Consider the following 111,674-nt stretch of genomic DNA (forward strand, 5'->3'; position numbering starts at 1 on the left):
GCCCGCGATTGCGGCGGCCACCACCTGCCGCAGTGCCGGAATGCAGGTCTCCAGCACCTGCGCCATTTTCGGTGCGAGGATCAGCTGCCCCTCTGCCAGATCGCTGCCGCGAAACGCGTCAGAGATGTCGTCCAGCAGCGCCGAGCGAATGATACAGCCCGCGCGCCAGACTTCGGCGATGCGGGCGAAATCCAGAGACCAGTCATATTCCTGCGATGCCGCCGCAAGGATGCGGAACCCCTGCGCGTAGCCCAGAATACGCGCGGCCAGAAAGGCATCTGCAAGTGTATCGTCGTCCAGATCCAGCGTGCCGCGCGCGCCGCCCAGAATGCGCTCTGCCGCCATGCGCGCGGTTTTCTCCGACGACCAGCTGCGCGCACCCACTGCGGCCTCGATCATGTTGGCAGATTGCCCCAAGCGCACCGCCTCGACGACAGTCCAGCGCCCGGTGCCTTTCTGGCCTGCGGCGTCCTTGATCACGTCGACCATCGGGTGGCCGGTGTCAGGGTCAGTGTGGGCCAGAACCTTGGCCGTGATTTCAATCAGGTAGGATTTCAGCCGCCCCTTATCCCAACGAGCGAACATGTCACTAATCTGTGCAGGGCTGCGCGAGGCACCGTTACGCAAAATCCCGTAGACCTCTGCAATCATTTGCATATCTGCATATTCAATCCCGTTATGCACGGTCTTGACGAAATGCCCGGCCCCGTCCGGGCCAAGGTGGTCCACGCATGGGTCGCCCTCAAACCGGGCGGCGATGGCGCGCAGGATCGGCTTTAGCTGCTGCCAGCTGTGATCTGTGCCGCCAACCATCATCGACGGGCCATGTCGTGCGCCTTTTTCGCCGCCCGAGACGCCCATGCCGACAAAATGCAGATCGTGCTCCGCCATCTTCGCCGCGCGGCGGCGGGTGGCGTGGAAATCGGCATTGCCGCCATCGATGATCGTATCCCCGGCCTCCAGAAGCGGTGTGATGGTGCCGATCATGGCATCCATCGGCGCGCCCGACGGGATCATAAACAGGATTACGCGCGGTGTTTTCAACCGGGCGACGAAGTCTTCCAGCTGGTCCTCTGGATGCAGTTTGTCTGCCAGCGGCCCGGCCTCCTTGACGAAATCGGCAATCCAGTCGCGTTCGCGATTGGTCACCGCCACGTCAAAGCCATGCTCGGCCATGTTCAGCGCCAGCGCGCTGCCCATTGTCCCCAGCCCGTAAATCCCGATCTGCGCGCGCGCCATTCCCGTCCTCTCCCATCGTGCCGGTGTCAGGCTAGGTTGCAGAGCGGGAATTGCAAGCGTGCAAACCAATGGGGCTGCGCAATGAATTTACGCCGGTGATCGGGGCGCTCGTGATCCGGGCCTCAAAGTCCGAGGCAATATCGCACGATAGCCTTCTGAGCATGAAGCCGGTTCTCGGCTTCGTCAAAAATCACCGACTGCGGTCCGTCCATCACGCTGCTGGTCGCCTCTTCTTCGCGGTGTGCGGGCAGACAGTGCATGAACAGCGCATCGGGCTTGGCATGAGCCATCAACGCATCGTTGACCTGATAGGGGCGCAGCATGTTGTGGCGGCGCTCCTTGGCCGATTGCGTGTCATGCATGCTGACCCATGTATCGGTGACGACCAAATCGGCCCCCTCCATCGCCTTGCGCGGGTCACGTTCTATCTGGACCTTGCAACCTGCGCGCCGTGCCATCCCCACGAATTCATCCTCCGGATCGAGCTGGGCCGGTCCGGTGAATGTCAGGTCGAACCCAAACTGGGCCGCGGCGTGCAGGAAAGACGCGCAGACATTGTTACCATCGCCGGACCAGACGACTTTCTTGCCCTTGATTGACCCGCGATGTTCCTCGTAGGTGAGGACATCGGCCATGATCTGGCATGGGTGGGTGCGATCGGTCAGCCCATTGATCACAGGCACATCGGCATATTCAGCCATCTCGATCAGCACAGATTCGTCGAAGGTACGGATCATTATCATGTCCACGTAGCGGCTGAGCACGCGCGCGGTGTCCGCGATCGTTTCGCCGTGGCCGAGTTGCATCTCGGAGCCGGTCAGCAGCATCGTCTGTCCGCCCATTTGCCGCACGCCCACGTCAAAGCTGACACGGGTGCGCGTCGAGGGTTTCTCGAAAATCAGTGCGACCATGTGGCCCGAAAGCGGCTGATCGTCATCGGGCATGCCGCGCGCACGGCCCTTGCGGGCGGTTTTCATCGTGGCGGCATTGTCGATGATCCCCCGCAGTGCGGCCGGATCGGTTTTGTGGATATCAAGAAAATGGTTCATGTATTTGGTCCGTTATTCGGCGAGGGCACCGGAGGGCTGCCTGCCCCCTCGACCCCCCGAGGATATTTTCAGCCGGAAGATGACAAGGTGTCTGCGGCGCGGTCAAGGCGGGTGATCGCCTCAGTGATTTCATCCTGAGTGATGTTGAGCGGGGGGAGCAGGCGCACCACGTTATCCGCTGCGGGGACGATGCAAAGTTCCTGTCCATAGGCGGCGTTGATAACGTCCATGTTGGGTGCCTTGCATTTCAGCCCGAGCATCAGGCCGCTGCCCCGCACCTCTGTAAAGATGTCAGGATGGGAGGCGATGAGGCCTTCGAGTTTTTGTCGCATCTGCCCGGCACGCACGCAGACGCCGTCGAGGAACTCCGGGTCGGCCACGATCTGCATCACGGCGTTGCCCACGGCACAGGCCAGCGGGTTGCCGCCATAGGTCGAGCCGTGGGTGCCCGCCACCATCGCGCTGGCGGCGTCTTCGCGCGCCAGCACCGCGCCGAGGGGAAACCCGCCGCCGATGCCCTTGGCCACCATCATGATATCCGGCTCCACCCCTGCCCATTCATGTGCAAAGAGCCGCCCGGTGCGACCCATGCCGCATTGCACCTCATCGAGGATCAGCAATATCCCGTGTTCGTCACAAAGCGCGCGCAGGTCTTTCATATCCTGATCGGACATCGGACGGATACCGCCCTCTCCCTGGATCGGTTCGATCAGGATCGCGGCCGTGTTTTCCGTGATCGCACCAGTCAGCGCAGCGTGATCGCCCCATGGCAGATGGGTAAAGCCGGGCAGTAGCGGGCCGAAGCCCTTTGTCATTTTTTCCGAACCCGCGGCGGCAATGCCCGCGGCAGAGCGACCGTGGAAAGATCCCTCGAAAGCGATGATTTCTGTACGCTCAGGCATACCCGCGTCGTGAAAATGACGGCGGGCCATCTTGACGGCCAGTTCGCAAGCCTCGGTGCCCGAGTTGGTAAAGAACACCGTATCCGCGAATGTTGCGGCCACCAGCCGGTCCGCCAGTTCCTGTTGGCCGGGGATGTGATAGAGGTTGGAGGTGTGCCATAGCTGCCCGGCCTGCGCTGTCAGCGCCGCCACCAGAGCCGGGTGCGCGTGGCCCAGCACGTTCACCGCAATGCCCGCCGCCAAATCCAGAAAGCGTCGGCCATCTGCCTCGATCAGCCAGCTTCCCTCGCCTTTGACGAAGCTGAGTGGCGCGCGGTTATAGGTGGGCAGAATAGGAGTGATCATGAAAACTTCCTTTGGAATGTCGGGACGCAAAACCAGTGTTCAGTGTCAGGTGCGCTGCGGCAAAGTCAATGAAATCTGGTGAGATATATGCGCAGGAGCGCGAACGAAGCAGTCGGTCAGCTGCGTCGGCGTCGGAGCCCGAGGGGGGCGCAATGGAAAAATCCTGTGCTCATGGCGAATGAGATAAACGGTTTGGCGGTGGCGGTATAGTGAAATCTGACGCGCGGCACGATTTGGCTCTTGCCACTGGCACACAGTCCCCGCAAATGCGCGTGACGATGTTGACACCGCGCCCTCACAATCCGTCCCTGGCGGCCCTTCTGACTCTGCTCGCTGCCGGACTGGCGGCGGGTACGACGCTGCTGGCCAAGGCGCTGGGGACCGGTATGCTAGGCGACTACGTGCTGGGCCCGTCAATGCACGCGTTGCAGATCAGCCACGGGCGGTTTCTCTTTGCCTTTCTGACTATTGGGCTGGCGACGCTCACCTTGCGTCCGCGGCTGGTGCGCCCGGCACTGGGCCTGCATGTCACGCGCTCGGCGCTGGGGTTTGGCGGTGTCACGCTGATGTTCGCGGCGGCGGCGTTCATCCCGTTGTCAGATGCCACGGCGATCAGTTTTCTCAATCCGGTCTTTGGCATGATGCTGGCGATACCGCTCTTGGGAGAGCGGGTCGGGCCGGTGCGCTGGGGCGCGGCGGGGATTGCCTTGGTCGGGGCGGCGATCCTGACCCGCCCCGGCGCAGACACCTTGCAATTGGGGGCGTTGCTGGCGCTGGGGGCCGCTGTGCTGTTGGGCGCGGAACTGATCGCAATCAAGAAGCTGTCAGGGCGCGAGGCACCGATACAGGTGCTGTTGGTAAACAACATGATTGGCCTTTGCATCGCGACCGTCGTGGTCATCGCCGTCTGGCAGGCCCCAACGGCGTCACAGTGGGCGGCGCTGGCAGGGATCGGCGTGCTGATGGCCGGAGCGCAGGCATGTTTCGTCAACGCGATGGCACGCGCCGATGCCAGCTATGTAGCGCCATTTTTCTACGCCGCTCTGGTCTTTGCCGCGTTCTATGACTTCATGTTCTTTGGCGTGCGGCCCGATTTGATCTCGGTCGCGGGCGGTGCGATCATCCTGAGCGGTGCAGGGTTGCTGGCGTGGCGGCAGGCGCGCTTGCGAGCCGCCTAGAGGCAAAAGGTTACGCCTTAAGCCGGTAGCCTCTGTGGAACATCGCCCAGGCCAGCAGACAAATCGCCAATGTCGCGCCACCTGCCACCAATGCACCCAACGCCGGGGCGCTGTCGGATATCCCCAGCACGCTGTAGCGCAGCCCGTCGATCAGGTAAAAGATCGGGTTGAAATGGGTGATTTCCCGCAGCACGGGCGGCAGCGCGTCGACTGAATAAAATGTGCCCGACAAGAAGGCGAGCGGCGTCACGATGAAATTAGTGATCGCCGCCATCTGATCGAACTTGTTGGCATAGATGCCCGCCACCATCCCCAACGCGCCCATCAGCGCAGATCCCAGTACGACATAGCCCAGCGCCATCAGCGGATGCTGTGGCACGATGTTCAGAGTCAGGGCGAGGCCCGCAAAAATCGCCAGCGCCACCACGACACCGCGTCCGATGGCCCCGGCCAGATAACCCAGTACCAGTTCGGCTGCGCTGAGCGGGGGCATCAGCGTATCGACGATGTTCCCCTGCACCTTGCCGATCACGATCGACGAGGATGTATTGGCAAAAGCATTCTGGATAACGGTCATCATCGCGATACCCGGCGCTATGAAGCTGGTAAAATCGACCCCCATCACGTCGCCGCGACGTGGCCCGATGGCGATCGAGAAGATCATCATAAACAAGCCAGCCGTTACCAGTGGTGCCAACAGAGTCTGCGTCCAGACGGAACAGAATCGCATCACCTCTCGTGCGGCCAACGTGCCGAGGCCGCGCCAATTGACCCTGCCAAAGCGGCGTGTGCCCATGGTGGTATGTTGTGTCATGTCTGGCCTTCCTGACGCATGCGATTCGGTGCCTTGTAACTCAGGCTCCAGTGATTAGAATAGGATGCGAGAGAATTACAGGGCGGCGCGCATCGGGCGCGGCCGCCTTTTTGGATAGGAAACGGATATGTCCTGGAGTGACGAGCGCGTAGAGCTGCTGAAAAAGATGTGGGGCGAGGGCCAGTCGGCCAGCCAGATCGCCAAGGAACTGGGCGGCGTGACCCGAAACGCGGTGATCGGCAAGGTGCATCGTCTGGGCCTGTCGAACCGCAATGGCGGTGGTGGTACAGCGCCCGCCACAGAGGCCAAAGCAAAACCGACAGCCAAGCCTGCGGCAAAACCGGCGGCCAAGACAAAGCCAGCGGCCAAACCCGAGGCGCAGCCAGAGCCCGAGAAACCCGCCGCAGCGCCCGTGACCCGGATCAAGCCGATCATCCCCGCCGGTCAGCCGCTGCCGCCGCAGCCATCGACCAACGAAATCGACCCAAAGGCATTGGCCAAAGTCAACGAGATCGAGAAGAAGGCCAAGCGTCTGGGCCTGATGGAGTTGACGTCGCGCACCTGCAAATGGCCGGTGGGCGATCCTGCGACGGATGATTTCTGGTTTTGCGGTCTGCCGGTGCAGGCGGGCAAACCCTATTGCGAGGCGCATGTAGGCGTTGCGTTCCAGCCAATGAGTTCGCGCCGCGACCGTCGCCGTTGAGGGTCTGGGGCATTTATCTGCCCCTACCCGCCCAAGCCTGCGGCCTACGCAACGGTTTTTTTGCAACCAATAGAAACCGCTCTGCGCCGCGGGATTCTCACGATCAGCGCCAGCGCCGCAATCTGCCCTCTTGATCTGGCTTGCCGTCGTCTGATGGCGATCCTCGAGCAAGAGGCAGCGGCGCATTCACTAATCGAAGAGTTTGAACAACTCCTTCATCACCTCTTTTTCGACCTCTTTTTTGATCGCGTCTTCAACTGATTCGCCCTCTTCGACTTTCACGCCTAGTTCTTTCTCGACCAGCTTGTTGACCTCTTTCTCGACCTCCTGCTTGACCTCTTTTTCCAGTTTCTCTTTTTCTTCTTTGAAGTTGAGGTCAATCGCGTCCTCGATGTCAGGCCAGATTTTCGGGTTCGCCCAAGGGCCGCGTATCTTAACCGGAATCGCAAATCCCTTGCTGTTGCTGCCTTCCAGCAGGACCGGGGTAAAGACATAGTCGATATCCTGCGCGCCGAGACCAATGCGCCCCCGCCCGGTTGCCGATGCCAGCGGCATCGACATTTTCAGGTCATCCCCGCGCATGTTGCCATCCGTGATATCAAACTTCGCGCTCATCTCGTCAAACACCGTTGTTCCGCCGGTGCCATTGCCAGAGCGCATCAGCTTATCCAGATCAAAGCCGCTGATCACTCCGCGCCCGGTGGCGAGGCTGAGAGAGCCGCTGAGGCTACGCATGATCGCGTCGATCGAGCCACCCACGCCGAGAAATTTCAGGTTGGCGCGTCCCGTGGTGGCGAACCGCGTGATTCCCGCTGCATCAGTCAGCAAACGTTCCATGTCGATGCCCGCCGCGCTCAGATCGCCGCCCACCGATAGACCAGAGCGATTATTGACCACAAATTGCCCGGTGATGTTGCCGGAGTAACCCTGCAACTCCTTGAATTGAAACACTGCGCGCGACCGGTCCACTGTCGCCAGTATCCGCGTTGCACCAAATTGCAGCGTGCCCAGATCAAGGCTGCTGGCGCTCAGCGAAATCTCGGCGTCCGCCAGCCCGACCGCGCTGGCGTCGATCGGGGCCTTGGACCAGCCTTCGCTGACGGCTGTACCGCCCCCGGTTCCGCCGCCATCGGCATTGCCGCTTTCCAACGCGCTCAGGTCCAGCGCACCAGCCGCCAGTTGCGCGGTCACGCGTGGTCGCGCACCACCCAGATAGATATCCGCTGCGCCGCTCAGACGGTTTTGGTCCAATGAAACACCCAGATCACGCATCGACAGGCGCAGGTCCTCTGTCACAGTCAACTGCGTCGTACCTTTGATCGCGCGGCCAAACCCAGCGGGGATATCGGCACCACCAAGCCCGAGCGACGTCATGAACTGACTTGTGCTTTTCAGGTCGAAGTCCAGTTGGCCACTTAACTGTGGTGCCGTACCGCCACGCCCGTCAAAGGTGGCTGTGCCGCCCTTGGTCGTCACAGTCGCACGCAGCGCGGAAATGCCGCCTTCGATCAATGTGCCGACCTTATCTACCCGGCCCGAAATCTCTACTGGCTCTGGGCCGGGGCGCAACACCGCATCAAATGTCGCCTCACCATCGTAGTCGGGCCAGCGCAAATCCAGAGCCATGCCCCCCATCGTGCTACGCGTCCCCGCACCGTGATCAATGAACGTGACCGCTGCATTGCTGATCAGCGCCCGGTCCAACGTCAGTGCGAGCCGCCGCGACGTGGCATTGCCGGATGCGCCGTCCGACTGCCCCGAAGGTGCGACACCCTCAACCCCCAGTTCCCAGTTAACCCGACCATCGCGGGCACGCTCCAGAATAATGGTGGGGCCAACGGCCTCTAGTCCGGTGATTCGGATGTCACCCCCAATCAGCGCAATCGGGTCCACGCCGACCTTTAGACTATCGGCACGCAGCATCGGACCGGCGTTCGACCAATCGGCATTGGCGATGGTGGTGGTGCCGGTACTGATACCCAGAACCGGATAGAAACTGATCGTGGTGTCACCGCTCATCTCGACCTTGCGACCAGTCATGGCGCTGATCTGGTCCGCTGCGATGCGGGCGATCTTATCTCCGGGCAGAAAAAACAACGCCCCGACTGCGATCATCACCGCAACCACCGCAAACCCGATCAGTTTCAAAAGAAAACCCATACCTGCACCTCACGTAAACTGCTTTTGCAATCAATGTAGGTCGGCGCGCCCGCGTCAACAAGCATTGCCCCTTTCCGCGCAGCCCGGCCCGCGCTATATCGCGGCGATGAGCACAAACCCTCCTGATCTGCGTCCCGATCTGGCACGCGCCACGTTGACCGGCAGCGCCACGCGCCGCAGCGGTCAGCCAACCATTGGCATGGTCAGCCTCGGCTGTCCAAAGGCATTGGTGGACTCGGAACGCATCCTGACGCGGCTGCGCGCCGAAGGCTATGCGATATCGCCCGATTATACCGGTGCGGACGCGGTGATCGTCAATACCTGTGGTTTCCTCGACAGCGCCAAGGCCGAGAGTCTGGAGGCCATCGGCGAGGCGCTGGATGAAAACGGGCGGGTGATCGTCACTGGCTGCCTCGGGGCGGAACCGGATTACATCACCGGCGCGCATCCCCGCGTGCTGGCTGTGACCGGCCCGCACCAGTATGAGCAGGTGCTGGATGCCGTACACGCCGCCGTGCCGCCCGATCCCGATCCCTTTGTCGACCTGCTGCCTGCCTCCGGCGTCAGCCTGACGCCTCGCCATTACTCTTATCTAAAGATTTCAGAGGGATGCAATCATAAGTGCAAGTTTTGCATCATCCCGGATATGCGCGGCCGTCTGGCCAGCCGCCCTGCTCACGCCGTGTTGCGCGAGGCCGAGAAGCTGGTCGAAAACGGCGTGCGCGAGCTGCTGGTGATTTCACAGGATACTTCGGCCTACGGGGTTGATATCAAACATGCCGAGACGAACGGCCACCGGGCCCATATCACCGATCTGGCGCGTGATCTGGGGTCGCTGGGCGCATGGGTCCGGCTGCACTATGTCTATCCCTATCCGCATGTGCGCAAACTTATCCCTTTGATGGCCGACGGGCTGGTGTTGCCTTATCTTGATATTCCATTCCAGCATGCCCACCCCGACGTCCTGCGCCGGATGGCCCGCCCTGCGGCGGCGGCCAAAACGCTTGAAGAGATTGCCGCATGGCGTTCGATTTGCCCGGAAATCACTCTGCGCAGTACGTTTATCGTCGGCTATCCCGGAGAGACCGAGTCAGAGTTTCAGACCTTGCTGGACTGGTTGGACGAGGCGCAACTCGACCGGGTTGGGTGTTTTCAATACGAAAACGTCGACGGTGCGCGTTCGAACGCTTTGCCGGACCATGTGCCCGATGATGTAAAGCAAGATCGCTGGGATCGGTTTATGGAAAAAGCGCAGGCTATTTCTGTGGATAAACTAGCTGCCAAGGTTGGCTCCATCCAACAAGTCATTGTCGATGACATCGACGAAGACGGCATCGCCACCTGCCGCACCAAGGCGGACGCCCCCGAAATCGACGGCAATCTGTTCATCGACGATGGCACCGATGGGCTAAGCGTCGGCGATATTGTCGAGGTCGAAGTGGATGAGGCCGGTGAGTATGATCTGTGGGGTGCGCTGCGTCGATAGCGAAACCAGATCGCTAACAATTCACCCTATTCGATTTCCAAGCTCTTATCATCAGCATCTTCTGCCAGCCCTTCGGGAGAAACATCAGAAGCGACATCCCGGTTAGGCTTTATCTTGGGTGCCGGTCTGCGCCATTCAGATAAATTTTGCCCAATTTCACGGTAATATTGCGGAACAACCTCCTCCAGTTCCTTAATAAAATTTACCTGTTGCGTGAACTTGGAGCCAAGACGCCTCGCGATGTAGAGATGAAAACTCAAAACCTGAAGGCCTGATTTATCTTGCTCACAAATAGTTGGGTCCTCAATCAAGCCTTTCAACGGGAATTGCGTGGCCTCACTTCTACCCGGCCAATTCAGTCGTACATGAACCTCGTCCGATGGGTCGACTTTAATCTGACGAAGCAACCAATTCACGCGTGCTCTTGACGATTTTTTGTCCTCAGGGGCCCGCAAAGTCATCCCCACATCAATGGTTCTCCTGGCAATATCTACCACAATCTCCAAAGGAGAGGCTGCGTTGGGCACTTGAAGGATCGCGGTTAATCGGTTCGAGTCGCGCAAAGATATCATTTCATCCTTCTTACGCTCGGTTGGGTCACCCAAGTGTTTTCGTGGTAGTTTTTCGCACACCATCGTTTCGGTTTGACGGCTAAGAATCAACGACAAATCCCTTGTCTCTTGGTGCCAAGCGTCCAACACGACTTCGGCCTCATGAGACTTTACTTGTATGCGCCCACCCGCAGAAACTAGGCGATTTAGCTCACTCCATTCGGGTGGCATGCGATCAAAGCCTTTGATGCCCGCACTTTCGTGGGTCAAAAACCGCACCAACTCATTCAACAGAATTTGCTGGTCAATATCGGCGACGTCATCCCCACTCAAAAGCAAATCTGCTGTAGTCAAAACGTACATCCATGACCAGTGAAAGACTGGGATTTTCGACCGGCTCTTTCGCACGTCTTCAAGTGGGTGATTGGTCGGCGCCGTGGCAAAGTGGTTAGACAGCGTAATGATGCAGTCGATCCCATTTTGCTTGGCTAGACTGCGGTATCTTTCAATTTGGTCGGCGCACAATTCGGCGTTGCCGATTTTTGCTTCAACGAGGGCGCGCCACTCCCGACTGCCTGTTGTGAGGACAATTAGACCATCCGGACGATCACGCAGATTGTCCTTTTCATCTTTAAAAACAATCTCCGTAAACGTACCCAACTTACTCCGCTTGCCAACGCGCTGACCAATCGAGCCCAATAACTCCGCACCGAACTCTTCAACTTTATCCATGCATGCGAGAACAATGGATGTTGTCCGCCCTTCTTTCGAGGTCGTCGACAAAACCGGGAAAAGCCGCGCTGCCTCTCCTTGAACTAGGTAATCTGGACGATCCATTAACACCTCCTACACCCGGACAACGGCAATCCTACGATAGCACAACTCATTCATTCAACCTTTAAGAGAACTGGTACAATCATGCTGATCTTTGGCGATTATCCGCGAAATAAACACAATACGGTCCGAGCATTGCCATTTCCCTATGCCTAGGTGAAGGTAAGGAGGCATGAGCAGAATGTCCTATCCAGCTTATTCAAGGTCAGAGCGGATCGCCGATGGCGCGATTCACGTTTTGGGTGTCGCTGCGGCGGCGGTTGGGATCACGGTTTTATTCATCTCGGCATATGACCGGATGGAATGGGGCCTATTTACAGCCATCACGATTTATTCGGCGGCTTTGTTACTAATGCTGAGCGCCTCAGCGGCCTATCACATCCTTGCCGACACAGCGGCGCGGCCGATGTTGCGACGATTGGATCACGCTGCGATATACGTCAAGATCGCAGGCACTTTTACCCCGCTGGCCGTCTTTCTGGGCACGTCATTCGGCTATTTCCTGCTCCTGCTGGTCTGGGGGCTGGCGCTGTTGGGTGCGCGGACCAAACTGCGGATGCAACGGGGCAAGATGACCACTGGCTGGCTGCCGTATCTGGCGCTTGGCTGGCTGGGTGTCATGCTCTTTGTGCCGCTGGCCGCATTGCTGCCCGGTCTCAGCCTGCAGCTGATCCTGATGGGCGGATTGCTATATACCGTCGGCATCGTGTTCTATTCATGGGAAAAATTGCGCTATGCCAATGCCATCTGGCACGGGTTCGTTCTGGTGGCGTCGGGCTGTTTCTTTGTCGGGATCGGCCACGCCGTCGCCGCCCCGTTTTAGACCGCTCAGAGAGGTCTGCCCGCCTTGAGTGCTGCAAACACTTCGGCATTGCGACAATATTCGGGCGGCTGTTCTGCCCCATCATCGTGCACATCCATCCAATGATCGCACTCGTCGGCATTGACGCAACCGGTGCAGCGCAGCACCGCATCGCCCAGCGCATCGACCTGCATCTGACCGCGCATCATCTCTTCTTCCAGATCAATCCCGAGCTTCTGGGACATGCGATCCACCAACGCAGCGTGGCGCTTCAGCGTGTTTGGGTTTGTCATGGCCTTGTTCCTCCGCATGGCGCGGAGACCGCACCCTGCCAGAGGTTAGCAAGCGTTTCGGGCCAGCGCCTTGATATATGTCAAACCGAATATGCTTCCAGATAGGCGCGCACGCAGTCCTGCACATGGCGGAAACGATCGCCACCCAGATGCTTGCCGCCGTACCAGCGGGTGACAATCACCACATGATTGTGCAGTTCTGCGCGCTCAAGCATGCGTAGGATCACCATACCGGCACCTGCCTCGCCATCATCGCCCTTTAGCGGGCTGCCATCGGCCAGCACCACCCCCCAGGTGTTATGGGTCGCCTTGGCAAATTTCTTGGCGCGTTTGAGATCCTTCAGGACAGCGTCCACATCACCCTGCGACGCAGCGGGCGCACCCGATACTGCGTATTTCGAGCCGCGATCGCTGATCACGCCTGTCAGTTGCCGGATCATACCCGTTGCCCCGCGTCAATTCAGGCTGGCATTTACCCGACGCACGGTTTCGATCCGCTGGGCGTTGGGGGGGTGCGTGCCAAGGAACCGGTCGCCGGGATCGGCAATCTGGGTAAAGAATTCGGCACCGCGCACCGGGTTGTAGCCTGCGCGCTTGGTAATGACTGTGCCCAGCGCGTCGGCCTCCAGCTCGAAATCCTTTGAATAGCTGCGCGCACCCACGGATGCCCCCAGGTCTGTGGCGCTTTGCACGGCACCGGAGCTGGCCCCGGTGATCGCCGCAAGCCCGCCAAGGATGATCGCGCCCGCCATCGCGTTATTCTGCTGGCGTGCCAGATGGCCGCTGATATGGTGCGCGGCCTCGTGCCCCATCACAAACGCCAGTTCATCGCGGTTGCGCACTTCGGCAATCAAGGCAAGGTTGAATGCCAAAATGGGCCGACCAGCCTTGTCAACGGTCTGAAACGCGTTGGGCGGCTGGTTCGGACGGTCATCGACAACGATCTGGAAATCGCAGTTCACGCCATTGGTGCGTGCGTTACATTCGCGCTCTGCCACTGGCTCGACCGCGGCAACGACAGATTTGAACTGTGAAATGGCGGCTGACGTAGGTCGTTGTGATGCGCTCTGCGCGGTTGGCTTCGCAGGCTGTTGTGGCGCACTGGTGGTGGTGACATCCCCACAGGCAGTCAGGGTCATCAGGCAAATAAGGGCGATCTTGCGCATGCTCTTCCTCGGGCTTCTTTCCGGTGTTGTCGTTGGCATTTTAGGACAGTCTAGCCAGCCGTGCCAAGCAGTGCCAGCGCGATCACGTATACGCTTCGCAACTTGCAAACACCCGCCAGTCGCGTAGGGTTCCGCCATGTTTTCGATAGAGCACGAGTTCGACTCGACCGTAATCACACTGGTGGACGAAGGCAGCACACCTCTGACCGAGGATGTGGTGATCAACGCGTTCGAGGAATGCATCACCGTCGAGCAATACGATGCCCGTACCGACCAGACTCTGCGCATAACGTTGTCCATCAGTCAGATGCACGATCTGGCGGCGGCGCTGAACCTGCCCGAAGGGGTTTATAGTTTGCAGAAATCGGGTCCAAAATCCTAGTTTAGCCACACCATTCAGGCATTCACACAAAACACCTTGTCGCGTGCCGTTTCACCCCGCAAAAGCGTCAATCGAGATTTTGGCACGCCCAGCGCCTTGGACAACAACTTGGCAATCGCTGCATTCGCCTTGCCATCTGCGGGAACGACCGTGACGTAAACACGCAGCACATCGCCATCTGGAACGATCCGGTTGCGCGCCGCCTTTGGCGTTGCCCGCACAACGATTTGGGCGCCGGGTAGGGCAAGGTGGGACAGATCAGGCAGGCTCATCCACTGACTTTAGCCCAGACTGTCGCATCGCGACACCCACCCGCCTCTTGACCCTGCGCCCATGCGGCCTGACATAGAGGCCAAGTCAAATAAACAAGGTCGCCCCATGCCAGATCCCAATTCGTCCGCCCTCGACTTCCTGCATAGCCGCCGATCGCGCCCGGCCAAGATGCTGGGCCTGCCGATACCGGATCGCGCAGCACTGACGCCAATGTTGACCGCCGCCGCGCGCAGTCCGGATCATGGCAAGCTGGAACCGTGGCGTTTTGTCGTGCTGGAGCGTAATGCGCTGTTACGGTTGGCGACGCTTGTACCCGATTGCGGCGCGCGGTTGGGCCGCGACGCAGCAGAGATCGACAAGGCACAGACGCAATACACTGACGCCCATCTCGCCGTGGCCGTGGTCGAGGTGCAAAAGCCGTCCGAGAAAATCCCCGCAATCGAGCAGAGCTATTCGGCTGGTGCCGTCTGTCTGGCGTTGCTGAACGCGGCGCTTGCCTCTGGCTGGGGGGCCAACTGGCTAAGTGGATGGGCCAGTCACGACCGCAAGTTCTGCACCGATGGTTTTGAACTGGCCGAGAATGAGCGAGATCGCGGGGTTGATCCATATCGGCACTGCGTCATCTACCCCACCAGAGCGGCCGCGCCCCGACATCGACGCGATCACCACATGGGTAACAGAATGATCTTTGCCAGCTTTTACAAAGCATTGGGCCAGTTGAACGACCCGCGTTTCCGTCGTGTGTTCATGCTGGGGATCGTGCTGACGATTGCGCTGCTGGTTGTGGTCTATGCCGCGTTTCTGGGTCTCATCGCATGGCTGGCGGGCGATACCAGCACGCTGCCTTTGATTGGCGAAGTCCGTTGGCTGAATGATCTGCTGGGCTGGAGCAGCCTTTTGCTGATGATTCTGCTGTCGATCTTTCTGATGGTGCCTGTCGCCTCGGCAATCACGTCAATGTTCCTCGAAGAAGTGGCGCAGGCCGTCGAGGACCGGCACTATCCGGCATTGCCACCCGCAACGCCGGTACCGTTCTGGGATGGGCTGCGCGATACGGTTAACTTCCTCGGAGTGCTGATCGGGGCAAATCTGCTGGCAATCTTGGCCTATGTGTTTCTGCCATTCGCCGCGCTCTTTATCTTTTGGGCGCTTAACGGTTATCTGCTGGGGCGGGAGTATTTCCAACTGGCCGCGATGCGCCGGATCGGACGCAAGGCGGCGCGCGATCTACAGCGCCGGTATCGGTTGCGCATCTGGGCGGCTGGCACATTGATGGCGATGCCGCTGACACTGCCTCTGGTGAACCTCGTCATTCCCATTCTGGGGGCCGCGACATTTACCCATTTATTTCATGCGATTCAGTCCGCTGGTGTGAATTCACCCGGCCCGAAGCGTTCGTAAAGGTTGATATCATCCAGCGTGATTGTCCCCGTGATGATGATCCACGCGACGACACTCCAGATCACCACCGCGATAAGCGTACTGATCAGCGCCTTTTTCTTCAGGTTGTGGCGCTCTGGCGATCCCTGATGGGTGCCCGGCACCACGTCGCCCGCTTCGCCCTGCGTTTGCAGGCGAATCGGGATCGCGACGAGAAAGGTCATCGACCAGATCATCACGAACAGCACGATGGCCGAAACCGGCCCCATCAGACTTGCTCCAGCTCGACAAGGCAGCCGTTGAAATCCTTGGGATGCAAGAACAGCACCGGTTTGCCATGCGCACCAATCTTTGGCTCGCCACTGCCCAGCACCCGCGCGCCGGTCGATCGCAGATGGTCGCGCGCCGCCAGAATATCGTCCACCTCATAGCAGATGTGGTGAATACCGCCTGACGGGTTCTTATCCAGAAACCCTTGGATCGGGCTGCCCTCGCCCAGCGGATAGAGCAACTCTATCTTGGTGTTGGGCAACTCGATAAAGATGACCGTAACGCCGTGGTCCGGCTCGTCCTGCGGCGCGCCGACAGTTGCGCCCAATGCGCCGCGATACTGTTCTGCAGCGGCTTCCAAGTCTGGCACAGCGATGGCAACATGGTTCAAACGACCGATCATGGCGGCTCTCCTTTTCGGGCCTTGAGAGTATTCTGGCTGGCGTTATGGGCTGTGCTCCGACCCAAGGCAAGGCGTCAGCACGCCGCGCCTCTATCCGTTCGGGTCCGTTAACCTGCCATTAGCCATCCATACGCAATGCTGTGGGCATCTTGCCACTCAACACCCGCTACAGGAGCCTGCCATGGATGATCTACCCGCCTTGACCGAAACGCTTAGCCCCTCTGCTGCACGCCCCCTGCTGGGCATGACGGTACTGGTGGTCGAGGACAGCCTGTATGCCTGCGACGCGCTGCGGCTGATGTGCCTGCACAGCGGTGCGCGCATCCGCCGCGCCGATTGTCTGCGCTCTGCTCGGCGGCACCTGTCGGTTTACCGGCCTTCTGCAGTGATCATTGATCTGGGCCTGCCGGACGGGTCCGGGCTGGATCTGATTGCAGAACTGGATACCGCGCAGCCGCGCATCGGTTCGATCATCGGAACCAGCGGAATGGACGGGGCCGAGGTCGAGGCGATCAATGCGGGTGCCGACGGGTTTCTTGCCAAACCGCTGCTCAATATCGGGGCCTTCCAACAGGTGATCCTAGCCACGCTGCCCCGCGACAAACAGCCCGGTGGTCCTCGCGCCCTGCGTGATGAGGCCGTGCGCCCCGACCCGCTGGCCTTTCGCGATGACATGATCCATGCGTCGAACCTGCTTGACCTGCACGAAGAAGGGCCAGTGATCGACTATGTGGCCCAGTTTCTGGGCGGTGTCGCACAAGCTGCCGATGATGCGCCACTACTGGATGCCGCGACGGCCCTGACCACACCGCGCAGGGACGCCCCGGCGCGCGGCGCGCGACTGGCGCAGCTGGCCGGGCTGGTGCAGGACCGGCTGGGCAACCGGGCGGCGATGTAACGCCTGACAGCAAATGATGCCGGTGCATTCTGCGTCGGTACGCCCTATATTGTGCTCAGGATGCGCGCAGGAGGGTGCCAAAGTGCCGTTTGATCCGCAACTGGCCGAGATACGCTTTGGCTGCGGTCTGTCGCCACGTCTGACACCACCGGAGTCCGCCGCAGGGATGATGGCCCGGCTGACCCGCCCGGACGATGCGGGGCAGACCTATCCCATTGCGCCGTTCAGCGCGCGCTTGCCACAGCTTGCCGCGCTGCAACGCGCGCGCCGCGACCGGCGCAAGGCCAAGTCCGATGCCGCCCGGCGCGACGCCGAAGAACACTACAAGGATCTGCGCCGGACGCTGCGCACCGATGCCGCACGCTGGACCGGCCACGCATTCCTGCGTCGTGCCCTGACGCGGGACGGGCTGCGCGAACGGCTGACCGCGTTCTGGGCCGATCATTTTACCGCGCGGGGCGTGGGGCAGATCTGGTCCTACGCCCACCTGCCCTATGTCGAGGAGGCGATTCGCCCACATGTGGCGGGACGTTTCGCAGACATGCTGCGCGCCGTGATCACTCAGCCGCTGATGCTGAGCTATCTGGATCAGTACAGGTCCTTTGGCCCCGACAGCCCTGCCGCCAAAGGCAAGCGAGGGCTCAACGAGAACCTCGCGCGTGAACTTCTGGAATTGCATACATTGGGTGCAGATGGCCCATACACCCAAACAGACGTGCGCCAGATGGCAGAGCTGCTGACCGGGCTGACCTTTGACATGAAGCGCGGCTTTGTCTTTCGTGCCGACATGGCTGAACCGGGGCCCGAGACAGTGCTGGGCATCTCCTACGGTGGCCCCGGCGCGACGCTGGACCATATCCATGCTGCATTAGACGATCTGGCCACCCATCCCGCCACAGCGACGCATATCGCGCGCAAACTGGCGGTGCATTTCGTTTCTGACGCACCGACGCCATCGCTGATCCGCGCCCTGACCGCGCGCTATACTGAAACGGGCGGCGACCTGGCGGCTGTGATCGAGGCGCTGCTGGCCCATCCCGACGCGTGGTCGCCCGAGATGCGCAATGTCAAACAACCCGTCGATTTTGTCGGCTCTGCCCTGCGCGCCCTCGATCTGGTGCCGCGTCACCTGCCGCTGGGCAACCTGCGCCGCATGCAAAACATGCTGCTGACACCGATGGCGCTGATGGGGCAGCCGATGGGCGCGCCGCCCGGCCCCGATGGCTGGCCCGAAGATGATGCCGACTGGATCACGCCACAGCGGCTGGCGGCCCGGCTGCAATGGGCGATGAGCGCGCCGTTCCAACTGCGCCGTACCCTGCCCCGCCCCGAGACATTCCTAATCGCTGCCCTTGGCCCCGATGCCCCCGAACCGGTCAAATTCGCCGCGCGCGCGGCCGAGAGCCGCGCCGAAGGCATTGGTATCATTCTGGCCTCACCGGCCTTTCAGCGGTTTTGAAAGAGAGGCAACGCCCATGACCCTCACCCGCAGACAGATGTTGGGCCGCAGCGCCGCCCTTGGCTGTTGCCTTGCGGCAAATCCGTTGGTCACGCCAGTCACATTGGCCAGCGCGCCGTCCGACAACCGTCTCGTGGTGATCATCCTGCGCGGCGGGTTGGATGGTCTGGATATGGTGCAACCACGCGGCGATGCGGATTTTTCCGCGCTGCGCCCCGGAATGCCCAATGCGAAGGATCTAGATGGATTTTTCGCGCTGCATGATGGCCTCAGCCCGCTTTATCCGCTGTGGCAGGAGGGGCAGCTTGGGTTTGCCCATGCGGTGTCGACACCCTATCGCGACCGGCGCAGCCATTTCGACGGGCAGGATATGCTGGAGGCGGGCACCGGCATGGAGGCGATCGGGCACAGCCGCAGCGGCTGGCTCAACCGGGCGCTGGCGCACCTGCCGGGAGCGGACGCCCGCACGGCCTATGCCATCGGGCGCGCCGATATGCTGCTGACGCGCGGGGCGGCCCCGGTGGCCAATTGGGCACCCGATGCGGCCCTCACCCTCAGCAGTCAGGCGGAACTGCTGCTGGAACGGGTGATGCATGACGACCCGCTCTTTCGCGATGCCACGCTGGAGGCCATCGCGCTATCGGCCACAGATCTGGGCAGCACCGCTGACGCAGCCACCAGCGGCGACATGATGAACGCAATGAGCGAAAGCGTGCGCGCCGCGCGCAAGGGCGCGCAGCCGGAGACCATCGCGCGTTTCGCCGCGACTCAATTGCGGGCCGAAACACGCCTCGCAGCGTTTTCGCTGGGCGGCTTTGACACCCATTCACGTCAGGACCGCAGCCTCCTCCGCGCGCTCGGGCCTCTTGCCACAACGATCCTGACCTTGCAGGCCGAACTGGGCGCGGCCATCTGGGAGCGCACCACCATCGTCGCGGTGACCGAATTTGGCCGCACTGCGCGGCTCAATGGTTCTGGCGGGACCGATCATGGCACGGCGGGTGCGATGCTGCTCGCCGGGGGGGCAGTGCGAGGGGGGCGCGTCATCACCGACTGGCCCGGTCTGGCAGAGACCGACCTGTATCAGCGTCGCGATCTGCGTCCGACCCGCGATCTGCGCGCACATCTGGGATGGCTGCTGGCCGGGTTATACGGGCTGAATCGCACGACGCTGGAAACTGAGGTTTTTCCCGGTCTCGACATGGGGGCAGACCCGCGCCTGATCCTGTGACGGATTGGCATTCACCTCGGCGGCACGTGCGGCTATGATCCCATAACGCCCCACATGAAAGGCTCGCAGATGCCCGACCCTACCCCCGCTCCCGCGGCCCGCTCGTGGACGGATGGACGCCGCCGCCCACACCCGGCGACATGGTGCTGGAAGGGCGTTATGCAACATTGGAACCACTGGATGCGGACGCGCATGCGGCGTTGATTTACCGCGCGTTCGACGGGCATGACTGGGTGTGGGACTACATGCCCGCAGGTCCGTTCGCCTCGTCCGCGCAGTTTCATCGCTGGATGCGCGACGCGGTTGCTGATCCCGATTTCAAGTTCTACGCCATCAAGGATCGCGAGACCGGCCGCTTTGGCGGCTTTGCCTCCTATCTGCGGATCAAACCGGCATCCGGCTCGATCGAGGTTGGTTATATCGCCATGGCACCACAGCTACAGCGCACACGGGCCGCGACGGAGACCATGTATCTGATGATGAAATGGGCGTTTCAATCCGGGTATCGGCGCTATGAATGGAAATGCGACGCGCTGAACCGTCCGTCGCGCACCGCCGCCCAGCGCCTTGGCCTCAGCTACGAAGGTGTCTTTCGGCAGGCCACCGTGGTTAAGGGACGCAACCGTGATACCGCGTGGTTCGCGGCCATCGACACCGAGTGGCCCGCGCTGGACGAGGCATTTCGCCTCTGGCTCGATCCGTCAAACTTTGACGCCGACGGGCAACAACGCGAGGCGCTGAGCGATCTGACGCGGCTGGTGCGTGCGGCGGACGATCCCACGCTCTGATCGCGGACGGAACCGCCGACCGGCATGGCGCGTTAGGCTGTCAAACCAAGGAGACAGCCATGATTGATATCTACACCGCCATCCGCAACGACCATGATCAGCACCGCAAGCTTTTGGCCCAGATCGCCGACACATCCGGCGACAGTGCGGAGCGTCAGGAGGCATGGCGGATCTTTTACCACGACGTCAAAAGCCATGCCGCCGCAGAAGAAGAGACGTTCTATTCAAAGCTGATTTCCAAGACATGGGGTCAGGATTCGGCCCGCCATTCGGTGCATGAGCATCAGCAGCTTGACGATATCATGGAAGAGTTGAACGAAATGGATATGAGTTCGAGCGGCTGGCTGAACAGGTTCAAGACGCTGCGGCACGACTATGAGCACCACATCGACGAGGAAGAGGGCGAAGTGTTCAGCCGGGCCAAAGAGGTCATCAGCAAGGACGATATCAAGGGTTATGGTGAGCGTTTCCTGAAGCGCAAGGCCGAAGAACGTTCGCTGATTGACGCCAAGCGCGAGGACAGTTTGGAAGACTAGCGTTGCATGAATGAAAAATGGCCGCGTGGCATTCCGCCCGCGGCCATTGTTATGCCCTACCTTACGCTGGCGATCATTCCTCGCGCGGTAGCACCCGCAAGCCCAGTTCCATCAACTGGTCGCTGGTCGGATCGCTGGGGGCGTCCATCATCAGGTCTTCGGCGCGCTGGTTCATCGGGAACATGATGACTTCGCGGATGTTGGCCACGTCCGCCAGCAGCATCACGATCCGGTCGATCCCCGCCGCACAGCCGCCGTGGGGCGGTGCGCCGTATTGGAAGGCGTTGACCATGCCGCCGAACCGCTTGCGCACTTCGGCCTCGTCATACCCCGCCAGCTCGAACGCCTTGATCATCACGTCCAGCTTGTGATTTCGGATCGCGCCGGAAATCAGTTCGTACCCGTTGCAGGCCAGATCATATTGATAGCCCAGCACATCCAGCGGATCGCCATTCAGCGCCTCCAGACCACCCTGCGGCATCGAGAACGGGTTGTGGCTGAAATCCACGCGCCCGGTTTCCTCGTCCGCTTCGTACATCGGGAAATCAACGATCCATGCAAAGGCAAAACGATCCTCGTCGATCAGCTTTAGCTCGCGCCCGATCTCGGTGCGCGCGCGGCCTGCGACGGCCTCGAACTGCGCAGGTTTACCACCAAGGAAGAATGCGGCATCGCCAATATCAAGCCCAAGTTGCTGGCGGATCGCTTCGGTCCGCTCTGGTCCGATGTTCTTGGCCAGCGGGCCAGCCGCTTCCATCCCTTCGCCCTGATCGCGCCAAAAGATATACCCCATCCCCGGCAGGCCTTCTTTCTGGGCGAATGCGTTCATCCGGTCGCAGAACTTGCGTGATCCGCCACCCGGTGCGGGAATGGCGCGAATTTCGGTGCCTTCCTGCTCCAGCAGCTTGGCGAAGATGGCAAAGCCGGAGCCGGAGAAATGCTCGGATACGCGCTGCATTTTAATCGGGTTGCGCAGGTCGGGCTTGTCGGTGCCGTACCACAGCGCGGCATCCTTGTAGCTGATCTGCTCCCATGTCTGGTCGACCTTGCGACCTTTGCCGAACTCTTCGAACACGCCGCCGATCACCGGCTGGATCGTGTCGAACACATCCTGCTGCTCGACAAAGCTCATTTCCATGTCGAGCTGATAGAAATCGGTGGGCGAACGGTCGGCGCGTGGGTCCTCGTCCCGGAAACACGGCGCAATCTGGAAATATTTGTCGAACCCGCTGACCATGATCAGCTGTTTGAACTGTTGTGGTGCTTGCGGCAGGGCGTAGAACTTGCCGGGGTGCAGGCGCGACGGCACCAGAAAGTCGCGCGCGCCTTCGGGCGACGATGCGGTGATGATCGGTGTCTGGTATTCGCGGAATTTGACATCCCACATGCGCCGCCGGATCGAGGCCACGACATCGCTGCGCAGCGTCATGTTCTGCTGCATCGCTTCACGGCGCAGATCCAGATAGCGATAGCGCAGGCGGGTTTCCTCTGGGTACTCCTGATCGCCGAACACGATCAGGGGCAGTTCCTTGGCCGCGCCCAAAACCTCTACGTCGCGGGCGTAAACTTCGATCTCGCCGGTGGACAGCTTGGGATTCACGAGGCTTTCGTCGCGCGCTTTCACCGTGCCGTCGATGCGCACGCACCATTCGCTGCGTAGTTTTTCGACGTCGGCAAAGACCGGGCTATCGGGATCGCACAGCACCTGCGTGATACCGTAGTGATCGCGCAGATCGACAAAAAGAACACCGCCGTGATCGCGGATACGGTGGACCCAGCCGCTGAGGCGAACGCTGTCGCCCACGTTGGATTTAGTCAGATCGGCGCAGGTATGGCTGCGAAATGGATGCATGTCGGTCCTCTGGGGCTATGCCGGACAAGACGCCGCAATTCGGCGCCCAAGGGTTCGGGCCGATACACCTTGCCAACGCGGCAAAGTCAAGGGGCACGCCCTCAGGCGGAACCAAAGCAATGGCAAAAGCGTTTACAGTTGCGTCATTTTGCGCAAAACTCTGGTCGCTGTGCGGCCATGTACAGCCATCGCATCTACCTGAAGGGGGCGCCCGCAAGGCGCGCATTTGAATGGGAGAGTGAAATATGTGGGACAAAATCCTGCACCGTTTCCTGACGCATCTGATCCGCCAGGGCCGTCTGACTGTCACTTATCCGGACGGAACCAACCACAGTTATGGTGGCATTGAACCGGGGCCGGAGGCCACGATCTCATTGCATGATCCGACCCTGCCCAGACGCATCGTCATGTCGCCTGATCTCGCCGTGGGCGAGGCCTATGTCGACGGTCGGCTGAGCATTGAGAATGATGATCTATACGCGTTTCTCGGCGTCGCCATCGGCAATGTCGCGGCACAGGGGCAACCCTGGTTTCGCCGTCCGTTAGAGGCAGCACGGCATCTGGGTCGCTGGGCGGCACAGTTCAACCCTGCCTCGCGCGCCCGTGCAAATGTGGCGCACCATTATGATCTTTCCGGCGCGCTCTATGATCTCTTTCTCGATACAGACCGGCAATATTCCTGCGCCTATTTTTCCGAACCGGGGATGAGTCTGGAAGAAGCTCAGGAGGCAAAGAAGCACCACATCGCGGCCAAGCTGCTGCTCAGGCCGGGAATGCGCGTGCTGGATATCGGCTGTGGTTGGGGCGGCATGGGGCTGACGCTGGCACGTGACTACGGTGCAGAGGTGCTGGGCGTCACCCTATCGCAAGAACAATACCGGATCGCGAATGACCGCGCCCGCGCGGAGGGTTTGGCGGATCGCGCACGGTTCGAACTGATGGATTACCGTGCGCTGACAGGTCAGTTTGACCGGATCGTGTCGGTCGGCATGTTCGAGCATGTCGGTGTGCCACATTACCGCGAGTATTTTGACAAGGTCCGCGCCCGCCTCGCCCCGCGTGGTATTGCGCTGATCCACACCATTGGGCGCGCCCGCCCACCGGGCAGCACCAGCCCGTGGATTGCCAAATACATCTTTCCCGGCGGCTATGTCCCGGCCCTGTCAGAAATGACGCGCGCGGTAGAAAACGCGGGGCTGATGCCCACGGATGTCGAAATCTGGCGGCTGCATTACGCCGAAACCCTGCGCCACTGGCATGACCGGTTCATGGCCAATGTGGATGCCGCACGCGCACTGTATGACGAACAGTTCTGTCGGATGTGGCGCTATTACCTCATCGCGTCAGAGCTGACATTCCGGTTGAACCGGCAGGTGGTCTTTCAGATGCAGTTGTCGCCAGTACAGGATGCAGTGCCCCTGACGCGCGATTATCTCTATCAAGGCAGCCAGACACGGCGGCAGGCGGCGGAATAACGTACCGTAAGCCGACGCTAGCCGGGCATTTCCACCAGTTCTGCGCGGATCAATCCGCGCAGGGCATTGCCGACATAGACTTCATCTGCTGCACGCAGATCGTTCATGTCTAGTCGACCGGGCTTGGCGCGGCCTTGTCCGATCAGCACTTCGCGCCCGATCCCCGGCAGGCACCCGCAGGCGCGCGGCGGGGTCCGCAGCACGCCGTCCTTCGCCACATAAACATTGGTAATCGTCCCCTCGCAGAGCGCGCCGCCGGTATTGAGAAACAGCCACTCGTCCGTGCCTTCGGGCAGTGACGCGCGCGCCGCGTCATATAGCGTGCGCCGTGTGGTTTTCAGCGCCAGCCACGGATCACTGGACCGCAGCCTTTCGGTATGCACCGCCACGCGCCAGATCGTTTCCGGGGCCAGCGGCGTGAACATCGTCTGCGCTATCTCGACTGTGCCTTTGACATCGACCGTCAGCCGCACCCGTTGCGGCCCTTCCCCGCGCAGCGCATCCAGCGCCGCGTTAACGTCGCGCGGCATAATCCCCAGCGCCCGCGCAGTGCGTTCCAGACGCCGCAGGTGCCGCGCGCGGTGGCGAACGCCTTCGTCGGGCGTCCACAGCATGGTCTCGATCAGGCGAAAGCCGGGATCAGCGGGCGGGCAAAGCGTGTCTTCCACAGCGCCTCCTCATACTCGGCCTTGGCGGTACTGTCATAGACCACGCCACCGCCGACATTCAGGGTTGCCGCCCCATTCTCCAGCAGCAGCGTGCGGATTGCCACGTTGAACTCGGCCCGTCCGTCTGGTGCGGCCCAGCCGATGCTGCCGCAATAGATATCGCGTGGTGCATCTTCCAGATCGCGCAGCACCTGCATTGCGCGCACCTTGGGCGCGCCGGTGATCGACCCGCAAGGAAACAGCGCCGCTAGAATATCTGACAGCCCGGTACACGCCACCATCTGTCCGGTGATACGCGACGTCATCTGGTGGACTGTGGCGTAACTCTCGATCGTGAACAACTCGGGCACGCGCACGCTACCCGGCATGCAGATGCGCGACAGGTCATTGCGCAGCAAATCAACGATCATCAGGTTCTCGGCGCGGTTTTTCTCGTCGCTTTGCAGGAAATCACGCCGCCGGGCATCCTCTGCCGGGTCAGCACTGCGCGGTTGCGTGCCCTTCATCGGACGTGTCTCGATTTGGCCATCTGCGCCAGTGCGAAAAAAAGCTCGGGCGACCGGGACAGAATCGCGCGCGTGCCCTCCTCGACCAACGCGCCATAGCGGACCGGCTGTGCGTCACAAAGCGCGCGATACAACGCACCGGCGCTGCCGCGCGCCTGCATCCGCAGCGGAAATGTCAGATTGGCCTGATAGAAATCGCCCGCGCAAATATAGTCATGCGCCCGGTCAAAAGTGCGCTCATAGCGCGCCGCATCCCAATCCGGGTGCATATCCTCCAGCGTGGCGGCCCCCTGCGGCAGCACCGATGCAACCTGCGGGTGTTCATAGACCCCGAAAGAGATCAGTGGCACCCGGCGTTTGCATGGCATCAGCGGTGCCAAGCGTGGCTCCAGCGCGTAGCCCAGCTCGTAGCTGGCATAGCCTGCCAGCCACATCCCCTCCGCCCGCGCGCCATCCAATGCGGCCAGCGCGCCGGGCACATCCTCCGGCGTTTCGGCCACGATCCGGTCCCGCGCCTGCCCAAACTGACACGGCGTACCCTCCGGTCCATGATCAAAGCAGAATCTGCAAAATGCGCCCCCGTGGCTGGTTCATCGTCTACCTAAGTCCTGTCCGGCCTGAAAAACAGGTGCAAATGCGACGTCACGGCGTTCATTCCGCCTTAACCCTTGCGCCGGGACGCCTCATAGCTATAACGCGGACAATTTGCCGATGAACCGCTCTGCTGCCCGCATTTTGCGGCGCTGATCTGCTGACCAGAGGACACGACATGCCCAAAAGAGACGACATATCCTCCATTATGATCATTGGCGCGGGGCCGATCATCATCGGACAGGCATGCGAGTTCGACTATTCCGGCGCTCAGGCCTGCAAGGCACTGCGCGAGGAAGGCTACCGTGTCATTCTGGTTAACTCGAACCCGGCCACGATCATGACGGACCCTGAATTGGCCGATGCCACGTATATCGAGCCGATCACCCCAGAAATGGTCGCACGGATCATCGAAAAGGAACGTCCCGACGCATTGCTACCAACGATGGGCGGACAGACCGGCCTGAACACCGCGCTGGCGGTGGCCGACATGGGCGTGCTGGAAAAGTTCGGCGTCGAGTTGATCGGCGCGAATCGCGAAGCGATCGAGATGGCCGAAGACCGCAAGCTGTTCCGCGAGGCAATGGACCGGCTGGGCATCGAAAACCCCAAGGCCGTCATCGCCAACAACATGGACGAATGCATGGCCGCGCTCGAACATGTCGGCCTGCCTGCGATCATCCGTCCTGCCTTTACCCTTGGCGGAACTGGCGGGGGCGTCGCCTATAATCGGGACGATTACGAACATTACTGCAAAACCGGCCTAGACGCATCGCCCGTCGACCAAATTCTGATCGACGAGAGCCTGCTGGGCTGGAAAGAGTTCGAGATGGAAGTCGTGCGGGACAAGGCCGACAACGCCATCATTGTCTGCGCGATCGAAAACGTCGATCCGATGGGCGTGCATACCGGTGACAGCATCACCGTGGCCCCGGCCCTGACACTGACGGACAAGGAATACCAGATCATGCGCAACGGCAGCATTGCCGTGCTGCGCGAGATCGGCGTCGAGACCGGCGGATCAAACGTACAATGGGCGATTAACCCGGCAGACGGTCGCATGGTGGTGATCGAAATGAACCCGCGCGTCAGCCGCTCGTCTGCATTGGCGTCCAAGGCGACCGGTTTCCCGATTGCCAAGATCGCCGCCAAGCTGGCTGTCGGCTATACGCTGGACGAGTTGGACAACGACATCACCAAGGTCACGCCGGCCAGCTTTGAGCCGACCATCGATTATGTTGTGACCAAAATCCCGCGGTTCGCGTTCGAGAAATTCCCCGGCTCCAAGCCGCACCTGACCACCGCGATGAAATCCGTGGGCGAGGCGATGGCGATTGGCCGCACCATCCACGAGTCGCTGCAAAAGGCACTGGCCTCGATGGAGACCGGCCTGACCGGCTTTGACGAGATCGCCATCGAGGGTGCGCCGGACCCTGCCGCCATCACCCGCGCCCTCAGCCAGCAAACACCAGACCGCATCCGTGTGATCGCGCAGGCGATGCGTCACGGCCTGAGCGATGACGCGATCCATGCCGTGACCATGTATGATCCGTGGTTTCTGGCCCGTATCCGCGAAATCATCGACACAGAGGCCGACGTGCGCGACGCGGGCCTGCCCACGGATGAGGCCGGGTTGCGCAAGCTCAAAATGATGGGCTTTACCGATGCGCGCCTTGCCCGTCTGACCGACCAGACCGAGGCCGACGTGCGCGCCGCCCGTCGCGGTGCGGGCGTACACGCCGTGTTTAAACGTATCGACACCTGCGCCGCAGAGTTCGAAGCCCAGACACCCTATATGTATTCTACCTACGAAGCCCCGATGATGGGTGAGGTCGAATGCGAAGCCCGCCCCACGGACCGCAAGAAAGTGGTCATTCTGGGCGGCGGCCCGAACCGGATCGGTCAGGGGATCGAGTTCGATTACTGTTGCTGCCACGCCTGCTATGCGCTGACCGGTGCGGGTTATGAGACGATCATGATCAACTGTAACCCCGAGACGGTCAGCACTGACTATGACACCTCTGACCGGCTTTATTTCGAGCCGCTCACGTTTGAACACGTCATGGAAATCCTGCGCGTCGAGCAGGAAAACGGCACGCTCCACGGCGTCATCGTCCAGTTCGGCGGGCAAACCCCGCTCAAGATCGCTGGCGCGCTGGAGGCAGAGGGCATTCCGATCCTTGGCACGTCGCCCGATGCCATTGATCTGGCCGAAGACCGCGAGCGGTTCCAGCAACTGGTGCAGAAGCTGGAACTGAAACAGCCACGCAACGGCATTGCCTCGACCGACGCCGAGGCGCTGGCCATTGCCGACGAAATCGGCTTTCCACTGGTGATCCGCCCCTCCTACGTGCTCGGCGGCCGCGCAATGGAGATCGTGCGCGACATGGCCCATCTGGAACGCTACATCGCCGAGGCGGTCGTCGTGTCGGGTGACAGCCCCGTTCTGCTGGACGGTTATTTGGCCGGTGCCATCGAATGTGACGTCGACGCACTCTGTGACGGGACCAACGTCCATGTGACAGGCATCATGCAGCATATCGAAGAAGCGGGCGTGCATTCCGGCGACAGCGCCTGTTCGATCCCGCCCTACTCACTGCCCCGCCCCATCATCGATGAGATTGAGCGTCAGACCGAAGCACTGGCAAAAGCGTTGCATGTCGTCGGCTTGATGAATGTGCAGTTCGCGGTCAAAGGTGATGATATCTACCTGATCGAAGTCAACCCGCGCGCCAGCCGCACCGTGCCCTTTGTGGCCAAGGCGACCGATAGCGCCATCGCCTCAATCGCGGCCCGCCTGATGGCCGGTGAACCCCTCAGCGCGTTCCCGCATCGCGGTGCCTACCCGTCCGATACCAAACCCGGTACATTGCCGATGGCCGACCAGATGACGCTGGCCGATTACCGGATGCCGTGGTTCTCGGTCAAAGAGGCGGTGCTGCCCTTCGCCCGCTTTCCCGGCGTCGATACCATCCTCGGCCCTGAAATGCGCTCGACCGGCGAAGTGATGGGCTGGGATGTCAGCTTTGCCCGCGCGTTTCTCAAGGCGCAGATGGGCGCTGGCGTCACCCTGCCGACCGAGGGCAAAGTGTTCTTTTCGATCAAGAACGAGGACAAGACACCGCAACTTATCGAGACGGCGCGCATCCTTACCGATCTGGGTTTCTCCATCGTCGCCACACGCGGCACCGGGGCGTTTCTGACAGAGGCCGGGCTGACCTGCGAGATCGTCAACAAGGTCTACGAAGGCCGACCCAATGTGGTGGATATGCTGAAAGATGGCCAAATCGCGCTGGTGATGAACACGACCGAGAACGCGATGGCAGTCGAGGACAGTCGCGAAATCCGCTCGGTCGCGCTCTATGATCGCATCCCTTACTTTACCACGGCCGCCGCCGCCCACGCCACCGCACTGGCCATTCAGGCTCGCGAAGAGGGCGATCTACAAGTGATGCCGTTGCAAGGGGTCGCCGGGTAATCGGCGCGGCGCACGGGTCGTGATCGGCGTAGGCCGGGCTTCAGCCCGGCACGCGTACACCGTCATACAGTGTCGCGGGTCAGCCGAGACCGGCTGAGGAGCTATAATTGTGACCTTTTTGCCCCTGCAGTTGTGTCGACGCTTTGACTGGGGCCAGCCCACACATTCTTCAGGTTGGATTTTATCACTATATATCTGAAGGTTACAGACGATCGCAATAGATATGCGCCGTCCACCCATCAGACATGCACCCATTGCATAAATTTTCGTGATTTTAAGATTGCAAGATGGGGAAAACTCACTAGATGGGGATCAAGGGCTTATTTTGAGTCTACTCACGCTAGCACCAAACCAAGGAGGCAAACATGACCCGAGACGAGATGAATCGCGAACTTCGCATGCATAGTGCCACCTTCCCCGCAGTGCTGGTCGTTTATGGCATTCTGGTTGGAACCCTTGTCCTGTCGGCAATGGCGATCACCGCCTGATCTGACACGAAAACCCGGGGTCGCGCACCCCGCTTTTGGACATGACGGACACCGCGGCGATGGGCTGATTTCCATGCGCCGCTTTCCCATTTTGATCTGGCCGGGGCACAGCCCCTCCCCTTCCCCAAGGATCCCGCCATGACACGAGAAGAACTAAACCGCGAACTGCGAGCGCACAGCGCATCATTTCCCGCCGTATTGATCGTTTATGCGGTCATCGTGGCGACGATGGTGGTTTCTGCGATGGCCATTATCTGAGCCACGCAGACTGAAATGTAGCAAAAAGGCGGCGAAGAGGTATTCCTCTGCGCCGCCAAAATCTTTGAGCATCGCCCCGGTGAAACGGGGCGCTAACCCTTTATTAAGTCACTATTTTCTTGTCCTTTGGGTCGATATTGGCCGCAGCCGCATCGCCCAGATTATCAATGCCGCGCTCTTCTAGCAGCGTCGTCAGCCAGTTCGGGTCCATCTCGGGGACCGAGCTCAGCAGCAGGTCGGTGTAGGGGTGGTGTGGCGGTTTGAACATGTCGTCCTTCGGCCCTTGCTCTACCACTTTACCATGCTGCATCACGATCACTTCGTCGGCGATGGAACGTACTGTCGCCAGATCGTGAGTGATGAACATATACGCTAGGTTCAGCTCGTTCTGGAGCCGGTCGAGCAGCCGCAGGATACCTTCGGCCACCAGTTGGTCCAGCGCCGATGTGACCTCATCACAGACGATGAATGTCGGCTCGGCAGCCAAGGCCCGTGCGATCCCGATCCGTTGTTTTTGCCCACCCGACAGTTCCGGCGGATAGCGGTTGTAGTACTTTGAGGGATCAAGCTCGATCAGGTCCAGCAACTCATCAACCCGTGCCTTCAGCGCAGCGCCCTTCAGCCCGGAATAGAATTGTGCCGGGCGACCGATGATCTCGCTGATTCGCACCTTTGGGTTCAGCGCGGTATCGGCCATCTGATAAATCATCTGGCATTGGCGCAGTTGCTCTTTGTTGCGTTGCCGATAATCAGGCGGGAACGGCGTGCCCTTGAACAGCACTTCGCCCTTTTGCGGTGGCAACAGGCCCGTAATCACCCGTGCCGTGGTCGATTTACCCGAACCGGATTCACCCACCACCGCAACCGTCATTCCCTCGTAGATGTCAAAGCTGACGTCATCGAGGATCTTGGGCCCAGAGGCGTAGGCCGCATCAACGTTCTTGACCGAAATCAGCGGCGTCGCATCCTTTGGCCGGAACCGTTGCGGGCTCTCAAAACTGCGCACTGCCCAGAGCGACTTGGTATAGTCCTCCTTGGGGTTGCTCAGCATCTCCTCGGTCGGTGCTTCCTCGACTTCGTTACCCTTCAGCAGCACCTTGATCGTGTCGGCCATCTGCGCCACCACGGCCAAGTCATGCGTGATGTAGAGCGCGGCAGTGTTGAACTGCTCCACAATATCCCGGATCGCGGCCAGAACCTCGATCTGGGTGGTCACATCCAGCGCAGTGGTCGGCTCATCAAAAATGATGAGGTCCGGCCGACACGACATGGCCATCGCGGTCATTGCCCGCTGTAGCTGCCCACCCGACACTTGGTGCGGATAGCGGAACCCGATCTCTTGGGGGTTCGGCAAACGCAGCCGCTCGTAGAGGTCCATCGCGTCCTCTTGCGCTTCCATCCGCTTCTTCAGGCGGTACTGAAGCGGCGCTTCGGTGTGCTGATCAATAATCTTGTGCGCCGGGTTGAACGAGGCTGCCGCTGATTGCGCCACATAGGCAATACGGTGGCCCCGCAGGGCGCGCCGTTCGCTTTCTGTGGCGGTGGTCAGTTCCATCCCGTCGAACTCGATCGAGCTGTCCTCGGTGATGCGCGTACCATCGCGGGCATAGCCCATGGCGGCCGCACCGATGGTCGATTTACCTGCACCGGATTCCCCGATTAGGCCCATCACCTCGCCGCGATGGAGGGTCAGATCGACACCTTTGATGATGTCGACCCATGTTTCATCCGAATAACCCTGAATTTTCAGGTTCCGGATTTTCAGAAGAACGTCTCTTTCACTAGCCATTCTGAATTACTCCTTCAGACCGGAAGAACGGTGAAGCATCCAGTCCACCACGAAGTTGACCGCGACAGTGAGCAGCGCAATGGCCGCCGCCGGGATCAGCGGGGTAATCTCGCCAAACGAGATCAGGGTCGCGTTCTCTCGCACCATCGAGCCCCAGTCCGCTGTGGGTGGCTGGATACCAAGCCCAAGGAACGACAGGCCAGCCACCAGCAGGAAGACGAAGCAGAATTCCAGACCGAACTCGGCAATCAGAGGCGCGGTCGAGTTGGGCAGGATCTCGCGTCGGATCAGGTATCCGGTGCCTTCGCCGCGCAGCTTGGCGGCCTCGATATAGTCCATCACCACGACGTTACCCGCCACCGCCCTCGTCAGACGGAAGACGCGCGGCGCATAGATAATTGACACGGCGATGATGATCACAGGCATCGACGGGCCAAAGATCGACAGCATCAGCAGCGCAAAGATCAGCGACGGGATCGACATGATCACATCCGCGAAACGCCCCATGAACTGGTCGAACCAGCCCCCTTTGGTCGCAGCCAGCAATCCAGCGCCCGCGCCCATGATAAACGCCGCACAGGTCGCCGTCAGCGCAAGGCCGACCGAGTTGCGTGTGCCATAGACAAGGCGGCTGAACATATCGCGGCCCAGTTGGTCCGCCCCCAGCAGCATGTTCTCATCCGCCGGCGCAAAGGCCGAACTGATCACCTCTGCTTCGCCGTAGGGGGCGATGACAGGGGCAAAGATGCCCGCAATCGCGTAGGTGAAGATGACAAACATCCCGAAGGCCGCCGTGAGCGGCGCGGTGCGCAGCTCCTTGGCTGTCTCGGTGCCCGCCAGCATGATCAGGAATTCGCGGAAGGCGTAGGAAACCATCGCCGCCAGCGCCAGTATGCCCGCACAGGTCGCGATCGCCCGTAAAGCACCCGGTCCCCCGATAATGCCCACAACAAAGGACACGAGGGTCAGCGAGAACACCAGCAAGAAGACTGACCGTTTGTTGAAATACGCCGCAAGGCAAGACGCCGCCAGCAGCATGGAATAGTAGCCGATTACAAAAAAGCTCATGTATCTGCTCCCTTACTTCGGATGCCGCAAACGCGGGTTTGTCAGGATTGCGCCAACATCGGCTGCCAGATTGAGCAGGATGAAGGTCGCGGCGAAAATCAGACAGCAGGCCTGTACAACCGGGAAGTCGCGTTTGCTGACCGCATCAACCAGCGCCTGACCGACACCGGGGTAGACAAACACCACCTCGACAAGGACGACACCTGTGATCAGGTAGGCAAGGTTCAGTGCAACCACGTTGATGATCGGAGCCCACGCATTGGGCAGCGCGTGCTTGACGATCACTTTCCACGGCGGGGCACCTTTCAGCCGCGCCATCTCGATATAGGGCGAGGCAAGCAGGTTGATGATCGCGGCTCGTGTCATCCGCATCATATGCGCCACAACAACCAGAACCAATGTCAGCGCGGGCAGGAAGGTCCGCTCTAGCAGTTGGCCGAAACTCATCCCGTCGCTCAGGCTCGCGATCGCGGGGAACATGCCCCATTTGACAGAGAAGTAGAGGATCAGGATGTAACCCAGAAAGAACTCGGGGCTGGAAATCGAGGTCAGCGTCAGCACGTTGGCGACCCGGTCAAAGATCGAGTTGCGCAGCAGCGCGACGATCACGCCCAGTATGATTGCGAAAGGAACCGCGATCACGGCCGCGTAGGCGGCAAGGAACAGCGTATTCATAAACCGTGCGCCAATGACGCTTATCACTGGTTCCTGTGTCACGATGGAACTGCCGAAATCGAACATGACAGCGCCTGACAGCCACTCCAGATAACGCACGATGGCTGGCTTGTTCAGCCCCATCTGTTCGCGCATTGCGGCCAGGTTCTCTTCGGTTGCACCCTGGCCCAGAACCGCTTCGGCAATATCGCCGGGTAACAATTCGACCATGAAGAAAATTATGACTGAAATCACCAATAGAATGATCAGCCCCAGACCGAGCCGTTTTGAAACGAGCCCCAGTATGTCTCCCATTTGTCCCTCCTGCTGTTGGTGCCAGCGTTTCCGGAGTCCCCCGGAATTCAGACGCTCAGCCTAACAGATTTTGACGCCGCGCTTTCATGCCAGAACTGGTCCGGCGCATGCATGGCTTTGCTAGTGGTTCCGGCAAGGCACGATCGTCCGGCCAGAACAGTTGAAACCCGGCGCGCGTTCGCGCGCCGGGTCATTTCGTGACTTATCCCTCGAACCACCAGCGGCTGGCGGCACGGGCGCCATCCATCTGCCAGCTTGGTGCAAGGTTCTCGCCATGCTGGACGTTCTTGCGCCGCGCATAAACGAAGTTCGGGAAGAACGGGATCACCGTGCCGCCATCATCACGGGCGAGCTGCGCCATTTCGGCGTACATCTCGGCGCGTTTTGGATCATCCAGCTCGGACTTGGCCATCAACAGAAGCTCGTTAAAGCGTTCGTTCTGCCAGCGGCTTTCGTTCCAGGCCGCATCGTCCTTGTAGGCGAGGCTGTACATCACGTCCGGTGTTGGACGCGCGCCCCACTGGACGCAGCACCAAGGCTTCTTCAACCAGACGTCGGAATAGTATCCGTCGCTTGGCACCCGGTTCACCTTTAGATCGATGCCCGACGCCTTGGCGTGCTCGGAGTAAAGAACACACAGGTCGACCGCACCCGAAAATACGGAGTCAGCCACGTCGATAGAGACGCTGAGGTTCTCCATGCCAGCCTTCTTCAGCAACGATTTGGCCTGATCCGGGTCATATCCCCGCTGTTCGATGTTCTCGGGCCAATAAGGCATCGCCGGCGAATGGTGGAAATCGTTGCCAATCGTCGCCGTGTTAAAGGTGATCTTCTCGATAATCTCTTCACGGTTGATCGACATCTTCAGCGCGTTACGCACATCCGGATTATCGAACGGCGCCACATCCGTCAGCATCGGCATGGTGATCGCCGCTGCCGAGGGCACATTGTCGATCTCGATGTTGGGATCACGCTGTAGCAACGCCAGAGTCTTGAGTTCGAGCTGCGTGATCGAATCGACGTCCCCGGTAACAAGCGCGGTTTGACGCGCGTTCGGATCGTTCAGAACGGTGACTTCAACCGCGTCAAAATATCCGCCTTCCAAGTGCCAGTCATCATGCCGCACGAAGCTGTACTGCACACCAAACTGGTGGTTGGTCAGCTTGTAGGGGCCGCAACCATCGCCCGACTTCCAGTCGATGCTGCCATCGTCATTGGCCGGGCAGATCGCAAGGTGATAGTCGGTCATCAGCCATGGCAGGTCGGCGTTGCCGCTACCCAGCTTGATGGTAAGTGAATGATCGCCGTTGTCGACGATATCCTCTACGTCCGTCAGCAATGCCTTGGCCGCCGAGGTCGACGCATCACCACGGTGGTGGTTCAGCGACGCTATCACGTCGTTCACGGTGACTTTGCCCTTGTTGTGGAACGTCGCCTTGTCGTTCAGCTTGAACGTCCATTCTGTCGCATCGTCCGACGCCGACCATTCGCTCGCCACGTCGGGGCCAAGCGAGCCATCGGATTCGATTAGCGTCAGGTAGGCGCGGAACGTATGCGCGACCTGAATCATCGAGAAGGTCACATACGTGCCCGGATCATGTGTGTCGCCGGTGTTCCCGTCATGCGCGCCCAAGCGCCATGTACCACCGCGCGTTGGCGCTGCTTTGGCTTTTGTTGCCCACAGGCCGGTCGCCGCAGTCGCGCTCATGCCGGCGGCCATGGAATAGTTCATAAACGACCGGCGCGAAATGCTGCCCGTGCGCGCAGCGTCCGCCAATCGATCGATCATTATCTGGTCTTTGACCTTTGTCATGTTATCTCCCTGAGTATTTTTTTATGATCATTGTGTCGCATGAGCCGCCTCGTTGAGGAAGTCTCTGGGTAAGTGTCATCTGGCTTCGGCAACGCGGACAGCATGAATGCGACATGATGGAAACAAAACACGAATTATGGCGTGCATCCAGCCTTTTGTCGGTTGAAACGGATTTTTCTGGTCTCAATAACGAAATGCACCCACCCTAAACGGGTGAATGCATTTCGTTTTTTCTGCACACGCGTCAGCTGGCGAACCACCAGCGGCTGGGTGCGCGAGCGCCATCCAATTCCCAGCTGGCCGCCAGATCGTCACCGCGCATGACATTGCTGCGACGCGCATAGACGAAGTTGTTGAAGAACGGGATCAAAGTACCACCATCGTCCCGCGCCAGAATCGCCATGTCGCGATACATCTCGGCACGCCGTTCGTCATTCAGTTCGGCCTTTGCCTTGAGCAGCAGTTCGTTGAACGCCTCATTCTGCCAACGGCTTTCGTTCCAGGCCGCATCCGACTTATACGCCAGACTGTACATCACATCTGGTGTAGGACGCGCGCCCCAGCTGACTGCGGTAAAGGATTTCTTCAGCCAGACATCCGAATAATAGCCATCGTTCGGCTCGCGCACGACTTTGACGTTGATGCCGGCCTTTTTAGCATGTTCAGAGTAGAGTACGCACATATCGACTGCACCGGAGAACACTGAATCGGCCGTATGAATGCTGACCGAAATATTTTCGGCACCCGCCTTCTTCAACAGCGACTTGGCCTGATCCGGATCATATTCACGCTGCTCGATATCATCGGGCCAGTAAGGCATGGCAGGCGAATGGTGGAAATCATTGCCTTTCGTCGCCTCGCCGAACGCGATCTTTTCAATGATATCATCACGGTCCATCGACATCTTGAGCGCGTTGCGTACATTCACGTCATCGAACGGCGCAGTGTCGCAGAACATGGGCATGGTGATGGCGGCGGCCGATGGCACACTCTCCAGAACAATGTCCTTGTTACGCGCAAGCAGCGCCTTGGTCTTGAGATCGACCAACGATACCGCGTCGACATCGCCCGTCACCAACGCAGTCTGCCGTGCGTTGGGGTCGTTCAGCACGATCATGAAAATCTTGTCGAAATAGGCGCCTTCCAGATGCCATCCCTCATGTCGCGTCAGGTCCCACTGGGTCCCCCATTCACCGGAATCGATCTTGTACGGGCCAGAGCCGTCGCCGGATTGCCAGTTAATCCCACCTTCGCCATTCGATGGGCAAATCGCAAAGTGATAGTCGGTCATCAGCCACGGAATATCAGCGATACCCTGCTCGAGCGAAATCACAACCGTATGGTCGCCCTCGGTTTTGATGTCCGTGACTGCCGTCAGCAGTGCCTTGGCCGCAGAGGTCGACGCATCACCACGGTGGTGATTGAGCGAATCCTTTACGTCCTGCGCGGTCACAGCCTTGCCACTGTGGAATGACGCGTTGGGGTTGATCTCGAACGTCCAGACCGACGCATCTTCGTTGGCCTCCCAGCCGGTCGCAAGGTCAGAACCAAGCGTACCATCAGGGTTAATCATCGTTAGATAGCTGCGATACTGGTGTGCGAGGTAGATCTGTTGGCGGCTGACATAGGTGCCCGGATCGTGCGTGTCCGATGTGTTCCCGTCATGCACACCAAAGCGGAACGTGCCGCCTTTTTTGGGAGCCGCGCTGGCCGCATTGGTCCACAGCCCGGTGGCCGCCGACGCGGTCACACCTGCGGCCGCTGAATAATGCATGAACGATCTACGAGAGATCTCGCCGGTCCGGGCGGCGCTGGCCAACCGATCCATCATGATCTGGTTTTTGATTTTGGTCATGGTGTTTCCTTAGAAATCCAGAGTTGCAATCAGTCGCATAGGACTCTTTTCCAGACCGCTCTTTACAATTTCGTACCTTCGATACGTTTTAGAGTGACGCGGCACGCGCGGTCAGGCAGGCGTAATGAGAACATGAAATGACCAAAGGTTCCAGCCCTCTCCGAAAACTTTCCAATTTAGCAAATTAAAATCAATAGCTTGCGGAACGGACGGATTATCACCTTTGCGCACAGCAATAGGCCGTTGCGCCCAAAGTCAATCCCGACGCAGCCGCAGCTTTGAGAAGTAATCGATCCGCTTTTTCAATTCGCGCTCGAACCCCCGCTCGACCGGTTGATAGAGAACCGGTCGCTTCATGCCGTCAGGGAAATAGTTCTGTCCCGAAAACCCGTCCTCGGCGTCATGGTCATAGGCATAATCCGCACCATAGCCTTCGTCCTTCATCAGCTTCGTGGGCGCGTTCAGGATATGCTTGGGCGGTGGTTCTGACCCGGTCTGTTTAGCAGCGCGCATTGCTGCTTTGTACCCCATGTAGGCGGCGTTTGATTTCGGTGCGAGGGCCAGATATGTCACCGCCTGCGCCAGTGCCAATTCGCCCTCCGGGCTGCCCAGACGTTCATAGGTTTCCCATGCGTCGAGACAGACGCGATGCGCATGGGTGTCCGCCAGACCGATATCCTCGACGGCCATGCGTGTGATGCGCCGCGCCAGATAGCGCGGGTCTTCCCCCCTGTCAGCATACGCGCCAGCCAATAAAGTGCCGCATCAGGGTCAGAACCGCGCACGGATTTATGTAACGCCGAGATCAGGTTATAGTGTTCATCCCCTGATTTGTCGTATTTTGCCGCCCGGCGCATCAGCCGCGTGCTGAGCGCGTCGGTGGTCAGCTTGCCATCCACCTTCCAGGCCGCCACCTGTTCGATCAGGTTCAGCAGCGCGCGCCCGTCACCGTCGGCCATCTCCAGCAGGGCTTCGCGCGCCGCACCATCAAGCGGCAAAGCGCGCCCCAGCTCCTTTTCCGCCCGTTGCGCCAGCCGTTCCAGATCACCCAGATCCAGCCGGGTCAGCACCAGAACCTGCGATCGACTCAACAAGGCCGCGTTCAATTCAAAACTGGGATTCTCGGTAGTGGCCCCCACCAACAGGATGGTGCCATCCTCCATGTGCGGCAGAAACCCGTCCTGCTGGGCCTTGTTAAAGCGGTGGATTTCATCCACGAACAGCAACGTCCCCTGCCCGTTTGCGCGCCGGTGCTTGGCGGCCTCAAACACCTTTTTCAGGTCAGGGACACCTGTGAAAATTGCACTGATCTGGATGAAATGCAGATCAGTTTCATCTGCCAGCAGACGGGCAATGGTCGTCTTGCCCACGCCGGGCGGCCCCCAGAAGATCAGCGAACCGAGGCTGCCGGAGGCCAGCATCACACCCAACGGCGCGTCGTCGCCCAGAACCTGCCCCTGACCGATCACTTCGCCCAAGGATTGCGGGCGCAGTCGGTCAGCCAGCGGGCGTGGCGCGTCCCGACCACCAGTCGCCGGGGTGGCCGCGCCGGTATCAAACAGATCAGCCATGGGTCAGAGCCGGAACCGCAGCATCATCCGCCGCGTGCCTCGCTGTATTTCCAATGCAAGGCGATGTCGCGCGCCCTCAAGGGCTGCATTCGCGCTTGCGGTGTCGGTGATCTGCGTTCCATTGACCGACAGCAACAGATCACCCTGCCGCAGCCCCGCGCGCAGCCCGACCTGACCAGGTCGCTCGACCAGAACCCCTGCTGCCGACAATGGCAGGTCGTATTCGGCCAGAACGCCGGGATTGATATTGCTCACCTGCATACCGGGCACGGCAGCTTTGGCGCTGGTTTCCAGCGATGCGCGTGGCGGGGTTTCGGGTGCCGCGGCTAATATCATGTCGAATGTCTGCGCCTTGCCGCCGATACGTGCAGCCACCTGCACGCTTGCGCCCAGCCCGGCAACGGACATACGATAAATCATCTCGGCAGGGGTGTTCACCTCTTCGCCACCGACCGCCAAGATCACGTCACCGGGGGCAAACCCGTGCGTAACGAACGGACTGGCAGGATGTATGTCCGAGATGATGATACCGCCCGGCCGCAGCAGCCCCAAGCCCTCTGCCATGTCCGCAGTAACCGGCTGGCCGGTCAACCCTGCCCAAGGCCGTTCGAAATGCGTTTTGCCCGCGTCCGCTTGTGCAACGAACTGCTTTACCAGTGCTGACGGGATGGCAAAACCTATCCCGTTCGATCCCCCCGACCGGCTGAGAATTGCGGTGTTGATGCCGATCAGCCGCCCCTCGATGTCCACCAATGCACCTCCAGAGTTACCGGGATTGATCGGCGCATCGGTCTGGATGAAATACCCGCGCACATTTCCGGTGGCGAGCCCCGAACGCGCCAATCCCGATACAATGCCACTGCTGACCGTCTGGCCCACGCCAAAGGGGTTGCCGATGGCCAATACCAATTCGCCCACCTCGACGGTTTCGCTGTCTCGCAGCGGTAGCGCAGGCATATCCTCCGCGCCCTCCAACTGCAGGATGGCCAGATCGCTTTCCTCGTCACCCATCAGCACGCGGGCAGAGAATTCTCGTCGGTCGTTCAACACCACACGAATGTCTGTCGCCTGCCCGACCACGTGGTAATTCGACACAACGATCCCGCCAGAGCCAAGGATCACACCTGATCCGAGTGAATTTTCCACCCGTGGCCCGCGACCGCCAAAATCGCGAAAGAGCTGGCCAAAGAACGGATCATCCGCAAATGGGCTATGCGTCCTCTCGATCACCCGGCGCGCATAGATATTGACCACCGCAGGTGCTGCGGCCTTAACCACGGGCACAAAGCTGAGCTGAATTTCAGCGCCACTGGTCGGTACGCGGGTATCCGCCGCAACCGGCATCACAAACCCCATCATCAAGATAACCAAGATCCGAAGCATCATATCCCTCTGGTTTTCTGGCGTTGCGTTCCACGGATATGCGCCCGACTGCGACTGATTGCAACCACAGGTCCATCGCATGACATCCCTACGAGACCGGTAACAAACCAGAGAATGCCCACGCACTTCGGAACTCTGCTGCCTGCTGCATCGTTGTCTCTTCAAAGGCGGATAATATCGAAAGGAAGATACCCAATGGCAGATCGTCAGAGATCTAAGGACGGCAAACGCGAAACCGAAACGATTGTTCAGGACGAAAAGACACCAACGCAGCAAGGCCGCGCTGGCGGTAATCTGGAACGCGATGTGGGGACACGCGCGGCGCTGAACCGCGCCAAAGGGGATCGTCCCGGTGTCACCCGCGTGCGGAAATCGGATGAAAAGGGCCAAGGTAATCTGGGTGGCCATCACGGTACCGGCGAGGAGGACTGATATGGTACGGTTAAAGAATGATACGTTGGTCGTCGTCGCAGACAGCGAGAAAGCATTGTTCCTGCGCAATCTGACCGATCACGCCAATCCCAACCTCGAAGTGACGGACGAAGAAAGTCAGAACAATCCATCCGACAAGGAACAGTCTGCCAATCGGCCCGGTCGCATGCCCGATACCGGCGTCGGTCAACGGTCTGCATTGGATGACACTGATTGGCACGAGTTGGCAAAGGACCGCTTTGCCAAAGATTTAGCAGACAAGTTGTATAGCGAGGCGCACAAAGGTGCCTTTGATCGCTTGGTGTTAGTGGCCGCGCCGCATGTGTTGGGCGTATTGCGCGACGAATTGCATGCCGAAGTGCTGGCAAAGCTGGTGATGGATATTCCCAAGACGCTGACCAATCACCCGGTCGACGAGATCGAAAAACTTGTCAAAAAGGAAATGGATGCGGCCTGAGCGGCGCAGTCATTTCGCACAAGCGCAAAACGAAAAGCCGCCGTTGGTTCGTCCAACGGCGGCTTTTAAATTTGGTCGAGCGGTACGGCTTATTCTTCGCCAGCGTCCGCTTGTTCGGCGGCGACGCGCGCGCGGTCACCGGCGCCCTTGGCATCCACATCGCGGTCAACGAATTCGATGATCGCCATCGGCGCCATGTCGCCATAGCGGAAGCCTGCCTTAAGCACGCGGACATAACCGCCGTTACGCTCTTTGTAGCGCGGGCCAAGCACGTCAAACAGCTTGGTAACGTATTGATCCTGCTTCAACTGGCTGGCGGCCTGACGGCGGGCGTGCAGATCGCCACGTTTGCCCAACGTGATCATCTTTTCGATGATGCGGCGCAGTTCCTTGGCCTTGGGCAGGGTGGTCTTGATTTGCTCATGTTCGATGAGCGAGCCGGCCATGTTCGCCCACAGCGCCTTGCGGTGCTCATGGGTGCGGTTCAGGCGGCGGTATCCTCGTGCGTGACGCATTTTCTTACTCCATAACTATGTTTTGCTTTGTCCGGCGGCATGATGCGTGTCAGGCCACTCTCCTTGGGGCGAATGCCCGGTCTTGATCGTGTTTTTCTGTGTGCCGGGCTGAAGCCCGGCCTACAGCGTAGGTAGGGCGGGCTTCAGCCCGCCACCCCTTCAGAACTGGTCTTCGAACTTCTTGGCCAGATCCTCGATATTGTCCGGCGGCCAATCCTCGACATCCATGCCAAGGTGCAGTCCCATACCGGACAGGACTTCCTTGATCTCGTTCAAGGACTTGCGGCCAAAGTTCGGCGTGCGCAGCATCTCTGCTTCGGTCTTTTGAATCAGGTCACCGATATAAACGATATTGTCGTTCTTCAGGCAGTTGGCGGAACGGACACTCAGCTCCAGCTCGTCAACTTTCTTGAGCAACAGCGGATTGAACTCCAGACCATCATCTTCGTCCTGACGGCCAGCCGCTTCGGGCTCTTCAAAGTTAACAAAGATGCTCAGTTGATCCTGCAGGATGCGCGCAGCATAGGCCACGGCATCATCCGGCGTGATCGAGCCATCGGTTTCGATTTTCATCGTCAGCTTGTCATAATCCAGCACTTGGCCCTCGCGGGTGGGCTGCACATCATAGCTAACGCGACGGATCGGCGAATAGATCGCATCGACCGGGATCATGCCGATCGGCGCATCCTCGGGCTTGTTCTTGTCTGCGGCGACATAGCCTTTGCCGGTGTTGACGGTCAGTTCCATAAACAGGTCCGCACCGTCATCGAGGTGACAGATCACATGATCGCGGTTCAGAACCTCGATACCTGCACTATCGCTGATGTCACCAGCGGTGACGACACCGGGGCCTTTTGCGGAAACCGACAGGCGTTTCGGCCCTTCGACTTCCATGCGCAGCGCGACACCCTTGAGGTTCAGCACCATGTCGGTCACGTCTTCACGTACGCCCGCGACGGACGAAAACTCGTGCAATACGTTGTCGATTTGTACGGATGTGATCGCGGCACCTTGCAGCGATGAAATCAGCACGCGGCGCAGCGCGTTGCCCAGTGTCAGACCAAAGCCGCGTTCCAGCGGTTCGGCCGTGACGGTTGCCTGACGCAGCGGGTCATTGCCCGGCTTTACGTCCAGCTGTGTCGGCTTGATCAGTTCAGCCCAGTTCTTGTGGATCATGTGTCCCTCCATTCCTGCCCTGTCCTCATGTCCGAAGGCCAGAGCGCCCGAGGTTTAAAATGACGGAATGGGGCCGTGCAAAACACGCGGCCCCAACCGATAAATCAGTGGATCAAACCCGGCGGCGTTTCGGCGGGCGGCAACCATTGTGGGCGATCGGCGTCACATCGCGGATCGAAGTGATGTTGAACCCGACTGCGGCCAGAGCGCGCAACGCGCTTTCACGACCGGAACCGGGGCCCTGCACTTCAACTTCCAGCGTGCGCATGCCATGTTCCTGTGCCTTGCGGCCAGCATCTTCGGCAGCCATCTGCGCCGCATAGGGCGTAGATTTCCGGCTACCTTTGAAGCCCATCGTACCGGCGGACGACCATGCGATCGCATTGCCCTGCACGTCGGAGATCAGGATTTTTGTGTTGTTGAACGAAGAGTTCACATGCGCAACGCCAGTGGCGATGTTCTTGGAAACCTTTTTCTTCGTGCGGCGGGTATCGCGTGCCATATCTGCTGCCCTCCCTTATTTCTTCTTGCCAGCAATGGCCCGTGCGGGGCCTTTGCGGGTGCGGGCATTGGTGTGGGTCCGCTGACCGCGCACCGGCAGGTTACGACGGTGGCGCAGGCCACGGTAGCAGCCGAGGTCCATCAGACGCTTGATGTTCATCTGGGTCTCACGGCGCAGGTCGCCTTCGACGGTCAGGTTCGCATCGATGTGCTCACGAACTGCCAGCAACTCGGCGTCGCTCAGCTCGTTAACGCGACGGGATGCGTCGATGTTGACGGCTGCACAGATGTCCTTGGCCGTCGAGTGGCCAATTCCGGTGATGTAGGTCAGGGCGATCGGGACGCGTTTATGCGTCGGGATGTTAACGCCGGCGATACGTGCCAAGTGTCATTTCCTTTTCGTTGCGGGTCCGTAATGCCAGACCCTTTTTTCACAACATAAGCCCGAGGCGTGTCCGCTCCGGGCCGCAGCTGAATTCAGGTGATCGATTCCGATTCCAGACAGGCCAGAGGGAATCATTTTCTCGGTCGAGATGGTGCTGGTTAGGGGTAATTCACGGGGGCGTCAACCCCTCCCCCGAAAGGGGCGTCACGCCCCGCTCATCCACAGGCGTGGTATAGTGTCGGCTCACCCGTGTCGCCCTGATAAACCCGAAGAACATCGGGTTCCTCGGGGAAGGCGCGAATGACGAAAACCGTGGGATAAACAAACCCCGGCTCTTCGCAATAACCGGCGCTGACATGTGTAATCTCGAGTCCCAGATTGCCGACTGGCAGCGGCTCTTTCAGCGCGCAATGATACTCGATCTCCCAGAAATCCTGGCCATCGAAACTCATGCCTTGTTCTTGCCTGTCAATCAACTCCAACGGGCAGAGTTTAGCATCGGTGACAAAGTCAACATTCTGGGCCTGTAACGGGGCCACCATCGCCAGTGACATAAACGTTGTCAGGATCAATCGCATGGGTCACTCCTAATCTCTGCAAGACAGATAATGCCCCTAAGCATCATTCACCGCAACGGTAGAACCGAACCGGGGAAATACCACCGCTGTTCTGAAATACCCTGACGGTGTTGGCGTTCCACTGCACAATCTCTAACTCGGCTTGCCAGCGGCTGGTCGCTGTCCCGCACTGGGCCGTCGTTAAAACCGACTGTTCTCCACGCAGGATTGCCTTGCCTGCCTCCAATGGCCACTCGCAACTGAACTCATGGGTCGCAAGGCCGGTGCTTGTTAGGCGTATTATGCTGTTATCCTCGATATCGCCCTCATCGGCGTCGCAGAAATCAGGGTCGGAAAGGTAGAAGGCTTCGACATCCGCCGCTGTTTCGGCCAACGCCGGGATTGTCAGGATACTTATCAAGATAATGCAGAAACGATGGAACATCGTAGTTTCTCCTGTCCGATTTCCTCTGAGCCCCTCACTCGACCGGTCGTCAATCTGCTGAGGCACCTGCCTGCGGCTTGAGCTTGAACGCGCGCTCGCTGCCACCCGTTGGCCTGTTATGGCCATCAGGGCATGGGCCATAGGTTTTGCGGGGCAGACGCTTATCCTCTGTCGTCAACCTGATCCCGCCTTCCGGCGCCTGTTCGAACACCACATCGACCGACCACTCTCCAACGCCATCCATACACACGGCTATACGCTTTTGCTCCGCTGGCCGCTCCTTGGTCAGGTCTAGTGGCGGTTCCCATTTACAGCGGATGTAGTGATCACCAACCGTGGTGGCATCCAGCATGGTAACATCTTCCAGTTCCTGGATCGCATAATCGGCCTTGCACAGGTCCGGGCGCGAGGTCAGCGTCTGCTCGTCGGCCACCACCGTGCCCGCCAGTCCCGACAAGATGACAGTCAGCGCAAATCGTCTCATTCGCTTTCCTCTTCGACAGACGGACAATGATAGAACTTGACCGGGCTGATCCCGCCACCATTCTGAAATACCGCCAGATAACCGTCAGTCTGGGGCGCAAATTCGAATTCGGCCTGCCACATGCCAGTGCCATTCTGACAACTCGCCGCGACAACAGCACTGCCTTCATTCGCCAGTACCGCGCCGATGTTCTGCGGCCAGTTGCACCCAAAGAAATGGTTGCTCATTTCGTGAGACGTCAGAAAAATCGTGTGTTGCATCTCGTGCTCTTCGCCCGGCGCGTCACACAGCCCCTCATCCGATATGTAAAAGAATTCTGCGCTGGCCGGTATCGACAACCCAACGAATATCCCGACAGCCACGGACGGCAGAACAGTTACGATCTTCATGGTCCACACTCCCCGAGCTTCAGATTAGCCATGGTTGCATGGCCGCAATCCAAAATTCAACATGGGAGACGCCCGCCGCAAGAGGGACTAAAAATTAGTTGGCCCTGCGGCGGTGCGGGAAACGCGGCTTGGGTTAGTCCAGAACCTTGGCGATCGCGGCTTTGACCTCGTCGATCTCACCCAGACCATCGACAGATTTCAACATGTCCTTGGCGTAGTAATAGCCAATCAGCGGCGAGGTTTTCTTGTAATATTCCATCAGCCGGTTGCGCAACGCTTCTTCATTGTCGTCGGCACGACGCTTGACATCCGTGCTGCCGCAATTCTCGCATTTGCCATCCGCGGGCCAGGGTTTGGTAATGTCATTATAGACATTGCCGCAATTGCCACAAGTTGACCGCGCGGTGATCCGGCTGACCAGCGCATCGTCATCAACGCGCATTTCCACGACAGCATCCAGCGTTTCGCCACTTTCTGCCAGCAACGCCCCAAGCGCGTCTGCCTGAGCAAGCGTGCGCGGGAAGCCGTCAAAGATGAACCCGCCGCCCTTCTCGCCTTCCAGCTTCTCACGGATCAGGCCGATCACGATCTCGTCTGTCACCAGATCGCCTCGGGCCATCACGTCTGCCACGATCTTACCCATCTCGGTGCCGGAGTCCTTGGCCTCGCGCAGCATGTCGCCGGTGCTGAGCTGGATCATGCCCCGCTCTGAAACCAGAATATGTGCTTGCGTGCCTTTGCCGGCGCCCGGCGGCCCAAGAAGGATAATGTTCATCGGCGTGCTGCCCCTTTTCTGCGAGCGCGGCGTTTCCCTTTGCCGCTCAACTGCGATTTCTCGATCAGCCCTTCATACTGATGCGCCAGAAGATGGCTTTGCACCTGCTGGATCGTATCCATCGTGACTGACACCACGATCAGGACCGAGGTGCCGCCAAAATAGAAGGGAATAGCGAATTGGGAACGCAGAATCTCTGGAAGGAGACAAACTGCCGCAAGGTAACCGGAACCAAGCACAAGAATACGCGTCACAACATAGTCCAGATACTCGGCCGTTTTCTTGCCCGGACGGATACCGGGAACAAAACCGTTCTGGTTCTTCAGATTGTCGGCGACTTCATCCGTCTTGAACGCCACGTTGTAGGTATAGAAATAGGCAAAGAACACGATCATCAGCGCAAAGAACAGCAGATAGAGCGGCTGACCGGGGCCAAAGTAGGCGAGGATCGTCGACATGATCGGGCTGGTCGAATTGCCCTGCCCCGAGAACGTGCTGACCGTGACAGGCAGCAACAACAGTGAACTGGCAAAGATTGCCGGGATAACGCCCGCTGGGTTCACCTTGACCGGCAGGTGTGACGAGCCACCATCATACACCTTCATGCCGACCTGACGGCGCGGATACTGGATGTGAATCTTGCGCAGGGACCGCTCCATGAACACCACGAATGCGATCACGCCGATCACCATGACCATCACACCGATGATCACCGCAGGGCTGATTGCGCCCGACCGGCCAGAGGCAAAGAACTGCGCCAACGCTGCAGGCACTTCGGCGATGATGCCGACAAAGATGATCAGTGAAATACCGTTACCGATGCCGCGCGCGGTGATCTGCTCACCCAGCCACATCAGGAACATGGTGCCGCCGACCAGCGTAATCATGCACGACGCGAGGAAGAACCCGCCGGGGGTCGTCACCAGATCGCCCGACTGCAGGCTGACCGCCAGACCGTAGGATTGCAGCGTCGCCAGAAAGACCGTGCCGTAACGGGTATACTGGTTGATCTTCTTACGGCCCTGCTCGCCTTCTTTTTTCAGCTGTTCCAGCGCAGGTACCATCGACGTCATCAACTGGACGATGATCGAAGCCGAAATATACGGCATGATGCCAAGAGCAAAGATGCCCATCCGCCCCAGCGCACCACCGGTAAACATCGACAACATGCCGCCAATGCTTGCCGCCGCGCCATCCATGAATTCACGCAGCGCCGCACCATCGATACCCGGCACCGGGATGAACGTCCCCAGCCGGTAAACGATCAGCAGACCGAGCGTGAAAAGGATACGTTTGCGAAGGTCAGTGGCCTTGCCCAACGCGGACCAGCTGGTGTTGGCGGCCATTTGTTCTGCTGCGGATACCATTCGGCTCTCTTCTCGATAATGACAACGCCGCCGGGCCGCTGTTTCTCAGCGAGCCGGCGGCGTGTTTGAAAAACTAGAGGTTATGTAAGCGGCGCGCGGGCCGCTCACAACCACTTATTCAGCCGCTGTCGCAGCTGTGACCGTCAGTTTGCCACCGGCCTTCTCGACCGCGTCGATTGCGGACTTCGATGCACCGGTCACTTCCAGCGTGACTTTGGCACTGATGTCGCCTTTGGCGAGGATGCGAACACCGTCCAGCTTGCGGCGGACCAGACCAGCGGCCAGCAGCGCATCTTCGGTGATGGCGGCTTTGGCGTCCAGTTTCTTGTCGTCGATGAATTTCTGGATCAGGCCCAGGTTGACGACTGCGTATTTCTTGCGGTTTGGCTTGGTAAAGCCACGCTTTGGCAGACGTTGATAGAGCGGCATCTGGCCACCCTCGTACCCGGCGATCGCAACACCCGAGCGGGATTTCTGACCTTTGATACCCCGGCCACCGGTTTTGCCCATGCCAGAGCCCGGACCACGGCCAATGCGTTTGCGTTTTTGGGTTGCGCCGTCGTTATCGCGCAGTTCATGCAGTTTCATGTCGCTTCTCCTTTGCCGGATGCGGCCCCCAGCGACGGGAGCGGCCGAACGCGGCTTTGCGTGTTGGTTATCATGGCACATGTGCGCCACCGGGCGCGTATAGACGGGATACGAGGGGCGATCAAGAGGAGGATTTAGCCAACCTCATCGAAAAGCCCGGCAACGCCCATTCAGCAGTCCGGATGCAAACTGCCTCGGAAATCACATCTGCCCGCATTGTCTTACAAATGCCATGCCTTCGTCATGCCCAAAACCAATCGATCCGTAAAACGCGGTACAACTGGTCGCCCTTATGCCGCGAGCCGCATCGAAGGGCGCTTACGACAGCAACACTAAGAACCGGCACCGGCGCAACAAGTACCTGAGGCCGCATATCGCAATGAGAGGTTTGAGCTTTGCCCGATATTGATATTGTCAGGCTTGAGACCAACCCACATGAAACCGTCAACGGTATTCGTGCCGACACGACCACACGCGGGGTCGATCTGGAGGGGTCTCAGATCACCGCCACATATGCCGACGGAACCACCGAAACGCTAATCTGGCAAGCCTTTGACCCCTACACGAATGGCGGTGTGATCGGCACGGACATCAACATGTCCTATGGTAACAGTTCGCACGTGCTAAAAACGACCAAGCTGTTGACCTCGCTACGCTTTGACATTCAGCCTGCCGATTCCGTTTTCGACACCACAGTCACCGAGGACGATGACCCGAGCGGCGGCTCCACTCCGACCTCTAAGATTGGCTTTCCGTTCGAAGTAACCCCGGCATACGCCGACCTTCCCGGCGACATTTCGGTAACGTATTCCGGAATCGTCAATCTGGCCGGAAGCCCGCCGGCTGGTGACCTCTTTACAACGATGACGATTGATTTCTCTGATCTCGACGCCGGTGGACTGCTCGGTGATCTGGAATGGAAAACTGACATCGACACGGTAAAGGATGCGGGCGATCTAAAACCATCGGGCGTTACCTGTTTCACCCGTGGAACAATGATCACAACAGATCAGGGCGCCTTGCCCATTGAGACGCTCAAATCCGGCGCGTATGTGCTGACGCAAGACAACGGCTTTCAGGAACTGAAAATGGTGATAAGCCGCACCGTTGGGAAAAAAGAGCTAGAGAAAAATCCAAAGCTATACCCGGTAAGGATCACGGCAAAAGCACTGGGATCAGGAGTACCGGCAAGAGATCTGGTTGTGTCGCGCCAGCATCGCATGGTCGCACAATCCACCATTGTTAAGCGCATGTTCGGCTCGTCGTCAGTGCTGATCGCGTCGATCCGGCTCACCAGACTGCCGGGGATTTACGTCGATACCTCGTTTGACAGTGTCGAGTATTTCCACCTTATTTTTGAAAATCACGAGGTCATTTTCGCAGAAGCCACGCCGACCGAGAGCTTTTTGATATGCCCCGAGGCGCGCAACACCCTTCATCCCGCTGCATGGGCCGAATTCGCGACCCTCTTTCCTGACGCCCTCGCCGCCAGTCATACGGCAACGCCGGTGCGCGCTATTCCAAACAACATCCTGCAAAAACGCATGGTGAACCGGCACATCAAGAACGCAAAAGAGTTGTTTTGCGCAAAGCTGTAGATCGTACGCGGTTCACGTGGACGCCGAATAGCTACCATCCGCATCATGTGTCTCCTCGCCCGTCAGCGCAGGAGTGAACACACATAACAGGCGCAGATCCGTCTCGGCGCGGATGATATGTGCATCATGGCGGTCCAGCACGTACATCGTACCGGGGCGCAGCGGCCATGTGCGCCCGGTGGCCACCTCTTCGACTTCGCCCTGCCCCTCGATACAGTAATTCGCCTCAATGTGGTTCTTGTATTCCAGTCGCTGTGTGCTGCCTGCCAACACCCGCGTATCGTGAAATGAATAGCCCAAGCGATCGCGCGCCAGCAGAATGCGACGGCTTTCGAACGCATCGCCAGTGACATGATCGGGGGTATTCAGGACATCATCCAAGGTTTTCACCAGCATCTGCGCGGCCTTTCGTTGATTTCACAAACAGTCTAGTGGCAATCTGGTGCGATGAGAACGTCCCTGATGCTCGTCACCGCCGCCTTCGCTTCGTTCGCCACCGCTCCTCCTCGAGCGCACGGTGCCGCGAGTTGCGCAACCGACGCGATGTTGGTTTTTGACGGGTCCGCGTCGATGGCCGAATTGGATTTCGACCTGACAGTGCCCACCCGTATTGATGACGCTCGCCGCGCTGTGCGTCGCGCCATGCCGCAAATTGCCCCTTTTCGACGCGTGGGTCTGCTTATCTATGGGCCGGGTCCGGGTCCGGCCTGCGACCGGATCAATTTGCATTTTGAACCTGTGGCAGATGCCGCAACCCCGATTGTTGATGCGCTCGATCAACTGGAACCACTCGGCCTGACCCCGTTAACCAACGCGGTCCGCGCCGCCGCCAAGGTGCTGCACTATCGCACCCGCCCCGGCATCGTGGTGCTGGTGACAGACGGAAACGAGACCTGCGGCGGGCGGCCCTGCGCGCTCAGCCGCGCGCTTGCAGCCGAAGCACGCGATCTGACCGTGCATGTGATCGGCTTCCGGGTGGTGGTGGATTTCTTCAGCTGGGACAGCCCCGAGGCAAAGAGTTATACCGAAGGCAAGACCGTCGCGAAATGTCTGGCCGACCAGACGGGTGGGATGTTTGTTTCGACCGAAACGGTGGATGAACTGGCGGAAGCGTTGCGAGAAACGCTGGGGTGTGCGTTGATTGGCCAGACGATTGGGCCCATTCCCTCTAAACAAAGCACATGAAGATCAGGGCAACGAGGATCTTCCCCTACGTCAACTCAATCGTTAACCTTAGTTAATGGACCTTTTTTGAAGGCCATTCGATCAAGGGGGTAATTCGCGATGATTAAACTTGTTGTTTCTGCAAGCGTGCTCGCTCTTTCGATGACAGGATCAGTGTTCGCTGAAGCAGACAGTAAGGCCATACAGGCAGAAGTGGTTTTGGCGGAGATAGCGCATAGCGGCGGTTGCCGCAAAAGCTCTCCTCCGGGGCAATGTTGCCATGCCGGTTCAAAACCACTGCACTGCCATTGAACAGCAAAACGCCCCGGCCATTGCTGACCCGGGCGCATCAAATCTGGGTAGGCCGGGCTTCAGCCCGGCACACCATCAGCCTTTTTCTTCGATGATCTCGACCATGTGCGAGACCTTGTTCACCATGCCGCGGATCGAAGGAGTGTCCTCCAGTTCGCGCGTGCGGTGCATTTTGTTGAGGCCCAGACCGATCAGCGTGGCACGCTGGCTGGCGGGGCGACGGATGGGCGAACCCACCTGTTTGACAACGATTGTCTTGGCCATGTCTTAACCCTCCTGAACCGCAGGGGCTTGCTCGCCGCTGACTTTGGGTGCGTCTTCTTTAGCCAGGATGTCGGCCACTTTCTTGCCGCGACGTTGCGCGACCATACGGGGGCTCGATTCCTTGCGCAGACCATCAATGGTCGCACGGATCATGTTGTAGGGGTTTTGGCTGCCGTTCGATTTGGCAACAACGTCCTGAATACCCAGCATTTCAAACACGGCACGCATTGGACCACCGGCGATGATCCCGGTACCTTGTGGGGCTGTCCGCATGATGACCTTGCCGGCGCCGTGGCGACCTTCCATGTCATGGTGCAGCGTGCGGCCTTCGCGCAGCGGCACACGGATCATCTGGCGCTTGGCTTGCTCGGTGGCTTTACGGATGGCCTCGGGGACCTCCTTGGCCTTACCTTTGCCAAAGCCGACGCGGCCTTTCTGGTCGCCGACAACGACAAGTGCTGCAAAGCCGAAACGCTTACCACCCTTGACAGTTTTGCTGACGCGGTTGATCGCGACCAGGCGATCGGCGAATTCAGGGGTCTCGTCGCGTTGATTGCGGCGGCCGCCCCCACGGTTGTCATCTCTTGCCATCTGGCTTCCTATCTCATGCGGGCATTTGCCCTGTCACACTCGATCCCAGTGAGCACGTATGCGCCCCCGGATCATCGAGGCGGCCCGGGTCGGGCCGCCTACGCTGTCTTAGATCTTCAGACCACCTTCACGCGCAGCTTCGGCCACAGCCTTGACCCGCCCGTGAAAGAGGAAACCGCCGCGGTCGAAATACGCCTCGCTGATGCCCGCTTTCTTGGCGCGCTCTGCGATGGCGGTCCCGATTTTGGTGGCCGCTTCGATGTTGTTCTTGCCGACCACGCCGAAATCTTTCTCGAGCGTGGAGGCCGATGCCAGAGTTACGCCCTGTACATCGTCGATCAGCTGAACGCTGATATTCTTGTTGCTGCGGTGAACGCTGAGGCGCACGCGCCCTGCATTGACCTTGCGAAGTTTGTTCCGAACGCGCAGGCGGCGTTTTTGGAACAGTTTTCTTTTGCTGTTTGCCATCTTCTCGCGTCCTTACTTCTTCTTGCCTTCCTTCTGGAAGATATACTCGTCTTTGTAGCGAATGCCTTTGCCCTTGTAGGGCTCTGGCGGACGCCAGTCGCGGATATTGGCCGCGACCTGACCGACGAGCTGCTTGTCCGTGCCTTCAACGACCAGTTCGGTCTGTTTGGGCGCGGTGACAGTCACACCTTCCGGAACCACGAAATCCACGTCATGCGACAGGCCGAGGTTCAGCTTCAGGACATTGCCCTGCATCTGTGCCCGGTAACCAACGCCACGGATTTCCAGCTCTTTCTTGAACGTGTCCTTGCTGCCGTGCACCAGATTGGCGACGACCGTACGGGTCATCCCCCATTGCTGGCGGGCACGCTTGGACTTGCCGCGTGGGGTCACGGTGATCTGGCCATCTTCGATGGTCAGCGTCACGTCATCCGTGGCGGTAAAGGATTTGGTGGCCTTGGGGCCCTTGACCTCAAGCGTCTGACCGCTGAGCGTCGCGGTGACACCATCAGGCAGGGCTACGGGCTGTTTACCAATTCGAGACATTTCGATCTCTCCTTTAGAATACGGTGCAGAGCACTTCGCCACCGACATTGTGGCTACGCGCGCTTGCGTCCGACATCACACCCTTGGAGGTGGAGACAATCGACACGCCCAGGCCCTGACGGACCGAAGGAATGTCATGGACGCCCAGATAGACGCGACGACCGGGCTTTGACACCCGCTTCATTTCGCGAATGACGGGGGCGCCGTCAAAGTATTTCAGGCTGATTTCGATTGCCGGATGGCCGTCGTCACCAGTCATGGCCTCATAGCCGCGGATATACCCTTCGTCGGCCAGAACATCGAGAACGCGCGTACGCATCTTCGAGGCCGGGGTCATTACCGTGGACTTACCGCGCATCTGGCTGTTGCGGATGCGGGTCAGCATATCGCCGATAGGATCATTCATATCAAATCTCCCTTACCAGCTGGATTTCACGAGGCCTGGGGCCTGGCCGTTCTGGCCCAGTTCCCGCAGCGCGATCCGCGATACTTTGAGTTTGCGATAGTATGCGTGCGGACGACCTGTCAGCTGGCAGCGGTTATGCAGCCGTGTGGCAGAGCTGTTGCGCGGCAGTTCAGCCAGCTTCAGGGTTGCGCGGAAACGCTCTTCCATCGGCTTGCTTTCGTCGCTGATGATTGCCTTGAGCGCGGCGCGCTTCGCGGCGAATTTATCGACCAGCTTCTGGCGCTTCTTCTCACGCTCGATCATTGCTTTTTTAGCCATTAGTCTCTCTCCCGCTCAGCTGTTGAAAGGCATGTTGAAATGCTTCAACAGCGCCTTTGCTTCAGCGTCGGTTTGCGCCGTGGTGGCGATGATGATGTCCATGCCCCACATCTCATCCACCTTGTCAAAATTGATCTCGGGGAAGATGATGTGTTCCTTGATGCCAAAGGCATAGTTGCCGCGGCCATCAAAGGATTTGCCAGAAACACCACGGAAGTCGCGGATCCGCGGCATTGCCACGGTGATCAGGCGGTCAAGGAAATCGTACATGCGGTCGCCGCGCAGGGTCACTTTGGCACCCATCGGCATATCCTCACGGACACGGAACCCGGCGATCGAGTTCTTGGCCTTGGTGACAACAGCGTGCTGGCCAGCGATCGTACTCAGGTCTTCCTGCGCCGACTTGGCTTTCTTGCTGTCACGAACGGCCTCGGCACCGCAGCCAATGTTCAGGACAATCTTGTCCAGACGCGGGATCTGCATGTCGTTTTTGTAGCCGAACTCTTCTTTCAGCGCCGGTTTGATTGTCTCGCGGAACATCGTCCGGAGACGCGGGGTATAAGTAGCAGTATCAAGCATCAATCACGTCCCCCGTGGTCTTGGCGACGCGCACCTTCTTGCCGTCTTCGACCTTGAAGCCGACGCGGGTGGGTTTGCCGTTCTTGTCGAGATAGGCCAAGTTGCTCAGCTCGATGGGCAACGCCTTGGGCAGGCGACCACCTTGGGCCGTCTGGCTTTGACGGGTGTGGCGGATGGCCATGTTCACACCGTCAACGATGGCTTTGCCGGCTTTGGGGTCAACGGAGGCAATCGTGCCTTCTTTGCCCTTGTCCTTGCCCGCCAGCACGACGACCTTGTCGCCTTTTTTCAGTTTGGCAGCCATATCACAGCACCTCCGGGGCGAGCGAAATGATTTTCATGAAGTTCTTGGCGCGCAGTTCGCGCACAACCGGGCCGAAGATACGCGTACCGACCGGCTCACCTGCGTTGTTCAGGATCACGGCGGCGTTGCGGTCAAAACGGATCGCGGTGCCGTCTTCACGACGGATTTCTTTGGCGGTGCGCACGACGACGGCCTTGCGGACGTCACCTTTCTTTACGCGACCACGCGGGATGGCTTCCTTGACCGACACGACAATGATGTCGCCGACGGACGCATATCTGCGCTTGGAACCACCCAGGACCTTGATGCACTGAACACGGCGAGCGCCGCTGTTGTCAGCAACATCCAGATTGGTCTGCATCTGGATCATATGGTTTCTCCCGACCTATGGGGGGCTCTGATTGGCCTTCTCCCCAGGGTTTCGATTAAACCGAAAAGTGCCTGTGGCTTACGCCTCCAGCACCTCCCAGCGTTTCGTCTTGGATTTAGGCGCGCATTCGATAATGCGGACCTGATCACCTACTTTGCAGGCGTCTTTCTCATCGTGCGCCCGGTATTTCTTGGACTTACGAATGGTTTTTTGCAGAACGGGGTGCTTGAAGCGGCGCTCGACCGAGACGGTTACTGTCTGGGCGTTGGCGTCGCTGGTCACGGTGCCGGTCAGAATACGTTTGGGCATCTTATCGGCTCCTTATTCCGCGGAAGCTGCGGCAGCAGCTTTTTCATTGAGGATGGTCAGCACGCGGGCCGCATTGCGGCGCGCCACGCGCATCTGCGCTGAATTTTCCAGTTGGCCGGTAGCCGCCTGAAAGCGCAGGTTGAATTGCTCTTTTTTCAGATTGGCCAGCTCTTCACGCAGCTGGTCAGGAGTCTTGTCACGTAGTTCGTTGGCGTCCATCGCCGATATCCTTTCAACATCACTGGCAGGCCCCTATGCGGTAGCGCGTCGGGTCACCCTGATTCCAGTGGAGTCCATGATGAGCGTGCCCAATACCGCCCCAGTCGCTATAACGCAACCCCTGTTGGCAGATTACTGCACATTGGCCTCTCGCACTTGGGCGTGACCTGCGCTATCACGCCAGCATGGCACAGATCAAACCCCTCTTCGTCACCCCGTTATACCGCGCCCCGCTGTCTGAATTTGGCGATGGTGTGGAGATATCCGAACTGGCCACCTCCTGCTGGTCCATCGCCGAGGACGACGAGGCAGGCCAAGGCTGGTGCGAGAAGAACGGCTATTCCGGCTACACGTCCTACGCGTCGCTGACCGATCTGCCGTGGCGGTTTCCAATCTTTGCCGACGTTGTGGCCTCACTTGATGCCCATGTCGCTGCCTTCGCGGCGCATCTAGCCTTTGATCTGGAGGATAAGCCGCTCACGCTTCAGGATATCTGGATCAACATCCTGCCCGAGGGTGGCACGCATGCGTCCCATATCCACCCCCATTCGGTAATTTCCGGCACCACCTATGTCGCGATGCCCGAAGGCACCTCGGCGCTGAAGCTGGAAGACCCCCGCTCATCCCGGATGATGGCCGCCCCCACACGGGTAAAGGGTGCCCCGGAAGAGTTGCGCCAGTTTGTCTATGTGAAGCCTGATGTCGGCGACGTGCTGCTATGGGAGTCGTGGCTGCGGCATGAAGTGCCGATGAATATGTCCGAGGATGATCGGATTTCGGTGAGCTTTAACTACGGCTGGGGATGAGGCTCGCCTTGCAATGCTCTGGTAGAGCTTAAGCCGCGCCCGAACCGAGGGGTGGGCGCAAGCGCCCGCCCCGTGGGGGCGGTTCGGGCGCTGCCTTTGGCGTTGCCAAAGGCACATTGCGCAAAACCCAGAACGGCGCAGACACGTAGTATCTTACTTATCCGCATTATGCCGAAGCCACGCGATGAATAATCGAGATATGCTGTTCGTCACCGATTTGGTTCTAAACAGGGTCAAAATGAAAATGATCGAAACAGCATTTAACAGAACCGCTCCCAATCCACTTCCCGACATAAACCAAATATCGAGTTTCGCATCTCTTATCAGGCCAATGATTTCCATTCCCGGATCCTCCTTAGCTGAAGGATGATTCGAAAAGTTGGTTACAGGAAGCGTGCAAAACGAAAAAACCCCCGCCGATTTCTCGACGGGGGTCATTTTCTCTAGCGGGGTGCGGTCGCAATTGACGATGTCAATCGCTTACCCGCACCCGTCATTCGCAAAGCGAATGACGTTTACCAATCCTCGCGCTGAACGACGCGTGTCTTGATCGGCAGTTTCATCGCCGCAAGGCGCAGAGCCTCGACAGCCACTGCCTCGGACACGCCGTCCAGTTCGAACATCACCCGACCGGGCTTGACCTTGCAGGCCCAGAAATCGACGGAACCTTTACCTTTACCCATCCGAACTTCGGTAGGTTTAGAGGTAACCGGTACGTCCGGGAAAATCCGGATCCAGACACGGCCCTGACGTTTCATGTGGCGGGTCATCGCGCGGCGGGCTGCCTCGATCTGACGCGCTGTCACACGCTCCGGCTCAACAGCCTTCAGCCCGAAAGAGCCAAAGTTCAGGTCAGAGCCGCCTTTGGCAAGCCCCTTGATCCGACCCTTGAACTGCTTGCGGAATTTGGTGCGCTTTGGTTGTAGCATCTGTCATTCCCCCTTAGCGACGGCCACCAGCACCACGAGGTGCCGGACCATCCTGAAGTTCCTGAGCCTTGCGGTCACGCGCAGCGGGATCATGCTCCATGATCTCACCTTTGAAGATCCAGACCTTGATACCGATGATGCCGTAAGCTGTCGTTGCTTCGACATGCGCGTAATCGATGTCCGCACGCAGAGTATGCAGTGGCACTCGACCCTCGCGATACCACTCGGTCCGGGCGATCTCGGCGCCGCCAAGGCGGCCCGCAACGTTAACCCGGATACCCAGGGCACCCATACGCATGGCGTTCTGCACGGCACGTTTCATCGCACGACGGAAGCTGACGCGGCGCTCCAGCTGCTGGGCGATGCTCTCACCCACCAGTGCTGCGTCCAGTTCAGGCTTGCGCACTTCGACGACGTTGAGGTGCAGCTCGGACGCGGTCATGCTGGCCAGCTTGCGGCGCAGGGTCTCAATGTCCGCGCCTTTCTTGCCAATGATCACGCCGGGACGTGCGGTGTGAATCGTTACGCGGCACTTCTTGTGCGGACGTTCGATGATCACACGGCTGATGCCGGCTTGTTTGCACTCGGTCTTGATGAATTCGCGCATGGCGATGTCTTCAAGCAGCAGGTTACCATAGTCCTTGGTATCCGCATACCAGCGGCTGTCCCAGGTGCGGTTGACCTGAAGGCGCATGCCAATTGGATTGACTTTATTTCCCATCAGGCTTGCTCCTCAACTTGACGTACCTTGATCGTCAGTTCCGAAAACGGCTTGCGCAACGCGCCAAACCGGCCACGGGCACGCGGGCGACCGCGCTTCATGACGAGGTTTTTGCCGACATAGGCCTCTGCGACCACCAGCTCGTCAACATCCAGGTTATGGTTGTTTTCAGCGTTGGCGATAGCCGATTGCAGGCACTTGCGCACATCTTCGGCGATCCGCTTCTTGGAAAACGCCAGATCATTCAGTGCTTTATCAACCTTCTTGCCACGGATCAGCGCGGCCAGCAGGTTCAGCTTTTGCGGGGACGTGCGAAGCATGCGCAGTTTTGCCATTGCTTCGTTATCGGCCACGCGGCGGGGGTTTTTTTCCTTGCCCATGACTTACTTCCGCTTCGCTTTTTTGTCGGCGGCATGACCGTGATAGGTTCGTGTCGGTGAATACTCACCGAACTTCTGACCAATCATGTCTTCGCTGACGTTGACAGGGATATGCTTCCGGCCGTTGTACACGCCAAACGTCAAGCCCACGAACTGGGGCAGGATCGTCGAACGGCGCGACCAGATTTTGATGACTTCATTGCGACCCGACTCGCGCGATGCTTCGGCTTTCTTAAGCACATAGGCATCGACGAAGGGGCCCTTCCATACAGAACGCGACATGATTACCGGCCCTTTTTCTTGGCGTGACGCGAGCGCAGGATCAGCTTGCTGGACGCCTTGTTCTTGTTACGGGTGCGGTAGCCTTTGGTAGGCTGCCCCCACGGGCTGACAGGGTGACGACCACCCGATGTCCGGCCTTCACCACCACCATGAGGGTGATCCACCGGGTTCATCACCACACCACGGACCGAGGGACGAACGCCCTTGTGGCGCATGCGCCCGGCCTTACCGTAGTTCTGGTTCGAGTTGTCCGGGTTCGAGACCGCGCCAACCGTCGCTTTGCATTCCTGGCGGACCAGACGCAATTCTCCGCTGCTCAGACGTACCTGCGCATAGCCACCATCGCGGCCCACAAACTGGGCGTAGGTGCCTGCCGCGCGGGCAATCTGACCACCCTTGCCGGGCTTCAGCTCGATATTGTGGATGATCGTACCGATCGGCATCCCCGAGAAGGGCATACAGTTGCCGGGCTTGATGTCGACCTTGTCACCGGCAATGATCTGATCGCCAATCGCCAGACGCTGTGGTGCCAGAATATAGGCCTGCTCGCCATCCTCATATTTTACGAGGGCGATGAATGCAGTCCGGTTGGGGTCATATTCGATCCGCTCGACCGTAGCCGATACATCGAACTTGTTCCGTTTGAAATCAACGATCCGGTAGAGGCGTTTTGCCCCACCACCGCGACGACGTGATGTGATACGTCCGGTATTGTTCCGACCACCCGATTTTGTCAGACCCTCGGTGAGGGCTTTGACAGGGCGTCCCTTGAACAGCTCCGAACGGTCGATCAGCACCAGCCCGCGCTGGCCCGGCGTCGTTGGCTTATACGACTTGAGTGCCATGCTTTCTGTCTTCCGTTTAGCAAACGCGACCCACGTGAGGCCGCTATGTAGGCCGGGCTTCAGCCCGGCATGGGTATAAGGCCCCGAAGGTCCTCGACGAATACGTTCTCACGAACGAAAACGAAGCCCCGGACGAATCCGAGGCCACGCAGATAGGGTCGTTTAGGGGGGATGGGCGGCAGGGTCAAGCACTTGCCGAAGAAAACAAGGGCGAACGCCCTCCCTCGCCAACCCCAGAGCACAAGCCGGGCGAGCGCCTGACCGGGGGCTGGCCCTGTAACAGTGGTTGGGAGGTACTATATGCCTGCCAAACTCCTCCCCGCACTTACAGGCAGCGCTGCAGAGTGTGTTTTAGAGCCAATTCTAACCCACCAAAACAAAAAACCCCGACTACTCTCGCAGCCGGGGTTTCCTATCCTCGTAGGGCGGGCTTCAGCCCGCCGCACCAATCAAAGACCGGTGCTCACGTCGATCGTGTTGCCTTCTTCCAGCGTAACATAGGCCTTCTTGACGTTCGCGCGCTTGCCGGGACGGCCGCGGAAACGTTTGACCTTGCCTTTGGTGATGGTCGTGTTCACGGCCTTCACCTTGACACCAAAGAGCGCCTCGACGGCGTCCTTGATCTGCGGCTTGTTGCTGGCCATCGCCACTTCGAAAACAACCGCGCCGTTCTCGGACGACATGGTGGCTTTCTCAGTGATGATCGGCTTGCGGATCACGTCGTAGTGTTCTGCTTTTGCGCTCATTTCAGTCGAGCCTCCAGTGCTTCGACACCCGCCTTGGTCAGCACGAGTGTGTCGCGCTTGAGGATGTCATAAACGTTTGCGCCCATCGTCGGCAGGATATCCAGACCTTCGATGTTGCGGGCCGCCTTGGCGAAATCTTCGTTCACTTCGGCACCGTCGATGATCAGCGCGCGTTTCCAGCCCAGTTCCTTGACCTGTTTGGCCAGAGCACCGGTTTTACCGTCGGACGCAGCGCTTTCGATCACGATCAGCTCGCCTGCTTTGGCTTTCGCCGACAGGGCCAGCTTCAGACCCAGCATGCGGACCTTTTTGGGCAGGTCATGGCCGTGGCTACGCACGACGGGACCTTTATAGATGCCACCACCGCGAAAGATCGGAGCCGAACGCGCGCCGTGACGTGCGCCACCGGTGCCTTTTTGGCGATAGATCTTCTTGGTCGAATAGCTGACCTCGGACCGGGTCTTGACCTTGTGCGTGCCGGCTTGCGCCTTGTTACGCTGCCAGCGGACGACGCGGTGCAGGATGTCCGCGCGCGGCTCTAGGTCGAAGATGTCTTCGCCCAGATCGACCGAGCCGGCCTTGCTGCCGTCCAGTTTGATCACGTCGAGTTTCATTCCTCGCCTTCCTTCTTCTCGGCTTCGATGTCGGCCTCAGCCGATTTCAGCTCAGCTGCTTCCTGTGCGGCTTGCTCTTCGGCCAAACGCTTGGCTTCGGCTTCGGCCTCTGCGGCGGCTGCGGCAGCAGCTTCTTCAGCGGCCTTGGCAGCGGCTTCTGCGTCGGACTTGAGCGCCGCGGGCAGAATTGCACTGTCGGGGAACGGCTTCTTGACCGCATCCTTGACCGTGACCCAGCCACCTTTGGAACCGGGAACAGCGCCCTTGACCATGATCAGGCCGCGATCGGCGTCCGTGCGCACCACTTGCAGATTCTGTGTGGTGATCCGGGCCGCGCCCATGTGACCGGCCATCTTCTTGCCTTTGAACACCTTGCCGGGGTCTTGACACTGACCGGTGGAGCCGTGCGAACGGTGCGAAATCGAAACACCGTGGGTCATTTCCAGACCTTTGAAGTTGTGACGCTTCATCGCACCGGCAAAACCTTTACCGATCGAGGTGCCACAAACATCGACGAACTGACCTTCAAAGTAATGGTTCGCAGTGATCTCTTCGCCAACCGCGATCATCGCCTCGGGCGCGACGCGGAATTCCGCGATCTTGCGCTTGGGCTCAACCTTGGCAGCGGCAAAGTGGCCGCGCATTGCTTTGGAGGTCCGTTTGGCCTTGGCCGAACCGGCACCCAGCTGAACGGCTGAATACCCATGGCTGTCCGCCGTGCGCTGTGCGACGACCTGCAGTTTGTCCAGTTGAAGAACGGTCACAGGGATCTGCTTGCCGTCTTCCATGAATAGCCGGGTCATGCCGACTTTCTTTGCGATAATACCAGAGCGCAACATGTGATTATGCCCTCCTTATACCGAAATCTGCACGTCCACACCGGCGGCCAGGTCGAGCTTCATCAGCGCGTCCACGGTCTGTGGTGTGGGATCAACGATATCCAGCAGGCGCTTGTGCGTGCGGATTTCCCATTGATCGCGGGATTTCTTGTTCACGTGAGGACCACGCAGAACGGTGAATTTCTCGATCTTGTTCGGCAGCGGGATCGGGCCACGCACATCAGCGCCGGTGCGCTTCGCGGTGTTGACGATTTCCTGCGTGCTGGCATCCAGTACGCGGTAATCGAAGGCCTTCAGCCGGATGCGAATGTTCTGACTTTGCATTGTCTTAGCCTTTCGCGGCTTTGGGTGTTGATAGGAGGAGCGCCGGACCACCCGGCCCCCTCGTCGAACTTCCCCCGGCTTTAACGGAGGGAGGCTCCGGGCATAACCCGGAACCCCGCTTTGTCTGGTTCGCCTATGCGGTCTTGGCGAAAGTTGCAATCACCTACCGCACAGATATCCCGATCACTCGAGGATTTTGGAGACGACGCCGGCGCCGACGGTGCGGCCGCCTTCGCGGATGGCGAAGCGCAGGCCTTCTTCCATCGCGATCGGTGCGATCAGTTCAACTTCGAACTTCAGGTTGTCGCCGGGCATAACCATTTCCGTGCCCTCGGGCAGGTTCACGGTGCCGGTCACGTCCGTCGTACGGAAGTAGAACTGCGGGCGATAGTTCGCGAAGAACGGCGTGTGACGGCCACCCTCATCCTTGGTCAGGATATACGCCTCGGCTTCGAACTTGGTGTGCGGGTTCACCGACTTGGGCTTGCACAGAACCTGACCACGCTCGACGCCCTCACGGTCGATACCACGCAGCAGAACGCCAACGTTGTCGCCCGCCTCACCACGATCCAGCAGCTTGCGGAACATTTCAACGCCCGTGCAGGTGGTTTTCTTGGTGTCGCGGATGCCCACGATTTCCAGTTCGTCGCCAACGTTCACAACGCCGCGCTCGATACGACCGGTCACAACCGTGCCACGACCCGAGATCGAGAACACGTCCTCGACCGGCATCAGGAACGGCTGGTCAACCGCACGTGCAGGCGTCGGGATGTATTCGTCCACAGCCGCCATCAGCTTCTTGATCGACTCTTCGCCGATCTCAGGCGTGTCGCCGTTCATCGCGGCCAGCGCCGAGCCGGGGATGATCGGAATGTCGTCGCCAGGATACTCGTAGCTGCTCAGCAGCTCGCGGATTTCCATCTCGACCAGTTCCAGCAGCTCTTCGTCGTCAACCTGATCGACCTTGTTCATGTAGACGACCATGTAGGGGATGCCCACCTGGCGGCCCAGAAGGATGTGCTCGCGGGTCTGTGGCATAGGACCATCAGCCGCGTTTACAACCAGAATCGCGCCGTCCATCTGCGCCGCACCGGTGATCATGTTCTTCACATAGTCGGCGTGGCCGGGGCAGTCGACATGCGCGTAGTGGCGCGTGTCGGTTTCATACTCAACATGCGCCGTCGAGATCGTGATCCCGCGCGCTTTCTCTTCCGGCGCGCCATCAATCTGGTCATACGCCTTGAAGTCACCGAAATACTTCGTGATCGCCGCCGTCAGCGTCGTCTTGCCGTGGTCAACGTGACCGATCGTGCCGATGTTTACGTGCGGCTTGCTGCGGTCAAACTTTTCCTTTGCCATGATCGTGGCTCCTCTTTTTTCTGTCTGGGCGGTGGGGTGAAACCCCACCCTACGGTGGTGGGTAGGGCGGGGATCATCCCCGCCACCCGGTTAGGCGTATTTCGCTTGGATCTCTTCGGAGATATTGCTCGGCACCGGATCGTAATGCGAGAATTGCATTGTGAACTGGGCGCGACCCGAAGACATGGAACGCAGCGTGTTGATGTAGCCGAACATGTTGGCCAGCGGCACGTTACAGTTGATCGCGATGGCGTTGCCGCGCGGCTCCTGTCCCGAAACCTGACCGCGACGCGACGTCAGATCGCCGATGATGCCGCCGGTATACTCTTCCGGGGTAATCACTTCGACTTTCATAATCGGTTCCAGCAGCTTCGCGCCGGCCTTGCGCAGACCTTCGCGCATGCCCATCCGAGCCGCGATTTCGAACGCCATCACCGAGCTGTCCACGTCGTGGAACTTGCCGTCAATCAAGGCCACCTTGAAGTCGATGACCGGGAAGCCCGCCAGCGGACCACTGTCGGTAACGCTTGCAATCCCTTTCTCGACGCCGGGAATGTATTCCTTGGGCACCGAGCCACCGACGATACGGCTTTCGAAGGAATACCCTTCGCCCGGCTCTGTCGGCGAAATGATCAGCTTCACTTCGGCGAACTGACCCGAACCACCCGACTGTTTCTTATGGGTGTAGGTGTGCTCGACTTCGTGACCGATGGTTTCACGGTAGGCCACCTGAGGCGCACCGATGTTGGCGTCGACCTTGAATTCGCGGCGCAGACGATCAACGAGGATGTCGAGGTGAAGCTCGCCCATGCCCTTCATGATCGTTTGACCAGATTCCTGATCGGTTTCGACGCGGAACGACGGATCTTCTGCCGCCAGACGCGCAAGGCCGGTCGACATTTTCTCTTGGTCGCCCTTCGTCTTGGGCTCGACAGCGATCTCGATCACCGGATCGGGGAAGGTCATGGTTTCCAGAACCACTTGTTCTTTGACATCGCAAAGCGTGTCGCCGGTTGTGGTGTCCTTCAGACCCGCCAGAGCGATAATGTCACCGGCAAATGCTTCTTCGATCTCTTCACGCTGGATCGAGTGCATCATCATCATACGACCGATGCGCTCTTTCTTGCCCTTGGTCGAGTTGATGACAGTGTCACCCTTCTTGAGCTTACCCGAGTAGATGCGGGTAAACGTCAGCGATCCAACAAACGGGTCGTTCATGATCTTGAAGGCCAGCCCCGAGAACGGCATGTCATCATCCGCGCGGCGGGCGATGTTACGCTCTTCGGTCTCGTCGTCTGGGCTGAAGCCCATGTAATCGACCACGTCCAGCGGGCTGGGCAGGAAGTCGATGACGGCGTTCAAAAGCGGCTGCACACCTTTGTTCTTGAATGCCGAACCACACAGGACCGGAATGAACGCAATCGCCAGCGTACCCTTGCGGATCAGCTTGCGCAGCGTTTCCTCGTCGGGCTCTTCGCCTTCGAGGTATGCTTCCATCGCAGTGTCGTCCATTTCGACGGCGACTTCGATCATGTTGGCGCGCCATTCGTCGGCCAGATCCTTGAGGCTGTCACGGATCGGTTTCTTGACCCAGCTCGCGCCGAGGTCTTCGCCTTCCCAGACCCATTCCTGCATGGTGATCAGGTCAACCATGCCTTCCAGCTCGTTCTCGGCCCCGATGGGGATCTGGATCGGGCACGGGATCGCACCGGTGCGGTCCTTGATCATCTTTACGCAGTTAAAGAAATCTGCGCCGATCTTGTCCATCTTGTTGACGAATACGATGCGCGGAACCTTGTAACGGTCGGCCTGACGCCAAACTGTTTCGGTCTGCGGCTCAACGCCAGCGTTGGCATCCAGAACGGCAACGGCACCGTCGAGCACGGCGAGGCTCCGCTCGACTTCGATGGTGAAGTCAACGTGGCCGGGGGTGTCGATGATGTTCATCCGGTACTTGGTGTCGGATGTGCCGTCAGCGGTCGGTTCTTCCTGGCGCTGCCAGAAAGTCGTAGTCGCAGCCGAGGTGATGGTGATCCCGCGTTCCTGCTCCTGCTCCATCCAGTCCATCGTGGCCGCACCATCGTGCACCTCACCGATGTTGTGGGATTTGCCAGTGTAGAACAGAATCCGTTCCGAGCAGGTCGTTTTGCCTGCATCGATGTGGGCCATGATACCGAAGTTGCGGTAACGTTGTAGCGGATAGTCGCGTGCCATGGGGCTGCTTCCTCAGATAATCAAATTTACCAGCGGTAATGGCTGAAGGCTTTGTTGGCTTCGGCCATCTTGTGTGTGTCTTCGCGCTTTTTCACGGCAGAGCCACGGCTGTTCACTGCATCCAGCAGCTCACCGGCCAGGCGTTCTTCCATCGTGTTTTCGTTGCGCGAACGGCTGGCGTTGATCAGCCAGCGGATTGCCAGCGCCTCACGGCGCTCGGGGCGAACCTCGACAGGAACCTGATACGTGGCACCACCCACCCGGCGCGAACGCACTTCGAGCGCGGGCTTGATGTTTTCAAGTGCCTCGTGGAACACTTCCACAGGGGCGCGCTTGATCTTGTCCTCAACGCGACCCAGCGCGTTATAGACGATTTTCTCGGCGGCGGACTTCTTGCCGTCGATCATCAGGTTGTTCATGAATTTGGTTAGAACCCGGTCGCCATATTTGGCGTCGGGCAGAACTTCGCGTTTTTCAGCGGCGTGGCGGCGGGACATATCGAGTTCCTTTGTCGGGGGTACCGGGCAATCGCCCGGCCTACGAGTGTGGGTAGGCCGGGCGATTGCCCGGCACCGTCAAATTATTTGGGGCGCTTGGCACCGTATTTCGAACGACGCTGCTTACGGTCCTTGACGCCTTGGGTATCCAGAACACCGCGCAGGATGTGGTAACGCACACCCGGAAGGTCTTTGACACGGCCGCCGCGGATCAGAACAACAGAGTGTTCCTGCAGGTTGTGGCTCTCACCCGGAATATAGCTGATGACCTCAAAGCCATTGGTCAGACGCACCTTGGCGACTTTCCGCATGGCCGAGTTCGGCTTCTTAGGGGTGGTTGTGTAGACGCGCGTGCATACGCCGCGCTTCTGTGGGCAGCCCTGAAGGTGCTGCGACTTCTGAGTTCGTACTTTTGGCTGCCGCGGTTTGCGGATCAGCTGCTGGATCGTTGGCATTCCGGTTCTATCCCCGTCTCTCAACACATGTGTCTGCATGGGGTATCCCATGCGGGTTAATCTCAATTCCGCGCTTCACGCGTCCGCAAAAGCGCAATGACCGCAATCGTTCCCATTCCGAGGTGAACGACGCGGCTGGTTTACAGAGGATCGGGGCGTAACAAGGTGCCCGGATCTTGACCACTTCAGTTTTGATTTCGGCTGACAGGGAAACCCCTTGGGCCGGATGAGGCGCGTATAGGCGGAGTCGCTTTGGTTGTCAACAGCCCCACACCCGCGCGCATTGCCCCGCCCCGGCCCTGCCGTAGTCTTGTCTGTGCCATATCTGGCTGGCATGGTAAAACACAGGTTTTACGGTGGGAAACGGGCGCAGCATGGACGTATCGAGGATGCAGGTGATCGGTCTTTGCCGGTTCTCCTATCCAGCGCTCGGCGGTTTTCAGGTCGAACACGACTCGCCAGAGGCACGTGCCGCGTTTCTTTACGACGCGGCGCGAATGGAAGAACGCTTTGCCACGTTCGAGGCGTTAACCCTGCCCCCTTTGCGCGCTCAAACTGATCCCAATTTTGTGCTGCTGATTGTGGTGGGCACTGCCATGCCCGAACCGTTGTTGACGCGTCTTCTGGATCTGGTTGAGGACATGCCCCAGACAGTGGTGATACCCCGCGCGCCGGGCCGCCACCGAGACGTGATGCGCGAGGTCATCAATTCCGCGCGCGACAATACCGGTCTGCCAAGCCTTCAGTTTCGCATGGATGACGATGATGCCGTCGCGTGCAACTTTGTCGAACGACTACGACATGCCGCGGCCACACAAGAGGCGTTGATAGCAAAAAGCCGATATGTCGGGCTGGACTTCAACCGAGGGTTCATCGCCCGGATCACGCCCGAGGGGATCCGGGCCAGATCGACAACCGAAACACTGTGGACCCCGGCCTTGGGGATGGTTGTGGCACCACGGGCCTCGCGCGGGATTATGAATTTCAGCCATGCCAAGCTGAACCGCCTCATGCCTGTCGCCACCCTGCCCGACGAGGATATGTTCATTCGCGGCCACAACGAGTTCAACGATTCCCGCCAGAAGGGGGGCACTGCGCACGTCCCCCTGCCTTTGGTGGACGCCACGGGCGAGGCGCGGTTTCGCAAGATTTTCAACATTGATGCAGACCATGTCCGGCGCATCATGGGTAAAAGTTAAGGATTGCCAGAAATGCGTGTGATAGGTGTTTGTCGTTTTTCCTACCCTGCCCTTGGCGGCTTCAAGCGCATGCATGACACCATCGAGGAACGCGAGGCCTATCTCTACGCCTCCGACAGGATGGAGCTTCGTTTCGCCCATTTCGAGGCGCTGGTACTGCCGTCGATCGGTGCCCAGACGGATCGCGAATTCACCTTTCTCATCGTGATCGGTGAACGGATGCCAGAGCCGTACCTGACACGATTATACGACCTTTGCGCGACAGTTCCGCAGATCAAGATCGTGCAGCGTCCACCGCAGAAACACCGGCTTGCCATGCAGTTGGCGATCCAGCATGAGCTGGGCGCCAACGAAGAGGACACGATCCAGTTCCGGCTGGATGACGACGATGCGATGGGCGTCGACTTTGTTGCCCAATGCCGCAGTATCGCGCGGCGCAGCAGCCGCCTGCGCCGCCGCGAGCCTCGTATGGTGATTGAATTCAACTCTGGCTATTCAGCGCGTTTGTCGGCGGAGGGGATCACCGCCGAGCCGGTCATCACGCAATTCTGGGCCTGTGGGTTGGGCGTGACCTTTCCGGCGGGCGACACGCGCACGGTGATGAACTACGGCCATCACAAGCTGCACCACTCCATGCCTGCGGTCATCCATCCGCGCCCGCCAATGTACATCCGCGCCAAACACGACGACAACGACAGCGCCGCAAAGTTCAAGACTGGCCCGCTAAAGCCACTTGATGATGCCGGACGCCAGTTGTTTCGCGACCGCTTTAACGTCGAGGAAGCAGAGATCTGCCGGATTTTCGCAAACCCAGCTTTGCTTCGCGGTAAAGGGTAAAGACCCCGCTCGCCACCACGATCCCCGCGCCCAGCAGCGTCAACGACGTGGGCCAGTCACCGAAGATGAACCAGCCCAACAACAGCGCCCACAAAAGAGAGGTGTACCGGAATTGTGCGGTATAGGTGATTTCACCGATCCGCATCGCCATTATGGAAGAGACATAGCCCCCGATCGCGAATGCAGCGGCCCCCGTGATCAGCCCGATCTCGGACCCTGTCATCGGCACCCACTCCCGCCCTAGCCCCGCCATCCCGAAAACTGTCATCACCGACGCAGAGGTTACGAAAGTCACCAACATCGACGGTACGCCACGGCTCAATCTGCGGGTACTGAGATCGCGGACCGTCACGCAGCCGACCGCCGCCAGTCCGTAAAGAGCATATGTGTTAAATCCCTCCGATCCCGGCCGCACGATCAACATCACGCCACAAAACCCCACAGCAATCGCGGTTAACCGCCGCCAGCCCAAGGGTTCGCGAAACACAAGCGCCGCGACCAGAGCCAAACTGAGCGGTAAGGCCTGCATGATAGCGGTGATATTCGCCAAGGGCATGTGAAAGAGTGCTGTGAGAAAGCAATAGGTTGCGGACACTTCCGCCAGCGTTCGGATCGCCATTATGCCCCAGTCGCGACGCGGGACGCTGCCACCGAATGCCCCCATCCGCCAGGCGATCACCGCGACCGCCCCTGTCGTCAGTGCGCCGCGCAGGAACAGGACCTGAAACATCGGTACATTCCCCGCCAGCAGCTTCAGAAACGTATCGTTGATCGTGAACCCCGCGATGGAGCCCATCATCAGCAATGCGCCGGTCAAATTGTCGGATCGTTTCATCCGGGCATTAGACATGGGGGTGACGCGGGGGCAAGAGAGAAGAACAGCAATCACGCCCGCCGCAGCTGTTCACCTCATCCGGCATCGCGGATCTTTCACTTTGCTTGCCCGACCTGCTTGCCACGCCAGAGAATGAACAGCCCCGACAATACGATCAATCCTGATCCGGCCAAGATCGTGACACTCAGCTCTTCACCGAACCAGAAAACGCCCAGACCGATCCCGAACAACAGGCGCGTGTATCTGAATGGGGTGACAGCTGACACCGCCCCGGTGCGCATCGCATTCATCAGAAACGAATAGGCCGTAACGCCAGCTAGAACCGCGCCCAGCATATAGGATGCAGACAGGGCATCCATCCACACGAATGCCGTCCGGTCCCACACCGAATACAGTGCGCCCGCAACAACCACCGCCAGAAACCCGTAGAAACCGAGCACCATGGTGCTCAAGCTCGCAGGCGCTGCCCGGCTTGCCAGATCGCGACCGGCAAACCCCAACATTCCGATAATCGCAAAGATTGACAGGGCCGAGAAACTGTCCGTGCCCGGCTGAAGGATGACGACAACCCCGACAAGCCCGATCAGGATCGCAGTCCAGCGTCGCCATCCGACCTTTTCGCCAAAAACCACTGCCGCCCCCGCCACGACGACAAGCGGGGTCGCCTGAAGGATGACAGTCGCCGCCGAGAGCGGCGTCAGCGCGATAGCAAGCACGTATGACAAACGCCCGGTGATCTCGAACACCGCCCGAACCCGCATCGGCCGCGAGATGACGTCCCTTACGAAAAGCGACTCTCTGCTGAGCCCGGCCAGACCCGCAAACGCGATCATTCCACCTATTCCAAACAGGATCAGGATCTGGCCAATGGGCAATGTCACCGCCGCCGCCTTGATAAATGCGTCCTCAATGGCAAAAATCGCCATCGCAGCAACCATCCAGATACAGCCGAGCAAATCCTGTTTGCGTGCTGGAATTGTCTCAACCGTCATGGAAATCCCAATGCCGCGCCGTGGTATGACGCCGGTCAAGGGCCGGGCGTACAATCATTTTTTTGCTCCGCCAGCGATGAGCGAAAGGATGTGGTCTGTCAATGCCCCGGCATCACGATCAAAAGGCAGAAATGAACAAAGGCCCCGCGTTTCCGCAGGGCCCCTAATTTTCGCAAAACTAATGTAGCGGCGATTATTCGTCGCGGCTCTCGGGTGTTTCCACCAGCGTGTCGAACGGATCGGCACCCACCACGTCGGCCTCTGTCGGTGCAGCAAGGGCTGCAGCGGCTTCGGCCTCTTCGCGGCGCGCTTCGATCACGACGTTGTCGCGGCTCGTTGCGATCTTGCGCATGTCCTGCGTGGCACCACCGGTACCCGCCGGAATCAGGCGACCCACGATGACGTTTTCCTTGAGACCGACCAGCTTGTCGCGTTTGCCCTGAACCGATGCTTCGGTCAGAACGCGGGTTGTCTCTTGGAACGACGCCGCCGAGATAAACGACCGGGTCTGCAACGATGCCTTGGTGATCCCAAGAAGGATCGGCTCGCCTTGTGCAGGCCGCACACCCTTGTCCATCGCCTTCTGGTTGGCCGCGTCGAATTCGGCCTTGTCCACATGCTCGCCCTTCAGCAGCGTGGTTTCGCCGCTGTCCTGGATTTCCCATTTCTGGAGCATCTGACGCACGATGACTTCGATGTGCTTGTCGTTGATCTTCACACCTTGCAGGCGGTAAACGTCCTGCACTTCGTCGATCATGTAGTCTGCCAGCGCCTCGACACCCATGATGGCAAGGATGTCATGCGGCGCCGGGTTGCCGTCCATGATATAGTCACCCTTCTGCACGAAGTCGCCTTCCTGCACCGGGATGTGCTTGCCCTTCGGCACCATGTATTCGACTGTCTCCAACGCATCGTCTGCTGGCTCGATCGAAATGCGGCGCTTGTTCTTGTAGTCGCGCCCATAACGAACGTAACCGTCGATTTCCGCGATGATGGCGTGGTCCTTGGGGCGACGTGCCTCAAAGAGTTCGGCCACACGCGGCAGACCACCGGTGATGTCCTTGGTTTTCGCGCCCTCACGCGGGATACGGGCCACAACGTCACCGGCGTGGATCTTATCACCTTCTTCAATGCTGAGGATCGCATCCACGGACATCGGATAGGTCACAGGGTTGCCCGCATCGTTACGCATAGGCTCTCCATCGTCACCGACGACAAAGATCTCTGGCTTCAGCTCGTTGCCCTTGGGGGCCGCGCGCCAGTCCATCACGATTTTCTGGGTCATGCCGGTGGCATCGTCCGTTTCGTCGCGCACGGCAACACCGGTCACGAGGTCGACGAACTTCGCCGTACCGGATTTCTCCGCGATGATGGGCAACGTGTAGGGGTCCCATTCAAACAGCTTATCACCACGCGCGACGGTGCCGCCTTCTGCGACATGCAGCTTGGTGCCATAGCCCAGCTTGTGGCTGGCCAGTTCCTGACCGCTGCCGGACATGATTTTCAGCTTCATGTTCCGCCCCATCACCAGCGTCTCGCCCGCAGAGTTCTCCAGCGTTTGTGCGTTGTCGAACTCGATCGTGCCGTCTTGGCTGGCTTCGAGGAAGGACTGCTGACCACCCTGTGCAACGCCGCCGATGTGGAAGGTCCGCATCGTCAGCTGTGTACCGGGCTCACCGATGGATTGCGCGGCGATGATACCCACCGCCTCGCCGGTGTTGACCATTGTACCACGAGCGAGGTCACGCCCGTAGCACATGGCGCACACACCGTCTTCGGCCTCGCAGGTCAGCGGGCTGCGGATACGTGCCGTCGCAACAGCGGCCTCTTCCACCGCATCTGCCATCCGTTCGTCAATCAGCGTGCCCTCAGCGATGATGACCTCATCGGTGCCCGGCCGCAAGATATCCTCGGCCGCAACACGGCCCAGAACACGTTCGCCCAAAGACGAGACAACCTCACCATCGTTCACAGCATTTTCGGCAGTGATCGCGCGATCCGTACCACAATCATGCTGACGCACGATGCAGTCCTGCGCCACGTCTACCAGACGACGGGTCAGATAGCCGGAGTTCGCCGTTTTCAAAGCGGTATCCGACAGACCTTTCCGCGCACCGTGGGTCGAGTTGAAGTACTCAAGAACGGTCAAACCTTCCTTGAAGTTCGAGATGATCGGTGTCTCGATGATGTCGCCGTTCGGCTTGGCCATCAGGCCGCGCATACCGCCCAGCTGTTTCATCTGCGTAACCGAACCACGCGCACCGGAGTGGGCCATCATGTAGACCGAGTTCGGCTCCAGTTCGGTGCCGTTCTCGTCATGCTTGGATGCCGAGATCGTGCCCATCATGGCGTCGGTGACCTGATCGTTACATTTTGACCAAGCATCAACCACTTTGTTGTACTTTTCGCCCTGAGTGATCAGGCCGTCCATGTACTGCTGCTCGAACCCTTTGACCTGCTCGCGTGTCTCACCAACGATGTCCCACTTGAGATCCGGGATCACCATGTCGTCCTTGCCGAAAGAAATGCCAGCCTTGAACGCTTCGCGGAAGCCCATCGTCATGATCTGGTCACAGAAGATGACCGACTCTTTCTGACCGCAATAGCGATAGACAGTGTCGATGACCTGTTGCACCTCTTTCTTGCGCAAGAGGCGGTTCACCAGAGTGAAAGGCGCCTTGGCGTTCTGGGGCAGCAATGCACCCAGACGGACACGGCCCGGCGTCGTTTCAAAACGCGTGACAACTTCGTTGCCCTCATCGTCAACCTGCGGAACCCGTGCGGTGATCTTGGCGTGCAGATGCACCTCACCCGCGTCCAGCGCATGCTGTACCTCGTCAATGGACGAAAACGACATGCCTTCGCCCTTCATGCCATCGCGTTGCAGCGACGCATAATACAGGCCCAGAATCATATCCTGCGACGGCACGATGATCGGTGCGCCGTTGGCGGGCGACAGAACGTTGTTCGTGGACATCATCAGCACGCGGGCTTCCAACTGCGCCTCAAGGCTCAGCGGAACGTGAACCGCCATCTGGTCGCCGTCAAAGTCAGCATTGAACGCCGAGCAGACCAGCGGGTGAAGCTGGATTGCCTTACCTTCGATCAGCGTGGGTTCGAACGCCTGAATGCCCAGACGGTGCAACGTCGGCGCGCGGTTCAGCATCACGGGATGCTCGCGGATCACCTCGTCGAGGATATCCCACACTTCGGGACGTTCCTTTTCCACCAGCTTCTTGGCTTGCTTGACGGTTGACGACAGACCTTTGGCCTCAAGCCGCGAATAGATAAACGGTTTGAACAGCTCCAGCGCCATCTTCTTGGGCAGACCACACTGGTGCAACTTCAGTTCGGGACCAGTCACAATGACCGAACGACCCGAGAAGTCGACGCGTTTACCCAAAAGGTTCTGACGGAAGCGGCCCTGCTTGCCTTTCAGCATGTCGCTGAGTGATTTCAGCGGACGCTTGTTGGCACCGGTGATAACCCGACCACGACGACCGTTGTCGAACAGCGCATCGACCGATTCCTGCAACATCCGCTTCTCGTTGCGCACGATGATATCGGGCGCGCGCAGCTCGATCAGCCGCTTCAGACGGTTGTTGCGGTTGATGACCCGCCGATAGAGATCGTTGAGGTCCGACGTGGCGAAACGCCCCCCGTCGAGCGGCACCAGCGGACGCAGCTCTGGTGGAATGACCGGAATGACAGTCATAACCATCCATTCCGGGCGGTTGCCGGATTCAAGGAAGCTCTCGACCACTTTCAGGCGCTTGATGATCTTCTTCGGCTTGAGCTCGCCGGTCGCCACGGCCAGATCGGCGCGCAGGTTTTCGGCTTCGGATTCCAGATCAATCTGCGCCAGCATGTCGCGGATCGCTTCGGCACCGATATTCGCGGTGAAGGCGTCCAGACCGTAGGCGTCCTGCGCGTCCATGAACTCTTCTTCGCTGAGCATCTGGCCATAGGTCAGGTCCGTGAGGCCCGGCTCGATCACAACGTAGTTCTCGAAATACAAAACCCGTTCCAGATCGCGCAGCGTCATGTCCAGCATGAGACCGATGCGCGACGGCAGCGATTTCAGGAACCAGATATGCGCACAGGGTGCCGCCAGCTCGATATGGCCCATACGCTCGCGGCGTACCTTTTGCAGCGTGACTTCTACACCGCATTTCTCGCAGACGACGCCGCGATATTTCATGCGTTTGTATTTACCGCACAGGCATTCGTAATCCTTGATCGGGCCAAAGATGCGCGCGCAGAACAGACCGTCACGTTCGGGCTTGAATGTGCGGTAGTTGATCGTTTCGGGCTTCTTGATCTCGCCATAGGACCAGCTCAGGATACGCTCTGGGCTGGCAAGGCTGACCTTGATTTCGTCAAACGTCTGCGCCGGTGCGACAGGGTTGAACGGGTTGTTTGTCAGTTCCTGGTTCATCTTGTGACCTTTCAGTTAAGGCAATGCGTTGGGGAAGGACCCATATTTTTCGCGAAAAATATGGGCTCAAGAAAATTCGCGAATTTTCTTATTCCTCGCCCTCCGAATCCAGAAGTTCCATGTTGAGACCCAAACCGCGGACCTCCTTGACCAGAACGTTGAACGATTCCGGCACGCCAGCCTCAAAGCTGTCTTCGCCCTTGACGATCGACTCGTAAACCTTGGTCCGGCCTGCCACATCGTCCGACTTCACCGTCAGCATTTCCTGCAAGGTGTAGGCCGCGCCGTACGCTTCCAGCGCCCAAACCTCCATCTCACCGAAACGCTGCCCGCCGAACTGCGCTTTACCACCCAGCGGCTGCTGCGTGACAAGGCTGTAAGGCCCGGTCGAACGCGCGTGGATCTTGTCGTCGACAAGGTGGTGCAGTTTCAGCAGGTACTTCACGCCGACGGTGACAGGGCGCGCAAACTGCTCGCCTGTGCGTCCGTCAAACAGAACCGACTGACCCGACGTATCAAATCCCGCACGCCGTAGTGCATCGTTCACGTCGGCCTCCTTGGCCCCGTCAAAGACCGGTGTCGCGATTGGCACGCCATTGGTGACGTTGCCGGCTGCTTCGATCAGCTGATCCTCGTCCATACCGGCGATGCCTTCGTCGTAGACATCATCGCCATAGGCCAGCTTCATTGCCTCACGGACAGGAGTCAGATCGCCTGAGCGACGGTAGTCCTGCAACGCCTCGTCAATCTTGACGCCAAAGCCGCGCGCGGCCCAGCCCATGTGGGTTTCAAGGATCTGACCGACGTTCATACGCGACGGCACGCCCAGCGGGTTCAGACAGAAATCAACCGGCGTACCATCCGCGAGGAACGGCATGTCCTCCATCGGTACCACCTTCGAAATCACACCTTTGTTGCCGTGACGACCGGCCATCTTGTCACCCGGTTGAAGCTTGCGCTTCACCGCGATGAACACCTTGACCATTTTCATCACGCCCGGAGGCAGATCATCGCCGCGGCGAACCTTCTCGACCTTGTCCTCGAACCGCGCATCCAAAGCGCGCTTTTGCGCCTCGTATTGCGAGTTCAATGCTTCAACGATCTGGGCATCGGCCTCGTCTTTCAGCGCCAACTGCCACCATTGACCCTTGCTCAGCATACCCAGCAGATCCTCGGTGATTTCCGAGTTCGACTTGACGCCTTTGGGGCCTTTAACGGCAACCTTGCCAAAGATCACAGACTTGAGACGCGCGTAGATGTTGCGGTCCAGAATGGCCAGCTCATCATCGCGGTCGCGCGCCAGACGTTCGACTTCTTCACGCTCGATCTGAAGTGCGCGCTCGTCTTTTTCCACCCCGTGGCGGTTAAAGACGCGTACTTCAACGACCGTACCGAAATCGCCCGGTTTGACGCGCAGCGATGTATCACGCACATCGCTGGCTTTCTCGCCAAAGATCGCGCGCAGCAGCTTTTCTTCCGGTGTCATCGGGCTTTCACCCTTGGGGGTGATCTTGCCCACCAGAATATCGCCCGGCTCCACATCCGCGCCAATATAGACGATGCCCGCCTCGTCGAGGTTGCGCAGAGCTTCCTCGCCGACGTTGGGAATATCGCGGGTGATCTCTTCTGGCCCCAGCTTAGTATCGCGGGCTGCCACTTCGAATTCTTCGATATGTACAGACGTGAAGACGTCATCACGCGACATACGCTCGGAAATCAGGATCGAGTCCTCAAAGTTGTAGCCGTTCCACGGCATGAACGCGACAACCACGTTCCGGCCCACGGCCAGTTCGCCCATGTCAGTCGCGGGACCATCAGCGATGACCTCGCCCTTGCCCACGGTATCGCCCACCTTCACCAAAGGACGCTGGTTGATACAGCTGTTCTGGTTCGAGCGCTGGAACTTGCGCAGACGATAGATATCCACGCCCGGATCGCCCGGCTCCATGTCTTCGGTGGCACGCACAACGATCCGCTGGGCATCGACCTGGTCGATGATACCCGCACGTTTCGCCATGATCGCAGCACCACTATCGCGGGCTACGACGCCTTCGATCCCGGTGCCGACCAGCGGTGCCTCGGCCTGAATCAACGGCAGCGCCTGCCGCATCATGTTCGACCCCATCAGCGCGCGGTTGGCGTCGTCGTTTTCCAGAAACGGAATGAGCGAGGCCGCGACCGAGACCAACTGTTTCGGGCTGACGTCGATCAGGTCTACACTCTCGCTGGGCGCGAGGGTGTATTCGCCCGACTGGCGGGTGTTGACCATCTCGTTCTCGAACTTGCCGTTCTCATCGAGGTTGGCGTTGGCCTGTGCCACGATGTGCCGCATCTCCTCGGTTGCGGACATGTATTGCACTTCGTCCGTCACCTGCGCGTTCACCACTTTACGGTAAGGCGTTTCGATAAAGCCGTATTTGTTCACCCGCGCAAAGGTTGCGAGGCTGTTGATCAGGCCGATGTTCGGGCCTTCCGGCGTCTCAATCGGGCACATCCGGCCATAGTGGGTCGGGTGAACGTCGCGCACCTCGAACCCGGCACGTTCGCGGGTCAGACCGCCCGGCCCAAGCGCGGACAGGCGGCGCTTGTGCGTGACTTCCGACAGCGGGTTGGTTTGGTCCATGAACTGCGACAGCTGGCTCGAACCAAAGAACTCGCGTACAGCCGCAGCAGCAGGTTTGGCGTTGATCAGATCTTGCGGCATGACCGTATCGATCTCGACCGATGACATGCGTTCCTTGATCGCGCGCTCCATACGCAGCAGGCCAACGCGGTACTGGTTCTCCATCAGCTCGCCGACAGAACGCACCCGGCGGTTGCCGAGGTGGTCGATGTCGTCGATGTCGCCCTTACCGTCGCGCAGCTCTACCAGCGCCTTGATGCAGGCCACGATATCTTCGCGGTCCAGCGTGCGCTGTGTATCCGGCTTGTCCAGCGCCAGACGCATGTTCATCTTGACCCGGCCTACCGCGCTCAGGTCATAACGTTCGCCGTCAAAGAACAGTGTGTCGAACAGTGCCGATGCGGCCTCTTCGGTGGGCGGCTCGCCCGGACGCATCACGCGGTAGATATCCATCAGCGCGGTTTCACGGCTCATGTTCTTGTCCGCGGCCATGGTGTTGCGCATGTAGGGACCGACATTGATGTTGTCGATATCCAGCACCGGCACCTCGGTGATACCAGCGTCCAGCAGTTCCTGCAGGGAACCACCGGTCACATCACCGGCCTTGTCGTATTCCAGCGTCAGTTCGTCACCGGCTTCGACATAGATCGCGCCGGTTTCTTCGTTGATGATGTCCTTGGCGACGAATTTGCCCAGAATATGCTCGAACGGAACCAGAAGGTCGGTCACATTGCCGTCGTCGATCAGCTTCTTGACGGCGCGCGGCGTAACTTTCTTGCCCGCTTCAGCGATAACTTCGCCAGATTTGGCATCGACCAGATCATAGGTCGGGCGGGTGCCGCGAACGCGCTCGGGGAAGAACTTGGTGACCCAGCCCTTGCCCTTTTTCAGCTTGAAATTAACCGTGTCGTAATAGGCATCCATGATGCCTTCCTGGTCCATGCCCAGCGAATACAGCAGCGTTGTTACGGGCAGCTTGCGGCGGCGATCGATCCGCGCGAACACGATATCCTTGGCGTCGAATTCGAAATCCAACCACGAACCACGATAGGGAATGATCCGGCATGCAAAGAGCAACTTGCCAGAGCTGTGGGTCTTGCCCTTGTCATGGTCAAAGAACACACCGGGCGAACGGTGCATCTGGGACACGATCACACGCTCGGTACCATTGACGACAAAGGTGCCGTTGGGCGTCATCAAGGGCATATCGCCCATGAACACGTCCTGTTCCTTGATGTCCTTGACCGATTTGGCACCGGTATCTTCGTCGATATCAAACACGATCAGACGCAGCGTCACCTTTAGCGGCGCGCTGTATGTCATGTCGCGCTGCATGCACTCCTCGACGTCGTATTTCGGCTTTTCCAGCTCGTAATCGACGAACTCGATGACAGAGGTTTCGTTGAAATCCGAAATCGGAAAGACCGACTGAAAGACACCCTTGATGCCTTCACCGTCCATGGGGATGTCCTGATCACCTGAATTCAGGAACAGGTCATATGACGATTTCTGAACCTCGATAAGGTTCGGCATTTCGAGGACTTCGCGGATTTTACCGAAGTATTTACGCAAACGTTTCTGGCCAAGATAGGTTTGAGCCATGTGTCTGGTCACCTTTCAATTCTCACCGGTCGCGCGGGCTGTCGGGCCCCAGCCGCGTGACCATTTGAGACGGCGTGCTAAGGATCCATTCATGGCTGTCGTCCCAATGACAGCCTCCCGATCCAGAACCTCGCCTGAGAAAAGCCCCAAATATGCGGGGCCTCTCTGAGACAGGTTCGGCAGGGGACAGTTTTCACCGCCCCCTGCCTTGATTCTCAGCCCCTCGGGTAAACCCCCGAGGGCCGCAATCACTTCAGTTCGACTTCGGCGCCAGCTGCTTCCAGCTTGCCTTTGAGCTCTTCGGCTTCTTCTTTCGAAACCTGCTCTTTGACAGCTTTGCCGCCTGCTTCGACCAGGTCCTTGGCTTCTTTCAGGCCCAGACCGGTGATCGCGCGAACCTCTTTGATGACGTTGATTTTCGACGCGCCGGCCGATTTCAGGATAACGTCAAATTCGGTTTGCTCTTCGCCTGCGTCGCCACCGGCGTCGCCAGCAGGACCAGCCATCATCACAGCGCCGCCAGCGGCGGGCTCGATGCCGTACTCGTCTTTCAGGATAGTTTTCAGTTCTTGTGCTTCGAGAAGCGTCAGACCAACGATCTCTTCTGCCAGTTTTTTCAGATCAGCCATTTTCTCATGCTTTCCGTTTTAGATGTGTTCCAACGTCCGGGTTTCAAGCCCGGTACGGGTACGTTCCAGTTGCTTATGCCGCTTCGGCCTTCTCTTCGATGGTCGAAAGGATGCTCGCGATGTTGCTAGCAGGTGCGCCAATGGCCCCGGCAATGTTCGAAGCAGGTGCGCCGATGCAGCCCACGATCGAAGCAATAAGCTCGTCACGCGAAGGCATTTTCGACACGGCTTCAACGCCAGCCCGGTCCAGAGCGTTCTCACCCATTGCCCCGCCAAGGATCTCGTATTTCTTGTTGTCCTTGGCGAAACCCTCACACACCTTGGCCGCAGCCACGGGGTCTTCGGAATAGGTCAAAACGGTCATACCCGAGAGGTAGTCAGCAATGCTTGCGCATGGCTTGCCCTCAAGGGCGATCTTGGCGAGCCTGTTTTTGGCAACGCGAACAGATGCATCGGCATCGCGCGCACGCGCACGAAGATCTTGCATCTCTGCAACTGTCAGACCCGTGTAGTGGGCAACCACTACAACGCCAGAGCTTTCGAAGATCTGGCCGAGTTCCTCGACCACTTTCTCTTTCTGGGCTCTATCCACAGTTTTTCTCCAAATTTGGAGGTTTCCCTCCGGCTCAGTGTACCGGATTTCTCCGGCGGTTGGGTCCTTCAAACGGGACGCCCGAACCGCACGAAGACATGGCCTTCGGTCAATCTGGTCTGATCCCGTCTCAGGCAGGAATTAACAGGGCAATAGACCCCAACCCGCCATCTCGGACGAAACGCAAAAGAGCGCGGGACGAATCACGCGCTCCAAGGCAAGGGCAGACCTAATCTGCACGCCACCAAATGCCAAGCCCCGTAGGCCAGTTTTTTGCAAGCTTCCGCCGATTTCCCCCGACATTCTCGCAATCCGCCCGTTGCCGGGGCTGCTCGCGCGGCGTTTGGTCGGCAAACGGCAAAATTGCCCCCCCACATGATCACCGCTGACGTCCCGGAGATGACGATCGCCATGCTATAAGAACGAACAGACCCGGCGCGCACAGGGCGAGCCGGGTCTGCCTCAATCTAATCGTCAGGCGCATGGCCTGACAGCGCGATTAGCTGCCTGCAGCGTCCGCGACATCAATCGTGATGCCAGGTCCCATCGTCGAGGTCAGCGAAATACGCTTCATGTACGATCCCTTGGCACCGGCTGGCTTGGCCTTGGCCACGGCACCGATAAAGGCGCGCACGTTCTCGACCAGCTTGGCCTCGTCGAACGATGCCTTGCCGACGCCGGCATGTACGACACCGGCCTTCTCGGCCTTGAACTGGACCTGACCGCCCTTGGCGTCTTCGACAGCTTGCTTGATGTCCATCGTCACGGTGCCGACTTTGGGGTTCGGCATCAGGTTGCGTGGGCCCAGAACCTTGCCCAGACGGCCGACGATCGGCATCATGTCGGGCGTTGCAATGCAGCGATCAAAGTCGATCTTGCCGCCTTGCACGATTTCCATCAGGTCCTCTGCGCCAACGATGTCCGCGCCTGCCGCTTCAGCTTCTTCAGCCTTGGGGCCACGGGCGAATACCGCCACGCGAACGGATTTACCGGTGCCGTTGGGCAGGCCGACAACACCGCGAACCATCTGGTCCGCGTGACGCGGATCGACGCCGAGGCTCATCGCGATCTCGATGGTTTCGTCGAACTTGGCCTTGGCATTGTTCTTGACCAGTGCCACGGCTTCTTCAACTGTTACGTCGTGCTTGCCAGCAAAGGCTTCGCGGGCGGCGCGCGTGCGTTTTCCGAGTTTTGCCATCTTACTTCACCTCGATGCCCATGGAACGCGCGGAACCGACGATGATCTTCATCGCGGCGTCGACGTCGTTTGCGTTCAGGTCTTTCCACTTGGCTTCCGCAATCTCGCGGACCTGCTTGACGGTTACGGAACCGGCCACATCGCGACCCGGTGTTTTGGAACCGGATTTCAGCTTGGCAGCCTTTTTGATGTAATAGGACGCGGGCGGCGTCTTGATTTCCATCTCAAAGGATTTGTCCTGATAATAGGTAATCACGGTCGGGCATGGGGCACCTGGCTCCATGTCCTGCGTCTTGGCGTTGAACGCCTTGCAGAATTCCATGATGTTGATGCCGCGCTGACCCAGGGCGGGTCCAACGGGCGGGCTGGGGTTGGCTTGCCCGGCTTTCACCTGCAGCTTCATCTTGCCAGCGAGTTTCTTGGCCATGAGGCCTCTCCTTCTTTCCAACGACCTCGGGGCGCGCCCTTCGGTCTCTCTCGTTGCGTGGTCCGGATCGGGTGCCGCGGCCCCCTGTCCTCCCACTTGGGATGCGCTGTCGTCCCATCCGGGCCGACCTCGCATGTCTCATAGGGTGGGCGCTGCCCCACCCCCCACGTCACCCTTGCTTGGTAACCTGGGTAAATTCCAATTCGACCGGCGTTTCCCGACCAAAGATCGACACCGACACCTTGAGGCGCTGGTTCTCGTCGTCGACTTCCTCGACCATCCCGTCGAAATCCTCGAACGGGCCATCGTTGACCTTTACCTTTTCGCCGATCTCGAAATGGATCAGCGTGCGCGGGCTGTCTTCGCCTTCCTGAACGCGGTTCAGAATCGCATTCACCTCAGCGTCGCGCATCGGCATCGGACGGCCCTGAGGGCCCAAAAATCCAGTAACCCGGTTGATCGAGCTGATCAGGTGATAGCCCTGATCGGACATCTCCATGCGCACCAGCACATACCCCGGCATGAACCGCCGCTCGGCGGTCACTTTCTTGCCGCGCCGCACTTCGATCACCTCTTCGGTGGGCACCAGCACTTCTTCGATATCGTCCTCGAGGCCGGATTCGATGACGGATGTTCTGATCTGCTCAGCAATCTTCTTCTCGAAATTCGAGAGAACGCTTACCGAGTACCACCGCTTTGCCATGCCGACCCAATTCCTCGTACCATCCGGACCAAGTGCCCGGCATTATTGTATTTCTCCGCGCGTCACACACACGGTCCCGAAACAAAAATCGGCGCGCAACTCGAATCGCCGCGCGCCATGTTCCGTTGATGAGCGCCCCATTACCGCGCATCCCCCATGATTTCAAGGGGCTACAGGCAGTTTTGGCGTGGTTTAGCCGAACATTCCCAGTACAGCCTGTAGTCCACTGCGGATACCAAGATCCACCAAGGCAAAGAAGATTGCCGTCAGCGCCGCCATGATGAACACCATCACAGTGGTCAAAAACACCTCGCGGCGCGTCGGCCAAACGACCTTTGCCACTTCGGCGCGGACCTGCTGGATGAACTGAAGCGGATTGGTTCGTGCCATGCGCTGATGTCTCTCGCTACCCTCAAATCGGTGCGGGCTGCCCGAATGGTCCAGCCCGTCCGCGCGACATACGCGCCCCATGGGGTAAATTCAAGAGCCGATCCAGATGGACCGGCTCTCAGGGTTTTCAACGCGCCGTCGCAGTCACAATGCTCAACCGTGGCGGGCCTGTGCGGCCAGCCTGTCGAACGGGTCCGGCCCGTCATCGTTACTATCGTCCAAGAGCGCCTCTCGGCTGAAATCCGGCATGTACAGCCCTTCGGTCCAGCGTCCCGGCAAACGATCAAACAACGCATCCAACCGTATCGCCAGGCCATCTGCACCGGCGCGCAGCCGCTCTGCCCGGCGCGGGGCGCGGTCGTCCAGCCATCGGTAGAACCAGAGCATTGCCGCCGCAATCCGTTCGGCACCGACAAAGATGAATGCGATAAGTGCCAACCAGATCGCACCAATGATTAGCGTCGGGACAATCCAAGGCCACGTATAGAACACTGCAATCGCCGATGCGGCAATCAGCACCCGCCCCAGCCATCCCTTGCGCACAGCGCGTGGCCTGCCGGAGTCTCTCGGCGGGTCGATCTCCTCGAAAGCGGCGTGTGTCTGTTCGACAGGAACGCCCCTGCCGCGCTTGGCACTGGCGGTCGTTGCGGCGCGGCGCAGTGGCGGCGCCTCGGCACGGGCAACGGCCTGCGTCACCGCAGCACTTGCCGCGGCGCGCTCTTCGTCTTTTTGTTCATTCAATGTCTGGGCAATGACTTCGTCGATTTCCGCATCGCTCAATTCCGGAAGCCGCGATTCCATCAGTGTGTCCAGCCGAAGGCCGGGCCGCAGCTTGCTGTCATCGACGCGCAAGCTCTCGTAATCAGTCATGGTTGGCATGGCAGCACCAAATCCTATGTTGCGCCCCCACGCACACCCGGCGCGAACGCGAGGTCCGTCACCGATTGCAGTCATTCTAGGGCGTGATTCTGGCAAAAATGTGGCAACCGCGGTAAATTCGGGGCAAACCTGCAATAAATTGGACCTGAATAGGGCAAATGCGGCAACGCTTGCGGTGGTGACTGTCTCTGCTCGGAAAGGGCGGGGACTGTGGCAACCGACCAAGAAGGTCGTCACGCAAATCCGGGAGTTTGGCATCACACCGGACTGGCCGATGGCAGGGGCACCAGGGCTCGAACCCGGGACCTACGGTTTTGGAGACCGTCGCTCTACCAACTGAGCTATACCCCTATACGCGGTCCGGGGATTAAGCCAACTCGCGCGCCAGCGCAAGGGGTCGGACCGATCATAGACGACATTTGTTCACACCTCCCTGACCAGCAAGTATCGGCGGGTGACTACCGGGCACCGACACAGGCCGCCGCGCGCTCCAGCGCTGTCAGGTCGGCATCGCAGATCGCCGTCTCATGGGTCAGAATATCTCCTATCGGCCAATCCCACCATGCGACCTCTAACAAACGGGCAATCGTCTCGGACGTGAACCGGCGGCGCCGGGTGCGCCCCGGATTGCCCGTGACCACGCTATAGGGCGGCACATGCCCACCCACCACGGCCCCGGCACCGACAATCGCGCCGCTACCGATCACTGCCCCCGGCAGGATCCGTGCGCCCTCCCCGATCCAGATGTCGTGACCCAGTTGTGTATCGCGCCCCGGTCCGGGCAGTGACGCCCGCCCCTCTGCAAACCCGCCATCGAAGACGGCAAAGGGATAGGTCGAAAACCCGTCATGCCGATGATTGGCAGAGGCCGTGATGAACTGCACCCCATCGGCGATCTGACAAAACCGCCCGATGATCAGCTTCTCGGGCGAATGTGGATATAGATAGGGTGCCAGAGACGCCGCCCAGTCGTCGGGCGGCTCATGCGCACTTGCATAGGAATACTCCCCCACCTCGATGCGCGGATGGTCGATCGCGGCGCGCAGGAAAACCGTGCCCTGATGCCGGGTGCCATCGGGCAATGTCAGCGGATTACGGTTGTCGGGATCGGGAAAAGGTTGGGGCATGACTGTCTCATTCTGCTCGCTTGGGGTAGGGCTTGGCGATCATCCTTGAACGGGAACAACTGAACCACCGCAGGAAGAGTTTGCAGCAGTTTCTATCCGGAGAAAAGTCAGGGCATCGCCGCCTCACCGCGCTTTTGACAGATCAGCGTGAGTGTTCCGCAGAGCCGCCCCGCATCGGCTTGTGTGCGAAGCTATTCGACTGATTTATATGCCTTAACAAAAACTTCTCTCCAGTTTGAATGTTCATACTGATCTAGGGTTAGCACGACAGGTCCGTACCAGCTTCCTTTGGGGAGATCGGTGTCCGGCGCGGAGCATACATTTGTTAGCTTACGACGCTCGTCCGCAGAGAAATACGTTTCTTGAAGGCAATATACGGTGTCGGGCTTTGCACGTCCCCAAAAGAAATAGACAACTTTCGTTGCAGGGCCTGTGTTGTGGACAGTAAATGACCAAAGTCCATGATCTTCCACCCAAACCATTGGGTCGTTAGCCTCGCTATAAGTGCGTGAAGATCGCTCTTGGAATTTGAAATACCCAAGGCCAATAGCCGCCACTACGCCTAACGCCGTAAAAACGTGGTTCTTTGTAATTTCCGCCATGGTTTGACAGTCACCCCTTGCCGTACTTCCTCTGACCATACTTCCGCTTGGTGAAATCCATAAGGCCTGTGCGACGCCTCTTTGAAATCTGGCTTCTCCGCGCTTTCCCAATGCGTCCGAAACTGCAGTTGAATTTCCCTCATGTCCAGAAAATAGCACGTTCCCTGCTCCGCATTGTCAATGTCAGCATCGAGCAAGGCAAGGCAGTCTCGTCCTTTCGCGGCCTTGGTCTTGCAGGCATCATTAACGTTGCGCTTGATGAGCTTGTCCGTTTGAGTCCGCTTAGAGGTCTTAGTGATCTGGAACTCCAGCTCGTCATAAAACCGGCCCCTGCGGATGGGCGTGTATTTGATCGAGAAGTCTGCGCCTAGCGGATCATCGCGGATCTACTTGTGGGCAGAATCGCCCTCCCACTTGCAGAAGCCCTGCCGCCTCGCATAGGCAGCCTTGGCCACGGCTTTCTCCATCGGTTCGACGCGAGAACAACAGGCAAGCGACCAAAGAAAAAGGGCGCCCCAAAGGACGCCCCTGAACATGCTGGTGCAGGGTGGGGTTTGATCCCGCCCCGCCCCCGATCACTCGAGGATTTTGGACACGACGCCGGCGCCGACGGTGCGGCCGCCTTCGCGGATGGCGAAGCGCAGGCCTTCTTCCATTGCGATCGGTGCGATCAGTTCAACTTCGAACTTCAGGTTGTCGCCGGGCATAACCATTTCCGTGCCCTCGGGCAGGTTCACGGTGCCGGTCACGTCCGTCGTACGGAAGTAGAACTGCGGGCGATAGTTCGCGAAGAACGGCGTGTGACGGCCACCCTCATCCTTGGTCAGGATATACGCCTCGGCTTCGAACTTGGTGTGCGGGTTCACCGACTTGGGCTTGCACAGAACCTGACCACGCTCGACGCCCTCACGGTCGATACCACGCAGTAGAACGCCAACGTTGTCGCCCGCCTCACCACGATCCAGCAGCTTGCGGAACATTTCAACGCCCGTGCAGGTGGTTTTCTTGGTGTCGCGGATGCCCACGATTTCCAGTTCGTCGCCAACGTTCACAACGCCACGCTCGATACGACCGGTCACAACCGTGCCACGACCCGAGATCGAGAACACGTCCTCGACCGGCATCAGGAACGGCTGGTCAACCGCACGTGCAGGCGTCGGGATGTATTCGTCCACAGCCGCCATCAGCTTCTTGATCGACTCTTCGCCGATCTCAGGCGTGTCTCCGTTCATCGCGGCCAGCGCCGAGCCGGGGATGATCGGAATGTCGTCGCCAGGATACTCGTAGCTGCTCAGCAGCTCGCGGATTTCCATCTCGACCAGTTCCAGCAGCTCTTCGTCGTCAACCTGATCGACCTTGTTCATGTAGACGACCATGTAGGGGATGCCCACCTGGCGGCCCAGAAGGATGTGCTCGCGGGTCTGTGGCATAGGACCATCAGCCGCGTTCACAACCAGAATCGCGCCGTCCATCTGCGCCGCACCGGTGATCATGTTCTTCACATAGTCGGCGTGGCCGGGGCAGTCGACATGCGCGTAGTGGCGCGTGTCGGTTTCATACTCAACATGCGCCGTCGAGATCGTGATCCCGCGCGCTTTCTCTTCCGGCGCGCCATCAATCTGGTCATACGCCTTGAAGTCACCGAAATACTTCGTGATCGCCGCCGTCAGCGTCGTCTTGCCGTGGTCAACGTGACCGATCGTGCCGATGTTTACGTGCGGCTTGCTGCGGTCAAACTTTTCCTTTGCCATGATCGTGGCCTCCTTGGTTTTCGGGTGCCGGGCTCAGGCCCGACCGACTGGTTTTTGGGTAGGCCGGGCTTCAGCCCGGCACCCGTCATGGTTATCTTCGTCGCCACCGGCGTCGCGCGCCATTTATTGCGCTGCGGGGCGAAAATCAAGCCCTACCGCGCACAGGTCTACGGTGTTCGAGACACGCGGCGGCGGTCTTTGCCTCAGCTTTCGGGCACCGGTGCGACGTCAGGTTCTTCGATGACTTCTGCCGCAGCGGTGGCCGCCGCCGCCGCAGTGGCGTCATCCTCGGGGGCAAGCTTGGCACTGACCGGTTTGGCCGAATTCGCGGCCTTCCCGCCGAACCACTCGTTCGCGAGGTTTTCGCGCACCAGCCAGTTCTGGATCAGCTTGGCCGCATTGCGGCTCAGGTTCTCCATCTGCACCTCCTTGGATTGCGTCAAACCGGATCCCAGCATGGTGTTGCCAGAGAAACTCTCGATAATCGTGACCTGCTCGGGCTTGGCGTTCAGCTTCTTGCCCGCCGCGTCATCCCATGCCGTCACGTTGATGATCAGCGCAGATTTTGGCGAAGCGACAATCGGCACGCCCGGGACCGCCAGCACATAACCCTCGACCGAGATCGCGATATGATAAAGCTTGTCACCGTCGTAGCGTCCGAAACGCTCGTCGATGGCCTTTTTCATCGATGTGATCCACTCTTCCTTGCTCGCATCACGCGAGGCTGGCCCCTTGGTCAGGTTGGGGGCGACCACGACGTTGTGGCCAAGCGCAAAGTTACCCAGCGGCACGGGCGCTTGGTCCAGATCATTGGCATTGGTGCAGGCACCAAGCAGGCCCAACGCCAGCAAAACGGCGCTCAGACGTGAAAGAAGATTGAAACGCATCAAGGTATCCTCGCAGCTAAGGGTCCCCCCGCGGATACAAGAGCCATCGCCCGTGTGCAATCATTTGCCCCACTCCGCCCGCGCCTCTATATCAGAGGCTACAGGCGAAAGGTGATCCAGATGCGCAATGACATCCCCGTTCACGTCCCTTTGGTTACGCAACCGATGGGCGTGCTGGCCAGCCTGCGTGCAGCGCGGCGCAACGTACTGAGCATTATCCCCCAGATCGCCACGCGCCAGCCAATGGTGTCGGGCCGAACGGGAAAGCGATGGCACATGGTGATGGACCCGGACGCCATTAAGACGATATTGTTGGAAAAGCTGGATAATTACCCCAAATCCGTCGTGACCAAGAACCTGCTGCGTCCTGCCATTGGTGATTCGCTCTTTATCGCAGAAGGGGCGCATTGGCGTTGGCAGCGCCGCGCGGCGGCACCGGTGTTTTCGCATCGCAACGTGATGAACCTTGCCCCGATCATGTCCGCCGCTGCCGATCGCAGTGCTGCGCGGATTGCCGCCGCCGGGCCACGCGCCATTGACGTCGCAGAGGACATGGTGCGCACCACGTTCGACGTGATCAGCGATGTGACTTTTTCCGGCGACGGCAGTTTCGATTCTGACGCCGTTCACAACGCAATTGATGGCTACATCGCCGAAGCGGGTAAAATCTCGCTCTTTGATATTCTCGGGTTTCCCGATTGGGTGCCACGCCCCGGACGGATGATGTCAGGTCAGGCGGTACGTCAGATGAAAACCGTCGCCGATCAAGCAGTCGAGGCGCGGCGCGTGCGCGGTGCGCAGGGCGTTCCCGATCTGCTGGACCTGCTGCTGGACGGGATCGACCCCGAGACCAAGCGCCAGATGAATACGGCCGAGCTACGCGATAACCTGTTGACCTTCATCGTCGCCGGGCACGAAACGACCGCACTGACGCTCGGTTGGTCGCTTTATCTCTGCGCCTTTGATCAGGACGTACAGGACCGCGCCCGCGCCGAGGCACAATCAGTTTTGCAGGGCCGTGCCGCCACTGGCGCGGATGTCGCCAATCTGCCCTTCATCCGGCAGATCGCTGATGAGGCGCTGCGCCTCTACCCGCCCGCCGCTATGGTGTCGCGCACCGCGCAAGAGGCTGATACGCTCTGCGGGCGCGACGTGCGCGCAGGGGACACTGTCATCATCCCGATTTACGCGCTGCATCGCCATCACCAACTGTGGGACGAGCCTGACCACTTCCGACCCGATCGTTTTGCTGATCGCAAGGCTGTACCGCGTTATGCCTACCTGCCTTTTGGCGATGGGCCCCGCATCTGCATCGGTGCCAGCTTTGCCTTGCAAGAGGCGGTGATCATCCTTGCCACGCTGCTATCGCGGTTTCGCTTCACTCAGGTCAAAGGGCGCAATCCTGATCCGGTAATGATCCTGACGCTCCGCCCAGAGGGGGGCGTCTGGCTTCAGGCAGAGCCTGCCTGAACGGCACCAACCGCCCGCGTTAATCGCAAATATCGCGCAGGTCGCGCCATTGCTTTGCGCTCAGAACAGGCCGTGTTTCACCTTGTTGCGCTGCATTCTGGCGCGCCAGTGCCGCCCGTCCACCGCTGGCTGGATGAGTTGCAAAGTAGATCGGTAGCGCCGGGGCGTCCCCCTCCATCAACGCCAGACCATCGAAAAAGTCCGCCATCCCCGAACTGTCCACATCCGCTCCGTTCAGCAAACCCAGCGCGAACACATCCGCTTGCGCCTCTGCGCCGCGGGTATAGCTTGCTTGTAAAATACGGTCGCCCAGCAGCACAGCGGCCGCGCCGCCGGTCACATCTCCCAGTACCATCGACAACAGCCCCGCAGACCCCGCCGCCCGTAACGCCTGACGCGTGGCATCGCGGGCCTCTACATGGCCGATCTCATGGGCCAGAACGGCGGCAACGACCTCGGGGCTGCTTGCCGTATCCAGCAGGCCGCGCATGATGACAACCTGACCGCCGGGTGCGGCAAAGGCATTGATCATGTCATGGTCCAGCACCCGCAGTTCCAGCCCGTAGGCCAGCCGGCCGCCGCTGGCCAATCGTCCGGCCAACTCCCACAGCGCCTGTAGGCCATCGCCCCCTTTGCAATCCAACTGCCCCAGACGCGTCGCCCCCAATGCCGCCTCCATCTGACGCACCACCGCCTTGCCGAAAGCGATTTCGCGTTCCACAGGAATCAGAGAGGCCAGCGTATCAGCCATCCTTGGCAGGATGAGAAACAGCATTAGAACGACGGCCCCGATCGCCAACACCGCACGGCGCACGACCCGCGCCCAACTGCCCGCATGCACATCTGCCCGCATCAGCGCCGAGCACTGCTTGCGCAGCTCGGCCATCAACGCAGGATCGGTGATCGTCAGGCGCGCCGCATCGCGCGGTGCGGCGTTTTCCACGGCCCCCGGCGCGTGCAGGGTCAACGTCATTCGGTCCTTGCGTGCACGTTCACGCAACGCGCGCAGATCCTGTAGCGGCCATTCCAGCGACGCGCCCAATGTCGGGCCGAGGATCGTCAAATGATTCCCCCCTTCGGCCAGCCACACCTGCACCTCGTGCCGCCGCGCGCCGTGACCATCGAAATAGCGCCCCGCCACCGGCAGCATCAGATCCCTCCCCCGATATCGAGCGCGTCGGCAAAACCTTCGGCATCTGTGCCACTATCGCCCGCGCGCTGCCGTATCCGTGCCAAACCCCCGGCGTTTTCGATTTTCAATGTCGCGACCACATGCGCGATGATCGGTTGAGTGATCCACACCAGCGTCAATGCCCCGATCACGGCCAGTGCCAGCATGTAGGCCGCTACCATGGGCAGTAACGTCGCGCCGACGGGCAGCGCCCCGTCCTCCATCAGCCCCATCAGGACCAAGCCCAGCGCACCCAACATCACGCCCCCCAACAGGCCCAGCACCAGCCCACCGACGACAATTTTTTTGACGATGGTTCGGGTTTCCGGCGTCGCCCGGAACCGGATGCCACCGTCCAACGTCTTGTGTGCCGTCAAATAGACAAAGGACCGAACTCGATACGACACCAGCCCCACAGCCGCCCAGACAAACCCGAGCAAGGCGAATGCTGCCGCATTGACCACCTGTCCCGCCCCAAACAGCCCCAACGCCACGATCATCAATGCAACCCCGATCAGCGAATGTTTCATTGCCGGATAGAGCGCCCACCACGTTCCGCCCTGCCGGAACCGCGCGTCGCCATACCATGTTCGATCCGTCTTGAATTTTTCCAGATAGAATGTCTGACGCGGCAGCAATAACCCCAGCGAAACAAGGCTCAGTGCCCAATGTCCCATTGCGCGCAGAACATATCCCCACGCTCCCGGCTCTGCCCCGAACCGCACGCCGCGCCAGCGCGATCGCGCCAACCTGTACCGCCGCGCGCGGTATTGCGCAAAAAAGATCAGCGGGACAATCGACAGAAACGCGACAGCCACCGCCCCGAACTGAAAATAGAGCATTGTCGATTCCCGCGCGGCATCCAGCAGCGACAGGCCGAAATAAAACAAAACCATCTGCACCACGCCCAGACAAAGCGCCAGAACCACCAGCGCCAATAGGAACCCCAACAGCTTTTCCAACCCGGTGCCGGTGTATTCAAAGCTGTCGCCGTCCCCCGCGATTGATGACCAGATGTATTTCCGGATACGGGTTTTGGCCCAGAACCGGTATAATCCGAGGGTCAGCACCGTCAGCAACGTCGTGCGTAGCGCCAAACCAAAGAGAGGCCGCCTGCTGCCGTGGTATTCACCCGTGATCTTGTCGGTCATGCCCGCGCCCTGCTCCGATCCCCGCCACGATCATCGCGCCGTGACGCCATCGGATCAAGTACATGCGCCTGCGACTGTGGCGGCGGTCAAACCGGCGAAACGCCGTTCACCACAGCAACAGACCGCGTTCGTTACGTGAACTTGTTATCCCGCGGAAATCCGCGTGGCGCCATCCGGCCTGTGCCTGCACGCTTGCCTGTCCATTCCGCCAGCGCCGTCTCGGTTCGGGTACGCCCTGCCGGATCGTGCCAACTCAACCCATCTTCCAGCGCAAAGGTGGTGGCATCTGACAGCCCGCCATCCTTATACTTTTGCAACCGTACGCCTTTGCCCCTCCCCATTTCAGGCAGCTCGGCCAGTGCAAAAACCAGCACTTTGCGGTTTTCACCCACAACAGCAACATGATCTCCGGTGACGGGTTTGCAGACCAATGCCCGTGTTTCGCCGCGCACGTTCAGTACCTGTTTGCCGCTTCGCGTCTGCGCCAGAACATCCTGTTCCGGTACGACGAACCCATCCCCGGCGCTGGAGGCCACCAACAGCTTGCGGTCTGGTTGGTGAATGAACAGGTCAATGATCCCCGCCTCATTTGGCAGATCGACCATCAGGCGCAGGGGCTCTCCCATACCGCGACCGCCGGGCAGATTGGCCGCCGACAGCGTGTAGAACCGTCCGTTCTCGGCAAAGACCAGCAGCCGGTCGGTTGTCTCGGCATGAAACAGGAAACGCGGCCCATCGCCATCCTTGAACTTCAGCTCTCGGGTCAGATCGATATGGCCGGTCATCGCCCTGATCCAGCCCATTTCCGAGCAGACGATCGTGATCGGTTCGCGGTCGATCATTGCCTCCAGCGGCACCTCCTCGACCTCGCCCGCCACCGCGAATTGCGTACGGCGTTCGCCATGTTCATAGGTCCGGCCAAAGGTCTTGCGCACCTCGCGCAGCTGGTCGGCAATCGCTTTCCACTGCAAGCCGACATTCTCTAACAGATCCTCCAGCCCGGCGCGCTCTTCCATCAGCGCGCTTTGCTCTTTCAGAAGTTCGATTTCTTCCAACCGTCGCAGGCTGCGCAGGCGCATGTTCAGAATTGCTTCGGCCTGCACCTCGGTCAGCCCGTCATCGCCCCCAACGGCGGGTGGCACATAATCATCCTCGGACATGGCGCGGGTGAATTCGCGCCCCCAATCCTCGCGCATCAGCGCCGCCTTGGGCTCGTCGTCATAGCGGATGATATCGATCACCCGGTCAAGGTTCAGGAACGCAACGATCAGCCCTTCGAGCACCTCCAGACGATGGTCGATCTTCTCCATCCGGTGCGTCGAGCGGCGCACCAGCACCTCTTGGCGAAAGTCGAGAAATGCGCGCAGCACCTCTTTCATCGAGCAGACCTTGGGTGTCACCCCGTCGATCAGCACGTTCATGTTCAGCGAAAACTTGACCTCCAGATCCGAATTGCGGAACATCATGCCCATCAACAGGTCGGCATCCACGTTCTTGCTGCGCGGTTCCAGAATCAGACGAATGTCATCCGCGCTCTCGTCGCGCACGTCGCCGAGGATCGGAATCTTCTTAACCTGAATCAGCTCGGCAATCTTCTCGATCAGCTTGGATTTCTGGACCTGATAGGGGATTTCCGTGACCACGATCTGCCACTGGCCCCGGCCCAGGTCCTCGACCTCCCACTTGCAGCGCAGGCGGAAACTGCCGCGCCCTGTGCGATAGGCGTTGGCGATATTTTCAGGCGGCTCGACAATGACCCCGCCGGTGGGGAAATCGGGGCCGCGCACGTAATTCAGCAACGTGTCATCACGACAATCAGGCGTATCGATGATGTGCAGGCAAGCATCCACCAGCTCGGCAATGTTATGCGGCGGAATGTTGGTGGCCATGCCTACCGCAATCCCGCTCGATCCATTGGCCAACAGATTGGGAAACGAAGCGGGTAAAACCACCGGCTCGGTCAGGGTGCCATCGTAGTTGTCACGAAAATCGACCGCATTCTCCGCTAACCCATCCAGCAGCGCCTCGGCTACGGCGGTCATGCGCGCTTCGGTGTACCGGCTGGCGGCGGGGTTATCCCCGTCGATGTTGCCGAAATTGCCCTGCCCGTCGACCAGCGGATAGCGCACGGCAAAATCCTGTGCCAACCGCGCCATCGCATCATAGATCGCCGCATCGCCGTGCGGGTGATAGTTACCCATCACATCGCCACTAATCTTGGCCGATTTACGGAATCCACCTGTGGAACTTAATCGCAGCTCGCGCATTGCATATAGGATACGACGATGCACGGGCTTCAGCCCATCACGTGCGTCAGGCAGTGCGCGGTGCATGATCGTACTCAGCGCATAGGTCAGGTAACGCTCGCCAATTGCACGGCGTAGCGGCTCGGACACGGTGCCGGGGTCGCCCTCGGGGCTTATGTTGGGGTCATCCACCAGATCATTCATGGATGTGGTGATAGCTCCGGCAGATTGGCTCGTAAAGCGTAGCCGGGGAAAGATTTGTGGTTTTCCCGTCACGGCCCCCTGCGAATCGTGTATCCTGATACCGCTGCCAAAGTTTGTACGATCGCTGGGGGGACGCGCATATGTGGCGCTTTATATTGTTAACATTCGCGTTTCTGGGATTCGCGTTTTATCATCTGAGCGGTGGGGCCGACTACGCCCCGCGTGCGGACTCGCTTCAGGTCGCATTCCAGAACAAATCGTTTTTTGCGCAGCCAAAGCCCGCTCAGCCGCGCGCCCGTCAGGTCGCATCCGCCGATACCAAAACCAAGTTGACCCCGCGCCTTATCCAGCAAAAGCGCGAGGCGGTTCAGGCCGCCCACGATGCCCGAGAGGCGCGCAAGGAGGCGCGTTATCTGCAGGCGCAGGAGGCGACCCGATTCAAGGTCACGTTGGCCGCCGCCAGCCCGGCCAAAAGCGTTTTCAATCCCGAACCGATCAAGGAAATGGGCCTATCGGGTGTGGGCGCATTTTCCGGCGGCACACTTGCCCGTGATGTAACAGGTGTCATTGGCGGCCAGAACGGAATGCAAACCGGGGCCGATGTCACCCCCGAGCCCGCTGACATTCGGGCTGTCACCGGCACCCTCGTGAACATGCGCAACGGTCCGGGCACTGATTTTGCTCAGGTCGATCAGCTCAGCCAGGGCATGCAGGTCGAAGTTCTGGAAACCGCCGCGAACGGCTGGGTCCATCTGCGCGCGCTCGATACCGGCCAAACCGGCTGGATGGCCGATTGGCTGGTCACGGCCGCCGCCCAGTAACACCCGCAAGAACGGCATTGCAGCCCCCCGCCCCGCGCGCCATAGCTGGGGCATGACAGATAAATCCATACTGATCACCGGATGCTCGTCGGGCATCGGATACGACGCGGCCCACGGCCTGCGCGCCCGTGGCTGGCGTGTCTTTGCCAGTTGCCGACAGGCGGCCGATTGCGCCCGCCTGAAATCCGAGGGCTTCGACAGCCCGCGCATCGATTATGCCGATACTGCCAGTATCGCATCGGGCCTCGCCGAAGTGTTGGAGGCGACAGATGGCAGGCTTGATGCGCTGTTCAACAATGGGGCCTACGCCTGCCCCGGTCTGGTCGAGGATCTGCCGACAGACGCCTTGCGCACCATATTCGAGACGAACTTCTTTGGCTGGCACGACCTCAGCCGCCGGGTCATCCCCGTCATGCGCGCGCAGGGGCACGGACGAGATCGTGCAATGCTCGTCGGTTCTGGGCCTTGTCACGCTGCCGTGGCGCGGGGCCTATAACAGCACAAAATTTGCGCTCGAAGGACTGAGCGATACGCTGCGCATCGAAATGGCAGGCACCGGAATCGACGTGATCCTGATTGAACCCGGTCCGGTCACATCAAAGATCCGGCAAAATGCGATTCCGCATTTCGAGCGGTGGATAGATTGGGAAAACTCCCCGCGTGTTGAGGCCTACCGCGCCGGACTGCAAAAGCGGCTCTATCAGGATAACGGCCCCGACAAGTTCGAGCTGCCTGCCTCTGCCGTTACCAAAAAGCTGATCCATGCAGTAGAGGCGCGCCGACCGCGCGCGCGCTATTACGTGACCACCCCCACCTACCTGATGGGCGTGCTGAAACGACTGCTACCCACACGTGCGCTTGATTGGGTGCTGAGGCGTAGCTGAACGTTGTTCAGCCGACATTTTCCGGTTCGCTTTTGCCGCGTGTCAGTCTACATCAATCCCAGACGCAACCAGAGGACGCATCATGCTGACCGATCCGCTTTTCCTGCTTGTTCTCGTCGCCTGTGGGGCGGTCGCCCTTATACTCGGGCTAGGTATCAGCACCTTCGGCAAGGGCGGCGCGGACAATGGCAAACGCGCGAATAAATTCATGCGCTGGCGGATCATCGCACAGTTCGTTGCTGTGGTAGTGATCCTCGCCTTCGTGTTCATCCGGCGACAAATGGGGGGCTGAGGCCAATGGTAGTCCTGAACAAGATTTACACGCGCACCGGGGATGGTGGCGATACGGCGCTTGGCAATGGCACGCGCGTGGCAAAGCATTCAATGCGCGTCAATGCCTACGGCACGGTGGATGAAACCAACGCGACCTTGGGCCTCGCGCGCCTGCATGCGACCGGCGATGTGGATACCGCATTGGCACGCATTCAGAACGATCTCTTTGATCTGGGGGCTGATCTCTGCCGCCCCGACATGGCCCGCGACGCAGAGGCCGAATATACACCCCTCCGGGTCACAGATGCGCAGGTTGCACGGCTCGAGGCGGAAATTGACGCGATGACAGCGGTGCTGGAACCATTGCGCAGCTTTATTCTGCCCGGCGGGTCGGCCCTTGCTGCGCAACTGCATCTTTGCCGCACCGTGTCACGACGCGCCGAACGCCTGACCGTAGAACTTGCCGGGGTCGAGGACGTGAACGCCGCGGCGGTCAAATACCTCAACCGCCTCAGTGACTGGTTCTTTGTCGCGTCGCGCATGGCCAATGACGACGGGCGCGCGGATGTGCTGTGGGTTCCGGGCGCGAACCGCGAATAGCGGCGGGCGGTCCAGTGCACGGACCGGCAACCGGTAGGGCGGAACCCCGCGCCGTGAGGCCGGGCGCGAACCGGTAAGCCACACGCATTTACCCCGACGGCTCGAATTTTCTGCCCAACGAATAAAACGCGACGTCTTGAGCACGTTAAATGACGATTTTTCCCTGTTTTCCGCCCACCCGAACCTATATGAAACCGCGTGAGAGCGAGAAATTGGGAGTCGCGTCGCGGCTCTTGGTATGAATTTGAGGAGACCATGCCAATGAAGGTGCTAGTACCTGTCAAACGTGTGATCGACTATAACGTGAAAGTCCGCGTCAAGGCGGATGGCAGCGGTGTCGATCTTGCAAATGTGAAGATGTCAATGAACCCGTTTGACGAGATTGCCGTCGAACAGGCGATCCGCCTGAAAGAGGCCGGTCAGGCCGATGAGGTCATCGCGGTTTCCATTGGCGTGAAGCAAAGTCAGGAAACGCTGCGCACCGCGCTGGCGATGGGTGCCGATCGCGCGATCCTCGTGGTTGCCGCCGACGACGTGCACACCGATATTGAGCCGCTGGCTGTCGCCAAGATCCTCAAAGCCGTGATCGACGAAGAGCAGCCGGGCATCGTGCTGGCAGGCAAACAGGCGATCGACAACGACATGAACGCCACCGGTCAGATGCTGTCGGCGCTGATGGGTTGGTCTCAGGGCACATTTGCCAGCGGTCTGGAAATCGAAGGCGATCACGCCCTCGTCACCCGCGAAGTTGACGGCGGCATGCAGACCATCAAGGTCAAGATGCCCACGATCATCACCGTGGACCTGCGCCTGAACGAGCCGCGCTATGCATCGCTGCCCAACATCATGAAGGCCAAGAAAAAGCCGCTGGATGAGAAAACCGCCGCCGATTACGGCGTCGACGTGACGCCGCGTCTGGAAATCACCGGAACGGCAGAACCAGAGGCACGCGCCGCTGGTATCATCGTGGGCTCGGTCGACGAGCTGGTAGAGAAACTCAAAGAAGCGGGGGCTGTATAATGGCTGTTCTTCTTCTCGCAGAAGTCAACGACGGCGAACTGGCAATGGACGCCACCGCCAAGGCCGTGACCGCGTCGAAATCGCTGGGCGACATCACGGTTCTTTGCGCTGGTGGCTCTGCCGCCGCCGCAGGCGAAGCCGCCGCCAAGATTGATGGCGTATCCAAGGTACTGGTTGCCGAGGATGCGTCGTTGGGGCACCGCATGGCCGAATCGACCGCCGCGCTGATCGTCAGCCTTGCAGGCGATTATGAGCATATCGTCGCCCCCGCGACCACGGATGCAAAGAACGTGCTGCCCCGCGTGGCCGCACTTCTGGACGTGATGATCATCTCCGATGCTTCCGGTGTCGTGGATGCCAACACGTTCGAGCGTCCGATCTACGCAGGCAACGCGATCCAGACGGTCAAATCCTCGGACGCCAAGAAAGTCATCAGCTTCCGTACATCGACATTCGATGCGGCCGGTGAAGGCGGCTCTGCCTCGGTCGACACCGCATCCGTTCCCGCCGATCCCGGTCTCAGCGAATGGGTCGAAGACAAGGTCGCCGCCAGCGATCGCCCCGAGCTGACCTCGGCTGGCGTCGTTGTCTCCGGTGGCCGTGGCGTCGGCTCCGAAGAGAATTTTGCCCTGATCGAGAAACTGGCTGACAAGCTGGGGGCCGCCGTCGGCGCCTCGCGCGCTGCTGTCGACAGCGGCTACGCACCGAACGACTGGCAGGTTGGCCAGACCGGCAAGGTGGTCGCCCCTGATCTTTATGTCGCCGTCGGCATCTCGGGTGCGATCCAGCACCTTGCAGGCATGAAAGACAGCAAGGTCATCGTCGCGATCAACAAGGACGAAGAGGCACCGATCTTTCAGGTTGCTGATTTCGGCCTCGTCGCCGACCTCTTTGATGCTGTGCCAGAACTGACTGAGAAACTCTGATACGGGGGGAGAGTCGTTCCTCCCCTAAGTAGTACCGATCATGGCCCGCCATCTCTGGCGGGCCATTTTTCGTTTGCACCGACGCGTGCCGGGCTGAAGCCCGACCTACCCATATGCGGCCATTCGTAGGCCGGGCTTCAGCCCGGCAAACTGCTCAACATCGAATCGCCCGCTGCGCTCAGCCCCCGACCAGTTCACCGATAACTGGCACCAGCGCCTCTGCCGCATCTTCGTGCGCGGCAGGCCCCAACAGTTCTGACGCCGCTGCGACCTCGAACTGAGAGAACACCATGCGATCTGTGCCGCAGGCCAGCGCCTCTGGGCGCGCCGTTGCATCAATGATCTGCAACACTTGCGGTCGTAGCGCCTCCAGCATGCCCGCCGTCACAAACGCGGGGTCGCTCGACACGCTGGGCTGATCAGCGACCTCACCGGGTCCGTGCGATGACAGCCAGAGCAACACCACAGGCGAGCCCAAGTGATGCAACAACAGTTTCATCCGGGCGACCCACGCGGTTTGCAGTTCCTCGCGCACCAGCGCAAATCGCTCTTCGGACACGGCCCGCAGACGGTGCAGCATATGCCGTGTGAAATGAAACTCGGTAAAATCCACCTCGCGGTAAACGCTACGCAACACCGGCGATGCCTCGACAAACCGATCGTTGCGGCGCGGATGAACTGAATAGAACCGGTTCGACATGTTCTGCGCCGGTAGCACTTGTAACACAGTCACCTGCGCCCGCGCGGCGGCCGCCAGAATATCCGGATCGTGCAAAAACACGTCGATACCTGCATTTGACCAGCCGAGATTGACACATTTCACGCCGGTCCGCGCCTCGACCAGTGCCGGGAACGGGTGCGCAATGAACTTGCCATAGGTTTCCGTACCACCCAAGAAAGCCGCGTAGCGCCCGCTCAACCTGCGGCGCGGACCTCGGAATCGCAGTTTTGACGCGCCGTATCGGCACGGCATGTAATTCAGGGGGACATCCCCCAGCTTTTCATAAGCCATAAAACCCACCATAAACTTACCCGCGAACGAACCTGCAGCAGGCGCGTTTAGAAATTCCTAATGCGAAAATTCACCGCGTTTTTTAACGGACTGCGCCCCTTGCAGGCACCCGGTTACGGGGCGTATTGTCAAAGCGCAGTAGTAATCGGGACAGGTACATGGCAATCCAGAAAATCGGCGTCGTCGGCGCGGGCCAAATGGGCAACGGGATCGCTCATGTGATGGCTCTGGCCGGGTATGAGGTGCTGCTGACCGACGTCAGTCGCGATGCGTTGGACAGCGCGATGGACCTGATGCGCCACAACATGGAACGCCAGGTGAGCCGCGACAAGATCAGCCAATCCGAAATGGATGACGGCATCGCCCGGATCGGCACCACGCTGACGCTGACCGATCTGGGGCAGACCGATCTGGTGATCGAAGCCGCGACCGAGCGAGAAACTGTCAAACAGGCAATTTTCGAGGATTTGCTGCCGCATCTCAAACCCGATACGATCCTGACATCCAATACCTCGTCTATCTCGATCACGCGCCTCGCCAGCCGGACGGATCGGCCCGAACGGTTCATGGGGTTTCACTTCATGAACCCAGTGCCCGTCATGCAACTGGTGGAACTTATTCGTGGCATCGCCACTGACAAACCCACTTATGAAGCTTGCCTTGGGGTCGTGGAAAAGTTGGGCAAGACAGCCGCCTCAGCCGAGGATTTTCCCGGCTTCATCGTCAACCGCATTCTGATGCCGATGATAAACGAGGCGGTTTATACGCTCTACGAGGGTGTCGGGAACGTGTATTCCATCGACCAATCCATGAAACTGGGTGCCAATCATCCCATGGGCCCGCTGGAACTGGCCGATTTCATAGGGTTGGACACTTGTCTGGCAATTATGAACGTACTGCATGACGGATTGGCGGATACCAAATACCGCCCCTGCCCGCTCTTGACCAAATACGTCGAGGCCGGCTGGCTGGGCCGCAAGACGGGTCGGGGGTTCTACGACTATCGCGGCGACGCGCCGGTTCCGACCCGCTAGACAGGCGCAAAATCAGCGGCGCAGGCCGGGCTTCAGCCCGACCGCCCCATATCCATTGCAAGCAACGCATGGCGGGATTGCGAAACTGGCACTGGCGTTATGCAATCCAATCCATAGTTTAGTCAGCAAGGGAGGAGATGACCCCGAGACAGGATAAATCTCCGATGGCTTTTACGACCACGAAATCAACTCACTCTTTCAACCTGATGCGCGCGATCTACGGCGCGCTGGCAACTGTCGGGCACGCCATGATGCGCCCTGCCGATGCCAAAGCCGAAAACGCGCGGCGTCAGATCAGTCACCTGCGCGCGCTCAGCGACGCAGAGCTTGAGGCCCGCGGCATCCGTCGCGAGGATATCGAGTATCGCGTTTTTTCGGGCAGCTACTACGCCTGAATGACACAGGGCACGACGGCCCAAATCGTTTCGCGCAGGCGCTGGTTGACGCGTGCTGCGCGAAACGCTCTTGTCATCCGTATCTCTTCGACATCACGGCAGACGCTTTGCACGCATGTGATCGCCAAAATGCATCAGGTCGCGGTGCTGCCGAAATGCATGCCCCGTCAGAGGTGACACAGAGGACGACCATGCATTCCAGCCAAAATGGCGAAACTCGTCGCCCTTGTTTGGCCTAAAGAGACGATGCACTATCTGGCCGTATGTCTTTGACATGGGATCGACAACAGCCGATCCGTCCGGTTGCACCCCATAGGGGCTGAGCAGCAAGGTAAAGGGGACACTCTCCACCACTGCTTTCATCGCCGGTTTCGGTCTCGCGACACCGAGACATGCACCTACATCCTCCACCAGAGGGTGACTCAGTGTCGTGTTGAATTAATTTCGGAGTTTACAGCGGCGTCATTCGCACAGGCACGGCACATCCGGTTGGGACCGGGTGCGCCGATCTTGGATGTCAGTCGGCCTCTTCCATGCCGAACCCCAGATGCTTGGCGACGGTAAAGATATCCTTGTCGCCACGGCCGCACATGTTCATGCAGATCAGGTGATCCGCAGGCAATTCCGGCGCGATCTTCATCACATGAGCCAGTGCATGGCTCGGCTCAAGCGCAGGGATGATCCCCTCTTGCTCGCAGCACAGCTGAAACGCCTCGAGCGCTTCCTTGTCGGTGATCGAGACATATTTCGCACGGCCGATTTCGTGCAGCCAGCTATGCTCGGGACCAATGCCGGGATAATCAAGGCCCGCCGAGATCGAATACCCCTCCAGAATTTGTCCGTCATCGTCCTGCAACAGGTATGTGCGGTTGCCGTGCAGCACGCCGGGCCGCCCGCCAGTCAAGGACGCGCAATGTTCCATTTTGGCGTTCACGCCCTTGCCGCCGGCCTCGACGCCGATGATGTTCACATCCTTGTCGTCCAGAAACGGAAAAAACAGGCCCATCGCGTTAGAACCACCACCAATCGCGGCGATCAATGTGTCGGGCAGACGGCCCTCCGCGGCCTGCATCTGTTCCTTGGCTTCCTTGCCGATGATTGCCTGAAAATCACGGACCATCGCGGGATAGGGATGCGGACCCGCCACCGTGCCGATGCAGTAGAACGTGTCGCGCACATTCGTGACCCAGTCACGCAGCGCATCGTTCATCGCATCCTTCAGCGTGCCGCGACCGGACGTCACGGGAACCACCTCCGCGCCCAGCAGGCGCATACGGAATACGTTCGGCTTTTGCCGCTCGACATCGTGCGCGCCCATGTAGACCACACATTTCAACCCGAACTTGGCACAGACGGTTGCGGTCGCGACACCGTGCTGACCTGCACCCGTTTCGGCGATGATGCGTGTCTTGCCCATACGGCGCGCCAGAATGATTTGGCCCAGCACGTTGTTGATCTTGTGCGCGCCGGTATGATTCAGCTCGTCACGCTTGAGGTAGATTTTAGCGCCGCCCAGGTGCTGCGTCAGCCGATCCGCATAATATAGTGGACTGGGGCGACCCACGTAATGCGTCCACAGATCATGCATTTCGTCCCAGAAGCTTTGGTCGGTCTTGGCGAATTCATATTGCTTTTCCAGCTCCAAGATCAGCGGCATCAGTGTTTCCGACACGAAACGCCCGCCAAAATTGCCGAACCGTCCCTTTTCATCAGGGCCGGTCATGAAAGAGTTGAAAAGATCGTTCATCGCGTTCGCCTTGCCATTTCACGGGTTTCCCGTTGCATAGGCGACACCGGGCGGATTTTCCAGCGCAAAGCGGTCATCGCCCGGAGTTCGTTGTGGCCAATGCGCGCAATAGCCCGCCCTTTTACCCTCAAAGTCTGCGCACCGCGTAGATCCGCGTGGTCAGCTCGGGCTCTGCCAACAGGTAGGCGCGAAAAGGTCGGCTGCGCTCTTCGACACGAAGCAGATCACGCTCCTCCAATGACTTTATCATCTGGCCAAACCCCTGCTCTTTGTAGGTCGCCTCGATAACGTTGAAAACGCCGATCCCGCCGGGGCATGTGACCCGCATCAAATGGTCCAGAGATTCAGGTGGCGCGTGGCCCGGCCCAAACGATCCGATACAGGTAAACCCGGTAAACGCCGCATCGTCGAATGGCAGGCCCGCGCCCATGTCTGCCTCGGCGAACCCGGCATAGGCCCCGGTGCCTTCGGCCATGCGGATCATCTCTGGTGACAGGTCGCAGCCGGTGATTGGGCCGTATCCCATCAGGCTCAACGATTGCCCGACCAGCCCCGTACCGCATCCTGCGTCCAGAACTGCCCCCTCGGCCCGGCCCATGTGACGGGCATACACGCCCGCAGCCACAATCGGGAGCCAGAACCCCTTGGCCAAATTCTCGGCGTCGTAGCTGTCCGACCAGTCATCATAGAGCCGCCGGGACGCTTCTGGCGTGGTCGCGCCATAGACGGCATCCAGATCTTCAGTGTTCTGAGCCATGCTGCGCCCTCCTTGGGTGGCATCACATCACCGCTGAATACACACTGTCAACATGCGCGTCAGTCGAGGGTGCGTTTGAATCCGGTATGCGACGGGATAAAGCCCAACGCATGATAGAACTGATTGCTCTCTGTGCGGCTCTGGTTCATGGTCAGTTGCATCAACGAACACTCTGCTTCGCGTGCCCGCGCCTCTGCATCCGCAAACATCTGCCGACCGACCCCCTGCCCGCGCAAATCGCTCGCGACGCGCACGCTTTCGATCTGTGCCCGGCGCGCGGCACGCAAGGACAACCCGCTGATAAAGGTAATCTGGTAGGTCGCCAGTATCCGCCCGGTACCATCCTCACCCACGATCAGGTGATTACCACCCTCAGATTGCATCGCATCAAACGCGGCCAAATAGACCGACATATCGCCCTGTTCGCGCGCCTTGCCCAGATCATCGTCAACCAACAGCGCAATTACGGCGGGAACATCGGTTCGCGTGGCGGGCCGGAACCGGATCACCCTTGCGCCGCCTGAACAAAGGCGCGCATCAGATCGGCATCCTTAATCCCCGGCGCCTGCTCGATCCCCGAAGCCACATCAACCTGTCTCGCGCCCGTTGCACACACGGCCTCTGCCACATTCTGCGGGGTCAGGCCGCCCGCCAACATCCAGGGCAGCGACCAACGGCGCCCCGCGATCAACGCCCAGTCAAAGGAAACGGCATTGCCGCCCGGACGATCGGCGCCCTTAGGCGGTTTCGCATCCACCAATAACTGATCGGCCACCTGTGCGTAGGTATCCAGCCGGGTCAGATCTGCCGCCTCGGCGATACCCACCACCTTCATCACCGGCAGGCCATAACGCGCTTTGATTTCGACCACGCGCGCGGCACTTTCGGAACCATGCAGTTGCAGCATATCCAGCGGTACGGTTTCCGTCAGGGCATCCAGCGTCGCATTGTCCGCGTCCACCGTCAGGGACACCTTGGCAATCCCCTCGGGAACGGCCTGTGCGATCTCGCGCGCGGCATCCAGCGTCAAATACCGGGGTGATCTGGCAAAGAAGTTCAGACCGATATACGCCGCGCCCGCATCGGCAGCCGCGTCAACGTCCTTCAGGCGGGTCAGCCCGCACATCTTGATCCGAATGTCGCGTGTCATGGCTCGGCTCAGCTGGCTTCGTCCAGCAGCGCCAGAACGTCATCCTTGCCCTCGTGCTTTTCACCCTTCAGACGGCGCAGTTCGGCGCGCAGGCGTTGCAGCTCGCGGGCCTGACGCGCGGCGGCGGCGCGTTCGCCCGCCTCGCGAATCCACTCCCAGATGAATCCCAGAACCAGTCCAGCCAGCACACCGCCAAACATCACGACAAAGAGCGGCACATCATAGGCAGGCGTCATCGCCGCAAGGCGCGCAATCTCTCCGGGCAACACTTTGACTGTCACGAACTCGCGATTGGCGAGCGCAATCAGGATCAGCGCCACCGCAAAGATGGCGATGCTGGCATAGCGAATGTAGCGCATGGTTTACTTCCCGTTCAGACGGTCCCTGAGCAGCTTGCCCGTCTTGAAGAATGGCACATGCTTCTCCTCAACGTAAACCGATTCGCCGGTGCGGGGATTTCGGCCGGTCCGTGCATCCCGCTTTTTGACGGAAAACGCGCCGAAGCCGCGCAACTCGACACGATTGCCACCAGCCATCGCGTCGGTAATCTCGTTAAAGATAGTATTCACGATCCGTTCGACATCGCGTTGGTAAAGATGCGGATTCTCGTCCGCAATTTTCTGAATGAGCTCCGATCGGATCATCGAGCAAGTCCCCCGGTCTTCTGTTTTTTTGGCGCAAGCAGCACAGCCCGACTATAGATATAATTGTGCAGAAGAAAACGGAAAGCATGCCGACAGATGTCAATTTTTGCGTTTTTACGACGCCAAGCCGTGGCAATTCGGCGCGAATCCGCGCCTGCCCCCGCGTCAGCCGGTCCCCTTGCGACACTGTTGGCGAATTGCGCTCAGATGATTCGGAGCATCTCTTGACCAGTTTGCGTTCAAACGAGCATCACCCCGCGCCGCAGTAGATTGACGCCAGCGACCAGCAAAACAAACAGCGTGACCCTGCGAAACACAGCCTGATCAATGCGGTCCTGAATCGCAAACCCCATCCACATCCCCAGCAGTGCTGGCGGCACCATCGCCAGCGAGAATGGCATCGTTTCCGCGCGCAGGATCCCCGACCCGAAATGCGCCATGGCGAGCAGAATCGCACCTGACCCATAGATCACCCCCTGAACCCGCATCTGTTCGCGTTTTTCCGTGCCTTGCGCCGTCAGCATCGCCACTGTCGGCGGTCCCCAAACGGCGGTCAGCCCGCCCATTGCGCCCGTCAGCAGGCCAATGCCCACCTCCAGCCGCGGACCGGGGTTGGGCGGCAGGCGCAGACCACGCCCCAGCAGCGTCATGGCGGCATATAGTGTGACCGGCACACCAATCAGCAGGTATAGCGCGGATGATGGCAATAGTGGCACCAACTGCGCCGCCGCGACCAGCATCGCCGCCGCCGACATCAGGAACAGTCGGAACCGTCGCACCGATTGCCATGCAGCGCCGAGACCCTGCCGCAACGCCTGCCAGATGTTCGTCACCAGCGTCGGTAGGATCACGCCCGCCAACGCCAGTTCCGGCGCCATGACCGAGCCGAGACACGAAATCATCACCATCGGCAGAGCAAAACCTACGAGGCCCTTGATCATCCCCGCGAACAAGGTGACGGTCAGCGCGAACACCCAGATGATCATGGCGTCCGGACCGACGGAAACGGGGGCTGTGAAAATCTCCATCGCGCCTGTCTAACACTGCTTGAGTATGCTGCGCTGCAAAAAAAATTTGCGCAATAAACAATCAAAAATGCGCGCTTCTTGGTTAAATTGTTGCGCTGCACCTGCAAAGTGGCTAGGACAAAGCGCGACAAAAGAAGGATGCACTAAGATGGCCCATGATGGACAGGATCTCGCGACAACCAAAGAGCCGCTTCTAGACGATCTGACCCGCCTTACGGCGACGGCGCTGCCTGCGGTCGACGCAGTGCTGGATGCCGCCAAGGAGGCGCTGCGCGCCCTTCTGGTGCAGGACGGTCGCGTGTCGGGCGCAGCACTCGAGACCCATCAGAGTGCCGCGCATGGTCTGGCATGGCTCGCCACCTATCGTGAGGCGCTGCACCAGATGCAGAAATGGGCCGAGCGGCTGTCGGAGACAGGTCAGTTTGGCGAAGTCGAGGCGCTGATTCACCAGATCGCATTTGGCGAATACCTGCACCAGATCGCCGGCGGCATCCCGATGAATCAGGGCGAAGTGGTCCGCCTGGCCGAGCTTGGCCTCGGCTGGAGTGCCCTTGGCGGTTTCCAGTGCGATGAGGTTCAGACCCTCATGGCACGCGGCAACACGCAAGCTGCGCGCACGCAACTGGTCGCGCTGATGCAGGAACGCAGCGCCGAAATCACCGTCGGGCACAGCGGTCTGGACGAAGAGCTTGAGATGATCCGCGAACAGTTCCGCCGCTACGCGGTCGAGCGCGTCGAACCACACGCCCATGACTGGCATCTCAAGGACGAGTTGATCCCGATGGAGATCATCGAGGAACTGGCAGAGATGGGCGTTTTCGGTCTGACGATCCCCGAGGAGTTTGGCGGGCTTGGCCTCAGCAAGGCATCAATGGTCGTTGTCTCCGAGGAACTCAGCCGGGGATACATCGGCGTCGGCTCTCTCGGCACCCGATCCGAAATCGCGGCAGAACTGATCATCTGCGGCGGCACCGACGCGCAAAAGGCACAGTGGTTGCCCAAGCTGGCCAGCGCCGAAATCCTGCCCACTGCCGTCTTTACCGAGCCAAACACCGGCTCTGATCTGGGTGCTTTGCGCACCCGTGCGGTCAAGGATGGCGATGATTACCGCGTGACCGGAAACAAGACTTGGATCACCCACGCCGCACGCACTCATGTGATGACGTTGCTGGCGCGCACTGACCCGGACACGACGGACCATCGTGGCCTGTCGATGTTCCTCGCTGAAAAGACGCCGGGCACCGACGACGCCCCCTTCCCGACCGAAGGTATGAGCGGCGGCGAAATCGAAGTCTTGGGCTATCGCGGGATGAAAGAATACGAACTCGGCTTCGACAACTTTCACGTCAAAGGCGAGAACCTGCTCGGCGGGGAAGAAGGCAAAGGGTTCAAGCAACTCATGGAGACGTTCGAGAGCGCGCGCATCCAGACCGCCGCCCGTGCCATCGGCGTGGCGCAATCCGCGCTCGACGTGGGGATGCAATACGCGCAGGACCGCAAACAATTCCGTAAATCACTGATCGACTTCCCACGCGTTTCCAGCAAGCTGGCGATGATGGCGGTCGAGATCATGGTGGCCCGGCAACTGACCTATTTCAGCGCATGGGAAAAGGATCAGGGACGCCGTTGCGATCTAGAGGCCGGTATGGCCAAGCTGCTGGGCGCGCGTGTCGCGTGGGCCGCGGCGGACAACGCGCTGCAAATCCACGGCGGTAACGGTTTTGCGCTGGAATACAAAATCAGCCGTATTCTATGCGACGCACGCATCCTGAACATCTTTGAAGGGGCCGCAGAAATTCAGGCACAGGTTATCGCCCGGCGCCTGCTGGATCAGCGAAACTGAATCACGATCAAACACATTGCGTAGGCCGGGCATCAGCCCGGCACACAGATCCAAGCAAACATTGCGTCTCGGAAGGCGGTCCCGCAAACTGCCGCCATGGCACAGATATACATCCCGACCCACGGCCCGCTCGACTGGCGCGCATTGCTGGCAGACCCCCAAAAGCAATGGCGCGCAGGCTATTCCGCACAGGCTGCCGCGCGATCCTGGGAGGATGCAAAGGGGTTGCCACCCGAAATCGCCACCATCCTTGGACCTGACGCTGAACTGCTGTTGGCATTTCCCGAGCATAAGGTCGCGCTGCCCGGCGGATCACGACCCAGCCAATGCGATATCTTCGCCCTCGCGCGCACCCCAGACCAGACCATCGCATTGAGCGTCGAAGCCAAGGTCAACGAACCTTTCGACCGCAGCCTCGCCGATTGGATGGGCGACCGGCGATGCGCGGCATCTGGAAGATGCAAAACCTGATCACCAAGGGGCATTGCCGGGCAGTTGACGGCGCACCGACGCAATACCGACGTTTTACCGACGCAATACCGACATCCCAATTTGCCGTCAGTGAAACAACCTGAGCAAACACAGCGTGATGCCCGGAAACGCCACGAGGATCACCACCCGTACCAGATCGGACGCCACGAACGGCAGCACCGCTCGGTAGGTCTCTACCATCTTCGTGCCCCGGTCCATCGCATTGATAACAAACAGGTTCATCCCCACCGGCGGCGTGATCAGGCCCACCTCGACCACGATCAGTACCAGAATGCCGAACCAGATCGCCAGTTCCTCTCCGGTCATGCCAAAATCGAGTTGGATGACAATCGGAAAGAAAATCGGGATCGTCAACAGGATCATCGACAAGCTGTCCATCACACAGCCAAACACCAAATACAGCACAAGGATGATCGACAGGATCACCCACGGGCTATAGCCCGTCGCCAGCACGTACTCGGCCAGCGCCTGTGGCGTCTGGGTCAACGCCAGAAATCCGTTGTAGAAGGCCGCGCCGAAAATGATGAAGAAAATCATCGCACTGTTCCGCGCCGTCGCCAGAAAGCTGTCGATCAGTGTTTTGGCCGTCAGCCCACGATTGAGCAACGCGATGATACCCGTGCCCGCCGCCCCAACGGCTGCGCCTTCGGTCGGTGTGAACCAGCCTCGATAGATGCCGCCCACAACCAAAGCAAAAACCAACAGAACCGGCCAGACCGCGATCAGTGCGCGCCAGCGTTCCTGATATGGTATCGGATCGCGTAGACCCGCCGCCCCCGGGTTCATCCGGACATAGATCGCAATGGTGATCATGTAGCCAATCGCGGCTAACACACCGGGAATAAAGGCGGAAAGGAAAAGTTTGGCGATGTTTTGCTCGGTCAGGATCGCGTAGATCACCAGAATCACCGACGGCGGAATAAGGATACCAAGTGTACCCCCCGCGGCCAGTGTGGCCGACGAAAACCCACCCGAATACCCATAGCGCCGCAACTCTGGCAGGGCCACCTGCCCCATGGTCGCCGCCGTTGCCAATGAACTGCCACAGATCGCGCCGAACCCTGCGCAGGCCCCCACGGATGCCATCGCGACGCCGCCCTTGCGGTGACCCAGCCACGCCTCGGCTGCCTTGAAGAGCGCGGTGGACATGCCGCCCAATGTGGCGAACTGCCCCATCAGCAGGAACATTGGCACGATGGTCAGCGAATAGTTGGAAAAGGTCGAATAGGTCTCGGTTTTCAGCTTTGACAGGCCGACATTCATGCCGCCCGTCACCATATAAAGCCCCCCAGCCCGACCAGAAACATCGCCAGCCCGATTGGAACACGCAGGAAAATCAGAGCCAAAAGCACAGGGAAGGAGGTGATCCCAATGGCCAGATCGCTCATGCTTCGGATCCGTCCTGCGTGCCTAGGATACGCTGCCCGGTCAGCGTTTCGACCAACCGGGCCAGCGCCACATAGATCCCCACAACAGCAGCCAACGCGGCGGCCAAGAAGCTGGCGAGGTAGGACCACCAGATCGGCATCTGCAACATGAATGTCGTCTCGTTGTACCGCATCTTTCCCTGCATTCCCTCGAACAGCCGCCAAGCGATCAGCGCAAGCACGAGGGCGAAAACAACATCAATCACGATTTGCAAAACGCGGCTCGCACCGT

At 59.5% G+C, this 111,674-nt stretch carries 115 protein-coding genes, 1 tRNA gene and 5 pseudogenes (2 of these 121 running past the window's edge); 34 read left to right on the forward strand and 87 right to left on the reverse strand.

The window, feature by feature from the left end; genetic code table 11:
* The 3 genes from gnd to N7U68_RS06895 form a co-directional block, all read right to left on the reverse strand.
* Window positions 1-1,239 carry the 5' portion of an NADP-dependent phosphogluconate dehydrogenase gene (gene gnd, locus N7U68_RS06885; protein ID WP_263048668.1) on the reverse strand. Its footprint begins 165 nt before the window's first position, so only the first 1,239 of its 1,404 coding nucleotides appear in the window; it begins with the start codon at window positions 1,237-1,239; its stop codon lies off the left edge, out of view.
* Between the two features lie 122 nt (window positions 1,240-1,361).
* Entirely contained in the window at window positions 1,362-2,288 is a 927-nt protein-coding gene (gene argF, locus N7U68_RS06890) for an ornithine carbamoyltransferase (RefSeq protein ID WP_165197008.1), read from the reverse strand.
* Between the two features lie 68 nt (window positions 2,289-2,356).
* Window positions 2,357-3,535 carry an aspartate aminotransferase family protein gene (locus tag N7U68_RS06895; RefSeq protein ID WP_263048669.1) on the reverse strand — a complete coding sequence of 393 codons (1,179 nt, stop codon included), beginning with the start codon at window positions 3,533-3,535 and terminating at the stop codon, window positions 2,357-2,359.
* A gap of 278 nt (window positions 3,536-3,813) precedes the next feature.
* On the opposite strand from N7U68_RS06895, the gene N7U68_RS06900 reads away from it, so the two are divergent.
* Window positions 3,814-4,713 (forward strand): DMT family transporter, encoded by a 900-nt coding sequence (locus N7U68_RS06900; RefSeq protein ID WP_263049123.1) that lies wholly within the window; start codon window positions 3,814-3,816, stop codon window positions 4,711-4,713.
* Between the two features lie 10 nt (window positions 4,714-4,723).
* Here N7U68_RS06900 and N7U68_RS06905 read toward each other — a convergent pair whose 3' ends face one another.
* Window positions 4,724-5,527 carry an ABC transporter permease gene (locus tag N7U68_RS06905; protein ID WP_263048670.1) on the reverse strand — a complete coding sequence of 268 codons (804 nt, stop codon included), beginning with the start codon at window positions 5,525-5,527 and terminating at the stop codon, window positions 4,724-4,726.
* A 127-nt stretch (window positions 5,528-5,654) separates the two neighbouring features.
* Here N7U68_RS06905 and N7U68_RS06910 point away from each other — a divergent pair, with 127 nt between their 5' ends.
* Complete coding sequence (locus N7U68_RS06910; RefSeq protein WP_165197004.1) at window positions 5,655-6,230, forward strand: GcrA family cell cycle regulator; 576 nt, start codon at window positions 5,655-5,657, stop codon at window positions 6,228-6,230.
* Window positions 6,231-6,419: 189 nt separating this feature from the next.
* On the opposite strand, the gene N7U68_RS06915 is transcribed toward N7U68_RS06910, so the two are convergent.
* Window positions 6,420-8,390, reverse strand: a complete 1,971-nt coding sequence (locus tag N7U68_RS06915; protein WP_263048671.1) for an AsmA family protein — start codon at window positions 8,388-8,390, stop codon at window positions 6,420-6,422.
* A 106-nt stretch (window positions 8,391-8,496) separates the two neighbouring features.
* Between N7U68_RS06915 and rimO the strand changes: the two genes are divergently transcribed.
* Window positions 8,497-9,876, forward strand: a complete 1,380-nt coding sequence (rimO, locus tag N7U68_RS06920; protein ID WP_263048672.1) for a 30S ribosomal protein S12 methylthiotransferase RimO — start codon at window positions 8,497-8,499, stop codon at window positions 9,874-9,876.
* 26 nt (window positions 9,877-9,902) lie between these two features.
* Here the strand turns inward: rimO and N7U68_RS06925 are convergent, their stop codons facing one another.
* Window positions 9,903-11,264: a hypothetical protein gene (locus N7U68_RS06925; protein WP_263048673.1), complete on the reverse strand. Its 1,362-nt coding sequence runs from the start codon at window positions 11,262-11,264 to the stop codon at window positions 9,903-9,905.
* Between the two features lie 178 nt (window positions 11,265-11,442).
* Between N7U68_RS06925 and trhA the strand changes: the two genes are divergently transcribed.
* On the forward strand, window positions 11,443-12,084 hold the full coding sequence (gene trhA, locus N7U68_RS06930) for a PAQR family membrane homeostasis protein TrhA (RefSeq protein WP_308446173.1): 642 nt from the start codon (window positions 11,443-11,445) through the stop codon (window positions 12,082-12,084).
* 5 nt (window positions 12,085-12,089) lie between these two features.
* Here trhA and N7U68_RS06935 read toward each other — a convergent pair whose 3' ends face one another.
* The 3 genes from N7U68_RS06935 to N7U68_RS06945 form a co-directional block, all read right to left on the reverse strand.
* Window positions 12,090-12,356: a DUF6455 family protein gene (locus tag N7U68_RS06935; RefSeq protein ID WP_263048674.1), complete on the reverse strand. Its 267-nt coding sequence runs from the start codon at window positions 12,354-12,356 to the stop codon at window positions 12,090-12,092.
* An 80-nt stretch (window positions 12,357-12,436) separates the two neighbouring features.
* Window positions 12,437-12,793 (reverse strand): YigZ family protein, encoded by a 357-nt coding sequence (locus N7U68_RS06940; RefSeq protein WP_263049124.1) that lies wholly within the window; start codon window positions 12,791-12,793, stop codon window positions 12,437-12,439.
* 18 nt (window positions 12,794-12,811) lie between these two features.
* Window positions 12,812-13,522: a M48 family metallopeptidase gene (locus N7U68_RS06945; RefSeq protein ID WP_263048675.1), complete on the reverse strand. Its 711-nt coding sequence runs from the start codon at window positions 13,520-13,522 to the stop codon at window positions 12,812-12,814.
* A gap of 136 nt (window positions 13,523-13,658) precedes the next feature.
* Here N7U68_RS06945 and N7U68_RS06950 point away from each other — a divergent pair, with 136 nt between their 5' ends.
* Complete coding sequence (locus N7U68_RS06950; protein ID WP_263048676.1) at window positions 13,659-13,904, forward strand: DUF8831 family protein; 246 nt, start codon at window positions 13,659-13,661, stop codon at window positions 13,902-13,904.
* A 14-nt stretch (window positions 13,905-13,918) separates the two neighbouring features.
* Here the strand turns inward: N7U68_RS06950 and N7U68_RS06955 are convergent, their stop codons facing one another.
* Window positions 13,919-14,176, reverse strand: a complete 258-nt coding sequence (locus tag N7U68_RS06955; protein WP_165196990.1) for a DUF167 domain-containing protein — start codon at window positions 14,174-14,176, stop codon at window positions 13,919-13,921.
* A gap of 106 nt (window positions 14,177-14,282) precedes the next feature.
* Here N7U68_RS06955 and N7U68_RS06960 point away from each other — a divergent pair.
* A pseudogene (locus N7U68_RS06960) lies at window positions 14,283-14,862 on the forward strand (nitroreductase family protein).
* Window positions 14,859-15,578 (forward strand): EI24 domain-containing protein, encoded by a 720-nt coding sequence (locus tag N7U68_RS06965; RefSeq protein ID WP_263049125.1) that lies wholly within the window; start codon window positions 14,859-14,861, stop codon window positions 15,576-15,578. Before N7U68_RS06960 ends, N7U68_RS06965 begins: the two are co-directional and overlap by 4 nt.
* Here the strand turns inward: N7U68_RS06965 and N7U68_RS06970 are convergent.
* Window positions 15,536-15,826, reverse strand: coding sequence for a DUF1467 family protein (locus N7U68_RS06970; protein WP_263048677.1), 291 nt, complete (start codon window positions 15,824-15,826; stop codon window positions 15,536-15,538). The genes N7U68_RS06965 and N7U68_RS06970 overlap by 43 nt on opposite strands.
* On the reverse strand, window positions 15,826-16,230 hold the full coding sequence (gene mce / locus N7U68_RS06975) for a methylmalonyl-CoA epimerase (protein WP_263048678.1): 405 nt from the start codon (window positions 16,228-16,230) through the stop codon (window positions 15,826-15,828). The genes N7U68_RS06970 and mce overlap by 1 nt, the downstream gene beginning before the upstream one ends.
* Window positions 16,231-16,411: 181 nt before the next feature.
* Between mce and N7U68_RS06980 the strand changes: the two genes are divergently transcribed.
* The 5 genes from N7U68_RS06980 (at window position 16,412) to N7U68_RS07000 (ending at window position 21,142) form a co-directional block, all read left to right on the forward strand.
* Window positions 16,412-17,128 carry a response regulator gene (locus N7U68_RS06980; RefSeq protein WP_263048679.1) on the forward strand — a complete coding sequence of 239 codons (717 nt, stop codon included), beginning with the start codon at window positions 16,412-16,414 and terminating at the stop codon, window positions 17,126-17,128.
* Between the two features lie 82 nt (window positions 17,129-17,210).
* Entirely contained in the window at window positions 17,211-18,587 is a 1,377-nt protein-coding gene (locus N7U68_RS06985) for a DUF1800 domain-containing protein (RefSeq protein ID WP_263048680.1), read from the forward strand.
* Between the two features lie 16 nt (window positions 18,588-18,603).
* Window positions 18,604-19,818: a DUF1501 domain-containing protein gene (locus N7U68_RS06990; protein ID WP_263048681.1), complete on the forward strand. Its 1,215-nt coding sequence runs from the start codon at window positions 18,604-18,606 to the stop codon at window positions 19,816-19,818.
* A 140-nt stretch (window positions 19,819-19,958) separates the two neighbouring features.
* Window positions 19,959-20,606, forward strand: a complete 648-nt coding sequence (locus N7U68_RS06995) for a GNAT family N-acetyltransferase (RefSeq protein WP_263049126.1) — start codon at window positions 19,959-19,961, stop codon at window positions 20,604-20,606.
* Window positions 20,607-20,665: 59 nt separating this feature from the next.
* The gene (locus N7U68_RS07000; RefSeq protein WP_263048682.1) at window positions 20,666-21,142 is read left to right on the forward strand and encodes a hemerythrin domain-containing protein; all 477 of its coding nucleotides are present in this window, start codon (window positions 20,666-20,668) and stop codon (window positions 21,140-21,142) included.
* Between the two features lie 73 nt (window positions 21,143-21,215).
* On the opposite strand, the gene aspS is transcribed toward N7U68_RS07000, so the two are convergent.
* A complete protein-coding gene (aspS, locus tag N7U68_RS07005; RefSeq protein ID WP_263048683.1) occupies window positions 21,216-22,994 on the reverse strand; it encodes an aspartate--tRNA ligase in 1,779 nt (592 codons plus the stop codon).
* A gap of 245 nt (window positions 22,995-23,239) precedes the next feature.
* Between aspS and N7U68_RS07010 the strand changes: the two genes are divergently transcribed.
* Complete coding sequence (locus N7U68_RS07010) at window positions 23,240-24,469, forward strand: SAM-dependent methyltransferase (protein WP_263048684.1); 1,230 nt, start codon at window positions 23,240-23,242, stop codon at window positions 24,467-24,469.
* 17 nt (window positions 24,470-24,486) lie between these two features.
* Here N7U68_RS07010 and N7U68_RS07015 read toward each other — a convergent pair whose 3' ends face one another.
* Window positions 24,487-25,137, reverse strand: a complete 651-nt coding sequence (locus N7U68_RS07015) for an aminotransferase class IV family protein (RefSeq protein ID WP_263048685.1) — start codon at window positions 25,135-25,137, stop codon at window positions 24,487-24,489.
* Window positions 25,092-26,146 (reverse strand): annotated as a pseudogene (locus tag N7U68_RS07020) (aminodeoxychorismate synthase component I). Before N7U68_RS07020 ends, N7U68_RS07015 begins: the two are co-directional and overlap by 46 nt.
* Window positions 26,147-26,412: 266 nt before the next feature.
* Here N7U68_RS07020 and carB point away from each other — a divergent pair.
* On the forward strand, window positions 26,413-29,712 hold the full coding sequence (gene carB, locus N7U68_RS07025; protein WP_263048686.1) for a carbamoyl-phosphate synthase large subunit: 3,300 nt from the start codon (window positions 26,413-26,415) through the stop codon (window positions 29,710-29,712).
* Between the two features lie 365 nt (window positions 29,713-30,077).
* Window positions 30,078-30,200 carry a hypothetical protein gene (locus N7U68_RS07030; protein WP_263048687.1) on the forward strand — a complete coding sequence of 41 codons (123 nt, stop codon included), beginning with the start codon at window positions 30,078-30,080 and terminating at the stop codon, window positions 30,198-30,200.
* 361 nt (window positions 30,201-30,561) lie between these two features.
* On the opposite strand, the gene N7U68_RS07035 is transcribed toward N7U68_RS07030, so the two are convergent.
* From N7U68_RS07035 to N7U68_RS07065, 7 genes and pseudogenes are all read right to left on the reverse strand, one after another.
* Window positions 30,562-32,247, reverse strand: a complete 1,686-nt coding sequence (locus tag N7U68_RS07035; RefSeq protein WP_165196964.1) for an ABC transporter ATP-binding protein — start codon at window positions 32,245-32,247, stop codon at window positions 30,562-30,564.
* Between the two features lie 6 nt (window positions 32,248-32,253).
* Complete coding sequence (locus N7U68_RS07040; RefSeq protein ID WP_165196962.1) at window positions 32,254-33,315, reverse strand: ABC transporter permease; 1,062 nt, start codon at window positions 33,313-33,315, stop codon at window positions 32,254-32,256.
* Window positions 33,316-33,327: 12 nt separating this feature from the next.
* Window positions 33,328-34,284: an ABC transporter permease gene (locus tag N7U68_RS07045; RefSeq protein WP_165196960.1), complete on the reverse strand. Its 957-nt coding sequence runs from the start codon at window positions 34,282-34,284 to the stop codon at window positions 33,328-33,330.
* Between the two features lie 202 nt (window positions 34,285-34,486).
* A complete protein-coding gene (locus N7U68_RS07050) occupies window positions 34,487-36,097 on the reverse strand; it encodes an ABC transporter substrate-binding protein (protein WP_263048688.1) in 1,611 nt (536 codons plus the stop codon).
* Window positions 36,098-36,341: 244 nt separating this feature from the next.
* The gene (locus N7U68_RS07055) at window positions 36,342-37,952 is read right to left on the reverse strand and encodes an ABC transporter substrate-binding protein (protein ID WP_263048689.1); all 1,611 of its coding nucleotides are present in this window, start codon (window positions 37,950-37,952) and stop codon (window positions 36,342-36,344) included.
* Between the two features lie 255 nt (window positions 37,953-38,207).
* Window positions 38,208-39,523: pseudogene (locus tag N7U68_RS07060) on the reverse strand (replication-associated recombination protein A).
* A 3-nt stretch (window positions 39,524-39,526) separates the two neighbouring features.
* A complete protein-coding gene (locus N7U68_RS07065) occupies window positions 39,527-40,906 on the reverse strand; it encodes a trypsin-like peptidase domain-containing protein (protein WP_263048690.1) in 1,380 nt (459 codons plus the stop codon).
* A 195-nt stretch (window positions 40,907-41,101) separates the two neighbouring features.
* On the opposite strand from N7U68_RS07065, the gene N7U68_RS07070 reads away from it, so the two are divergent.
* Together N7U68_RS07070 and N7U68_RS07075 are read left to right on the forward strand one after the other, a co-directional pair.
* Window positions 41,102-41,338, forward strand: a complete 237-nt coding sequence (locus tag N7U68_RS07070; RefSeq protein WP_165196951.1) for a hypothetical protein — start codon at window positions 41,102-41,104, stop codon at window positions 41,336-41,338.
* A gap of 1 nt (window position 41,339) precedes the next feature.
* Entirely contained in the window at window positions 41,340-41,795 is a 456-nt protein-coding gene (locus tag N7U68_RS07075) for a host attachment family protein (protein ID WP_165196949.1), read from the forward strand.
* An 89-nt stretch (window positions 41,796-41,884) separates the two neighbouring features.
* Here N7U68_RS07075 and rplQ read toward each other — a convergent pair whose 3' ends face one another.
* The 11 genes from rplQ to rplO form a co-directional block, all read right to left on the reverse strand.
* Window positions 41,885-42,310: a 50S ribosomal protein L17 gene (gene rplQ / locus N7U68_RS07080; protein WP_165196947.1), complete on the reverse strand. Its 426-nt coding sequence runs from the start codon at window positions 42,308-42,310 to the stop codon at window positions 41,885-41,887.
* A gap of 159 nt (window positions 42,311-42,469) precedes the next feature.
* Window positions 42,470-43,486, reverse strand: coding sequence for a DNA-directed RNA polymerase subunit alpha (locus tag N7U68_RS07085; RefSeq protein WP_165196945.1), 1,017 nt, complete (start codon window positions 43,484-43,486; stop codon window positions 42,470-42,472).
* A 112-nt stretch (window positions 43,487-43,598) separates the two neighbouring features.
* On the reverse strand, window positions 43,599-43,988 hold the full coding sequence (rpsK, locus tag N7U68_RS07090) for a 30S ribosomal protein S11 (protein ID WP_165196943.1): 390 nt from the start codon (window positions 43,986-43,988) through the stop codon (window positions 43,599-43,601).
* A gap of 15 nt (window positions 43,989-44,003) precedes the next feature.
* Window positions 44,004-44,372: a 30S ribosomal protein S13 gene (gene rpsM, locus N7U68_RS07095; protein ID WP_165196941.1), complete on the reverse strand. Its 369-nt coding sequence runs from the start codon at window positions 44,370-44,372 to the stop codon at window positions 44,004-44,006.
* A 215-nt stretch (window positions 44,373-44,587) separates the two neighbouring features.
* Window positions 44,588-44,950 (reverse strand): hypothetical protein, encoded by a 363-nt coding sequence (locus N7U68_RS07100; protein ID WP_263048691.1) that lies wholly within the window; start codon window positions 44,948-44,950, stop codon window positions 44,588-44,590.
* 43 nt (window positions 44,951-44,993) lie between these two features.
* Window positions 44,994-45,374 (reverse strand): hypothetical protein, encoded by a 381-nt coding sequence (locus N7U68_RS07105; RefSeq protein ID WP_263048692.1) that lies wholly within the window; start codon window positions 45,372-45,374, stop codon window positions 44,994-44,996.
* A gap of 49 nt (window positions 45,375-45,423) precedes the next feature.
* Window positions 45,424-45,858, reverse strand: a complete 435-nt coding sequence (locus tag N7U68_RS07110) for a hypothetical protein (RefSeq protein ID WP_263048693.1) — start codon at window positions 45,856-45,858, stop codon at window positions 45,424-45,426.
* The gene (locus tag N7U68_RS07115) at window positions 45,855-46,247 is read right to left on the reverse strand and encodes a hypothetical protein (protein ID WP_263048694.1); all 393 of its coding nucleotides are present in this window, start codon (window positions 46,245-46,247) and stop codon (window positions 45,855-45,857) included. Before N7U68_RS07115 ends, N7U68_RS07110 begins: the two co-directional genes overlap by 4 nt.
* Before the next feature lie 133 nt (window positions 46,248-46,380).
* The gene (locus N7U68_RS07120) at window positions 46,381-47,022 is read right to left on the reverse strand and encodes an adenylate kinase (protein WP_165196931.1); all 642 of its coding nucleotides are present in this window, start codon (window positions 47,020-47,022) and stop codon (window positions 46,381-46,383) included.
* Entirely contained in the window at window positions 47,019-48,389 is a 1,371-nt protein-coding gene (gene secY, locus N7U68_RS07125; RefSeq protein ID WP_165196929.1) for a preprotein translocase subunit SecY, read from the reverse strand. Before secY ends, N7U68_RS07120 begins: the two co-directional genes overlap by 4 nt.
* Before the next feature lie 114 nt (window positions 48,390-48,503).
* On the reverse strand, window positions 48,504-48,977 hold the full coding sequence (gene rplO, locus N7U68_RS07130; protein WP_165196927.1) for a 50S ribosomal protein L15: 474 nt from the start codon (window positions 48,975-48,977) through the stop codon (window positions 48,504-48,506).
* Between the two features lie 395 nt (window positions 48,978-49,372).
* On the opposite strand from rplO, the gene N7U68_RS07135 reads away from it, so the two are divergent.
* The gene (locus N7U68_RS07135) at window positions 49,373-50,575 is read left to right on the forward strand and encodes a Hint domain-containing protein (protein ID WP_263048695.1); all 1,203 of its coding nucleotides are present in this window, start codon (window positions 49,373-49,375) and stop codon (window positions 50,573-50,575) included.
* 12 nt (window positions 50,576-50,587) lie between these two features.
* On the opposite strand, the gene N7U68_RS07140 is transcribed toward N7U68_RS07135, so the two are convergent.
* Window positions 50,588-50,971, reverse strand: coding sequence for an ectoine synthase (locus tag N7U68_RS07140; RefSeq protein ID WP_263048696.1), 384 nt, complete (start codon window positions 50,969-50,971; stop codon window positions 50,588-50,590).
* Window positions 50,972-51,118: 147 nt separating this feature from the next.
* Here N7U68_RS07140 and N7U68_RS07145 point away from each other — a divergent pair, with 147 nt between their 5' ends.
* The gene (locus N7U68_RS07145) at window positions 51,119-51,760 is read left to right on the forward strand and encodes a vWA domain-containing protein (protein ID WP_263048697.1); all 642 of its coding nucleotides are present in this window, start codon (window positions 51,119-51,121) and stop codon (window positions 51,758-51,760) included.
* Between the two features lie 366 nt (window positions 51,761-52,126).
* Here N7U68_RS07145 and rpmD read toward each other — a convergent pair whose 3' ends face one another.
* From rpmD to rpmC, 11 genes are all read right to left on the reverse strand, one after another.
* Window positions 52,127-52,315 (reverse strand): 50S ribosomal protein L30, encoded by a 189-nt coding sequence (gene rpmD / locus N7U68_RS07150; protein WP_165196919.1) that lies wholly within the window; start codon window positions 52,313-52,315, stop codon window positions 52,127-52,129.
* A gap of 3 nt (window positions 52,316-52,318) precedes the next feature.
* The gene (rpsE, locus tag N7U68_RS07155) at window positions 52,319-52,906 is read right to left on the reverse strand and encodes a 30S ribosomal protein S5 (RefSeq protein ID WP_165196917.1); all 588 of its coding nucleotides are present in this window, start codon (window positions 52,904-52,906) and stop codon (window positions 52,319-52,321) included.
* A 108-nt stretch (window positions 52,907-53,014) separates the two neighbouring features.
* Complete coding sequence (rplR, locus tag N7U68_RS07160; protein ID WP_165196915.1) at window positions 53,015-53,374, reverse strand: 50S ribosomal protein L18; 360 nt, start codon at window positions 53,372-53,374, stop codon at window positions 53,015-53,017.
* A 12-nt stretch (window positions 53,375-53,386) separates the two neighbouring features.
* Window positions 53,387-53,920 (reverse strand): 50S ribosomal protein L6, encoded by a 534-nt coding sequence (gene rplF / locus N7U68_RS07165; protein ID WP_165196913.1) that lies wholly within the window; start codon window positions 53,918-53,920, stop codon window positions 53,387-53,389.
* 13 nt (window positions 53,921-53,933) lie between these two features.
* The gene (gene rpsH / locus N7U68_RS07170; RefSeq protein ID WP_165196911.1) at window positions 53,934-54,326 is read right to left on the reverse strand and encodes a 30S ribosomal protein S8; all 393 of its coding nucleotides are present in this window, start codon (window positions 54,324-54,326) and stop codon (window positions 53,934-53,936) included.
* A 12-nt stretch (window positions 54,327-54,338) separates the two neighbouring features.
* Complete coding sequence (gene rpsN, locus N7U68_RS07175) at window positions 54,339-54,644, reverse strand: 30S ribosomal protein S14 (protein WP_165196909.1); 306 nt, start codon at window positions 54,642-54,644, stop codon at window positions 54,339-54,341.
* 15 nt (window positions 54,645-54,659) lie between these two features.
* Complete coding sequence (rplE, locus tag N7U68_RS07180) at window positions 54,660-55,223, reverse strand: 50S ribosomal protein L5 (protein ID WP_165196907.1); 564 nt, start codon at window positions 55,221-55,223, stop codon at window positions 54,660-54,662.
* Entirely contained in the window at window positions 55,216-55,527 is a 312-nt protein-coding gene (rplX, locus tag N7U68_RS07185; RefSeq protein WP_165196905.1) for a 50S ribosomal protein L24, read from the reverse strand. The genes rplE and rplX overlap by 8 nt, the downstream gene beginning before the upstream one ends.
* Before the next feature lies 1 nt (window position 55,528).
* Window positions 55,529-55,897, reverse strand: a complete 369-nt coding sequence (gene rplN / locus N7U68_RS07190; RefSeq protein ID WP_165196902.1) for a 50S ribosomal protein L14 — start codon at window positions 55,895-55,897, stop codon at window positions 55,529-55,531.
* Between the two features lie 78 nt (window positions 55,898-55,975).
* Window positions 55,976-56,206: a 30S ribosomal protein S17 gene (gene rpsQ, locus N7U68_RS07195; protein ID WP_165196900.1), complete on the reverse strand. Its 231-nt coding sequence runs from the start codon at window positions 56,204-56,206 to the stop codon at window positions 55,976-55,978.
* Between the two features lie 12 nt (window positions 56,207-56,218).
* A complete protein-coding gene (gene rpmC / locus N7U68_RS07200) occupies window positions 56,219-56,425 on the reverse strand; it encodes a 50S ribosomal protein L29 (RefSeq protein WP_165196898.1) in 207 nt (68 codons plus the stop codon).
* 185 nt (window positions 56,426-56,610) lie between these two features.
* Between rpmC and N7U68_RS07205 the strand changes: the two genes are divergently transcribed.
* Window positions 56,611-57,231 (forward strand): TIGR02466 family protein, encoded by a 621-nt coding sequence (locus N7U68_RS07205; protein ID WP_263048698.1) that lies wholly within the window; start codon window positions 56,611-56,613, stop codon window positions 57,229-57,231.
* A 515-nt stretch (window positions 57,232-57,746) separates the two neighbouring features.
* On the opposite strand, the gene rplP is transcribed toward N7U68_RS07205, so the two are convergent.
* The 13 genes from rplP to rpsL all read right to left on the reverse strand — a co-directional run bounded on the left by rplP (window position 57,747) and on the right by rpsL (window position 67,436).
* Complete coding sequence (gene rplP, locus N7U68_RS07210) at window positions 57,747-58,160, reverse strand: 50S ribosomal protein L16 (RefSeq protein ID WP_165196894.1); 414 nt, start codon at window positions 58,158-58,160, stop codon at window positions 57,747-57,749.
* A gap of 13 nt (window positions 58,161-58,173) precedes the next feature.
* On the reverse strand, window positions 58,174-58,881 hold the full coding sequence (gene rpsC / locus N7U68_RS07215; protein WP_165196892.1) for a 30S ribosomal protein S3: 708 nt from the start codon (window positions 58,879-58,881) through the stop codon (window positions 58,174-58,176).
* A complete protein-coding gene (gene rplV / locus N7U68_RS07220; protein ID WP_165196890.1) occupies window positions 58,881-59,261 on the reverse strand; it encodes a 50S ribosomal protein L22 in 381 nt (126 codons plus the stop codon). The genes rpsC and rplV overlap by 1 nt, the downstream gene beginning before the upstream one ends.
* Before the next feature lie 3 nt (window positions 59,262-59,264).
* A complete protein-coding gene (rpsS, locus tag N7U68_RS07225) occupies window positions 59,265-59,543 on the reverse strand; it encodes a 30S ribosomal protein S19 (protein ID WP_165196887.1) in 279 nt (92 codons plus the stop codon).
* Between the two features lie 2 nt (window positions 59,544-59,545).
* Entirely contained in the window at window positions 59,546-60,388 is an 843-nt protein-coding gene (gene rplB, locus N7U68_RS07230; protein ID WP_165196885.1) for a 50S ribosomal protein L2, read from the reverse strand.
* 449 nt (window positions 60,389-60,837) lie between these two features.
* Window positions 60,838-61,134: a 50S ribosomal protein L23 gene (locus N7U68_RS07235; RefSeq protein ID WP_165196881.1), complete on the reverse strand. Its 297-nt coding sequence runs from the start codon at window positions 61,132-61,134 to the stop codon at window positions 60,838-60,840.
* Entirely contained in the window at window positions 61,131-61,748 is a 618-nt protein-coding gene (gene rplD, locus N7U68_RS07240) for a 50S ribosomal protein L4 (protein WP_165196879.1), read from the reverse strand. The genes N7U68_RS07235 and rplD overlap by 4 nt, the downstream gene beginning before the upstream one ends.
* Window positions 61,745-62,587: a 50S ribosomal protein L3 gene (rplC, locus tag N7U68_RS07245; protein WP_165196877.1), complete on the reverse strand. Its 843-nt coding sequence runs from the start codon at window positions 62,585-62,587 to the stop codon at window positions 61,745-61,747. The genes rplD and rplC overlap by 4 nt, the downstream gene beginning before the upstream one ends.
* Before the next feature lie 15 nt (window positions 62,588-62,602).
* A complete protein-coding gene (rpsJ, locus tag N7U68_RS07250) occupies window positions 62,603-62,911 on the reverse strand; it encodes a 30S ribosomal protein S10 (RefSeq protein ID WP_076532278.1) in 309 nt (102 codons plus the stop codon).
* Window positions 62,912-63,094: 183 nt separating this feature from the next.
* Window positions 63,095-64,270: an elongation factor Tu gene (gene tuf, locus N7U68_RS07255; RefSeq protein ID WP_165196847.1), complete on the reverse strand. Its 1,176-nt coding sequence runs from the start codon at window positions 64,268-64,270 to the stop codon at window positions 63,095-63,097.
* 90 nt (window positions 64,271-64,360) lie between these two features.
* The gene (fusA, locus tag N7U68_RS07260; protein WP_165196875.1) at window positions 64,361-66,484 is read right to left on the reverse strand and encodes an elongation factor G; all 2,124 of its coding nucleotides are present in this window, start codon (window positions 66,482-66,484) and stop codon (window positions 64,361-64,363) included.
* 26 nt (window positions 66,485-66,510) lie between these two features.
* Window positions 66,511-66,981, reverse strand: a complete 471-nt coding sequence (rpsG, locus tag N7U68_RS07265; RefSeq protein ID WP_165196873.1) for a 30S ribosomal protein S7 — start codon at window positions 66,979-66,981, stop codon at window positions 66,511-66,513.
* An 83-nt stretch (window positions 66,982-67,064) separates the two neighbouring features.
* Window positions 67,065-67,436 carry a 30S ribosomal protein S12 gene (gene rpsL / locus N7U68_RS07270; RefSeq protein WP_085800764.1) on the reverse strand — a complete coding sequence of 124 codons (372 nt, stop codon included), beginning with the start codon at window positions 67,434-67,436 and terminating at the stop codon, window positions 67,065-67,067.
* A gap of 374 nt (window positions 67,437-67,810) precedes the next feature.
* Between rpsL and N7U68_RS07275 the strand changes: the two genes are divergently transcribed.
* Together N7U68_RS07275 and N7U68_RS07280 are read left to right on the forward strand one after the other, a co-directional pair.
* Window positions 67,811-68,635: a putative rhamnosyl transferase gene (locus tag N7U68_RS07275; protein WP_241188126.1), complete on the forward strand. Its 825-nt coding sequence runs from the start codon at window positions 67,811-67,813 to the stop codon at window positions 68,633-68,635.
* Between the two features lie 12 nt (window positions 68,636-68,647).
* Window positions 68,648-69,472 (forward strand): glycosyltransferase, encoded by an 825-nt coding sequence (locus N7U68_RS07280; RefSeq protein ID WP_165196871.1) that lies wholly within the window; start codon window positions 68,648-68,650, stop codon window positions 69,470-69,472.
* On the opposite strand, the gene N7U68_RS07285 is transcribed toward N7U68_RS07280, so the two are convergent.
* The 15 genes from N7U68_RS07285 to N7U68_RS07355 all read right to left on the reverse strand — a co-directional run bounded on the left by N7U68_RS07285 (window position 69,405) and on the right by N7U68_RS07355 (window position 89,147).
* On the reverse strand, window positions 69,405-70,307 hold the full coding sequence (locus N7U68_RS07285; RefSeq protein ID WP_165196869.1) for a DMT family transporter: 903 nt from the start codon (window positions 70,305-70,307) through the stop codon (window positions 69,405-69,407). The genes N7U68_RS07280 and N7U68_RS07285 overlap by 68 nt on opposite strands.
* A gap of 95 nt (window positions 70,308-70,402) precedes the next feature.
* Window positions 70,403-71,299: a DMT family transporter gene (locus N7U68_RS07290; RefSeq protein ID WP_263048699.1), complete on the reverse strand. Its 897-nt coding sequence runs from the start codon at window positions 71,297-71,299 to the stop codon at window positions 70,403-70,405.
* 193 nt (window positions 71,300-71,492) lie between these two features.
* Window positions 71,493-75,737, reverse strand: coding sequence for a DNA-directed RNA polymerase subunit beta' (rpoC, locus tag N7U68_RS07295; protein WP_165196865.1), 4,245 nt, complete (start codon window positions 75,735-75,737; stop codon window positions 71,493-71,495).
* An 88-nt stretch (window positions 75,738-75,825) separates the two neighbouring features.
* Window positions 75,826-79,962 carry a DNA-directed RNA polymerase subunit beta gene (rpoB, locus tag N7U68_RS07300; RefSeq protein ID WP_165196863.1) on the reverse strand — a complete coding sequence of 1,379 codons (4,137 nt, stop codon included), beginning with the start codon at window positions 79,960-79,962 and terminating at the stop codon, window positions 75,826-75,828.
* A gap of 248 nt (window positions 79,963-80,210) precedes the next feature.
* Window positions 80,211-80,591 (reverse strand): 50S ribosomal protein L7/L12, encoded by a 381-nt coding sequence (gene rplL / locus N7U68_RS07305; protein ID WP_165196861.1) that lies wholly within the window; start codon window positions 80,589-80,591, stop codon window positions 80,211-80,213.
* A gap of 73 nt (window positions 80,592-80,664) precedes the next feature.
* The gene (gene rplJ, locus N7U68_RS07310; protein WP_165198014.1) at window positions 80,665-81,183 is read right to left on the reverse strand and encodes a 50S ribosomal protein L10; all 519 of its coding nucleotides are present in this window, start codon (window positions 81,181-81,183) and stop codon (window positions 80,665-80,667) included.
* A 499-nt stretch (window positions 81,184-81,682) separates the two neighbouring features.
* A complete protein-coding gene (rplA, locus tag N7U68_RS07315) occupies window positions 81,683-82,381 on the reverse strand; it encodes a 50S ribosomal protein L1 (RefSeq protein WP_165196859.1) in 699 nt (232 codons plus the stop codon).
* 1 nt (window position 82,382) lies between these two features.
* Window positions 82,383-82,808, reverse strand: a complete 426-nt coding sequence (rplK, locus tag N7U68_RS07320; RefSeq protein WP_165196857.1) for a 50S ribosomal protein L11 — start codon at window positions 82,806-82,808, stop codon at window positions 82,383-82,385.
* 169 nt (window positions 82,809-82,977) lie between these two features.
* Entirely contained in the window at window positions 82,978-83,511 is a 534-nt protein-coding gene (gene nusG, locus N7U68_RS07325; protein ID WP_165196855.1) for a transcription termination/antitermination protein NusG, read from the reverse strand.
* A gap of 192 nt (window positions 83,512-83,703) precedes the next feature.
* Window positions 83,704-83,901, reverse strand: a complete 198-nt coding sequence (gene secE, locus N7U68_RS07330) for a preprotein translocase subunit SecE (protein WP_165196853.1) — start codon at window positions 83,899-83,901, stop codon at window positions 83,704-83,706.
* A gap of 153 nt (window positions 83,902-84,054) precedes the next feature.
* Complete coding sequence (locus N7U68_RS07335) at window positions 84,055-84,780, reverse strand: phosphatidylserine decarboxylase (RefSeq protein WP_263048700.1); 726 nt, start codon at window positions 84,778-84,780, stop codon at window positions 84,055-84,057.
* A 275-nt stretch (window positions 84,781-85,055) separates the two neighbouring features.
* A tRNA-Trp gene (locus N7U68_RS07340) sits at window positions 85,056-85,131 on the reverse strand.
* 107 nt (window positions 85,132-85,238) lie between these two features.
* Window positions 85,239-85,907: a CatB-related O-acetyltransferase gene (locus N7U68_RS07345; protein WP_263048701.1), complete on the reverse strand. Its 669-nt coding sequence runs from the start codon at window positions 85,905-85,907 to the stop codon at window positions 85,239-85,241.
* Window positions 85,908-87,084: 1,177 nt separating this feature from the next.
* Entirely contained in the window at window positions 87,085-88,260 is a 1,176-nt protein-coding gene (gene tuf / locus N7U68_RS07350; RefSeq protein ID WP_165196847.1) for an elongation factor Tu, read from the reverse strand.
* 203 nt (window positions 88,261-88,463) lie between these two features.
* The gene (locus tag N7U68_RS07355) at window positions 88,464-89,147 is read right to left on the reverse strand and encodes a hypothetical protein (protein WP_263048702.1); all 684 of its coding nucleotides are present in this window, start codon (window positions 89,145-89,147) and stop codon (window positions 88,464-88,466) included.
* A gap of 120 nt (window positions 89,148-89,267) precedes the next feature.
* Between N7U68_RS07355 and N7U68_RS07360 the strand changes: the two genes are divergently transcribed.
* A complete protein-coding gene (locus N7U68_RS07360) occupies window positions 89,268-90,617 on the forward strand; it encodes a cytochrome P450 (RefSeq protein WP_263048703.1) in 1,350 nt (449 codons plus the stop codon).
* A gap of 19 nt (window positions 90,618-90,636) precedes the next feature.
* Here the strand turns inward: N7U68_RS07360 and N7U68_RS07365 are convergent, their stop codons facing one another.
* From N7U68_RS07365 to parC, 3 genes are all read right to left on the reverse strand, one after another.
* Window positions 90,637-91,767, reverse strand: a complete 1,131-nt coding sequence (locus N7U68_RS07365; RefSeq protein ID WP_263048704.1) for a M48 family metallopeptidase — start codon at window positions 91,765-91,767, stop codon at window positions 90,637-90,639.
* Complete coding sequence (locus tag N7U68_RS07370; protein ID WP_263048705.1) at window positions 91,767-92,939, reverse strand: DUF898 family protein; 1,173 nt, start codon at window positions 92,937-92,939, stop codon at window positions 91,767-91,769. Before N7U68_RS07370 ends, N7U68_RS07365 begins: the two co-directional genes overlap by 1 nt.
* 131 nt (window positions 92,940-93,070) lie before the next feature.
* Window positions 93,071-95,389, reverse strand: coding sequence for a DNA topoisomerase IV subunit A (gene parC, locus N7U68_RS07375; protein ID WP_165196838.1), 2,319 nt, complete (start codon window positions 95,387-95,389; stop codon window positions 93,071-93,073).
* A 140-nt stretch (window positions 95,390-95,529) separates the two neighbouring features.
* Here parC and N7U68_RS07380 point away from each other — a divergent pair, with 140 nt between their 5' ends.
* From N7U68_RS07380 to N7U68_RS07410, 7 genes and pseudogenes are all read left to right on the forward strand, one after another.
* Window positions 95,530-96,210: an SH3 domain-containing protein gene (locus N7U68_RS07380; protein ID WP_165196836.1), complete on the forward strand. Its 681-nt coding sequence runs from the start codon at window positions 95,530-95,532 to the stop codon at window positions 96,208-96,210.
* Window positions 96,211-96,262: 52 nt separating this feature from the next.
* Window positions 96,263-96,565: pseudogene (locus N7U68_RS07385) on the forward strand (SDR family NAD(P)-dependent oxidoreductase); the annotation flags it as partial.
* On the forward strand, window positions 96,507-97,094 hold the full coding sequence (locus N7U68_RS07390) for an SDR family NAD(P)-dependent oxidoreductase (RefSeq protein WP_263048706.1): 588 nt from the start codon (window positions 96,507-96,509) through the stop codon (window positions 97,092-97,094). The pseudogene N7U68_RS07385 and the gene N7U68_RS07390, both read left to right, overlap by 59 nt.
* Window positions 97,095-97,176: 82 nt before the next feature.
* A complete protein-coding gene (locus N7U68_RS07395) occupies window positions 97,177-97,386 on the forward strand; it encodes a twin transmembrane helix small protein (protein WP_165196832.1) in 210 nt (69 codons plus the stop codon).
* 5 nt (window positions 97,387-97,391) lie between these two features.
* Window positions 97,392-97,967 carry a cob(I)yrinic acid a,c-diamide adenosyltransferase gene (locus N7U68_RS07400; protein WP_165196830.1) on the forward strand — a complete coding sequence of 192 codons (576 nt, stop codon included), beginning with the start codon at window positions 97,392-97,394 and terminating at the stop codon, window positions 97,965-97,967.
* A gap of 261 nt (window positions 97,968-98,228) precedes the next feature.
* Complete coding sequence (locus N7U68_RS07405) at window positions 98,229-98,987, forward strand: electron transfer flavoprotein subunit beta/FixA family protein (RefSeq protein ID WP_165196828.1); 759 nt, start codon at window positions 98,229-98,231, stop codon at window positions 98,985-98,987.
* On the forward strand, window positions 98,987-99,913 hold the full coding sequence (locus tag N7U68_RS07410) for an electron transfer flavoprotein subunit alpha/FixB family protein (RefSeq protein ID WP_165196826.1): 927 nt from the start codon (window positions 98,987-98,989) through the stop codon (window positions 99,911-99,913). Before N7U68_RS07405 ends, N7U68_RS07410 begins: the two co-directional genes overlap by 1 nt.
* 178 nt (window positions 99,914-100,091) lie before the next feature.
* Here the strand turns inward: N7U68_RS07410 and N7U68_RS07415 are convergent, their stop codons facing one another.
* Complete coding sequence (locus N7U68_RS07415; RefSeq protein ID WP_308446174.1) at window positions 100,092-100,937, reverse strand: DUF6473 family protein; 846 nt, start codon at window positions 100,935-100,937, stop codon at window positions 100,092-100,094.
* 146 nt (window positions 100,938-101,083) lie between these two features.
* Here N7U68_RS07415 and N7U68_RS07420 point away from each other — a divergent pair, with 146 nt between their 5' ends.
* Together N7U68_RS07420 and N7U68_RS07425 are read left to right on the forward strand one after the other, a co-directional pair.
* On the forward strand, window positions 101,084-101,959 hold the full coding sequence (locus N7U68_RS07420; protein WP_165196824.1) for a 3-hydroxybutyryl-CoA dehydrogenase: 876 nt from the start codon (window positions 101,084-101,086) through the stop codon (window positions 101,957-101,959).
* A gap of 164 nt (window positions 101,960-102,123) precedes the next feature.
* A complete protein-coding gene (locus N7U68_RS07425; protein WP_165196822.1) occupies window positions 102,124-102,354 on the forward strand; it encodes a DUF1127 domain-containing protein in 231 nt (76 codons plus the stop codon).
* A gap of 93 nt (window positions 102,355-102,447) precedes the next feature.
* Here the strand turns inward: N7U68_RS07425 and N7U68_RS07430 are convergent, their stop codons facing one another.
* The 8 genes from N7U68_RS07430 to N7U68_RS07465 all read right to left on the reverse strand — a co-directional run bounded on the left by N7U68_RS07430 (window position 102,448) and on the right by N7U68_RS07465 (window position 107,680).
* The gene (locus tag N7U68_RS07430; RefSeq protein WP_308446175.1) at window positions 102,448-102,765 is read right to left on the reverse strand and encodes a selenium-binding protein SBP56-related protein; all 318 of its coding nucleotides are present in this window, start codon (window positions 102,763-102,765) and stop codon (window positions 102,448-102,450) included.
* Window positions 102,766-102,871: 106 nt separating this feature from the next.
* The gene (trpB, locus tag N7U68_RS07435; protein ID WP_165196818.1) at window positions 102,872-104,101 is read right to left on the reverse strand and encodes a tryptophan synthase subunit beta; all 1,230 of its coding nucleotides are present in this window, start codon (window positions 104,099-104,101) and stop codon (window positions 102,872-102,874) included.
* Window positions 104,102-104,228: 127 nt separating this feature from the next.
* Window positions 104,229-104,858, reverse strand: coding sequence for a class I SAM-dependent DNA methyltransferase (locus N7U68_RS07440; protein WP_263048707.1), 630 nt, complete (start codon window positions 104,856-104,858; stop codon window positions 104,229-104,231).
* 59 nt (window positions 104,859-104,917) lie between these two features.
* The gene (locus N7U68_RS07445) at window positions 104,918-105,367 is read right to left on the reverse strand and encodes a GNAT family N-acetyltransferase (RefSeq protein WP_263048708.1); all 450 of its coding nucleotides are present in this window, start codon (window positions 105,365-105,367) and stop codon (window positions 104,918-104,920) included.
* On the reverse strand, window positions 105,364-106,008 hold the full coding sequence (locus tag N7U68_RS07450) for a phosphoribosylanthranilate isomerase (protein WP_263048709.1): 645 nt from the start codon (window positions 106,006-106,008) through the stop codon (window positions 105,364-105,366). The genes N7U68_RS07445 and N7U68_RS07450 overlap by 4 nt, the downstream gene beginning before the upstream one ends.
* An 8-nt stretch (window positions 106,009-106,016) precedes the next feature.
* Window positions 106,017-106,367 (reverse strand): LapA family protein, encoded by a 351-nt coding sequence (locus N7U68_RS07455; RefSeq protein ID WP_165196810.1) that lies wholly within the window; start codon window positions 106,365-106,367, stop codon window positions 106,017-106,019.
* Between the two features lie 3 nt (window positions 106,368-106,370).
* Window positions 106,371-106,652 (reverse strand): integration host factor subunit beta, encoded by a 282-nt coding sequence (gene ihfB, locus N7U68_RS07460; RefSeq protein WP_165196808.1) that lies wholly within the window; start codon window positions 106,650-106,652, stop codon window positions 106,371-106,373.
* A gap of 239 nt (window positions 106,653-106,891) precedes the next feature.
* Window positions 106,892-107,680 carry a sulfite exporter TauE/SafE family protein gene (locus N7U68_RS07465; RefSeq protein WP_263048710.1) on the reverse strand — a complete coding sequence of 263 codons (789 nt, stop codon included), beginning with the start codon at window positions 107,678-107,680 and terminating at the stop codon, window positions 106,892-106,894.
* Between the two features lie 148 nt (window positions 107,681-107,828).
* Between N7U68_RS07465 and N7U68_RS07470 the strand changes: the two genes are divergently transcribed.
* Together N7U68_RS07470 and N7U68_RS07475 are read left to right on the forward strand one after the other, a co-directional pair.
* Entirely contained in the window at window positions 107,829-109,523 is a 1,695-nt protein-coding gene (locus tag N7U68_RS07470) for an acyl-CoA dehydrogenase family protein (RefSeq protein WP_263048711.1), read from the forward strand.
* Window positions 109,524-109,619: 96 nt separating this feature from the next.
* A complete protein-coding gene (locus N7U68_RS07475) occupies window positions 109,620-109,994 on the forward strand; it encodes a DUF6946 family protein (RefSeq protein ID WP_263048712.1) in 375 nt (124 codons plus the stop codon).
* A gap of 87 nt (window positions 109,995-110,081) precedes the next feature.
* Here N7U68_RS07475 and N7U68_RS07480 read toward each other — a convergent pair.
* A pseudogene (locus tag N7U68_RS07480) lies at window positions 110,082-111,403 on the reverse strand (TRAP transporter large permease).
* A protein-coding gene (locus tag N7U68_RS07485; RefSeq protein ID WP_263048713.1) for a TRAP transporter small permease crosses the window boundary here: on the reverse strand, window positions 111,400-111,674 show its final stretch. The gene runs 310 nt beyond the window's last position; 275 of the gene's 585 nt are visible here — the last part of the coding sequence; its start codon lies beyond the right edge, outside the window; the stop codon is at window positions 111,400-111,402. The pseudogene N7U68_RS07480 and the gene N7U68_RS07485 overlap by 4 nt, the downstream one beginning before the upstream one ends.

Source organism: Roseovarius pelagicus, assembly GCF_025639885.1.
Taxonomy (GTDB): domain Bacteria; phylum Pseudomonadota; class Alphaproteobacteria; order Rhodobacterales; family Rhodobacteraceae; genus Roseovarius; species Roseovarius pelagicus.

What these genes read in the sequence shown, in the direction of transcription:
- argF (WP_165197008.1), bottom strand. Translation starts at nt 2,288, where the DNA reads ATGAACCATTTTCTTGATATCCACAAAACCGATCCGGCCGCACTGCGG.
- N7U68_RS06895 (WP_263048669.1), bottom strand. Translation starts at nt 3,535, where the DNA reads ATGATCACTCCTATTCTGCCCACCTATAACCGCGCGCCACTCAGCTTC.
- N7U68_RS06900 (WP_263049123.1), top strand. Translation starts at nt 3,814, where the DNA reads ATGTTGACACCGCGCCCTCACAATCCGTCCCTGGCGGCCCTTCTGACT.
- N7U68_RS06905 (WP_263048670.1), bottom strand. Translation starts at nt 5,527, where the DNA reads ATGACACAACATACCACCATGGGCACACGCCGCTTTGGCAGGGTCAAT.
- N7U68_RS06910 (WP_165197004.1), top strand. Translation starts at nt 5,655, where the DNA reads ATGTCCTGGAGTGACGAGCGCGTAGAGCTGCTGAAAAAGATGTGGGGC.
- N7U68_RS06915 (WP_263048671.1), bottom strand. Translation starts at nt 8,390, where the DNA reads ATGGGTTTTCTTTTGAAACTGATCGGGTTTGCGGTGGTTGCGGTGATG.
- rimO (WP_263048672.1), top strand. Translation starts at nt 8,497, where the DNA reads ATGAGCACAAACCCTCCTGATCTGCGTCCCGATCTGGCACGCGCCACG.
- N7U68_RS06925 (WP_263048673.1), bottom strand. Translation starts at nt 11,264, where the DNA reads ATGGATCGTCCAGATTACCTAGTTCAAGGAGAGGCAGCGCGGCTTTTC.
- trhA (WP_308446173.1), top strand. Translation starts at nt 11,443, where the DNA reads ATGTCCTATCCAGCTTATTCAAGGTCAGAGCGGATCGCCGATGGCGCG.
- N7U68_RS06935 (WP_263048674.1), bottom strand. Translation starts at nt 12,356, where the DNA reads ATGACAAACCCAAACACGCTGAAGCGCCACGCTGCGTTGGTGGATCGC.
- N7U68_RS06945 (WP_263048675.1), bottom strand. Translation starts at nt 13,522, where the DNA reads ATGCGCAAGATCGCCCTTATTTGCCTGATGACCCTGACTGCCTGTGGG.
- N7U68_RS06950 (WP_263048676.1), top strand. Translation starts at nt 13,659, where the DNA reads ATGTTTTCGATAGAGCACGAGTTCGACTCGACCGTAATCACACTGGTG.
- N7U68_RS06955 (WP_165196990.1), bottom strand. Translation starts at nt 14,176, where the DNA reads ATGAGCCTGCCTGATCTGTCCCACCTTGCCCTACCCGGCGCCCAAATC.
- N7U68_RS06965 (WP_263049125.1), top strand. Translation starts at nt 14,859, where the DNA reads ATGATCTTTGCCAGCTTTTACAAAGCATTGGGCCAGTTGAACGACCCG.
- N7U68_RS06970 (WP_263048677.1), bottom strand. Translation starts at nt 15,826, where the DNA reads ATGGGGCCGGTTTCGGCCATCGTGCTGTTCGTGATGATCTGGTCGATG.
- mce (WP_263048678.1), bottom strand. Translation starts at nt 16,230, where the DNA reads ATGATCGGTCGTTTGAACCATGTTGCCATCGCTGTGCCAGACTTGGAA.
- N7U68_RS06980 (WP_263048679.1), top strand. Translation starts at nt 16,412, where the DNA reads ATGGATGATCTACCCGCCTTGACCGAAACGCTTAGCCCCTCTGCTGCA.
- N7U68_RS06990 (WP_263048681.1), top strand. Translation starts at nt 18,604, where the DNA reads ATGACCCTCACCCGCAGACAGATGTTGGGCCGCAGCGCCGCCCTTGGC.
- N7U68_RS06995 (WP_263049126.1), top strand. Translation starts at nt 19,959, where the DNA reads ATGGTGCTGGAAGGGCGTTATGCAACATTGGAACCACTGGATGCGGAC.
- N7U68_RS07000 (WP_263048682.1), top strand. Translation starts at nt 20,666, where the DNA reads ATGATTGATATCTACACCGCCATCCGCAACGACCATGATCAGCACCGC.
- aspS (WP_263048683.1), bottom strand. Translation starts at nt 22,994, where the DNA reads ATGCATCCATTTCGCAGCCATACCTGCGCCGATCTGACTAAATCCAAC.
- N7U68_RS07010 (WP_263048684.1), top strand. Translation starts at nt 23,240, where the DNA reads ATGTGGGACAAAATCCTGCACCGTTTCCTGACGCATCTGATCCGCCAG.
- carB (WP_263048686.1), top strand. Translation starts at nt 26,413, where the DNA reads ATGCCCAAAAGAGACGACATATCCTCCATTATGATCATTGGCGCGGGG.
- N7U68_RS07030 (WP_263048687.1), top strand. Translation starts at nt 30,078, where the DNA reads ATGACCCGAGACGAGATGAATCGCGAACTTCGCATGCATAGTGCCACC.
- N7U68_RS07035 (WP_165196964.1), bottom strand. Translation starts at nt 32,247, where the DNA reads ATGGCTAGTGAAAGAGACGTTCTTCTGAAAATCCGGAACCTGAAAATT.
- N7U68_RS07040 (WP_165196962.1), bottom strand. Translation starts at nt 33,315, where the DNA reads ATGAGCTTTTTTGTAATCGGCTACTATTCCATGCTGCTGGCGGCGTCT.
- N7U68_RS07045 (WP_165196960.1), bottom strand. Translation starts at nt 34,284, where the DNA reads ATGGGAGACATACTGGGGCTCGTTTCAAAACGGCTCGGTCTGGGGCTG.
- N7U68_RS07050 (WP_263048688.1), bottom strand. Translation starts at nt 36,097, where the DNA reads ATGACAAAGGTCAAAGACCAGATAATGATCGATCGATTGGCGGACGCT.
- N7U68_RS07055 (WP_263048689.1), bottom strand. Translation starts at nt 37,952, where the DNA reads ATGACCAAAATCAAAAACCAGATCATGATGGATCGGTTGGCCAGCGCC.
- N7U68_RS07065 (WP_263048690.1), bottom strand. Translation starts at nt 40,906, where the DNA reads ATGCTTCGGATCTTGGTTATCTTGATGATGGGGTTTGTGATGCCGGTT.
- N7U68_RS07070 (WP_165196951.1), top strand. Translation starts at nt 41,102, where the DNA reads ATGGCAGATCGTCAGAGATCTAAGGACGGCAAACGCGAAACCGAAACG.
- N7U68_RS07075 (WP_165196949.1), top strand. Translation starts at nt 41,340, where the DNA reads ATGGTACGGTTAAAGAATGATACGTTGGTCGTCGTCGCAGACAGCGAG.
- rplQ (WP_165196947.1), bottom strand. Translation starts at nt 42,310, where the DNA reads ATGCGTCACGCACGAGGATACCGCCGCCTGAACCGCACCCATGAGCAC.
- N7U68_RS07085 (WP_165196945.1), bottom strand. Translation starts at nt 43,486, where the DNA reads ATGATCCACAAGAACTGGGCTGAACTGATCAAGCCGACACAGCTGGAC.
- rpsK (WP_165196943.1), bottom strand. Translation starts at nt 43,988, where the DNA reads ATGGCACGCGATACCCGCCGCACGAAGAAAAAGGTTTCCAAGAACATC.
- N7U68_RS07100 (WP_263048691.1), bottom strand. Translation starts at nt 44,950, where the DNA reads ATGCGATTGATCCTGACAACGTTTATGTCACTGGCGATGGTGGCCCCG.
- N7U68_RS07105 (WP_263048692.1), bottom strand. Translation starts at nt 45,374, where the DNA reads ATGTTCCATCGTTTCTGCATTATCTTGATAAGTATCCTGACAATCCCG.
- N7U68_RS07110 (WP_263048693.1), bottom strand. Translation starts at nt 45,858, where the DNA reads ATGAGACGATTTGCGCTGACTGTCATCTTGTCGGGACTGGCGGGCACG.
- N7U68_RS07115 (WP_263048694.1), bottom strand. Translation starts at nt 46,247, where the DNA reads ATGAAGATCGTAACTGTTCTGCCGTCCGTGGCTGTCGGGATATTCGTT.
- N7U68_RS07120 (WP_165196931.1), bottom strand. Translation starts at nt 47,022, where the DNA reads ATGAACATTATCCTTCTTGGGCCGCCGGGCGCCGGCAAAGGCACGCAA.
- secY (WP_165196929.1), bottom strand. Translation starts at nt 48,389, where the DNA reads ATGGTATCCGCAGCAGAACAAATGGCCGCCAACACCAGCTGGTCCGCG.
- rplO (WP_165196927.1), bottom strand. Translation starts at nt 48,977, where the DNA reads ATGAAACTGCATGAACTGCGCGATAACGACGGCGCAACCCAAAAACGC.
- N7U68_RS07140 (WP_263048696.1), bottom strand. Translation starts at nt 50,971, where the DNA reads ATGCTGGTGAAAACCTTGGATGATGTCCTGAATACCCCCGATCATGTC.
- N7U68_RS07145 (WP_263048697.1), top strand. Translation starts at nt 51,119, where the DNA reads ATGTTGGTTTTTGACGGGTCCGCGTCGATGGCCGAATTGGATTTCGAC.
- rpmD (WP_165196919.1), bottom strand. Translation starts at nt 52,315, where the DNA reads ATGGCCAAGACAATCGTTGTCAAACAGGTGGGTTCGCCCATCCGTCGC.
- rpsE (WP_165196917.1), bottom strand. Translation starts at nt 52,906, where the DNA reads ATGGCAAGAGATGACAACCGTGGGGGCGGCCGCCGCAATCAACGCGAC.
- rplR (WP_165196915.1), bottom strand. Translation starts at nt 53,374, where the DNA reads ATGGCAAACAGCAAAAGAAAACTGTTCCAAAAACGCCGCCTGCGCGTT.
- rplF (WP_165196913.1), bottom strand. Translation starts at nt 53,920, where the DNA reads ATGTCTCGAATTGGTAAACAGCCCGTAGCCCTGCCTGATGGTGTCACC.
- rpsH (WP_165196911.1), bottom strand. Translation starts at nt 54,326, where the DNA reads ATGAATGATCCTATCGGCGATATGCTGACCCGCATCCGCAACAGCCAG.
- rpsN (WP_165196909.1), bottom strand. Translation starts at nt 54,644, where the DNA reads ATGGCTAAAAAAGCAATGATCGAGCGTGAGAAGAAGCGCCAGAAGCTG.
- rplE (WP_165196907.1), bottom strand. Translation starts at nt 55,223, where the DNA reads ATGCTTGATACTGCTACTTATACCCCGCGTCTCCGGACGATGTTCCGC.
- rplX (WP_165196905.1), bottom strand. Translation starts at nt 55,527, where the DNA reads ATGGCTGCCAAACTGAAAAAAGGCGACAAGGTCGTCGTGCTGGCGGGC.
- rplN (WP_165196902.1), bottom strand. Translation starts at nt 55,897, where the DNA reads ATGATCCAGATGCAGACCAATCTGGATGTTGCTGACAACAGCGGCGCT.
- rpsQ (WP_165196900.1), bottom strand. Translation starts at nt 56,206, where the DNA reads ATGCCCAAACGTATTCTGACCGGCACCGTGACCAGCGACGCCAACGCC.
- rpmC (WP_165196898.1), bottom strand. Translation starts at nt 56,425, where the DNA reads ATGGACGCCAACGAACTACGTGACAAGACTCCTGACCAGCTGCGTGAA.
- N7U68_RS07205 (WP_263048698.1), top strand. Translation starts at nt 56,611, where the DNA reads ATGGCACAGATCAAACCCCTCTTCGTCACCCCGTTATACCGCGCCCCG.
- rplP (WP_165196894.1), bottom strand. Translation starts at nt 58,160, where the DNA reads ATGCTACAACCAAAGCGCACCAAATTCCGCAAGCAGTTCAAGGGTCGG.
- rpsC (WP_165196892.1), bottom strand. Translation starts at nt 58,881, where the DNA reads ATGGGAAATAAAGTCAATCCAATTGGCATGCGCCTTCAGGTCAACCGC.
- rplV (WP_165196890.1), bottom strand. Translation starts at nt 59,261, where the DNA reads ATGGGCAAGGAAAAAAACCCCCGCCGCGTGGCCGATAACGAAGCAATG.
- rpsS (WP_165196887.1), bottom strand. Translation starts at nt 59,543, where the DNA reads ATGTCGCGTTCTGTATGGAAGGGCCCCTTCGTCGATGCCTATGTGCTT.
- rplB (WP_165196885.1), bottom strand. Translation starts at nt 60,388, where the DNA reads ATGGCACTCAAGTCGTATAAGCCAACGACGCCGGGCCAGCGCGGGCTG.
- N7U68_RS07235 (WP_165196881.1), bottom strand. Translation starts at nt 61,134, where the DNA reads ATGAGCGCAAAAGCAGAACACTACGACGTGATCCGCAAGCCGATCATC.
- rplD (WP_165196879.1), bottom strand. Translation starts at nt 61,748, where the DNA reads ATGAAACTCGACGTGATCAAACTGGACGGCAGCAAGGCCGGCTCGGTC.
- rplC (WP_165196877.1), bottom strand. Translation starts at nt 62,587, where the DNA reads ATGTTGCGCTCTGGTATTATCGCAAAGAAAGTCGGCATGACCCGGCTA.
- rpsJ (WP_076532278.1), bottom strand. Translation starts at nt 62,911, where the DNA reads ATGCAAAGTCAGAACATTCGCATCCGGCTGAAGGCCTTCGATTACCGC.
- tuf (WP_165196847.1), bottom strand. Translation starts at nt 64,270, where the DNA reads ATGGCAAAGGAAAAGTTTGACCGCAGCAAGCCGCACGTAAACATCGGC.
- fusA (WP_165196875.1), bottom strand. Translation starts at nt 66,484, where the DNA reads ATGGCACGCGACTATCCGCTACAACGTTACCGCAACTTCGGTATCATG.
- rpsG (WP_165196873.1), bottom strand. Translation starts at nt 66,981, where the DNA reads ATGTCCCGCCGCCACGCCGCTGAAAAACGCGAAGTTCTGCCCGACGCC.
- rpsL (WP_085800764.1), bottom strand. Translation starts at nt 67,436, where the DNA reads ATGCCAACGATCCAGCAGCTGATCCGCAAACCGCGGCAGCCAAAAGTA.
- N7U68_RS07275 (WP_241188126.1), top strand. Translation starts at nt 67,811, where the DNA reads ATGGACGTATCGAGGATGCAGGTGATCGGTCTTTGCCGGTTCTCCTAT.
- N7U68_RS07280 (WP_165196871.1), top strand. Translation starts at nt 68,648, where the DNA reads ATGCGTGTGATAGGTGTTTGTCGTTTTTCCTACCCTGCCCTTGGCGGC.
- N7U68_RS07285 (WP_165196869.1), bottom strand. Translation starts at nt 70,307, where the DNA reads ATGAAACGATCCGACAATTTGACCGGCGCATTGCTGATGATGGGCTCC.
- N7U68_RS07290 (WP_263048699.1), bottom strand. Translation starts at nt 71,299, where the DNA reads ATGACGGTTGAGACAATTCCAGCACGCAAACAGGATTTGCTCGGCTGT.
- rpoC (WP_165196865.1), bottom strand. Translation starts at nt 75,737, where the DNA reads ATGAACCAGGAACTGACAAACAACCCGTTCAACCCTGTCGCACCGGCG.
- rpoB (WP_165196863.1), bottom strand. Translation starts at nt 79,962, where the DNA reads ATGGCTCAAACCTATCTTGGCCAGAAACGTTTGCGTAAATACTTCGGT.
- rplL (WP_165196861.1), bottom strand. Translation starts at nt 80,591, where the DNA reads ATGGCTGATCTGAAAAAACTGGCAGAAGAGATCGTTGGTCTGACGCTT.
- rplA (WP_165196859.1), bottom strand. Translation starts at nt 82,381, where the DNA reads ATGGCAAAACTCGGAAAACGCACGCGCGCCGCCCGCGAAGCCTTTGCT.
- rplK (WP_165196857.1), bottom strand. Translation starts at nt 82,808, where the DNA reads ATGGCCAAGAAACTCGCTGGCAAGATGAAGCTGCAGGTGAAAGCCGGG.
- nusG (WP_165196855.1), bottom strand. Translation starts at nt 83,511, where the DNA reads ATGGCAAAGCGGTGGTACTCGGTAAGCGTTCTCTCGAATTTCGAGAAG.
- secE (WP_165196853.1), bottom strand. Translation starts at nt 83,901, where the DNA reads ATGGCACGAACCAATCCGCTTCAGTTCATCCAGCAGGTCCGCGCCGAA.
- N7U68_RS07335 (WP_263048700.1), bottom strand. Translation starts at nt 84,780, where the DNA reads ATGCCAACCATGACTGATTACGAGAGCTTGCGCGTCGATGACAGCAAG.
- N7U68_RS07345 (WP_263048701.1), bottom strand. Translation starts at nt 85,907, where the DNA reads ATGCCCCAACCTTTTCCCGATCCCGACAACCGTAATCCGCTGACATTG.
- tuf (WP_165196847.1), bottom strand. Translation starts at nt 88,260, where the DNA reads ATGGCAAAGGAAAAGTTTGACCGCAGCAAGCCGCACGTAAACATCGGC.
- N7U68_RS07355 (WP_263048702.1), bottom strand. Translation starts at nt 89,147, where the DNA reads ATGCGTTTCAATCTTCTTTCACGTCTGAGCGCCGTTTTGCTGGCGTTG.
- N7U68_RS07360 (WP_263048703.1), top strand. Translation starts at nt 89,268, where the DNA reads ATGCGCAATGACATCCCCGTTCACGTCCCTTTGGTTACGCAACCGATG.
- N7U68_RS07365 (WP_263048704.1), bottom strand. Translation starts at nt 91,767, where the DNA reads ATGCTGCCGGTGGCGGGGCGCTATTTCGATGGTCACGGCGCGCGGCGG.
- N7U68_RS07370 (WP_263048705.1), bottom strand. Translation starts at nt 92,939, where the DNA reads ATGACCGACAAGATCACGGGTGAATACCACGGCAGCAGGCGGCCTCTC.
- parC (WP_165196838.1), bottom strand. Translation starts at nt 95,389, where the DNA reads ATGAATGATCTGGTGGATGACCCCAACATAAGCCCCGAGGGCGACCCC.
- N7U68_RS07380 (WP_165196836.1), top strand. Translation starts at nt 95,530, where the DNA reads ATGTGGCGCTTTATATTGTTAACATTCGCGTTTCTGGGATTCGCGTTT.
- N7U68_RS07390 (WP_263048706.1), top strand. Translation starts at nt 96,507, where the DNA reads ATGGGGCCTACGCCTGCCCCGGTCTGGTCGAGGATCTGCCGACAGACG.
- N7U68_RS07395 (WP_165196832.1), top strand. Translation starts at nt 97,177, where the DNA reads ATGCTGACCGATCCGCTTTTCCTGCTTGTTCTCGTCGCCTGTGGGGCG.
- N7U68_RS07400 (WP_165196830.1), top strand. Translation starts at nt 97,392, where the DNA reads ATGGTAGTCCTGAACAAGATTTACACGCGCACCGGGGATGGTGGCGAT.
- N7U68_RS07405 (WP_165196828.1), top strand. Translation starts at nt 98,229, where the DNA reads ATGAAGGTGCTAGTACCTGTCAAACGTGTGATCGACTATAACGTGAAA.
- N7U68_RS07410 (WP_165196826.1), top strand. Translation starts at nt 98,987, where the DNA reads ATGGCTGTTCTTCTTCTCGCAGAAGTCAACGACGGCGAACTGGCAATG.
- N7U68_RS07415 (WP_308446174.1), bottom strand. Translation starts at nt 100,937, where the DNA reads ATGGTGGGTTTTATGGCTTATGAAAAGCTGGGGGATGTCCCCCTGAAT.
- N7U68_RS07420 (WP_165196824.1), top strand. Translation starts at nt 101,084, where the DNA reads ATGGCAATCCAGAAAATCGGCGTCGTCGGCGCGGGCCAAATGGGCAAC.
- N7U68_RS07425 (WP_165196822.1), top strand. Translation starts at nt 102,124, where the DNA reads ATGGCTTTTACGACCACGAAATCAACTCACTCTTTCAACCTGATGCGC.
- trpB (WP_165196818.1), bottom strand. Translation starts at nt 104,101, where the DNA reads ATGAACGATCTTTTCAACTCTTTCATGACCGGCCCTGATGAAAAGGGA.
- N7U68_RS07440 (WP_263048707.1), bottom strand. Translation starts at nt 104,858, where the DNA reads ATGGCTCAGAACACTGAAGATCTGGATGCCGTCTATGGCGCGACCACG.
- N7U68_RS07450 (WP_263048709.1), bottom strand. Translation starts at nt 106,008, where the DNA reads ATGACACGCGACATTCGGATCAAGATGTGCGGGCTGACCCGCCTGAAG.
- N7U68_RS07455 (WP_165196810.1), bottom strand. Translation starts at nt 106,367, where the DNA reads ATGCGCTACATTCGCTATGCCAGCATCGCCATCTTTGCGGTGGCGCTG.
- ihfB (WP_165196808.1), bottom strand. Translation starts at nt 106,652, where the DNA reads ATGATCCGATCGGAGCTCATTCAGAAAATTGCGGACGAGAATCCGCAT.
- N7U68_RS07465 (WP_263048710.1), bottom strand. Translation starts at nt 107,680, where the DNA reads ATGGAGATTTTCACAGCCCCCGTTTCCGTCGGTCCGGACGCCATGATC.
- N7U68_RS07470 (WP_263048711.1), top strand. Translation starts at nt 107,829, where the DNA reads ATGGCCCATGATGGACAGGATCTCGCGACAACCAAAGAGCCGCTTCTA.
- N7U68_RS07475 (WP_263048712.1), top strand. Translation starts at nt 109,620, where the DNA reads ATGGCACAGATATACATCCCGACCCACGGCCCGCTCGACTGGCGCGCA.